We start from the raw sequence: 88,159 nt of genomic DNA, 5'->3' as shown, positions 1-88,159 counted from the left end.
GCACCAGTGATCATGTTTTTAACATAATCCGCGTGTCCTGGACAGTCTACGTGTGCGTAGTGACGTGCTGGAGTGTCGTACTCAACGTGAGAAGTTGCGATTGTGATACCGCGCTCACGCTCTTCTGGAGCGTTATCGATAGATGCGAAATCTTTAGCAACACCGCCGTATACTTTTGCAAGAGTAGTACAGATAGCAGCAGTTAGAGTTGTTTTACCGTGGTCAACGTGGCCGATAGTACCAACGTTTACGTGCGGTTTCGTACGTTCAAATTTTTCTTTAGACACAATCGTGTTCCTTCCTAGTTATGATTCGCCACGTTCATTATTGAGCGAGACGCGCCAGAAATTGCTATTTTATGCGCCAACTCTCGTTAGCGCAATATTTGGACGCATTGTTCTTTCAAAAAATGAAAAAAAATGCCTTCCTTTTGTTTAACCACGCTCTGCAATGATTGCTTTTGCAACATTGTTAGGCACTTCAGCGTACTCACTAAACTCCATAGAGTAAGAAGCACGACCTTGTGTCGCAGAACGTAAATCAGTTGCGTAACCGAACATGACAGACAACGGAACTTGTGCACGAATTATCTTCAGGCCAGCTGTCCCCTCGTCCATACCTTCGATGATGCCGCGACGACGGTTAATATCGCCAACAACGTCACCCATCCAGTCTTCTGGAGTAGTTACTTCAACTTTCATCATAGGCTCAAGCAAAACTGGTTGCGCTTCAAGTGCACCCGTTCTGAAAGCCATAGAGGCAGCGATTGTAAACGCCATCTCACTTGAATCTGTTTCATGGTAAGAACCATCATATAGTGTAGCTTTGATATCCAAAACTGGATAGCCAGCAAGCACACCATTGTTCATCTGCTCTTCAACGCCTTTAGCAACTGAAGCGATAAACTCTTTCGGTACGATACCATTGGCAATTTCATCCACAAAGACAAAGCCTTCGCCAGCTTCTGATGGTTCCAGTTTCAGCCATACGTGACCGTACTGACCTTTACCACCATGTTCACGGATAAATTTACCTTCCGCTTTCGCAGTACCACGAATAGTCTCACGGTAAGCCACTTGCGGGTTACCAACGTTGCAGTTGACGCTAAATTCACGCTTCATACGGTCAACGATGATATCTAAGTGTAGTTCACCCATGCCAGAAATCAGAGTCTGGCCAGTTTCCGCATCCATATCAACGCGGAACGATGGGTCTTCCGCTGCTAGTTTACCTAGAGCGATAGTCATTTTATCTTGATCAGCTTGAGAGCTTGGCTCTACAACGATCTGAATAACTGGGTCTGGGAACTCCATGCGCTCAAGAACAATCTTATGGTTCTGGTCACAAAGGGTTTCACCAGTAGTCACATCTTTCAGACCAATAATGGCTGCGATGTCACCTGCTCGTACTTCTTTTACTTCTTCACGCTTGTTTGAGTGCATTTGAACAATGCGACCTAAGCGTTCACGTTGTTTCTTCACAGAGTTGTAAGCTGTTTTACCACTTTCAACAACACCAGAGTAAACACGGATGAAAGTTAAAGTACCAACGAATGGGTCTGTTGCAATCTTAAATGCTAGCGCTGAGAACGGTTCTTTGTCGTCTGCGTGACGCTCTGCTTCATTCTCATCTTCATCGATACCTTTAATTGCAGGGACATCGACTGGAGAAGGAAGGAAATCAACAACTGCATCTAGAACAGCTTGTACACCTTTGTTTTTGAATGCACTACCACAAGTAGCGAGTACGATTTCATTATTAAGGGTACGAGTACGAAGACCTTGTTTGATTTCAGCTTCTGTTAGTTCACCTTCTTCAAGGTACTTATCCATCAGCTCTTCATTTGCTTCTGCAGCAGCTTCAACAAGTTCTGTACGATATTCTTCAGCCATTTCTTGCATGTCTGCAGGAATATCTTCGTACGTGAAAGTCATGCCTTGGTCAGCTTCGTTCCAGTTAATTGCCTTCATCTTGATAAGATCGACAACGCCTTGGAAATTTTCTTCAGCACCAATGTTCAGTTGAATTGGAACAGGAGTTGCGCCTAGACGGTCCTTGATCTGTTCAACTACGCGCAAGAAGTCTGCGCCGGTACGGTCCATTTTATTAACGAAAACCATACGTGGAACTTGGTACTTATCAGCTTGACGCCACACTGTCTCTGACTGAGGTTCAACACCAGATGAGCCACAGAACACAACAACTGCACCATCAAGTACACGCAGAGAACGTTCAACTTCGATTGTGAAGTCAACGTGTCCAGGAGTGTCGATGATGTTGATACGGTGGTCCGAGAACTGAGCTTCCATACCACGCCAAAACGTAGTGGTTGCTGCTGAAGTGATCGTAATACCGCGCTCTTGCTCTTGCTCCATCCAGTCCATGGTTGCTGCACCATCGTGAACTTCGCCGATTTTGTGAGAAAGACCGGTATAGAACAGAATACGTTCACTTGTGGTTGTTTTACCTGCATCTACGTGAGCAACGATACCGATATTACGATATTGCTCTATAGGAGTTTTACGAGCCACGGTTGAATCCTCTTATTAGAGACTTAGGGACTATTGCTATGCCTAGATTATGCGTTAAAGCGATGCTTCGCTAAAAATTGCTTGCCCTAGAAATAGCAATAGTTCCTAGCATAAGCATAGGAACTAAAGAAGTGCTGCAAGGAACCTTGCAGCACTAAAAAGGTATTACCAACGGTAATGTGCGAACGCTTTGTTTGCGTCAGCCATGCGGTGAACGTCTTCACGTTTCTTAACCGCAGTACCTTTGTTCTCAGACGCGTCTAGCATTTCAGCAGCTAGGCGTTGAGCCATAGATTTTTCACCACGCTTACGCGCAGCTTCAACTACCCAACGCATAGCAAGAGCGTTACGGCGAACCGGACGAACTTCTACAGGTACTTGGTAAGTTGAACCACCTACACGGCGAGATTTAACTTCTACCGCTGGGCGAACATTTTCAAGAGCTTCTTCAAATACAGCTAAGTGGTCTTTACCAGACTTCTCAGCCATTGAATCTAGTGCAGTGTAAACGATTTTTTCTGCAGTAGATTTCTTTCCGTCAACCATAAGGATGTTAACGAATTTTGCCAGCAATTCAGATTTGAACTTAGGATCTGGAAGGATCTTACGCTGACCTATTACGCGACGACGTGGCATGGATATTCTCCGTTGTCTTCTTCAGGTTTTTTCCAAAACTTTTCAGAATAATAAATAAAATAGTGTTTGGCCTTACTTAACGCTTTCTTTAAAAAAAAGAAAATGCATTAAGACTTAGGACGTTTCACACCGTACTTAGAACGACCTTGTTTACGGTCGTTAACGCCAGCACAGTCTAGCGCGCCGCGAACAGTGTGGTAACGAACACCCGGAAGGTCTTTTACACGACCGCCACGGATTAGTACAACACTGTGCTCTTGAAGGTTGTGACCTTCACCACCGATGTACGAAGTTACTTCGAAACCGTTGGTTAGACGTACACGACATACTTTACGTAGTGCCGAGTTAGGTTTTTTAGGTGTAGTAGTGTAAACACGAGTACATACACCACGTTTTTGTGGGCACGCTTCTAGTGCAGGCACGTTGCTTTTAACAACTTGCTTTACACGAGGCTTGCGAACCAACTGGTTAATAGTTGCCATTAACTAGCTCCTGAAATTTACTTGAAAGTAAGCTTTGTGAAAAATCTATCCCTAATCACAAGTCGTAATTAGGGACGCAAAATTCTATTCAGCAGTGGGAGGTGTGTCAAGAAATATACAGATCTTTTTTAGCCGTCTAGAGCTCAGGATGGTCTAATTTTAACCAAACTGATAAAAGACGCTTACCAAGTCACTGATTTGTCGTTCAAAACCGTCAGTTTAACGAAGCCATCGAAGTCAACTTGATCAATGGTACTTGAGACAAGTCGTTGTAAACCTCGGCTATCGAGATCTGGTTTTAACACCGACACCTGCTCTACTGCGCAGATTTGAGTGAATAACTCATGATTAGGAAGGCAAACATACACTGCATCTTCCACCAAAAGGAACTGGTCCTGTGGCTGAGAATAGGTCAATGCAAGTTTAAGTTTGTCGACTGATTTTACGATATGAAGCATAGCGCCCCCTAGAAAGTCAGGATCTGTTGGCACTGAGCTAACTTTTGCGTTAACTCGTCGGCTTCAACGGTGGTCACATCGATTAGCAGGTTGTCTGCTGAAAGACCAAACTGACTCAGACTACGCTGACACACATACACCTGTTCGATGTCGTACAGGTCCATAAGTTTGAATGCAGAGATATAGTCACGCGATAGTGTTTCGTCGGGCTGCTGCGCCTTGAGAAGCTGTGTCACGCCATCGCCAACAAAGAACACGGCGATATCGTCACTGTATGCGGAGGCAGCAAGTAATGCGTCTAACCCTTCTCTACCCGCAGCGGTCGTATGAGGGAAACTGTTAAATATAAAGGCTAACTTTCTCAAAACTGCACAACCCTATCTTGCGTTAGTAGCGCTTCCGATAAGCTCCCTAATCCGGCCTGAGTAAATCCCGTGGCTAGGTTAGAGGCACTTAGTTGATGTTGCTTTGCTTCTTCAGAGCTAATCACTCCGCGTCTTAGCGCAGCTGCCACACAGGTTTCAAGGCTAACATCGTGTTCATCAGCCAGCTTTTGCCAAGCAGAAGCTAAATCAAATTCATCGTTAGCCGGTACAGTAAGGTCCGAGCCGTTACTGACGCCATCTTGATAGAAGAATACGCTGTGAAGTTTGTGACCCTGTTGAATCAGAGCCACGGCAAACTGGTAGGCACGTCTTGCTGATTGTGAGCCATAGACCGGCCCATTAACTAGGAGTGTATAGCTTAGCAACCCTCTTCATCCTCTGTTTTACGTTGGCGGATGTATAGGTACACGGTGTGCTTAGAGATGTTCAGTCGCTCAGCAACGCGGTTAATCGCGTCTTTAATATCGAAAATACCTTTGTCGTACAGCTCCATCACGATCTGACGATTCTTAGTATTGTTCGATACCGATTTGTCAGCGTTAATTTCTTCAATGGTGCGTTCAACCGTTTGGTCAACAAGTTCTTCAACGTCACTAGCAAAGTTAACCGATGATGCGGCTTCGTCTGCGTCTTGCGTAGGCATGAACGATTGCAGTACTTGTGAGAATGGCGCGTCTAGGTTGACGTTAATACACAGTAGACCAATCACTCGGTCTTCACCGTTGCGGATAGCAACCGTGATCGACTTCATCAACACTCCGCCTTTAGCGCGAGTGAAGTATGAACGTGAGAAGTTACGCTTAGAACCTTCAATATCTTTTAGCATCTTCAATGCAAGATCGGTGATCGGCGAGCCAACCTGACGACCTGTATTTTCGCCGTTGGCAATTTTAATCGCAGAAGTATTGAGGTCTTCTAAAGAGTGCAAAACGATTTCACAAAACGGACCAATAAGGCTCGCAATACCGTCAACAACGGCCTCATAAGATCTTAGAATGATTTTATCGTGTTCACTGAATGGCATAACGTGGACTGATTCCATTTCAAGTAACACATCTGCATTGACTGTTTCTGTAGTAGTCACTTATTCCTTACCTTCGTGTGAAAAATCAACAAATTTATGTAAGTTTATCAGAAAATTTTAATTGCACACCTAGCTAACATTGCAACTAGTGATTTAGAACAAGTTTAAAAATCAAATACTCACCTTCAAATCATAAAAAAAGCCTAACTCAAAGTTAGGCTTTTTATTCAATCAACGTATTTTAGTACGAGGCTTTTAACCGATATTACTGTGCAGGAGCTGCTTCAGCGTTATCGATGTTTAGTAGTTCAACTTCGAATACTAGCGTTGAGTTAGCAGGGATAGTCGGTGTGTCTTGCTCACCGTATGCTAGCTCTGGCGGGATAACGAACTTGTACTTAGAACCAACTTGCATTAGTTGTACGCCTTCAGTCCAGCCTGGGATTACGCGGTTTAGTGGGAATGTTGCTGGTTCGCCACGATCGTAAGAGCTGTCGAACTGAGTACCGTCTGTTAGCGTACCTTTGTAGTGTACTTGAACGGTATCAGTGTCTTTTGGAGAAGCGCCTTCACCAGCAGTCATTACTTGGTAAAGTAGACCAGATTCAGTTTGCTTAACGCCTTCAGTTTTAGCGAACTCAGCACGGAAGTCATCACCGGCTTTCTTCACTTCTGCAGACTTTTCTGCCGCTTGTGCTTGCATCGTTTCAGCAACACGCTTGTCTAGAGCTTCAAGAGCTGCGCGAGTTTCTTCTTCGTTAAGTGCTGTTTTCTCTGCGAATACGTCTTCGATACCTTGAAGAACCATATCTTTGTCTAGGTTGATACCTAACTCGCTTGGCTTATCAATGCTTGTGCTTAGGTAGTTAGCGAAAGATACACCGATTGCGTAAGCCGCTTTGTCATCTTCTGTTTTAAAGTTTACTGCTTCAACTTTAACTTCTTCTACCTGTGGAGCTTCTGCCTTTGGTTCTTCTTTCTGACAACCAACTGCTAGCATAACCGTTGCGGCAAGCAGTGATACTTTTAAAACTGATTTCATTGAATTCTCCAATTAATGGCCAAGCCATTGGTTATTGTGCACAAATCTAATGATTAGATTGGTGTGAATACGTTAGTTATAACAATATACTAGTCATATGTCTTTCGACACAAACCGGATTATTAGATGTGATGCGAATATTTTTCCACTCATTGCTATGTACAATTGTCATCACCTTGTTAAATGGTTGCTTTTTCTTCCAAGATGATGAGCAGCGTTGGGAAATTGAGCCCAATGGTGCCACCAGCTTTGCACTCAGTAGAGATGGACGCTTCGCCCTTCTCTACTCTCAGCAAAAGCAACTGCTGCTTTGGGACCTCGCCGAAGATCAAGAGTTGGCTCAACTTGGTCCACAAGACCAGTTAGAAAACCAAGTATCGCGTATCCGTATCTCGGACAATGGCCGTTTTGCCATTACCGCTAGCCAGATGAACTTCGCCGTTTGGGACTTATCTTGGACACAAGCTGAAGGGCTATGGTCTATCTCCGATGGCTTAATTCGCGATGTCGATATCTCTAGCAATGGTGAAAAAGTACTGCTTGGCCTTTCTAATGGCAAAGCCATCTATGTGGACTTAGTCACCGGACGCCGTCTGGAGTTCCTCGCTCACCGAGAAAAAGTGAATTCCGTGTCCCTTTCATCCAATGGACGCTACGCCTTATCGGGGGGGAACGACTACAAAGCCTATCTTTGGGATACCGAGTCGGGCTTGGTATTGCGCACCTTTGAGCATGAACAAAGAGTAGTACGAGTCGCTCTACAACGCGATGGCGAGCTGGCTTTTACTTCTGACGGCGGCAATCAAGCGATGGTTTGGGATCTTGAAACGGGCGAACCTCAAGCGCAATTGCAAAGCTGGTCTCGACAATTGATTTTCTCGAGTGCGCGTTTTTCTGATGACGGCAGCATGTTGGTTACGGGCACGCCATCCAGCCAAGTGAGTGTGTGGAATACTCAGAATGGCAAACGAATTTCTCGCCACGATGCTGAGCCACTAAAAGATGCTCGCCCTCCTCGTGCGGTAGTGTATGATGCAGCCTTTGATGATAAGAACCGTGTGATATCGGGCACCTCTGCGGGCATTGCCCAAGCTTGGAATGTGGATTAAGAACGATGACAGAAAAGCGAGTTGAACAACTAGAAAGCCGCGTAAATGACCTAGAGTGTCAATTAGCTTTCCAAGAACAGACCATTGAAGAACTCAATGAAGCACTTAGCCAACAACAGATGTTGATCACGAGAATGCAAGACCAGATGAAGTTCGTGGTCGGCAAAGTGAAGAATATGGATGGCTCTAATCTAGCTGACGCATCAGAAGAGACGCCACCTCCACATTATTAAGTGCAGTTCAAAATAACGAGCTGGTTCTAACTACGCATATCGTTAGAAATCTTAAAATAAAAGGGCGACAGATATCATCTGTCGCCCTTTTGTGTATTAAGTATGTGTGAAGTATAAGCTAACGTTAAATTAAGCCGATACACACTTAATCATCAGCATAGATTTTAACTTCCACTCTGCCTTCGGTATCAACACTTGCACGATACATCCCAGAGCTGTTCATACCAAAATGAATATCACCTTGCCCATCAACCGCAATCAAACCGCCTTCACCGCCCATGGTTTTTAATTCACCTTGAATGATGGTTTCACAAGCCGTATGCACATCTTCTTTTAGATAACGCATTCGTGCTGCCACATCACTGGCGACCATCTTACGTAGGAAGAACTCGCCCATCCCGGTTGTTGAAACGGCAACGTTGCCATTTTCAGCGATGGTTCCTGCACCAATGATCGGAGAGTCACCCACACGACCGTATTTCTTATTGGTCACGCCACCGGTACTAGTGGCCGCCGCTAAATTGCCCGCTTGGTCTAATGCAACAGCTCCCACCGTGCCGTACTTTTTATCATCTGGATATTTCTGAACTTGTTGTTCGTCGTATTTCGCTTCAGACAGAGCAAAGATGCCTTTCTCTTTCATCGACTGAAGTTGGTCATAGCGGCGCTCAGTAAAGAAGTAATCTTGCTCAGTAAAGGTGTAGTCATGCTCAAACGCAAACTTCTCGGCACCTTCACCAATCAGCAACACATGGTCGCTTTTCAGCATCACATCACGCGCAAGCTCAATCGGGTTTTTGATATGGCGAACTCCCGCAATGGCACCCGCATCCATTTCGCTGCCATGCATCACAGAGGCATCCATCTCAACAAATTCATCGTGAGTTAAAACCGAGCCTTTACCTGCATTAAAGTGCGGACTGTCTTCCATCACCTTGACCGATGCCACTACCGCATCCAGAGCATCACCACCCGCTTGCAATATTTGATAACCAGCCAAAACCGATTTTTCCAAAGCCTCGGTAATACCCGCTTTTAATTCATCGCTCATTTGCTCTCGCAAGATGGTTCCTGCACCACCATGAATGGCAATTGAAAAAGGCTGTGACATACAAACTCTCCATTGACGTCGTCTTATAATATTGTGCTATCAATACCACATCCATGATTCTATGTCTGATAGCGAAAACCAAACTTTTTGCGAATGCTTGCCAGGTAGATAAAAGCGAGGCCAAAAAGCTAGACTCCTAAACGCAAAAAGCCTCCACAAGGGAGGCTTTCAAGATTCTTAAACTAAACCGTTAATTCGGTATTAGTGAGAACCACAGCTACCGCCGCCGCAGCAGCCGTCTTTCTTCTCTTCAGCGTGGTCATGGCCTTCGCCACCACAGCAACCGCCTTCGTGGTCATGATCGTGGTCGTGACCGCCACAGCCGCCTTCTTGGTGTACGTGACCGTGTTGAACTTCTTCTTCAGTCGCTTCACGGACCGCTACAACTTCAACGTCAAACGTTAGAGTTTGGCCAGCTAGCATGTGGTTACCATCAACAACAACTTCGTCGCCATCTACTTCAGTAACTTCAACTGGGATTGGACCTTGATCAGTATCCGCAAGGAAACGCATGCCAACTTCGATTTGCTCCACACCTTGGAATACGTCAGCAGGAACACGTTGAACTAGTGCGTCGTTGTGCTCGCCGTAAGCGTCTTCTGGAGTAACAGTTGCAGAGAACTTGTCGCCAGCTACTTTGCCTTCAAGCTCTTTTTCAAGACCTGTAATTAGGTTGTTGTGACCGTGAAGGTAATCTAGTGGAGCTTCTGCAGTTGATTGGTCAACTACTACGCCATCTTCAAGTTTCACTTGATATGCAACACTAACTACTACGTTCTTTTCAATTTTCATGAGAGCTCCAAGGAGGTTTGGACTAAGCTCGAACAGTTGAGCTTAGGAAAAATTCTGTACCCGGATATTATGGGGATCAATTGACGAAACTCAATCATTCTGGCTTAAAAATACCGATCATTTCTTGATTCGCGTGTTCAGATTTCTCTACAGTTTTCGGTTTACGCTGTTCTGTGAAGTCACAATCGACACATTCCACCAGCTCTATATTATTTTCAATCCACCAACGGAGTGTGTCTTGAGTACTACAACTTGGGCAGCTTGCCCCTGCGATAAAGCGTTTTTTCTGTTTCACGTTGATATCCTTTACTACTCTGGATCCGCAGTTCTTCTACTCTAGATCTATTTAAGAAAAAGCAGAGACCACGTTTATTATTAGATTGGTTCTCTAGACTATTATTTCTAAGCTCAAGCTCTATCTCTAAACTCAAGCTATTAGCTCTCAATTCGAGCTACTGCCAATAGTTTCGAGATTGGTGATCGTTTTCCATCTCATGTCCAAAGATCTCTTCAAGTTCTTTACGAGCCTCTTTCGCTCTTTGGGCTAACTCAGCATCTTCGTTATGCTGAGGCAGTAACTCTTTCAGCATACCATTATCCAACTTTCTAAAGTGTGCTTCTGCTCGCTTCGCTTTATATGGATGCATGCCAAGTTCAGTCAATGTTTGACGGCCTAAATCCAGTGCCCCAAGGAAGGTTTCACGAGAGTAGTTACTCACACCGTGGTTAAGTAATTGATACGCTTCAACACGACTTCGGGCACGCGCTAAGATCTTTAAACGTGGGAAGTGCTGCTTACATAGATCAACGGTTTTCATTATTTCATCGGGAGAGTCAGTACACAACACAATGGCCTCTGCCTTATCAGCTCCCGCAGCTCGTAATAGTTCAAGGTGAGTCGAGTCACCGTAGAATACCTTGTAGCCGAACTTTCTAAGGATGTGTATTTGGCTGGCATCACTTTCAAGAACGGTGATGCGAATCTTGTTGGCGTACATCAAGCGGCCAATGATCTGACCAAAACGACCAAAGCCTGCAATGATCACTCGAGGGCTGCGATCGACAACATCCGAAGACATTGCGTTCTCACTGATTTGATTAAGTTGACGAGCAAAGAATCGGTCTTGCAGCTTGAGCATCAATGGCGTGGTTACCATTGAAAGGCTCACAACCACCAATAAGAACGACACTTGTTCGCCACTTAATATGCCCTGCGCACTCGCCGCGGTAAAAATAACGAAAGCGAACTCACCACCTTGGCTGAGAATCATCGCCATTCGGCTACGGGCTTTGGGCTGAGTACCAAAGATTCGAGCCAGCGCATACAGCACTAAGCCTTTCAATACGACCAATGCAGAAACGGCAATCAGTATCGCGAATGGGCTTTCAGCGAGTAAACCTAAGTTCACCGCCATCCCCACAGAAATAAAGAACAAACCAAGCAATAACCCTTTGAATGGGTCGATGGCGATTTCAAGCTCATGTCGATATTCACTTTCAGCCAGAAGTACGCCTGCTAGGAAAGTACCCAATGCCATCGACAAGCCTATCTGTTGCATGATTACGGCAATACCAATTACCAATAACAGCGCTGCGACGGTGAACAATTCACGTACGCCACTCATTACTACGTATCGGAATAGCGGTCTCAACAAGAAATGGCCACCGACCAGTAAACCAATCACGCCACCCAGCATCCAAAGCATGTCAGCCCAGCTGCCGCCGGTATTCCCCGCAAGCAGAGGCAGCATAGCTAGCATTGGTATAACAGCGATATCTTGAAAAAGTAGTACTGCAAAGCCTGACTGACCTGCTTCTTTGCCACCAAGTTCTCGCTCTTCAATAACACGCAAGGCAATCGCGGTCGAAGACAGTGCTAAGCCCATACCTATTACTAGACTCGTTTGCCAAGTTAAACCGAACATACAGGCGATAGCGGTGATGATCAGAGTGGTAATCAGCACTTGCGCGCCACCTAACCCGAGGATGGGGGCTCGCATCTGCCACAGTTTTTTGGGGTTAAGTTCTAAGCCAATCAGAAAGAGCAGCAGTACCACCCCGAATTCGGAGAAGTGCAGAATCGCCTCTACGTCACTGATTAAGCCAAGTCCCCACGGGCCAATCGCTACACCAGCTAATAAGTAACCGAGTACTGACCCCAAGCCAGCTCGCTGCGCAATAGGAACCGCAACCACAGCAGCCGCTAAAAATATAACGCTACTTTGTAGAAAATCATTAGTCAGAGCCATCATCTGCTCCTATATCTTGTAGCGGGTCTCGCAACCAATTTCGATACGCTTCTGCGTGTTGGTAACGCGTCATATCGGTGACATTACGTGCCCAGTGTAAAACCAAAGGGGATATCCAATTCATCTGACACAAAGCCGCGGTTAGCTCGAATGGTTGCAAAATCTCTTGTAATGGATATTTATTATAGCCTGCGGCACCAAACGCCTCTTCTTTACCACCAGTAGTAATCACACTGCGCCAGTATTTGCCCTTAAGTGCGCTTTGCTCACCAAATGCAAAACCCTTGCCTAAGACGCGATCAAACCACTCTTTCAACAATGAAGGACATGAATACATAAACAAAGGGTGTTGGAACACAATCACATCATATTCAAGCAGCAATTCATGCTCGGAAGGCACATCAATAAAGAAGTCCGGATAGATGGCGTAGAGATCGTGAATTTTGACATTCCCAAGTGACTCTATCTTTTTAACCATGATCTGGTTAGCGATAGAGGTTTGCGGCTCTGGGTGCGCATAGATGACCAGCACCTTTGGCACGGGTTTGTCTGTCGAGGGAGTATTACTCATTCCTTTGAAACATTCCTTTGAAAGCTAAACGGTGGCAAGGCCACAAGAATTTAAGCAAAAGTTATTAATATGTTATTGGCATCATAACGCAAATTGCATTGTGATCGACTTTTATCTGGTTTCAGCCTACTATGCAGGCGTCTGTTCACCTCTAATTTCTATGCTACTTCAATTATGATTACTTTCTCTGATATTCAATTGCTACGCGGCGGTAAGCCACTCCTAGACCAAGCATCTGCGACTTTTCACCCCGGCGACAAGATCGGTTTGGTTGGTAAAAACGGCTGTGGTAAATCTACGCTATTCGCCTTAATTAAGGACGAACTGTCTATTGATGCAGGCTCATTCAGCAAACCTGCCCATTGGGAAATGGCTTGGGTTGCCCAAGAAACACCAGCATTAGAAAGAACAGCAATTGAATACGTGATTGATGGCGACCGCGAATATCGTGGCCTTGAAGATCAACTAGAGAAAGCTGAACAAGCCGACAACGGCACCTTGGTAGCAGAAATTCACGGCAAGATTGAGACCATAGGTGGTTACAGCATCAAAGCGCGAGCTGCGGAGTTACTGGACGGCTTAGGCTTTAGCCAAGAACAAATGGCATGGAACCTGACTCAATTCTCAGGTGGTTGGCGCATGCGTTTGAACCTAGCGCAAGCTCTACTGTGTCGCAGTGACCTACTGCTACTCGATGAACCAACCAACCACTTGGACTTAGACGCAGTAATGTGGCTAGAGCGTTGGTTACAAAGCTACCCTGGCACGCTAGTACTTATCTCGCACGATAGAGACTTCTTAGACCCTATCGTCAACCGCATCGTGCATGTTGAAAATCAACAGCTCAATGAATACACGGGTAACTACTCATCGTTCGAAAACCAGCGAGCGCAAAAGCTGATTCTGCAACAAGCAATGTACCAAAAGCAGCAGAAGCAGATGTCTCACATGCAGAGCTACATTGACCGTTTCCGTTACAAAGCATCAAAGGCTCGCCAAGCGCAAAGCCGTATTAAAGCACTAGAGAAAATGGAACAAGTGCTACCTGCTCAGTTTGATAACCCATTCAGCTTTGAGTTCAGAGAACCAGACGCACTACCAAACCCAATCATGATGATGGACGAAGTATCTGCAGGCTACGATGACAATCTGATTCTAGAAAAGATTCGCTTGAATCTAGTACCAGGCAGCCGTATTGGTCTACTTGGTCGAAATGGTGCAGGTAAATCAACATTGATTAAACTGCTTTCTGGCGAACTGAAACAGCAAGGCGGTGAACTGAGCTATTCTCAAGGCGTTAAGATTGGTTACTTTGCACAGCACCAATTAGAAACCCTGCACCCTGAAGAAACACCGCTACAACACATGATGCAGATTGCCCCAAAACACACCGAGCAGCAACTGCGTGATTACTTAGGTAGCTTTGGCTTCCAAGGTGAAAAAGCACTGGATAAAGTGGCACCATTCTCAGGTGGTGAAAAAGCACGTTTGGTATTGGCACTGCTGGTATGGCAAAAACCTAACCTGTTGCTACTCGATGAACCAACCAACCACTTGGATCTCGACATGCGTCAAGCGCTGACTTTTGCCCTGCAGACGTTTGAAGGCGCAATGGTTATCGTATCGCACGACCGTTACCTACTGCGTGCAACTACCGATGACTTGTATTTGGTACACGACCGTCAAGTGGCACCGTTTGATGGCGACCTTAGCGATTACTACAAGTGGCTGACCGAACAGCAGAAAGTTGAGCGCAAAGAAGCACAAGCATTGGCACCAGCAAAAGACGGTGCCAACAGTGCAGCAGCGAAAAAAGAGCAAAAACGTAAAGAAGCCGAGTTCCGTAAACTGACGGCACCACTACGTAAAAAGCTCACTCAATTTGAAAAGCAGATGGATAAGTTAACGCTATCTCTCGAAGAAGCTGAGCAAGAATTATCCGACACTTCACTGTATGAAGCTGAAAATAAGGCTAAACTGAATAAAGTACTCGCTCTCCAAGCGAGCAGTAAGTCACAGCTAGAAGAAGTTGAAATGGATTGGATGTCCACTCAAGAAGAGCTTGAGCAGATGGAACAGGATATGGATAGCTTATGAGCCCAGAGCACGCCCCAATATCACTAACACTGGAACGACTATGGCAATTTAGCCTTCAGTATTACAGTGTGCGCGGTGTAAAGGATGCGTGCCTAGCTTTGCAAAACCAGTTCCACGGCAACGTCAATCTACTGCTGCTTCTCAAATGGCTTGATGAGCAGCAATTGTCTTTTGCTGAAGAAGAATGGCACAAGGTACAACAATGCTTGAGCCGATCTGAAACCCTGCTTCATAGTTATCGAGAGTTGCGTAAACACCTCAAAGCACACGTTGTCGACTCACTATACCGTGAAGCCTTGCAGTTTGAGTTACAGCTTGAAAAGCAACAACAGTCCGATCTCGTCGACTGTATAAACTCCCTACAGCTTTACGCTAACCAGCAATCACCGCTCGCTTTTCAGTACTGTCGTTTATTAGGAGCAGAAAACCTCTACGACGCTTTTTCTGAACCAGCACCTCAACCCTAGCTCATTCTCTTTCCTTTTTATTCAATCAAGATCCAAGCTTAACTGCGCCCTGTCTCTCTTCATGTGCATGCACTGACTAATACGCACAATGAAGTGTTTAACGCACCTAACATTGATATTATTCAACCGGTTACCCATGGCCTGTTTTTGTATCTCATATAAGAGAAAGCCTTGCGCTTATGCTGAGAATCAACCAAGCTCAAATAAAAACGTGGGCGTTTCGTTACAAGCTCAACACGTTATCAAAGCCCATAAAAGAAGCATGGATCGTTTTTATGACAATATTTACCGCAGCCGCTGGTCTCTCTAATCCGCACTTACAAACCTTAGTGCCACGGTTTATTAGAAAACAGGCGCTGTTTCATCCTCACTGGCAAACCTTAGAAACTCCCGATGGTGACTTTCTTGATCTTGCTTGGAGCGAATCACCAGACGGTGACAACCCAAGCAATGATGCTCGAAGTAACAAGCCGATATTCGTTCTATTCCATGGCTTAGAGGGAAGCTTTGAGAGCCCATACGCCAATGGACTGATGAATGCATTTGCTAAAAATGGTTGGTTATCGGTAATGATGCACTTCAGAGGCTGCAGCGGGAAACCCAATCGCCTGGCTCGCGCTTACCATTCAGGTGAGGTCGAAGATGCGCGCTTTTTCCTAAGACACCTGCACGCTCAGTTTCCGAATAACCCAAAGGTGGCGGTTGGCATCTCCTTGGGCGGAAACATGTTGGCGAACTATTTGGCGGAATACGCAGATGACCCACTGTTGTCCGCAGCAACGATAGTCTCTGCACCTTTTGATTTGGCCTGTTGTTCAAGTCGCATAGAGCGCGGCTTCTCGAAGCTCTATAAGAAGTACCTGCTTAACTCACTCAAATCGAATGCCTTGAAAAAGGTGAAGCTGTTACAAGAGAAACTCGGCATCACGGCTGAATCCATCAAGAAGATCGACAAGCTGTATGAGTTTGATGAACGGGTTACTGCGCCCCTGCACGGATTCAAAAACGCGCAAGACTACTACGCACAGTGCTCAGCTCTTCCTAAGCTCAATAAGATAAAGCTACCGACTCAGATCATCCATGCTAAAGACGATCCTTTCATGACCGATGATGTGATTCCTAAGTTCGTTCTGCCGGATAACATCGATTATCGCTTGTTTCAGAAAGGCGGCCATGTTGGGTTCATCACAGGTAGCACACTCAAACCACGATTCTGGTTAGAAGAAGCCTTACCTGCGTATTATGAAAGTATCCAAGGTTCAGTATAACGACGAAGCCTTGCTAAATATAAACGCGAAACCTTGATAAGATAGCGCAGCCCCAAACTGGGGTTGTACTAAAAACATCACTAAACACATTCATCAACATATCAATGAACATAAAAGAGAGAAGTATTTATGATCATCCCATGGCAAGACATCGCGCCAGAGACACTAGAAAACCTCATTAAAGAATTCGTGCTGCGTGAAGGCACAGACTATGGCGACGTTGAGATCTCACTGCAAAACAAGATTGATCAGGTGAAACATCAATTAGCTTCTGGTGACGTGAGCATCGTGTTTTCCGAACTGCACGAGACCGTTGATATCCAGGTGACAAAACGCTTCTAGGCTGCGCTTAGAAAGGAGCCGTGTTATAGTGGAAAACGATTGCTAACAAGTAAGTTACTCAAACGACAAGGGTTGTCATGTCCGCTAAACATCCAATTATTGCGGTGACGGGTTCATCTGGAGCCGGCACCACCACTACCTCAGAAGCCTTCCGCAAAATGTTCAATATGATGGACGTGAAGGCTGCTTGGGTTGAAGGGGATAGTTTCCATCGCTTCACTCGACCAGAAATGGATGTCGAGATCCGAAAAGCGCGCGAACAAGGTAAGCACATCAGCTACTTTGGTCCACAAGCCAACGACTTTGGTGCGCTAGAAGAATTCTTCCGTAAATACGGTAACGAAGGTACAGGTAAGGTACGTAGCTACCTACACACCTTCGATGAAGCCGTGCCTTACAATCAAATGCCGGGCACCTTTACACCATGGCAAGAGATCCCTGAAAATTCCGACGTGATGTTTTACGAAGGCCTGCACGGCGGTGTGGTTGATGGTGACATTAACGTTTCTCAACACGTCGATTTGCTGATCGGCATGGTGCCAATTGTAAACCTAGAATGGATCCAAAAATTCGTTCGTGATACCCGCGATCGTGGCCACTCACGCGAAGCAGTAATGGACTCCATTGTTCGTTCAATGGATGATTACCTTAACTACATTACCCCGCAATTTTCGCGTACTCACATCAACTTTCAGCGTGTTCCAACCGTAGATACATCGAACCCACTTAACGCCAAAGGGATTCCAAGTTTAGACGAAAGCTTCGTTGTTATACGTTTGCGTGGCATCAAAAACGTCGATTTCCCCTACCTTCTGGCTATGATTGATGGTTCGTTTATGTCTCGTCATAACACGCTAGTGGTGCCAGGAGGCAAGATGAGTTTTGCTATGGAACTCATTGTGAGGCCAATCCTACAACAGCTCATCGAAACTGGAAAAATAGGTTAACAAAACGACGTTCTGGTTGATTACTTTTCATACCGTGATCATGTGCACAATTTTGCGTAAAAAATCGTAGCTTGGTCACGATTAAAATCAAGAAATAGTACCTGAAAAAGGATACTATTCTTAAACGAAACACAAGATAGCTTGCAGCACTCAACGAGTGCTCTTATCCTACAAGTCAATCCAGGCTTAGCTAAAATACGGAAAGCAGCAAGCATACCCTGCAGAGGAAGTGAGATATTATGGTTCTAGGTAAACCTCAAACCGATCCAACATTAGAGTGGTTCCTTTCACACTGTCATATTCATAAGTACCCTTCAAAAAGTACTTTGATTCATGCTGGTGAAAAGGCAGAAACCTTGTACTACATCGTTAAAGGTTCTGTGGCAGTTCTTATCAAAGACGAAGAAGGTAAGGAAATGATTCTTTCTTACCTAAACCAAGGCGACTTCATCGGTGAGCTTGGCTTGTTCGAAGAAGACCAAGAGCGTACTGCTTGGGTTCGTGCTAAATCTCCTTGTGAAGTAGCTGAGATTTCTTTCAAGAAATTCCGTCAACTTATCCAAGTGAACCCAGATATCCTAATGCGCCTTTCAGCGCAAATGGCAAACCGTCTACAAGTAACTAGCCAAAAGGTTGGTGACTTAGCGTTCCTTGACGTAACAGGTCGTATCGCTCAAACGCTACTAAACCTAGCGAAACAGCCAGATGCAATGACTCACCCTGACGGCATGCAAATCAAGATCACTCGTCAAGAGATTGGCCAGATCGTTGGTTGTTCTCGTGAGACAGTTGGTCGTATCTTGAAGATGCTTGAAGAGCAGAACCTAATTTCTGCACACGGTAAAACTATCGTGGTATACGGTACTCGTTAATCTCGATTAACTGAGCCAAAAATTTGAAAGCCACCAAATGCGAATTTGGTGGCTTTTTTGTTTTCTAAAGATCTAGAGAGCAGATGCGAATGGGACACTTACAACTTCCAAACGCAAACACTCTCGAAGCGAAGCGTACCCGCATCTCTAGGGCAAAGCCCGTGCTCGTATCTTTCTTTAACCGTTGGTGCTTTCGAAGATCTTGTCCGCCGATGCAGCGACAAAACCGGTATAAAGCTCACCATTCGCCATTGCATAACGCTTAGCAAACTCATAGAAGCCACCAGGAATCATCTCATTGCCTTCAATAAATGCCACTGGGACTTTGTCTGCCATGGTTGATGATTGCTCTAATAATACCTCTGGAGAGCCTTTCACCTCACCGCCTGATGCGTTAATCGTAAAGCCAGCATCACTCAGGTAATCATTCACTGCTTGTACTTCATCGAACTTGTTCAGTTGATTGACACTTACCGTGAAATGGTTGGCACCGTAACCGTGAGCCGCTAACCAAGAGGCGTATTCGCTCTCTTTTGCTAGTACTTGGAAATCAGCGAAGCTCAAATCCCATTGGCGACCGCCAAACAAGAATTCATGACCTTGCAGCTTGCTAGCATCGACTTGCTCAACTAACTTAGCAACGATCTGTTGTAGCTCACTTGAGCACTCTTCTACCTTCAACTCACTAATGAACACTTTTGGTTGTTTTGGGTCTGGGTGTTCGTAGTGCTTAGCCACTAGCTTCTTGCTCTCAAATAAGTAATCGCCACACGCCTTGTAACCTAACTCAAGGAAAGGTTTAGCCAATGTTTCAATACCCAGCGGTGTAACATTGAAAGTACGCAGTGCAATGTGATCATTAATCAGAGCTTCGTCTTCTTTCAGCAAGTGATGCACTTTCTCAGCCGATGGACAAAGCCTGTGAATGTAATCGTCCCATAGTGATTTAAAGAGTAGATCGGGCGTCATGGTGACTCCTTGTCAGAGGTTCTAGCAAGCTAGTAATTTGGATTAGAAAGGGAGAGGCTGGACATAGAGTCAGCAGCCATCAGCCTGTGACATACTTGTTCTATTATTATCTACCGCCCAATCGAGGTGTCGGACGTGGGTGAAAAGAGGAAGCGATAACACCGCTTCCTTATTACACAATTAACCAATGAATCTGTTATTCATGAACCTAGAACTCATAAGCTTGTGATTCATCAAGTTATAGCTCAAAAGCCAAAACTACAGCTCAAGACCCGGGCTAAACGTAGCTGGCAGTTGAGTTTCACCACCTTCCATTGAAGCCATAGGGTAAGCACAGTAGTCCGCCGCGTAGTAAGCACTTGGGCGTAGGTTGCCTGAAGCACCCGGGCCGCCAAATGGTGCATCACCACTTGCGCCTGTTAGCTGGCGATTACGATTAACAATACCTGCACGGATATGATCAACGAAGTATTCCCACTCAGAATCGTCGGTTGAAACTAGGCCTGCAGACAAACCAAAGCGCGTGTCATTAGCCAGTTCAACCGCTTGCTCTAGCGATTGGTAGCGAACCACTTGCAGCAATGGGCCGAAGTACTCTTCATCTGGCAACTCAGCAATGTTGGTTGCATCGATAATACCCGGAGAAACAAACGCCGCTTCGCCCGCTTTTGCTTCAACTAGGCTTACACCACCTAGTGATTGCAGATTAGCTTGCGCGTCCAAAATGAACTTAGCCGCCGCTTCAGAGATCTGTGGTCCCATGAAGGGTGCTGGCTCAGCGAATGGCTGATCAACACGAATCTTCAAGGTCGCCGCAACGAGCTTATCGAGCAATTGATCGCCCTTCTCGCCAACAGGAACATACAAACGACGAGCACATGTACAACGTTGACCTGCACTGATGAAAGCCGATTGGATAATGGTATAAACCGTCGCGTCAGCATCACCAAATTGGTCACTGATCACCATCGGGTTGTTGCCACCCATCTCTAGCGCCAGCATCTTGCCCGGTTGACCTGCGAATTGACGGTGAAGGATATGACCGGTATTCGCGCTACCCGTGAATAGCACGCCATCAAGACCTTTAGCATCGGCTAGTGCGATACCTGTCTCTTTAGCGCCTTGCACTAGGTTGATCACGCCAGCAGGAAGGCCAGCTTCTTGCCATAGCTTCATCGCAAACTCACCCGTCCAAGGTGTCTGCTCTGACGGCTTAAATACCACGGTATTACCCGATAGCAGTGCTGGAACAATATGACCGTTAGGTAGGTGACCTGGGAAGTTGTAAGGGCCAAATACCGCCATCACGCCTAGTGGACGATGACGAAGTACAATCTGGTTGCCAGCTGCTTCACGTGAAGCTTCACCGGTACGCTCATGGTAAGCACGAATGGAAATAGCAATCTTACCCGCCATCGCTCCCGCTTCAGTACGAGTTTCCCAGATCGGTTTACCCGTCTCTTTTGCGATGATTTGCGCAATTTCTTCGCTGTTCTCTTTAACTTTCTCAGCAAAGTTCAACACGATCGCTTCACGCTCTGCAAAGCTCAGTTTTTTCCAAACCAAGAAGGCTTCACGAGCTGCTGCCACTGCAGATTCAACCTGTGCTGGCGTTGCGCTATCACCCTGCCACACTACTTCATTATTGTATGGGCTTACTGATGTCATGGCGTCACCTTGACCTGCCACCCACTGTCCTGCTATCCACTGAGTCATACTTCTATCCTTAAAATCTTCGACAGATAATCGCTGCTCTTACTGAGCCAACATGCGAACGAATTCGCCTTCTTTTACTTCAAGAGCGCTTGCTACTTCAGATGATAAAATCACTGTGTCGCTTGCTTGGTCATACGCGCCTTTCGCGGCTACTGCCCGGAAGTTCTCAAATGATGTATTCCCAATTAGGAAGTCTTTAGAGCTTGAGTGCTCTGCAATTTTCACCTGAGCTCTAATCGCATGACGCACAGATTCGATGTTTCTTAAATCACACTCAACCGTTGGGCCCGCATCAAAGATATCGACATAGCCACGGTTGGTGAAACCTTCACGTTCCAACAACTTAAGTGCAGGGCGCGTATTGTCATGAACCTCTCCGATCACCGCCTGAGCTTCTTTGCTCAGTAGGTTCACATAGATAGGTAGCTTCGGCATAAGATCAGCAATGAAGCCTTTCTTACCAATACCGGTTAGATAATCAGCAAGTGTGAAATCAATCGAGAAGAAGTGTTCTTGCAGCCATTGCCAGAAAGGAGAATTACCTTCGGCATCCGATACCCCCCGCATCTCAGCAAAAATTGTTTTCGAGAAACGCTCTGGGTGTTCAGCCATCAGTAGGAATCGGCACTTCGACATCAAACGACCGTTCAAACCACCACGGAAGTCAGGGCGCAAGAATAACGTGCAAATTTCACTGCATCCGGTGTAGTTATTACCAAAAGTCAGTAGCTTAACCACGTTATTAACGCCAAGCTTTTGCGATGAATGAACCACCTTGCTGATGTGATAAGAGTAAAACGGTACATCCCAGCCAATCGATGCTTCGATACCCGTGGTACCTGCAACTTCACCCGTTTCGGTATCAAAGCCAACCATTAGGTAGCCTTCATCACCGGGTTCAGTCACGTCTGGTTTGGCAAAGCTGTATTCAGAGTGAGTAATACGGTTAGTTAACAGTTCTTCGTTAACAGGAAGAGATGTGAATCCGTGACCAGATTCAACCGCGCAAGTGTGCAGCGCATCGTAATCAGATAATTTTATTGGGCGAACAACTAGCATCAATATTCCCTCCAGATGCAAAATAGGCCCAAAACCAGAAGCTTGGGCCTTTAGCAGAACGTCATGGGATCGCTCTATTGGCGATCATTCCTATGACGCCGCTCAGGCTAAACTAGCGTAGCGATTGCTTTGTCTAGTTTTGATAGGCCTTCTTCAATTTCTTGTGTAGTAATGACCAGTGATGGCGTGAAACGAACCACGTTTGCACCAGCAACCAGTACCATCAAGCCTTGTTCGCCTGCTGCTACTAATACGTCACGTGCACGGCCTTGCCACTCTTCGTTAAGCGCAGCACCTAGTAGTAGGCCTTTGCCACGAACTTCACTGAAGATTTGGTACTTGTCGTTAATCTTAGCAAGACCATCACGGAACAATGCTTCGCGCTCTTTCACGCCAGCTAATGTTTCAGGTTGGCTAACCACATCAACAACCGCTTCTGCAACAGCACACGCCAGTGGGTTACCACCGTAAGTAGAGCCATGCGTACCGACTTTTAGATGTGTCGCTAATTCAGTCGTCGTGAGCATTGCACCAATAGGAAAACCACCACCCAGTGATTTAGCAGTGCTCAAGATGTCTGGTGTTACACCTAGACCTTGGTAAGCATAAAAGTTACCAGTACGGCCGTTACCGGTTTGTACTTCATCAAAGATAAGTAGTGCATTGTGTTTGTCACACAGTTCACGAACTGTGTTCACGAATTCAGAGGTTGGTGAGATGATACCGCCCTCGCCTTGCAGAGGTTCCATCATGATTGCACAAGTGCGATCAGAGATGTGCGCTTCTAGTGCTGCAATATCATTGTAAGGAAGGTGAGTCACATCGCCCGGTTTAGGACCGAAACCATCAGAGTAAGCTTCTTGACCACCAACCGTTACGGTAAAGAAAGTACGACCGTGGAAACCTTGTTTGAATGCAATGATTTCAGATTTCTCAGGACCGTGAACATCCGCCGCCCAACGACGAGCTAGCTTTAGAGCTGCTTCGTTCGCTTCCGCGCCAGAGTTTGCAAAGAATACTTTTTCTGCAAAACATACGTCTGTTAGCTTTTTCGCTAGACGCAGTGCAGGTTCGTTGGTCATCACGTTACTTAGGTGCCAAATCTTGTTTGCTTGATCAGTAACTGCGTTAACCATTGCCGGGTGACAGTGACCCAAACAGCTCACAGCGATACCACCAGCAAAGTCGATATACTCTCGGCCTTGTTGGTCCCAAACGCGTGCGCCTTCCCCTTTTACCGGGATCATTTCCATTGGGTTATAACAAGGCACCATCACCTCATTAAACAGACTACGTTCTACTTTATTTTCCACTGTCATCGTACATTCCTTCTCGATACCGCAAGCTTCGCAAATAAGCGTAATGGTTCATAAGTGAGACAAAGATATTTTGTCTCGCCATAATCCCGCTGCAGCATTATATTTACATTTAATTAACCTTTTCAATAGTAGATTATTCTTTAGCCATCCCTAACAACCAGCTAAACGTCACTACCTATGACTATTTATGCATCAATTAATCTGTTTTATGAAGCTTTTTTTACCTAAACGTATAACCAGCAATAGCAAAGCCTTACTGGCACAGTGGTATATAGGGTTCGAGAGGAAATAAGGCGAATAATTTTGCATAGGCTAAAAACTTAGCGAAGCGAGAGAGAAATGTTATAAAAAGTGATCGGCGTCAGAGGGAGAGAGGCGCGTAAAGCCCGAATTTAAACGCTTAACGAATAGGCTGATAGGTTTAACTGGCTTATTTAGACGGAGAAAGAGTCAAATTTAAACACTTAGCGTGCTAGGAAGTTAGCGAGAAGCTGGTGTCCTTGCTCTGTTTTAATCGATTCAGGGTGAAATTGGACCGCATCAATCGGTAAGGTTTTGTGTTGATAACCCATGATCTCATCCATGCTGCCATCTTCAAATTCCGTCCAAGACGTCAGTTCAAAGCAATCTGGTAGCGTGCCATTTTTCACCACGAGTGAGTGGTAACGTGTCACAGTCAGAGGATTATTGAGTCCTTGAAAAACGCTCTTACCGTTATGACGGATCGGCGAGGTTTTACCATGCATCACTTGCCTGGCTCTCACCACTTCACCACCAAACACTTGAGCAATGGCTTGATGACCAAGACACACACCTAAGATCGGCAGCTTACCCACGAAGTGTTCAATGACTTTCAGAGAGATTCCCGCATCATCCGGTGTACAAGGACCCGGCGAGATAACAAGGTGACTAGGATTCAGCGCTTCGATACCTGCGATATCAATCTCATCGTTGCGTACAACTTTTACAGTTACCCCTAACTCACAGAAATACTGATACAAGTTATAGGTAAAGGAGTCGTAGTTATCGATGATAAGTAACATGGGTCGAAATCGTTTGCTAAATACTAAAGGATTGGGAGATATAGGGGCGGTATTGTGCAATACCCATAGCGAAAGGCAAGTGGAAACTGCATTTCGCCAATAATTAAGGCCAACCTAGGTTGACCTTAATTGTTTACAGATAGCCTTAAGTTATCTGAATTGGCTTGCTTGTATGGCTTGCCAAGCTACTGACGATTTAGCTACTTGCGACGACGCCACATTGCTAGGCCAAACAATGACATCAACGCACCTAAGCCGAATGAACCGCCGACTCTGAGCTCAAGAACCGCAGGATCATGATCCGATGAACGGAAGTGATCCTGGTACTTAGGCAGGTCGCCTTTGTACTCTTCGTTGTAGTCAAACAACGTCGATTCACCACCGTTAATGTGCCAGTCAGTTGCATCCACCACCATGTCTTTCAGGCTATCGCTGATCAACAGGTGATCCAGTGCGCCCACTTCGTCATTGTATGAGTAGCTCCAGCTATCTGGGTGCTTTTGAGCTACAGCATTAATGTAACCGTAGTTCTTAGTAATCACCGCACCGCTATCACCAAACTGTTCAACACCATCAATGTAAGTGTTACGAGCCGCTTTGATTTGCTTACCGTATTTCTCTTCAGAGTAATCCGTTAGCACCAGCATTGGATCTTCCATGCCGTACGAGTTCATATCACCCAGAATCACTTTATGGCCTTCAATGCCGTCTAGCGCTTCACCCAAAGCAACTGCTGCAGCCACACGGAAGTTCTCACATGAGCCTTGCTTATCGGCGTCAACGCCACCTTGACCGCCCTGCTCGACCGGTGCAGCATCTTCCCAACACTTAGAACCTTTCGATTTAAAGTGGTTAATCGCAACGGTAAGTTTCTCTTTAGTGCCTTTAACTTTAAAGGTTGGCGCCAATGAGTCACGTTGGTAGTTCTTACCGTCTTCAATCACCTTGCCAGAATCGTCTAACACTTCTGGTGCTTGTTGGCTTGGCATCGCGATAACGCGGCTGTCTTTAAGCTTAACCACCTTCTTACGGTAAATAACACCCGTTGTAATGACATCAGTACCAATCGAGTCCATCTCGTCGGTTACGCCATCTTCGTTCGAATCGACAGCGACAAACGTATAACGATCTTTCTTACGCTCAATGCGGTCATTCAGCTGGTTAACAAGCTGTTGAATAGCAGAACCTTCACCAAAGCCGTTATTCTCAATTTCCATCAAACCAATGATGTCAGCGTCTAGACGAAGAATCGCGTTCACAATCTTCTCTTGCTGCATTTCAAACTCAGTGATGGTGTTTGCGCCACGGTTATTACCATGCTGGTTCGCATCACCACCAAATGGAGAGTTGAAGTAGTTCAGTACATTAAAGGTCGCAATACGTAAGTCACCTTCATCCATATCTGGTTTGTCGGTACGCGGGTCGTTGCGAACGAAGTTTTCAGCGGTGATCTGGTTAGTCGTGATGAGGCGGTACTCGCCATAGCTGTAGGTCAACACGCCTTCTAGACCAACAATAGTGTCATCAATACGGATGTAGTCTTCCGTTGAGCCATCTTGGTCGATGTCGGTACGACCAAAATCTGGGTAGAAAGGCACCTGTCCATCACCCGATTTTTGATCGGTTTCAACGAAAAGACGGCGGTCTGCGTTGTCTTCAGTTTGCTGCTTCGCTTCGTCAGAACCTGCTGCAAAAAGCTGGTTCGGCTGCATGTTAATACGCTCATGTGCCAATACCATGTTGTTACGACGACCTGCGTAGTCATAACCAAAGGTGCGTGTCACACGCATATCAAGTGCTTCAGTTGTTTTCACCAACATGCCTTCGTAGCGCTCAAGCGTTGCTGCGAAGTTCTCGTCACTGTCTAAGGCTTCAATCGCTGTCGCTTCTGGCACCTGCTGCTCACCCTGCTTGAGCCATTGATTGTTTTCAACTTTAAGCTGAGTGTGGCTGTAGTATTCTTGAACCTTACCTTTCACACACACCACATCACCGGCTACTAGCTCTGAGCTCGACTGGTTGGTATGAATAAATAGGCCTTCAGAAGTGCTTGAGTTGAAATCATCCTCAAGTGCTTGCAGGTAGAAGCCCTTGGTTAGGCCTGTTGTCACCGCACTTACCACACCTTTAACAAAGTATTCATCATCGGTGATGTACGGGTAGCCATCAATGAACGGTGATGTTGCACCCTCACCTTGGATTTCTTGAATGGTGGTGAATACTGGGTCAGAGCCATCTTGTGTACAAGTAAACGCTTCTGGCAGTTCAACACTGTCTAGTGAACCTAAACCTTCAATGCTATCTTTTGGTAGCGATACCCATTGCGAAGCATCGAATGTTGCCGAAGGGGTTTGTGTCGCTCGAACCAAAGTAACATCTTTACCCCAGTCGACATCGCCCATCAAACCAACAACATCATGTACCGAACCGTCTGAATTCAAGATAGCTAACGGGTCGTCACCGTTATGATTAGCGATAGAAGCATTAATGATGTCAGCTTGAGCTTTTATCTCATCACTCGCACTAGAATGTGCGACCACAAGTACTTCACCGGGCGCTAAAACGTGGCCATCCAAAGGTAAAGTGGCACCCCATGATCCGTTGCCATTCGCAGATTTCGCCAACGAGTAACCATCTAAATTAATGCTGCTATCGCCGTTATTGGCGATCTCAACCGCTTTGTTGTAGCTGCCGCCTTCCACATATTGTGAAATAAACAAATCAGCGTGTGCGCTTGTGGTTAACAAGCTACCAATTGCCACTGCTAGCAATGAAGGTTTGTGTAAAAGAGCCATCCGTTTCACCTGAGTTCATTGAGTTATAGTCACTGCCACCTATGGACAGTCATGTATTTTGTGGTAACTATCAGGTTTATTTATGAAAGGAATAAGTCAGTTGGCAAGAAAATGAGGAACTTATCACTTTGGAATCATCAATTGTTTGGCACGTTATATATTTCCAACATATATAGAAACGAGCATAATTTTATAAAGCCCGAGAGGGCCAAACAAGATCATCTGCACAACATTAAAGCCACGAGTGTGCTAGCCAAATACTGCGTAAATTATCAATTCAAACAAAGGGTTTTCGGGGAGGGCAAATGGAATGGGCATTAAAAAGCCCAAAGTAAACAAAAGTTACTTTGGGCTCAAATTCTCAAGCGAGTTATTTTAGTTCAATCTATGGGCGAGTAACAAAACCTACTGCTTCGTATGCTTTTTTCAGTGTGACTGCAGCACGCTCAGAGGCTTTTTCAGCACCCGCTTTCATTACTGAGTCCATGTAAGCGCGGTCAGCACGGATACGATGGTATTCAGCTTGAATCGGCTCAAGCATCTCAACTAATGCTGCGCCTACATCTTTCTTGAATGGACCGTACATTTCAACGCCTTGGTACTGCGCTTTGATCTCTTCAAACGTTTTACCCGTCGCCGCAGAGTAAAGACCCATTAGGTTAGAGATACCCGCTTTGTTTTCCCAATCGTGGGCAATGCGTGGTGGTGTTTCTGCATCCGTTTGCGCTTTGTTGATCTTCTTGATGATCGACTTAGGCTCTTCTAGCAGAGTAATCACATTCTTACGGTTGTCATCCGACTTAGACATCTTCTTCGTCGCATCTTGCAGGCTCATTACACGTGCATTCACTGTTGGAATGTAAGGTTCAGGCACTTGGAAGATTGGTGTTTCAGGGCCGTAGATGTTGTTAAAGCGAGTTGCGATATCACGCGCTAGCTCTAAGTGTTGTTTCTGGTCGCTACCTACAGGCACTTGGTGAGCGCCGTAAAGCAAGATGTCTGCAGCCATCAACACTGGGTAGTCGTATAAGCCTACGTTTACGTCGTTTGAATGACGTGCAGACTTATCTTTAAACTGAGTCATACGGCTCAGTTCACCCATTTGCGTGTAACAGTTAAGAAGCCAACCAAGTTGAGCATGCTCTGGTACGTGTGACTGAACAAATAGCGTGCTCTTCTTTGGATCAACACCGACAGCAAGACAGATTGCTAGTGCGTCTAGAGTCGCTTCATGCAGTGCTTTCGGGTCTTGGCGAACCGTAATTGCGTGAAGGTCTACAACACAGTATTGGCAATCGTAATCATCTTGCATCTGTTGCCATTGACGTAGAGCACCCAAGTAGTTACCGATACTTAGTTCACCAGATGGTTGAACACCACTCAATACGATGGGCTTGCTCATGGTTTTAATTCCTTTGCTTATTCGCTAAGTTTATTGAACGCTTAGCTTCTTAACTTAAATATAGAAAAGCCGCACAGCTCTTTCTGCGCGGCTCATCCAGTGTACTCATTGATAAGTATTTTGCTAGTGGGTTAGCTAACTTTTGTACGCTTTATGCTGAAACTAGAACGACATCTAGTAATTGAGCAACGTTATCCGCCACATAGTCAGGGTTTGATGCTGAAATTGGCTCGCCGTGGTTGTAGCCGTAAGTCAGACCAAATGAGTGGCAACCCGCATTCTTCGCCGCTTTGATATCGTTGCTTGAATCACCAACCATCAACATCTCTTCCGCTTTCACGTTGTGCTTTTCTAGCAACCAGTTCAGCGCTACTGGGTTCGGTTTTTTCTCTGGGAAAGAGTCTCCGCCCAACACATCAACAAAGTACTTATCGATACCGTGTTGCGCCAGAACGTCGGGTACAAACTTCGATGGCTTGTTGGTCACAAGCGCCATAGTGAAACCCGCTTTATGTAGTTCAGCTAGCGTCTCTTTTACTGATGGGTAAAGGTGGCTCAGCTTATGGCCGCCCTGCTCGTAGAAATCATCAAACAGGATGCGTGCTTTCTTCAGCAGCTCAGGCTCTAGGCTTGGGTCAACCGCAAGGTTGCGGCTGAGTGAACGCCCGATAAGCACGTCAGCACCATTACCCACGTAGTCGCGAACTTGTTCTTCACTCACTGAAGGGAAACCCAGTTCCTGACAAGCTTGGTCAGCGGCGACAGCCAAATCAGGCACGCTGTCTAACAAGGTTCCATCCAAATCAAAGGCGATCAGTTTTATTGAGCTTAATGACATCTTACTTTCCTATTAATTATATTCGTCTTATGTGTTGAGCGATAAGACGTAAAAAAGGGGCCAATGAGCCCCTTTATCTAAATTTTTGATTTTAGGTCAACTGACCCTAGTTCTACTTTTATGCGTTAACTTTTGCAAGCTCTGCACGCATCTCATCAATCACTTCTTTGTAATCTGGTTGATTGAAGATAGCTGAACCTGCGACGAACATATCTGCTCCCGCTTCTGCGATTTCACGGATGTTATCAACCTTCACGCCGCCATCAATCTCAAGGCGAATATCACGACCTGATTCGTCAATTAGCTTACGAACTGCACGTAGCTTATCAAGCGTGTGAGGAATGAAAGATTGACCACCAAAACCAGGGTTCACAGACATTAGTAGAATCATGTCTACTTTGTCCATGATGTAATCTAGGCAAGACAGAGGTGTTGCTGGGTTAAGAACGACACCCGCTTTACAGCCGTATTCTTTGATTAGCTGTAGAGTGCGATCGATGTGTTCTGATGCTTCAACGTGGAAAGTAATCATTGATGCGCCAGCTTTTGCAAACTCAGGCACGATGCTGTCGACTGGTTTAACCATTAGGTGAACGTCGATAGGAGCAGTAATGCCGTAGTCGCGCAGCGCTTTACAGATAGGCGCGCCAAAAGTCAGGTTAGGTACGTAGTGGTTGTCCATCACATCGAAGTGCACAACATCAGCACCAGCTGCGAGTACTTTTTCTACGTCTTCACCAAGACGAGCAAAATCTGCAGACAAAATCGATGGAGCGATTAGAAAATCTTTCATACCAAACCTCTTAAGAGTGAGTAAATTGCGAATGTCACCGCCTTAGTGAGCTCTCATACACAAATACAAGACTCAAGCCCAAGACTATTTGGTGTGCAATTCTACCTAAGCACCTAAGCAGATCCTAGCAGTTCGAAAGATTAGTTTAAGAAAGTATCCGTTGGTCACTCAATTTAATGAGTTTAGCGGTGATTCTGACCAGTACTATTCCGCTGATACGTGTTGCTGGTTTTTCTCTTTATGGAAAAGCGCCAGTAACTCATCAACTTTATTACGCCCAGCGCCGTTACGGCTGATGGTGCGCTTCACCTTCACCACGTTCAGTTCCGCACCATGATATAAGCGACGCGTTAGTGTCGTATCGTGGTTTGAAATCAAAACTGGAATACCACGTTCCATTGCGGCTTTTTCAGCGACATCAGCCAAGGCTGCCTGATCATCTAAGCTGAAGCCATTACCTGCGTAAGAGGTAAAGTTAGCGGTATTTGATAGCGGTGCGTACGGAGGGTCACAGTAAACCACGCAGCCTTTGCGAGCACGGCTAAAGGTTTCATGGTATCCCTCACAGACGAAGGTGGCCTTTTTCGCTTTCTCAGCAAAAAACTCCAGCTCTGCTTCTGGGAAGTAAGGTTTTTTGTAAGAACCAAACGGAACGTTAAAACCGCCCTTCTTGTTGTAACGACACAAGCCATTGAAGCCAAAGCGGTTCATATACAAGAAGGCAAGCGAACGATACATGACGTTGTCGGTATCGTTGAACTGAGCACGAATATCTAGAAAGGCTTCTTTGCGATTGTTCTCAGGACAGAACCAGCGCTTCGCTTCCGTGATATAGGTTTCAGGATCGGTTTTAAGTAGATTGTACAGGTTGATAAGATCGGGATTGATATCAGCTAGTAGGTACTGTTCAAAGTCAGTATTCAGAAATACTGAGCCGGCACCGACAAACGGTTCTACCAATTTACGAGCAGGTGGCAGGTGACGTTGGATGTCTTCAACTAGGCCATATTTACCACCAGCCCATTTTAGAAAGGCACGCTGCTTTTTCATTTACTGCTCTATCTATCAACTCAAAAATAAGGCTGCGGAATGTAACATATTTTGAGGCTAAGCTCAGGGTTATTTCGCACGTTCTATCTCTCGATGTACTTGATTCATCGATTTAGCCCAAGGTTCCAACTGTTGAAGTGGTTTTGATAACGCACTTACCGCATCTCGCGCCACTTGAATCGTTGGGTAATCTTGATAAGTGATAATAAACCACTTGGTGTCGTTACGAAGTGTTGGGTAAATACGAACCTTGTTCTCAAGGTCATACTCTTCAATGAAAAATTGTACGTCTTCCAATGAAGTCATCGCACTCAACTGCAAGGTATACGCGCGCGGCGAGATAGCTTGTAACTCTTCACGAGCAAATGAGAAGGTGATCTTTTTGGTCGGCGGTGTTGAGTCAGTTAGGTCTGATTCTTCATCGACTGTTGGTTGTGGTTCGGCTTGTGCAGAATCAGGTTGCGCGCTAACCACTGCAGCTGTGTTTTCTTCAACTGCAGCATCAATCGCACTGGTATCCGCACTCTCAGGTTTATCATCAAGCAGAGCATCAACCACGTCAGAGGTGATCACAACACGCTGCTGATCTTGTTCGACTTCTCCAACACTCGCGGTATCTTCAACGACAGTCGGTGGCAGAGACGAACTATCATCATCGGCACCTTGGTAACTCATGTCGGTTTCAGCTTCCGAATCAACAGAACCATCGACGCCAGTTTGTTCAGTGCCACTTTCCACTTCAAAGGTTGGAATAGCCGTCTGTTCAATCGGTGCGATAAGCGACTGCGCTTTATCGTCTGGTGTTGGTTGACTGAACATCCACCAATAACCACCACCAATTAACAACAATAACAAAGCCACCACGATCGCGATATTGATGGGTGAGCCAATGATTGAGCGAATAATAATCCTTTTTTCCACTTTCAATTCTCCTAAAGCCATTAACTCGCCGGGCAGAGGTTGCGCTTTACTAAACGCACGTCGCACGCGAGTTTCAGACTCATCATCAACATATCGAATCACAAGTGATTCAAAGAAATGTTCAGCTTCTGGTTGCGAAAGGTCATCGATCTCAAGATCGATAGGCTTGTGTTGTTGACCGTAACTCAAACGCGTTAACAACGTATCTAAGTGGCCAGGTTCCGAGAAGAGAACGATATTGATCGTCCATTGAGGGTTTGATTGAGCTTCTAGTACCAACATCCATAATTCGGATACCAATAGCTCAGAAAGTCGTTGGGCATCATCAACGACGATAACCACACTGCACGGCTCTCCATCCAGTAACCTTGTCAGGCTATCTGATAAAGAATCATGTTGATTAAACAGGGGGTCAGAAACAATTTGGCTAAGAATAAGTGCGCGACGTTGTTGATCGTCCTGGCTTGGATGACAAAGCAGTAAACACTGATTTTTTTCTGTCGACCATGCTTCAAGATAACGCTGAGCCAACCAAGATCGGCCAGAGCCAACTTTACCAGCAACCGTCACAAGGTTTGAACCAAAGTTAGTCAAAAGCTGTAAGCGCTCTAGCAGCTCAACTTGAGACTCTAACTCCAATACTCTTAATTCATGAGCCAAACTCATTGGGGATCCCTACTGATAAGATCGATCAGTAAAACGCTTCAGTTGCCTAGAGTTTAGCTAGGCAACCTCACAACCAAATTTAAAGAGTACGGCAGAAATCGATCGCTTGTTTAATGATGTCTTGAGGCACATCAGCAACCACTTCAGCAGTACCAATACTTGTTGGTAATACCAAACGTAACTGACCAGACAGCACTTTTTTATCGCGCATCATATGCTTCATAAAGTCTTCAAAAGACATGCTTTCTGGCGTATGGATTGGTAGTTTCGCATTCTTGAGTATAGAAATAATTCGCTCAAGTTGCTGCTGAGAGATCAGCCCCTGTAATTGAGCTGTTTTAGCTGCCATTACAGTGCCTGACGACACAGCTTCACCATGTAGCCAATTACCATAGCCTAGTTCTGCTTCAATCGCATGACCAAATGTATGACCTAGGTTCAATAACGCTCTGATTCCTGACTCTTTTTCATCTAGAGCCACCACTTCAGCCTTAATTGCACAACAACGAGCAATCGCGGTGATCAGTGCTTCTTCATCAAGTTGATAAAGTTTCTCTAGATTCTGCTCCAACCAATCAAAGAAGGCTTCATCGTAAATGATGCCGTATTTGATCACCTCAGCAATGCCCGCTGCAAACTCACGCTCTGGAAGCGTTGATAAACAGTTGGTATCGATGATCACAGATTTCGGTTGGTAAAAAGCACCGATCATATTCTTACCAAGAGGATGGTTTACTGCGGTTTTACCACCAACAGAAGAGTCCACTTGAGAAAGAAGGGTCGTCGGGATTTGAATGAAATCAATACCGCGTTGGTAACAAGAGGCAGCAAAACCGACCAAGTCACCGATTACACCACCACCTAAAGCAATCACCACCACATCGCGGCTGTAATTTCCTTCAAGCATGTAGCTCATCACTGAATTGAACGTTTCAAGGGTTTTGTACTGTTCACCGTCTGGCAGCTCGAGAAGAGATGTCTGACAGCCGACTTGATCCAATAGCGATAAAATTTTATCAGCATAAAGAGGCGCTACTGTCACATTACTGATAACAACAACTTTCTGCTTACCTGATAAAAAAGAAAGGTACGCCGGGTCTTCAAATAACCCGGCGCCAATAGAGATAGGGTAGCTACGCTCAGCTAGATTGACCGTAATCCGTTCCATGGGTTTGCTCTCCGAAAAAATGAACTTAACGTTCTTCTAGCATTTTTACGATCTGGTTGGCTACCACTTTTGCACTTTGGTCGTCAGTACGAACTGTGTAGTCCGCCACTTCTTCGTATAGTGCGTTGCGAGATACAGCTAGATCTTCTAGCACATCACGCGGGTTGTCTGTTTGAAGTAGAGGGCGTTTCTTGTCGCGGTTAGTGCGAGCAAGTTGCTTTTCAATTGTTGTCTCTAGGTATACAACAATGCCTCGTGCAGATAGACGGTTACGGTTTTCTTTGCTCAACACTGAACCACCACCTGTCGCAAGAACAATACCTTGTTCTTCTGTCAGATCATTGATTACAGATTCTTCGCGCTTACGGAAACCTTCTTCGCCCTCAACATCAAAAACCCATGCGATGTCTGCGCCAGTGCGCTCTTCGATCACAGTGTCAGAGTCTAGAAACTCCATATGAAGTTGGGAAGCTAGGTGTCTACCAATTGTACTTTTGCCGGCGCCCATTGGGCCAACAAGAAAAATATTGCGTTTCTCAGCCATGTTTTTAGCAGTAATTTACAACGTTAATTCAATGACATCGCCACAAGGTAGGTCAGTACAAGTACTGAAATTAAAAGGCCCGTGGCACCGATTCCTCACAGATAATTCGTGATAAGACCCGAAATTATCAAGGTTAGGTGCCACTAATGCAACTTTATTTTTAATCTAATTGTTCATTACTGAATCACAACTTTAGGTGTGACAAAAATAAGCAGTTCACTTTTACCCACATTTTCATAGCTGCGACGGAACAATGCACCCAAAACTGGCAGGTCTCCTAACAGAGGAACTTTATCCACCGTACTGCTCACGCTGTGTTGAAATATCCCGCCAAGCACGACAGTTTCACCATTATTAACAAGCACTTGCGTACCTATTCTTTGCGTATCAATTGCGACCGCCTCACCGGTTCCGGTTTTTACCACTTGCCCTGGTCTATCTTGAGTCACGCTCAAATCCAATACCAAACGATTGTCGGGCGTGATCTGCGGTGTCACCTTAAGACTCAACACGGCTTTCTTAAACGCGACCGACGTAGCGCCACTTGAAGAGGACTCTAAATAAGGAATTTCAGTACCTTGCTCAATATAGGCGGGCTTTTTATTGGTGGTGATTAAGCGTGGGCTCGAAATAATTTCAGCTTTCGACTCTTGTTGCAGTGCTGACAATTCAAGATCAAGCAAGGTATCCGAACCCAACTTGGCTACCTGAAACGCAATACTCGAAGCGTTCGGCGATGTTGCTCCTAAATTTACGTTGAGATAGTCATCAATCACGCTGCTGCCGCTATCGTCGTCATACGGCGTAATCGCTGATGGGTGGTTACCTTCAATTGAACCGCCAACGGTGAAGCTTCCGTTGGTTGATGAAACACCCCAGCGCACACCAAGCTCATCCAGGTTACCCTCGGTAACAGTGACGATACGCGCCTCTATCTGTACTTGCTTCACTGGAATGTCTAACGATTCAATGATGCCTCGGATCACGGCAATGTTTTCTTCCAGCTCACGAATGAGTAGTGAGTTGGTGCGCTCATCAATGGTAATTGAGCCACGATCGGACAACATACTGACCGCGCCTTCACCGCCAATCATGTCGGCAATGTCGGTGGCTTTAGCAAAGTTAATCTTGATGATTTCCGACTTAAGCTCCCCTAACTCCTCTTCCAAGCGAGATTTCTCTAACGCTTGTTGCTCTCGAAGATCGAGTTCCGCTTTCGGCGCGACCAAGATAACATTGCGATCAACACGCTTATCCAAGCCTTTAACTTGCAAGATAATGTCGAGAACTTGCTGCCAAGGTACGCCATCTAAACGTAACGTCAGGTTTCCGGCTACCGAATCAGACACCACGAGATTGAAATCGTTATAGTCGGCAATCAACTGCAGGACATTTCGTACTGGGATATCTTGGAAGTTAATCGATATCAGCTTGCCCTCTTTCTCTAGAACGCTTTTTTCTTTGGTCACTTCATCAATAACCGGTTTGCTGATCACCACCTCAATAAAGCGCCCCTTTAGATTATATTCATACTGATAGTCATTGCTAATCGTCGCTACAAGCCGAGTGCTTGGTGTCTCTTTGTAGACCTCAATACCTTCAACCAAGGTGGCGAAGTCTTTCACATCCAGTAGGTAAAGCTTGTCATCATCAACCTGAGTATTGATTAACTCGATACTTAACCCTTCCTGAGCACGTTGAACATCCACCACAGCGGTACTGGTCGCCAGCTCAATGATGATGACGGCGTCTTTATCCTTGTTCACTCTAAAATCAATATTCTCTAATTTATTAGGTAAGCTCTCGGCATAGCTGAGCACGCTAACAACCAACATCACAGACACAGCAAAACCTTGTAGAGCCTTGCTTACTAATCTACTTATTCCTTTAATCATATTTACATCTCATATCCACATCATGTGACATTGGTTTACTTCAGAGCCAGCCTAACGTTGCGCTTATGCCAACAACCTAAGCCATCTGGAAGAGTTTCATTAATCTGAACGTACTGGCTCGTCACCTTAGTAACTCGGCCATTGTTTAAGCCGATAAACTGGCCTTTCTTGACGTTTACCACGTTGCCTTTGGGTGTTTGCACTAAGCCAAATACACTTGTTCCGCTTCCCATGACGCCTCTTAAACGAAGCTTACTCAACGGGTACTTCTCTAACTTGCCATTACGAGAACGAGCGCTGGGTTGCCAACAGTCTTTTTTCACCAAGGGTTGATTTTGCACAATGGCTTCTTTAGGCAGTTCAAAGGGAGGACGAAAAGCTTGGCGCTGATAGGTCGCCGCCGTGAATTCAGTTGCTGGGACAAGTTGCTCAACGTCTTTTCTGGCCTTGGCTTCAACTTGCGCGACAAAGTCTGGCAGTGAGTCTTGATTAGCCTTGCAGCCTGATAACGCAAGCAGCAACACGATTGAGTAAAACGCACTATTGGGTTTCATCATTGACCTCCGATTTAAACTGGTAGGTATAAGCTCGAACCCTAAAGTGCAGCGTGCTGCTTTCTTGACTGACTCGCTGCCAATTCACATCATCAAAGCTGATAATGCGCGGCAGCTTGGCGATGGCAGCAGAAAAGTCACCAATCTCGTGATAGTCACCTGTCAGCTCAATATTGAGAGGCAATCGATAGAGGAACTCCTTGTTCTGCTTTTGCCCCCAATCAATTCGCGTGAAGGTCAGCGAGTTATCCAAGCCGAGCTCATTCACTGAGGCCAACATGCTCGCCAACTCCTTTTGAACGGGCAGCTGCTCTAACAAGTAATCGTAACGGCTGGTTAACTCCTCTAATTGGCTCTGGAGTTTAGGTAAGGCTGCAACCTTATTCGCCTTTATTCGCAAGGTCGTTTTTAAGGTGTGCTCCTGTTGCTTCATCTGTTGCAGTTCATCGTCGAGCGGCAGCACATAAAGCCAAGTGCCAACACCTTGGATTAACACTATCAACACCAGAATCACGAGAAGCTGAGGCAACAATGGCCATTCGGTGATCTCATCAACATCGAGGTCTTGCAAGCTCATTCTATTTTGCCAACTAATCCTATTTTGAAGGTTAGCCATGATGTGCCCCCTTCTCTTTTCTGCTCGCGGCAGTGCTCTCTGCGGTTGTGTTTTCTAAAGACACTGGGCTGAACACAAAAGAGACCTTGAAGGTCTGAAACTCTTTATTGAAGCGTTTGCGGTTATGAACGATAGAGTGCATCTCAACCCCTTTCAGAGAATCTGAACGCTCGAGGTTATCCAACATGGTAGCGAGACGAGCTGTACTGTCGCTGATACCCGACATTTCAATCTCCTGACCATTCATCTTTATCTTATCGACATACACGCCCTCAGGAATCAGATCCGGCATCAAGTTCATAAAGTCGGTGGTCTTATTGCGGCCAAGCTGCAGCGACTCCACTACATCAAGTCGAGTCAGAATGGCTTTGTGCTCTTGCTCTGCGACTTTTAATGACTGAATTTGTCGGTCGAGCTCAGCGATGTACTGATTGAGGTAATTGAGGCGAGTTTGCTGCTTGGCTTGTTGGTCTTGAAAATAGTGGCCAACCGCCCATTGCCCTGTAAGCGCTATGATGACGCCAAGAATGACCAGATGGATAAAGCGCTTCTTGTGCTGAGCACGAATCTCATCACGCCACGGCAGCAGGTTAATTTGATGCAGCATGCTTTTCTCCCTGCCACTTGAGTCCACTCATCGCCATACCCGCGGCAATGCCAAAGTGTTGCCAGTCCATTGGCAGTCGATATCTCTTGGCGACCTTGTTCTCAAACAGAGACAAAGGATTCAATGACTCACAACTCAGCTGAAAATGGCGCTCTAGCTCTTCGGTTACCATAGGAATGTTGGCACCCTCACCCATCAGCCAGATCCCAGAGATAGGTTGCTGCGCATTTCCCGATGAATAGAGCTGTAATTGACGCTTGAGCTTCTCAATCAAATTAACAATGAATTGATGGGTATCTTCAGCCGTGCCGAGCACACCTTCTGTATCACTTGGGTTATCCGAGCTACGAAGATCTTGAGTACCAAAAGCGATGTCTTTATAGAAAGGCGCTGAATTCTGCGGGATAACTCCTAGCGACGTTTGGTCGATGCCAACATCCACCAGCAGCCAGTTTTTCTTTTCGGGATACAGACGCGAGGCTAGTTGCCAGATATTGAGTAGCCCATGTGCCTGTGTATCTACCACCACAGGTTTAAAACCAGCCTTAGTTAATGCATAAGCTCGGCTATCCACCACTTCCTTACGAGTGGCGTATACCTGATAACTGCTTGTCGAACCTTTACCAAATCGTTTGTCTTCCAGCTTTACAAAATCTAAACTCAGCTCCTCGATAGGAAAGGGAGATTGATGGGCGAAGGTTTGATAGATAGAAAACTCTTTTTCTCTGTCTTCTAACTCAGTCTCTATTTGCAGTACTTTGCTGATCACCGTGTTATCAGGTACCGAAATGGCGACGTTGCGACAGCCAAAAGGCAGCCCTTTCCTAAGTTCTTTAAGTTTCTTAACAGTTTTCTGATACTCCAAAGTATGGTTAGCTGTAAAAATGTCGTCCGAAATCGGCAGCTCTTTGTATCCCACTAGGGCATACAACTTCCCCACGGGTTTTAGTACCACGGCTTTGATGCTGTGATGATTTATATCTATACCTGTAATTAATGATGAACCCATGTGACCTAGCTCCTGAAGTGCCAAGCATTTCGTTGATTATCTAGGGGTTGTGATTATTAGTTAAATAAGCGTTAATAAACGAAAGCTAAGTTTTTAGCCTAGAGTACAAGGGTTTGCTGCTTATCAGCCTTAACTAATCAGGGATTATCCGGTGAAGTTCATAAAGCGATTATTCATATTTACATTGATTTGCATGATTCTTGGAGTCAGTACAATTTTCGGGTTTTATTATTACGTAAAACCAGAGTTGCCTGATGTTGCCACTTTGCGCGACGTAGAACTCCAAACGCCGATGCAGGTCTTCAGTCAAGACGGTAAGTTGATCTCTCAATTTGGCGAAAAGCGTCGTAACCCGGTGACTTATGACGAGATTCCTCGCCACTTAGTTGAGGCTCTGATTGCCACCGAAGATAGCCGTTTCTATGAACACCCAGGTATTGACCCAATCGGTATCACACGTGCAGCACTCGTGGTTGCCATGTCGGGTTCAGCAAAACAAGGTGCGAGTACTATTACTCAGCAGCTTGCGCGTAACTTCTTCTTATCTAATGAGAAAAAGATCATGCGTAAGATCAAAGAGATCTTCATTGCAATCCACATTGAGCAGCTTCTTAGTAAAGAAGAGATCATGGAGCTTTATGTAAACAAGATCTTCCTTGGTCACCGTTCGTATGGTTTTGGCGCGGCAGCACGTGTTTACTTCGGTAAGGATCTTCCTGATCTAACGCTAAGTGAAATTGCGACGCTTGCGGGTATGCCAAAAGCACCTTCTACAATGAACCCTATTTATTCTGTCGAGCGCGCGACTAACCGTCGTAACGTTGTATTACGTCGTATGTTAGACGAGAAATACATCACTCAAGCAGAGTTTGATGAAGCTCGCAGTGAAAAGCTGATCTCGAAGTACCACGGTGCAGAAATTGAACTGAGCGCACCGTATGTTGCAGAAGTTGCACGTGCTTGGATGGTGGAACGCTATGGCGAAGCCGCTTATACATCAGGTATGAAGGTCTACACCACCGTTGATTCAAAACTGCAAAAAGCAGCGAACCAAGCAGCGATTAAGAACCTGCTTGGCTACGATGAGCGTCACGGCTACCGCGGTGCTGAAAAAGTCTTATGGCAAACCGAGCAATCAGCTTGGGACCACGACAAGATCGTTAAACACCTTAAGTCTCAGCCAACCTATGGTGACCTAGTCCCTGCGGTTGTAACTTCAGTTGACTCGAAAAGCGCTCAGGTTTGGGTTAAAAACCAAGGTGAAGGCACAATTGAATGGCAAGGCATGAACTGGGCACGTAAGTTCCTAACAGACAATCGCCAAGGCCCTGCTCCATCTCAAGCAAAAGAGATTCTAGCTGTTGGTGAACAAATCTGGGTTCGCCATGAAGCCATTACAGGCAATGAAGTCTCTGAAGAGCCGACAGAAGAGTCAGCAACGGCAGAATCAAAAACGCCGACTGTATGGCGACTAAGCCAAGTACCTAATGCGAATACCGCATTTGTTGCAATGAACCCGAACAACGGCGCGGTATTGTCGATGGTCGGTGGCTTTAACTTTGTTCACAACAAGTTCAACCGTGCAACGCAATCTATTCGTCAGGTGGGTTCTGGTATCAAACCATTTATCTACTCAGCAGCGATTGAGAAAGGCTTAACGCTAGCCTCACTAATCAACGATGCACCGATTAACCAATGGGATAAGAGCCAAGGTACAGCATGGCGACCAAAGAACTCGCCACCGACTTACGTGGGTCCAACTCGTTTACGTATTGGCTTAGCTCAATCTAAAAACGTAATGGCGGTACGTGTACTGCGTGAAGTTGGCTTAGATGACACTCGTAACTACCTAACTCGCTTTGGCTTTGATATTGACGAAGTACCGCGTTCTGAAACTATTGCGCTAGGTGCTGGTAGCTTAACGCCAATGAAAGTAGCGCAAGGTTACTCGGTATTCGCTAACGGTGGTTACTACGTTGAACCTTTCTACATCAGCCGCATTGAGACACCATTTGGTGAGACTGAGTTTGAAGCGACACCAAAAGTAGTTTGTAAAGACGATTGCCAACAGCAAATAACCACAGACCCAATGGCTGATGAATTTGCAGAACAAGATGTGGATGCCAAAGTACAATACGCACCTCAAGTTATCTCTGAACAGAACGCATTCCTTGTTCGTGAAATGATGTACAGCAACATCTGGGGTGGCGGTGATTGGAGCGCTGGCACTGGTTGGAACGGTACTGGTTGGCGTGCGCAGCCGTTGAAGCGTCGTGACATTGGCGGCAAAACGGGTACCACCAACGATTCAAAAGATACTTGGTACAGCGGCTACGGCCCTGGCATGGTTGCAACGGTATGGGTTGGTTTTGATAACCACAACCGCAACCTAGGCAGAACCAAAGCGAACTCGAACCTTGGTAAGAATCAGATTACTGGTGCAGAAGCTGGCGCGAAAACAGCAGAACCTGCATGGGTTGATTTCATGGGTACGGCGTTAGCGGGCGTTCCTGCTGAGCGTAAAGAGCTTCCAGAAAACATCGTTCGTGTTCGTATCGACCGTGAGACTGGCTTACTGACCAACAAGTTCGATAGCTCATCAATGTTCGAGTACTTCGAGAAAGGCACAGAGCCAACCGAATACATCACTGAACGTTTCAATGACGACATCTACTCAACGTCATCAGGTGAAGCAGTAGAAGAGCTGTTCTAACTAGGGTTTGTTGAACCTAGTAACATGAACCAATAAAAAGGGTTGATATGCATTCATATCAACCCTTTTTTTATATCTATATCTGACCAGACTAGGCTCTAAACTCAAGCACTAAGCCGTCTTCTCCAGTTGAGTTCGAATCGTATCAGCCAATTGCTCGAAACGTCCCTTCAATGGAGAGCCCGGACGGTAAGCCACGACAATTCGACGTGAAGGTGTTGGATTCACCGCAGGTACGTAACACACACCATCTTTCTGCTTTTCCTTTGGCACCGATAACTGAGGTAGCAAGGTAATCCCCGCGCCTGCCGCGACCATGTTACGAAGCGTCTCTAAGCTGGTCGCTTTAAAACGCTCATCATCTTTTGCACCCGCAGCAAAACAGAACCCTAGGGCTTGGTCTCTTAAACAGTGACCGTCACCTAACGCCAATACTGTCTGTCCATTGAGCTGCAGCATATCAACGGTGTCCTGCTGAGCCCACTCATGGTCACATGGAACCGCGACACTTAATGGTTCGTCATACACATCAATCTCTTTGAACACCGCCGTTTCATCAACTGCAGCTAGTACCAAGCAGTCCAGCTTGCCATCTTCCAATTGGCTCACTAATTGATGAGTTTGGGCTTCATGCAGGTACAGCTCTAACTCAGGAAAGCTCTCTTTCAGGTGAGGGACAATCTTAGGCAGAATGTAAGGACCCACGGTTGGGATAAAACCAATGTGCATTGGTCCGGTCATCGCTTCACCGTGTCCACTCGCCATATCCTTAAAAGTCTTCACTTCGTTGAGAATACGCTTAGCTTGTTCAACAAGTTGTAACCCTGATTCTGTAAATATGACCTTCCTTGGACTACGCTCGGTTAACTGAAGTCCGATTTCATCTTCTAGTTTGCGTATTTGACCGCTTAGTGTCGGCTGACTGACAAAGCACGCTTCTGCCGCTTTTCGGAAGTGTTTGTGCTCTGCGAGCGCCACCAAGTATTCAAAGTCACGAATGTTCATGATCAGTCTCTTACCTCAGGTTTAATAAGAACAAGGGTTTCATAGCAACATTTAAAAGAAAAATGCTCTTGATAGAATTTACCTATCAAAACCATAACATCAAACGATTAGAGCTATCAAAGAATTTATCTAATAATGGGCTCAACAAAACGAAACAGAGCAACGAAAAACGTTAAGCTCTAATAGAACAAAATTAAAAATACTATTTAAGGAAATCAATATGTTTGCATCTAAAGAAGGTCAATCAATCCCTCAAGTAACATTCCCAACTCGCCAAGGCGATGCATGGGTTAACGTAACGACAGAAGAGCTTTTCAAAGACAAGACAGTTATCGTATTCAGCCTACCAGGTGCGTTTACGCCAACATGTTCTTCAAGCCACCTACCTCGTTACAACGAACTACACTCAGTGTTCAAAGAAAACGGCGTTGATGACATCCTTTGTGTTTCTGTAAACGACACGTTCGTAATGAACGCATGGAAAGCAGACCAAGAAGCGGAAAACATCACATTCATCCCGGATGGCAACGGTGATTTCACAGACGGCATGGGTATGCTAGTTGAGAAAAACGACATCGGCTTCGGCAAACGTTCATGGCGCTACAGCATGCTGGTTAAGAACGGCGTGGTAGAGAAAATGTTCATCGAAGAAGACGTACCAGGCGACCCGTTCAAAGTTTCTGATGCAGATACTATGCTTAACTACCTTGCTCCTGAGCACAAAGAGCAAGAGTCAATCACAGTATTCACTAAGCCAGGCTGTCCTTTCTGTATGAAAGCGAAACAGAACCTAATCGACAAAGGTCTAAACTACGAAGAAGTGGTTCTAGGTAAAGACGCTACAACAGTAAGCCTACGTGCAATCTCTGGTCGCACAACAGTTCCTCAAGTCTTCATCGGTGGCAAACACATCGGTGGCAGTGAAGAACTAGAAGCTTTCCTAGGTTAATCACTTAGTCGCTAATAAACGCTTAGCAATTAAATGACCTAGCAATATCAGCTAACCCACCCTCTTGTGGGTTAGCGATTCCAAACCACTCTAATGTGAGCTTTGGAAAAAGAATATAGCCAGTGGCTCGCTAACCTAAGAGTCACAAGCTAAACCTAATAAAACAGAACAACAAAACTGACCCGTTATCCTGACTCTCAAAAAATCACCAGAGTTGGAGGGGTTCGTTCAAACAAAATTTAGCCATTGCGAGAAAATTATTATGAAACAAGTCAATGTAGATGTAGCAGTTATCGGGGGCGGTACGGCAGGTCTAGGTTCTTACCGCGCTGCAAAAGCACACACTGACAGTGTCGTGATGATTGAAGGCGGCCCTTACGGTACAACCTGTGCTCGTGTTGGTTGTATGCCATCTAAACTGCTTATTGCAGCTGCAGAAAGTGTACATCACATCGAGAAAGCTCCGGCTTTTGGCGTTCACCCACAAGGTGATATCGTGATTAACGGCCGTGAAGTGATGGACCGAGTGAAATTTGAACGTGACCGTTTTGTTGGTTTTGTTTTAGAAGGTGTTGATGAAATCCCAGAGCAAGACAAGATCTCTGGCTACGCAAAGTTCTTAGACGACAACACGCTACAAATCGATGACCACACGGTTGTCACCGCTAAGCGTATTGTTATCGCGACCGGCTCTCGCCCTGCATACCCTGCAGTTTGGAATGAACTTGGTGACCGCCTAATCATTAACGATGACGTGTTCAGCTGGGATGATTTACCAGAGTCGGTTGCGGTATTTGGCCCAGGCGTTATTGGCCTAGAGCTTGGTCAGTCATTACACCGCCTAGGAGTAAAAACAAAACTGTTCGGTTTAGGTGGTCAAGTTGGCCCAGTAACCGACCCAGAAATCATGGCGTATGCAGATAAAGCCTTCAATGAAGAGTTCTACCTTGATGCTGACGTGAAAATCGAAAGCATGAAGCGCATTACCACAGAATCAGGTGAAGATCGAGTCGAAATCCAGTTCATCAATAAGCAAGGTGAGCTAGAAACTAACGTCGTTGAGTATGTGCTGGCAGCAACAGGCCGTCGTCCTAACACTGATAAGCTTGACCTAGAGAATACCTCTCTTGAGCTTGATGAGCGTGGTGTTCCAATTGCCGACCACTATACGCTACAAACATCACTGCCATCGGTATTTATTGCCGGTGATGCAAGTAACCAACTGCCTCTACTGCATGAAGCAGCTGACCAAGCACGTATTGCGGGTGATAATGCAGGTCGCTTCCCTGAGATTCGCGCAGGCTTACGCCGCTCTAAAATCTCTGCGGTATTCTCTGACCCACAAATCGCGATGGTTGGTGAAACATACAAAGAGATCATAACCCGCTTAGGCACATGTGGTTGTTTCGCAACCGGTGAAGTGTCTTTCGAGAACCAAGGTCGTTCACGAGTGATGCTACGCAACAAAGGTATTCTGCACGTTTACGGCGAGCAAGGTACAGGCCGTTTCCTTGGTGCTGAGATGATGGGACCAAACGCAGAACATTTGGCTCACTTACTCGCATGGGCACACCAGAAAAAGATGACGGTTTCTGAAATGTTGGATATGCCATTTTACCACCCAGTAATTGAAGAAGGTGTACGAACAGCGCTACGTGACCTGAATGCGAAACTGCACCTTGGTCCAGAGATGGTGAAACACTGTCTAGATTGTGGCCCTGGTTGTTAATCTCAGGCTATCGTTAGCAATGAGCAAACGCTAGATACTAAAAAGGAAAGCCATTGGCTTTCCTTTTTGTTTTTGGCTTCGAGCATCGTCATTCCAGAGCCGAGGGACGAGGTATTTGGAATCTCTTGAAGCCATGGCTTGTCGCTAAAAACTTAGCGATTACTTCTCAGCAGCAATCACAGAGATCTCAACAAGTAACGCTTCACGAGCCATGTCGCCAGTCACACATGCGCGAGCTGGAGCGTGACCTTCTGGAACCCATGCATCCCAAACTGCATTCATTTCTTGGAAGTCTTTCATGTCTTTCAAGTAAATCGTTGCTGACAGCATATGTTCTTTGTCGCTACCCGCTTGCTCAAGTAGGGCTTCCACTTTATCCAGCATCGTTTGTGTTTGCTCAGTGATGTCTTTTGTTGCATCAGCACACACTTGGCCACATAGGTAGATAGTGCCGTTGTGTTTAACAATACGGCTCATGCGTTGTTTGGTTTCTTGACGCTCAATCATCGACTTTCTCTCTCTGTGTCACCGTGATCCAATATCTTGTGACGTGTTATTATCAAGGCAACAAGCATAACGCGAATCAAACCCAAGATGACATGCATTCATTGCAATAAAAATGAAAAAATCTTCAACAAACTCGGTCGTTGCCAACGTTGTATGAATCAGCTCACGGTGTTGTCGATATTAAGTTGGGGAGTATGGTGGCTGTTTTTCAGGGAAGACCCAAAAACCATCAACGCCATCGCTTTGATGATGGCAGCTTTCGCATTCAGTGGCTTATTGTCGTTGCATTGGATAATGAAGTTTTTGGTGCTGCCTTTAAGGAACAAAAAGCGTTAGCAGCAGTGTTTGTTAGATAGGCAATAATGGTTAGATGATAGGTTCAATACTCCGATAATTGGTCACAACAATCGAACGAGTATAATTTCCCAAACAGCAAATAGAAAAAAGCCCCAGAACCAATCGATTCTAGGGCTTTCTTAGAAAATTCTAAGAAAAAGCAGTGGTACTTTAATAGACCGGGCTTTTCTTAGTTTGTTCCCAAAAAAGATCAGATTTTTGATCTTTTTTTTAGGGACTATAAAATCAATGCCTTATGCAACATTCACCTTAGCAATTATCTGCTCGACCAAGTTCACTTCCAACGCCACTTCATCACACGCATGTTGACGAGGGCACTGGTCACAATCTTTCAATACCTTCTCAGGTAGCAGAGATTTCGATGTCGGTAAGAAGTCATGCTTCATAAAGAACTCAGGAGTACGAGTCAGTACGAACACTTTCTTGATTGCCATTTGGCGAGCCTTCTCAACAAGGTGCTGCACGATTGCAGTCCCCTGCCCTTGACCTTGCCAGCCAGCTTCAACACCCAACGAACGAATTTCCGCTAAGCCAGAGTCATACACATAAAGTGATGCACAACCTGTCACTTCACCATGATGTTCTGCGACAGCGAATGAGCCAATATCACGCACCAGTTCATTACGAGAGCGAGGCAGGTTTTCACCCATGTTCGCCCAGTAAGCCACCATGCCTTCCAATGCTTCAATGTCAGTCAAACGAGCAGGACGAACCTTAACGATAGAGGTGTCACGCTGCGCCAAACGTTTCTCAGCTTGGTCTACTGCGTAAGCCACTTGCTGTGGTGATACACCACCTAGTGCGCTACGTTTTTCAAGACACGATTCAATGGTCAGGATGTCATATACATCCTCTTCAATCACCTCAGAGAACTCTTTCATCTCTGCGATGGTTAATTCTTCTAATGCGCAGCCTTTCGCAATCGCCGCCACTACCGTCACACCAACAATATGGTGAGCTTCACGGAAAGGAATGCCTTTCGCTACTAAGTAATCAGCCAGTTCCGTAGAGTTCGCATAACCTTGCTTCGCTGCTTCAAGTGTACGTTCGCCGTTCACTTTAATGCCGTCAAAACAAAGTGCCGCCATTTCCATACAATCATTCCAAGTATCTAAAGCGTCAAACAGACCTTCTTTATCTTCTTGCATGTCTTTATTGTACGCCAAAGGCAGAGCTTTTACTGTCATCATCATTGCAGCTAATGAACCGTAAACACGGCCCGTTTTGCCACGGATAAGTTCTAGCGCATCCGGGTTTTTCTTCTGTGGCATCAGAGATGAACCTGACGTCACGGTGTCTGCTAACTCGATGAAGTTTGATTCACCAGAGTTGTAGAAAATCATATCTTCTGCAAGACGCGAAAGGTGAAGCATAGAGATAGAAGCGATCGACATCAGCTCCATCACATGGTCACGGTCAGATACAGAATCTAGAGAGTTGCGCGTTGCACGACGGAAACCTAAGTTGTGAGCTAACTCTTCACGGTCCATCGGGTAAGCGGTTCCTGCAAGGGCACCAGAACCCAGCGGACATGTATCTAGACGCTTAATCGCATCATTCAAACGTGAATAGTCACGCTCAAGCATTTCAACGTAAGCCAAGCACCAGTGAGCAAAAGTTACTGGCTGGGCACGTTGTAAGTGAGTGTAGCCAGGCAGAACGGTTTCTTGATGCTGAGAGGCAACGTTCACCATTTGGCTCTGCAGACGATCAAGCGCTAGCAGTAGTTGGTTACCTTGCTGACGGCACCATAGTTTCAGATCGGTCGCCACTTGGTCATTACGAGAACGTCCCGTGTGAAGCTTTTTACCCAAGTCACCGACTTTGCCGATAAGTTGTTGCTCAACCCAGCTGTGAATATCTTCTGCATCAGAACGTAGAATCTGTTCAGGATCTTCCATCACCTCAAGTTTTAGCTCATTCAGCGCTAACTCAAGCTTCTGTTGCTCTTCTTCTGTTAATACGTTGACCGACAGTAGAGCTTTAGACCAGGCAATTGAGCCCACAATGTCTTGCTCAGCCAATCGGTAATCAAAACGAAGAGAATCGTTAAAATCTTTGAACCGGGTGTCTGCTGCTTGGGTAAATCTACCGCCCCATAATGCCATTGTGTATCTCCTAATTGCACAGTGCTCACTGTTTTTGCAAATGATAATTCTGATTAAGATTCAGTATTTTTCTGATGGTTTAAACTTACGGCAATTCAAAATGAAAATAAAGTATTAATTCATTATTTTCACATATTTATTCACCACAAGTTGAATCCATTGATTATTTTCAGCGTGGAGCACGAATTATATGCCATTCGATAGTAAAAACCGAAGCTGATTTATTAGGCGAATAGAAACTAAAAAGCCCACTCACTAATCAATAGTGAATGGGCTTTGCATAATAATGTCTGTTTACTGACCTTTAATTTTTCATCAAAGGCTAGCTCACTAACTCATTGTTAGGATTACTTTTGGCTATTCAGAGCACGGATACGGCTTGATAGCGAATAAAGACGAATGAAGCCTTCAGCGTGGCTTTGGTCGTAAACTTCATCTTCACCAAAGGTTGCAAACTCTTCTGAGTATAGGCTGTTGTCAGAACGCTTCTGAGTTACCGTTGCATGGCCTTTGTAAAGCTTGATAACCACTTCACCATTCACGTCTTGTGCTAGCTCTTCTGTCGCTGCAAGGATTGACTTACAAAGCGGAGTGAACCAACGACCGTCGTATACAAGGTGAGAAGCTTTAACACCCAGCTCTTCACGGAATTCGAATGCCGCTTTATCAAGAACTAGCTGCTCTACTGCACGTAGTGCTTCCATCATGATGGTGCCACCCGGAGTTTCGTAACAGCCACGTGACTTCATACCAACAAGACGGTTTTCTACGATATCGATACGACCAACACCGTGCTTAGCGCCCTTCTCATTTAGGTAAACCAGTGCGTTGTACGGCGTCATTGTTTCGCCATCAACCGCAACCACTTCGCCTTTTTCAACTTTAAGCGTTACTGTTTCAGATTCGTTTGGCGCTTGCTCTGGGTCTACAGTCCAAGCCCAGCAATCTTCGTTTGGCGCATTCCATGTATCTTCTAGAACGCCACCTTCTGTAGAGATGTGCCATGCGTTTGCATCACGCGAGTAAATCTTAGTAAGAGAAGCAGTACAAGGGATGTTACGTTCTGCTAGGTAATCTAGACACTCTTCACGGCTCACTAGATCCCACTCACGCCATGGTGCAATTACGTGTAGGTCTGGTGCTAGTGCTGCGAATGCACCTTCAAAACGAACTTGGTCATTACCTTTACCAGTACAACCGTGACACAGTGCGTCAGCACCTACTTTTCGTGCTACTTCAACCTGCGCTTTCGCGATGATTGGACGAGCCATAGAAGTACCTAGTAGGTATTTACCTTCGTAGTAAGCGCCTGTTTTTAGTGTTGGGTAGATGTAATCTGCCACCATCTCTTCTTTAAGGTCAGCGATGTAACACTCTGAAGCACCCGAAGCTTTTGCTTTCTCTTCGATACCAATCAACTCTTCGTCGCCTTGACCAACATCCGCGACAAACGCAACCACTTCACAGTCATAGTTCTCTTTCAACCATGGGATGATTACTGATGTGTCTAGACCGCCAGAGTAGGCTACTACAACTTTCTTTACGTTAACTTTGCTCATTTTCTTTCTCCTAGTTTCCATACTGCACATGGCGGTCAGCGTTGGAAATGACTTCATAATTATATGTTTATTTAGTTTGTCTAAATTCTTTAAGTAGTGACTCGTTGTGAGAACTACTGAGGTAAAAACTGTGTTCCTATGCTTTTACCTGAAAACAGTTGTGTTAGCTTTTCTGGGTATCGCCAAGTAGCAACTTCGATTGGTCGTCCGAGGTCGTTAGCTGCTTCTAGTGCGGCTTGAACCTTGACGATCATGCCGTCGGTAATTACTTTGCCTGCGATAAGGTCATCGGCTTGTTGTTGATTAAGGCTTGGAATGAGGTGGCCTTTGCCATCCAACACACCACTTACATCAGAAAGAAGTACCAGCTCAGCATCTAGTGCGCCAGCAACGGCAACCGCAGCTTGGTCGGCATTGACGTTCATCAGTTGACCTTGTTCAGTCAGACCAATTGAACTGATGATTGGCAGCGCGCCAGCATTAAGAATCGCTTGCAAGACGGTTGAGTCGCCCGGCTCCGCTTTTCCTACTGCACCCAGCTCAGGGTTCAGTTCGCTCACTTTGCATAAACCACCATCCGCTAGGCTCAAACCAACGGCATTGATACCGTCTTTAATCGCCTGACCTTGAAGTAATTTATTCGCCGTACCCGCTAGTGCACCAGCAATCACAGGGATCTGATCATAAGGAGTAACACGTAACCCTTCTTTCTTAACGGTTTCGAGGTTCAACTTATTCATCAAATCATCAACAAGGTAACCACCACCGTGAACAATCACGATTGGTCGTTGTGCTTGTTGTTGGTAAGCAGAGATAGCACCAAATAACTTGCTAAGTGTTTCACCACAAGATAGCGCAGCGCCACCTAACTTTATGATTAATGGTTGATTATTAAGGCTCATATCTAGATTTCCTTACACTAACGCAGTTAATGGCGCAAAACCATAACGTAAATTTAAACACTGCATCGCTTGGCTAGATGCACCCTTTAATAAGTTATCAATCGCTGAAACAACGATGATGTGCTGACCTTGAACCTTCCAACCTAAATCACAGAAAGGTGTATGTTCTACGTCTTGAATTCTTGGCAATGTCTCTTCGAGTAATCTCACCGCAGGTTTACCTTGGTAAGCTTGCTCAAAAGCATCTTGTATCTGTTGTTCTGTCACGCCTTCAGCCAGTTTCATGGTGATGGTCGCTAAAATACCGCGCTTAAAGTTGCCGAGGTGCGGAGTGAAAATCACATCACATCCTAAGTGTGCAGCCATTTCAGGTTGATGACGGTGATTGAATACGCCGTAAGCTTGCAGACTCACTTCGCAGAAACTGTTAACCATGGTCGCCTTACGACCCGCTCCTGTAACACCACTCGTTGCGTTAATCACAGGCCATTGGCTCTCATCCAGTAACTTCGCTTCAACCAAAGGCTTAATCGCCAATTGTGATGCGGTTGGGTAACAACCCGCGACTGCGACAAGTTGAGCTTCTTTAATCGCTTGCTCATTCCATTCCGCTAAACCGTAAGCGGCTTTATCTAGCCATTGCTCGTGTTGGTGTTCAAAACCGTAGAACTCTTGGTAAAAGTTCTCGCCTTTCACTCTGAAGGCTCCCGATAGGTCGAACACTTGGCAATCGTTCTCTAGAAAGATTGGCGCTAGGTCATGGCTTACTTCGTGTGCAGTGGCTAAGAAAATCACATCAGACTGCTTTGCCACTTCTTCTGGATTCGTTAATGGTTGTACTGGCATATCAATCAAGCCAGCTAACTTACCGTGCAATGCCGCAATAGGTTTACCTGCGTCTACACTATTGGCTGAGACATATAAACCTGATAGCGTGAGCTCAGGGTGTCTGTTTATCATTAGAGCCAGTTCTGCTCCTGTGTAGCCGCTTGCGCCAATGATCGTGGTTTTCAACATCTCAACACATCCATTTCTGAGGTAAGTTACATTTCAAAATTTGACTATTCATACTTAATTTTTAGCTTTATTTGATTTCTTATGCATTAAATATGATTTAATATGTGTTTTACCGACTTATAGTTTTCCTGTCAATAGTAGAAGTGAAGATATTATGCAATTACCGAGTTTCCTTGAGGTCTATAAAGGCCTAATTTCCACCGACTCTATTAGTTCTACTGATCCAAGCTGGGATCATGGCAACGAGAAAGTGATCGAAAAAATGGCCCAATGGTTTAAAGACCTGGGCTTTAGCGTAGAAGTCGTGGAAGTTGAGCCTGGCAAGCATAATATGATCGCAAAAATGGGCTCGGGTGAAGGCGGCTTATTATTGGCCGGGCACAGCGATACCGTGCCATTTGATGAAGGGCGTTGGAATTTCGACCCTCACGCATTGACAGAACACAACAATCGCTTCTACGGATTAGGCACCGCCGACATGAAAGGGTTTTTTGCTTTTGTGTATGAAGCGGCTAAAAAGATGGATTGGAGCAAACAGGCGAAGCCACTTTATGTATTGGCAACCTGCGATGAAGAGACCACCATGCTAGGCGCGCGTCACTTCACGGAGAATGCACCATTTAAACCGGACTACTGCATCATTGGCGAACCCACTAGCCTAGTGCCAATTCGCGGGCACAAAGGCCACGTAGCAAATGCGGTGCGAGTAACCGGCAAATCAGGTCACTCTTCTGATCCTGCATTAGGCGTCAACGCCATCGAGATCATGCATGAAGTATTGTTTGCTTTAATGCAGCTGCGTGACAAGTTAGTCAAAGAGTACCATCACCCGGGTTTCGCGATCCCTAGCCCAACACTAAACCTTGGTCATATTCATGGCGGTGACAGCGCTAACCGTATCTGTGGATGCTGTGAGCTGCACTACGATGTGCGTCCTTTGCCGGGTATCAGCTTAGATGGCTTGGACAACATGCTGCGCAGCGCATTGAAAGAAGTAGAAGCAAAATGGCCGGGCAGAATTGAGATCACTCCGCTACACGAACCTATCCCGGGCTACGAGTGCCAACACGACCATCCATTTATCGGTGGCATGGAATCAGTTTGCGAAACTGAATCACAAACCGTGAACTACTGTACAGAAGCACCTTTCCTTCAAGAACTTTGCCCAACCTTAGTTTTGGGTCCAGGCTCAATCGACCAAGCCCACCAGCCGGATGAGTTCTTAAGCTTCGATTTTATCGACCCAACGATTGATGTTCTGAGTAAATCGATCCGTAAATATTGTTTCTAGTTATTACTAGCTATCCGATATTTTTGTATAAAAGCCACCCGAAAAGGTGGCTTTTATTCTGTTATCTCTTGTACAGCCTGATCTTGTAATTAAATTTCACTTTATTCCGAAGCATTGAAAAATTTACTTCTCCCGCATTTCTAAACCTAATAATTGCAAACTTAGAATGCTTTATTTGACTAGATACAGCAGTTTTCGCTAGATTGTGTACTTAACAAGGAACAATGGATGTAATTTTTTTACGAGGCAGGATGATAATGAACGAGAAATACGCCGCTCTCAAGAGTAACGTAAGCATGCTGGGACGCTTGCTAGGTAACACAATCCAAGATGCACATGGTGACGTTATCTTAGAGAAAGTGGAGACTATCCGTAAACTTTCCAAATCCGCCCGCGCAGGCAACAAAGCTGACCGTGACAGCCTAGTTGAAGAAATCAAAAACCTGCCGAACGAACAACTCACTCCTGTTGCTCGTGCATTTAACCAATTTCTCAACCTCACCAACATGGCAGAGCAGTACCACACGATCTCTCGCCACTGTGAGGAGCATGTTTGTGAACCAGACGTGCTGCAATCTCTATTTTCCAAATTAAATCAGAATGACATCAGCAAGCTAGACGCCGCACAAGCCGTTCGCGACCTGAACATTGAACTCGTTCTAACGGCACACCCAACAGAAATCACTCGCCGTACCATGATCAACAAACTGGTTAAGATCAACGAGTGTCTATCTAAATTAGAATTAAGCGACCTATCACACAAAGAGCGCGTGAAAACAGAACGTCGCCTAGAGCAACTTATCGCTCAAGGTTGGCACTCTGATGTAATTCGTCAGCAACGCCCGACTCCACTTGATGAAGCTAAATGGGGCTTTGCGGTTGTCGAAAACTCGCTTTGGGAAGCTGTGCCAGATTTCCTACGTGAAATGGATGGTCGACTAAAAGGTTACCTTGGTGAAGGCCTGCCAATCGATGCTCGTCCAGTACACTTCTCATCTTGGATGGGCGGTGACCGCGATGGTAACCCATTCGTAACACACACCATCACTAAAGAAGTACTGCGCCTATCTCGCTGGAAAGCCGCAGACCTTTACCTAGGCGACGTGAACGAGCTGATTACCGAACTGTCGATGACTAAGTGTAATGATGCCGTTCGTGAGCTAGCGGGGGACGAGCACGAAGCTTACCGTGCAATCCTAAAGAGCCTACGAACTCTGCTGAACAACACGTTAGAAGTGCTTGATGCGAAACTGCATGATGCGGAAGTACCAAAGAAAGAAACACTACAGAACATCGACCAACTTTGGACACCGCTGTACGCGTGTTACCAATCGCTGCACGAATGTGGCATGGGCGTAATCGCGGACGGCTCTCTGCTTGATACCTTACGCCGCCTAAAAGCATTCGGTGTACACCTAGTGCGTCTCGATGTTCGTCAAGAAAGTACACGTCACTCAGATGTGCTGTCTGAACTGACTCGCTACCTAGGCATTGGCGATTACGACCAGTGGAGCGAGCAAGACAAGATCGCTTTCTTAACCAATGAATTAAGCTCAAAACGCCCACTACTTCCTCGTGATTGGGAGCCATCTGAACAGGTTAAAGAGGTTTTAGACACCTGTAAGGTCATTGCTGCTCAACCTCGTGAAGCGTTTGGTGCTTACGTTATCTCTATGGCTCGTACTGCATCGGATGTACTGGCTGTTCACTTGTTGTTGCAAGAATGTGGTTGCCCATACCGCATGGACGTATGCCCGCTGTTCGAAACGCTAGACGACTTGAACAACTCAGAAGCAGTAATGAAGCAGCTAATGAGCATCGACTTGTACCGTGGCTTTATCCAGAACCACCAAATGGTGATGATTGGATACTCTGACTCAGCAAAAGATGCTGGCGTAATGTCTGCAGGCTGGGCTCAATACGATGCGATGGACAAGCTGGTTAAGGTTTGCGACGAAGAAGGCATTGAACTGACTCTATTCCACGGCCGTGGCGGTACGGTTGGTCGTGGTGGTGCTCCAGCGCACGCTGCTCTTCTTTCTCAGCCACCTAAGAGCTTGAAAGGCGGTCTACGTGTAACTGAACAAGGTGAAATGATCCGCTTTAAACTTGGCTTGCCAGATGTTGCGGTAAACAGCTTCAACCTATACGCAAGTGCGATTCTAGAAGCAAACCTTCTGCCGCCACCAGAGCCTAAACAAGAGTGGCGCGACCTAATGGAAGTGCTGTCTCAAGTCTCTTGTGAGGCTTACCGTAACGTGGTTCGTGGTGAAGAGAAATTCGTACCTTACTTCCGACAAGCGACGCCTGAACTGGAGCTAGGTAAACTGCCTCTTGGTTCTCGCCCTGCTAAGCGTAACCCGAACGGCGGCGTAGAAAGCCTACGTGCGATTCCATGGATCTTCTCTTGGAGCCAAAACCGTTTGGTACTTCCTGCATGGTTAGGCGCGGGTGAAGCGATTCAGTACTCTGTAGACCAAGGCCATCAAGCTCTGCTTGAAGAGATGTGTCGCGAGTGGCCGTTCTTCTCTACCCGTCTAGGTATGTTGGAAATGGTGTACTCGAAGTGCAACATGGAAATCGCTAAGTACTACGACCAACGTCTTGTTGACGAAGAGCTATTACCGTTAGGTGAATTGCTGCGTGAACAGCTGCAAAAAGACATCAAAGCAGTGCTGAATGTAGAAAATAACGAGAACTTGATGCAGAGCGACCCTTGGGGACTTGAATCAATTCGCCTACGTAACATCTACGTTGAGCCACTAAACATGCTTCAAGCAGAGCTGCTTTACCGTACTCGTAAGTGTGAAACACCACCAGCAGAGCTAGAAGAAGCGCTAATGGTGACGATTGCAGGCATTGCAGCAGGCATGCGAAACACTGGTTAATTAGTGATTCCTACTATTCAATAGACAAAAGGTCGCCTAGTGCGACCTTTTTATTTCACAAAATAAGCAATACTGAGTTTTTTGTCAGTTTTTTGGGTTATTTTGTCCATGTATTCTACTTTATGCTTATTATTTAGATATACTACTGCTCCGCTGCGGAAACACTCCAAAAAAATAATCTGCAGCAACTTGACCAATAAACTGGTCAACCTAGGTGATAAACGGCTTTGTAAGGTGACATAACCAACCGATGAGTTGGTGCTACTTAGACATAACCAATATAACGTGCCATTAGAAGCACACTTGTTGTTTAAGTATTTGTTTACTGTTTACCATTTGGATTTCAGACATGTCATTACCACACGTAATTCTAACCGTTTTAAGTACACGCGATGCTACTGGTTACGATATCACAAAAGAATTCTCCGCAAGCATTGGTTACTTCTGGAAAGCTAGCCACCAACAAGTTTACCGCGAGCTAAATAAAATGGCTCAGAACGACCAGGTAACTTGCGTGCTTGAGCCTCAAGAAGGCAAACCTGATCGTAAAGTTTACTCTATCACCGATGCTGGCCGTGGCGCGCTAGGTGAATGGTTTGAACAACCAACTGCACACCCAACAGTTCGTGACGAGTTCTCAGCTAAGCTAATGGCTTGTGCTGTACAACCTTCTGACGCTTACCGTGTACAACTTGCTGAACTAGTAGAAGAGTCTCGCAAACTGGTTTCTCACTACAAAGAAATCGAAGCAGCTTACTACGCAACGCCATCGACACTAGATAAGCAAGCACGTCTTGAACGTCTAACACTTCGTCGTAACCTACTTATCCGTGAAGCATGGATTGTATGGGCTGAAGAAGTACTGCTTGAACTTGGCGCTCTAGCTTAAGCTAGAAGCTAGAAGCTAGAAGCTAGAAGCTAGAAGCTAGAAGCTAGAAGCTAGAAGCTAGAAGCTAGAAGCTAGAAAAGCAAAAGGCTTGAACTCTATGAGTCCAAGCCTTTTTTGTATCTATAGGATTTGAAAGTTTGCAGCCAGAGGCTGTTTACAAACGCTTTAATTACAGCGCAGCAACCTGTGGGCGAACGCCTAACGTATGGCAAAGTGCGTAGGTCATTTCTGCACGGTTTAGGGTGTAGAAGTGGAAATCTTTCACACCTTCACGGCTCAGCGTACGAACCATATCGATCGCTTGGCTAGCACCAACTAACTGACGAGTGGTTGGATCATCATCCAAACCTTCAAATTGCTTCGCCATCCAACCTGGTACTTTTACGTTGTTCATCGCAGCAAAGCGCGACGCTTGCTTAAAGTTAGACACCGGTAAGATGCCCGGTACAATCTCAACATCCACACCAGCCGCTACACAACGGTCACGAAAACGTAGGTAGCTTTCTACATCAAAGAAGAACTGAGTAATTGCACGGTTAGCACCGGCATCCACTTTACGCTTTAGGTTAATAAGATCTGATTGAGCGCTTTTTGCTTCAGGGTGAACCTCAGGGAATGCCGCTACTGAGATATCAAAATCGTGGCGAGATTTAAGTAACTCTACTAGGTCAGATGCGTACATCTCTGGCGCACCACCACCTGCTGGAATATCACCACGTAGCGCAACAATACTCTCGATACCATTCGCCCAGTAATCGTCAGCGATTTGAATCAGCTCTTCGCGGCTCGCATCAATACACGTTAGGTGCGGTGCAGCCACTAGGCCGGTTTGGTTCTTAATTTCTTTAATGATTGAGTGGGTACGATCACGCTCACCCGAGTTTGCACCGTAGGTTACCGATACAAATTTTGGTTGAAGTGTTTTAAGACGGTGGACAGAGTTCCACAGGGTCTCTTCCATCTTCTCACTGCTTGGTGGAAAAAACTCAAATGACACATTGATGTTGTCAGAAAGCTCAGCGATATTCTGATTTAAAGCGTCGATATGACTAGCGTGTGTGTATCCCATCTTACTCTCCCTGTGGCAAAAGCAACCACTAAAAACTCAAATCCTTAAACGACGTTTAGACGTCTATATGTCTGTAGAATGTATTGAATACGATTTAATGTCAACAGATCCATTATGAATTTTTCTCAAGTAGATCTTGAGTAAAACTCAAGTCGCTAGATCGATCGCAAAGCAGAAATAATGCAGAAAAAAGGCTGAAAAACACATCCTGCTTTCAGCCTCATTTATCTTAGTGAATAGTATGCTATTTAGGATTTAAAACAGACTAGACATTCTGTTTAGGTCAGATTGAATTGCACCAGCCGTTACTTCACGACCAGCACCCGGGCCACGAATAACCAATGGATTATCTTTGTACCATTTGCTCTCAATCGCAAAGATATTATCGCAAGGCAGCAAGTTCGCTAGAGCGTGTTCTTTAGACAGAGCTTCAACGCCTACGGTTGCCTTACCGTTCTTCTCCAAACGCGCTACGTAACGCAGAACTTTCTGTTGAGAGTGCGCTTTTTCCAAACGCTCAGCCAACTCTTCGCTCAGTACAGAAGCTTTGTCGAAGAAGTCATCCACAGATAGCTCTTGCAGCTCTGCAGGTACGAGAGATTCTACTTTTACGTTTTCAGGTTCGATATCCAAACCCGACTCACGCGCCAGAATCACCAGCTTACGCATCACATCTGAACCATCTAGGTCAGCACGCGGGTCTGGTTCAGTCAGGCCTTGTTGCCATGCTAAGTCGACTAACTCGCTGAACGGCACCGTGCCATCAAACTGCTGGAACAACCAAGACAGCGTGCCAGAGAAAATACCCGACAGCGCAATGATGTCATCGCCACTTTCACGTAGGTCACGTACCGTGTGGTTAATCGGTAAGCCTGCACCCACTGTCGCGTTGTACAACCAATGACGGCTGATCTTAGCGAAAGCATCTTGTACTTGATGGTAATACTCACTCGATGCAGAACCAGCCACCTTGTTCGCCGAGATCAGGTGGATACCTTGTTGTGCAATTTGCAGGTACTTTGCTGCAAGCACAGGGCTTGCAGTCACATCGAGAACCACTGCTTCGTCATAACCCTGAATAGACCCCAAACGCTCTAACCAGTCGTTACCATTGTTGGCAATCGCTTCATCATCAAAACGCTTGCTCACCGAGGTCGCATCAATGCCTTGATCGTCGAACCAATAGGTTTGGCTATCAACTACCGCAACCAACTCAAAGTTCATTCCACGACGCTTTTCAAGTTCCGCTTTTTGCTCAGAAAACAGGCTTAACCAGCTTGAACCAATGTTGCCCTTACCACACAAGGCTATCGCAACACGCTTCTGCGCTTGGAACAGTTGAGAGTGAATGCCTTTCACTAGACTTGATGTTTCACTCTTACGAATCACAGCCACCAAGCTTAAGCCTGAGTTCGCTTCTGAGATGAACTCAACCGGTGAGCTCTTAAGCTGCTGGTAGAAACCGTAACAATGGTTCGGGTTCTTCGTTACGCCCGCACCTACCGCAGCAATTAGAGAGAAACCTTCTTTTAGCTTAATCTCAGCTTCAATCGCATGGTCTTGTAGATATTCTAATGCACCACCAGCGATCTCTTCCGTATAGGCAAGACGCAAGCAGTGTTGATCCGGTTCAAGCTCATAAGCCAGCGGCTCCAGTTGAGCGCGTTTAAGCCCTTCAAGCACTTCACTCTCTAGACGATCGAAATCATGGCCGTGACCAAAGGTCAGCTGCACGATAAGAACTTCATCCAGAGAAGTAATGATTTTGGCGCCACGCCCCGATGCCAGTACACGCTCTATCTGTGTAGAGCCCGCCTCCGGCTGATAGCTGCAGCGTAAGCTGAGATCCATAGCACTTTGAGCCACAGGCTGTAGCGTTCGACTGTGAAGCACTGGAGCCGCTAAACGAGCTAATTCACTGGCCTCATCAAGACGAAGCAGAGGTAGTAAGCACGCATCCGATACCAAACGAGGGTCTGCGCTGTATACACCAGCTACATCACTCCAAATTGTTACGCGTTCAACCTCAGCCAAAGCACCAATTACAGTTGCTGAGTAATCCGAACCGTTACGGCCGAGTAGAACCGTTGCACCCTCAGTATTTTGAGCCATAAAGCCAGTAATAACGACACGGCAATGTGCATGCTGCGCCAAAGCTTCTTTAATCAGAGGATAAGAGCGTGCGCGGTCAACTTCAGGTTGAGCACCTACTTCTGCACGCAAAAAGGCACGAGCATCTTGAGCAACCGCTTGTAAATCATGTTGGCACAACAAAGCGGCTAACAGACGTGAAGACCAAACCTCACCGTGTCCTAGCACTTGTGCTTTTTGCGCTTCGCTTAGAGGAGCCGTTAACTCACCCAAAGCGGTAAATTCTTGCTGAATAGTGGCCGTTAGCTGAGCCGCAGACTCACCTTCAAGCAGCGCTTCAATCAGCTCAAGTTGGAACTGACGAAGTGCTTGCAAACATTCGTGAGCGATACGACCATCTTTATCGAGCGCTTCAACAAACTCAATCAAGCGGTTAGTTGTTTTACCCGCTGCCGACACCACGACCAAGTCAGTGGCTGATGAGTATTCTCTAAGAATGTTGACCACGCGCTGGTAACACTCAGGATTCGCTAAGCTGCTACCACCAAATTTATGTAGCTGGCGAAAGGTTGCCATTATTAACCCTCCCCTTCAGCAATAAAGCCTTGTGTCTTTTCAAACGCTTGCTTGAGGTCATCAATCAAGTCTTCTGCATCTTCAAGACCAACAGAAAGACGCAGTAACTGTTGAGAAACACCCGCTTCTGCCAGCGCTTCTTCGCCCATTGCACGGTGAGTCATCGACGCAGGGTGACAAATCAAGCTTTCCACACCACCCAGCGATTCCGCCAAAGAGAACAGCTCTAACTTATCAACAAAGTATTTAAGCGCCTCGAATGAGCCCGCAAACTCAAAGCTCAGCATTGAACCAAAGCCAGACTGCTGCTTCTTCGCGATATCATGACCCGGATGTTCAGGAAGGCTTGGGTGGTAAATCGTGCCGACGAGCTCTTGCTGCTGCAGAGACGCCAGAATTTCACGTGAGCTTTCTTCGTGAACTCGCATACGCGCACCTAGCGTACGAATACCACGTAGAGTCATGTAGCTATCAAATGGTGTGCCGGTCGCACCAATACAGTTGCCCCACCATGCTAGCTCTTCAGCGTGCTCTTCAGTTTTCGTGACGACAACGCCACCAATAACGTCCGAGTGTCCGTTGATGTACTTGGTGGTTGAGTGGATAACAAAATCCGCACCCAGTTCTAAAGGCTTTTGGAACACTGGAGTCAAAAACGTGTTATCGACAGCAACCAGAGCACCAACCTCTTTCGCTTTACGGCAAGTTTCTGCAATATCAACCACACGAACCAAAGGATTCGATGGTGTTTCAATTAAGATCAACTTTGGCTTAAGCGCGATCGCCGCATCCAGCGCCGCTTGATCCGATTGATCAACGAACAGAACTTTAAAGTCACCTTTGAGTGAGCGAGTGTTAAACAGACGGTAAGTACCGCCGTAGCAGTCGTGTGGTGCGATAATAAGATCATCGCCGCCTAGGAAAGCAGAAACCCATAAGTTAAGCGCCGAGGTACCACAATTAGTGACAACCGCGCCTTTACCCGATTCAAGCTCAAACAGTGCCGTTTCTAATAAACCGCGGTTTGGGTTACCAGAACGGGTGTAATCGTACTTTGGCACTTCACCAAAAGCGGGAAACCCATAGTTAGTCGAAAGATAAATAGGTGGGACAACGGCATGGTGTTGCGTGTCTGACTCGATACCAGTACGTACTGCGATGGTTGCTGGCTTCCGGCTGCTCATAGGTGCTTCCTTACAAGTTTTGCGTCTGAGAATCACAGCTGCTTGTCGGCATTTTGCGGCTGTGTTAGATATATGTTATTCACTTTACTTTCATAAACGTGAGACGTCAACACTTCTAGACGTCTATATGTCTTTGCTTATGGCGGTAAATCCCGCTAAAATCACCACTATTAATTTATTCTAACAACTAAAGTGATGAAGGTACGCAATGGCCGACTGGAATGGTGAATACATAAGCCCATATGCTGAGCATGGAAAGAAAAGCGAACAAGTAAAGAAGATTACAGTTTCTATCCCTCTAAAAGTGTTAAAGGTTCTAACTGACGAGCGTACTCGCCGCCAGATTAACAACCTACGCCATGCAACAAACAGTGAGCTACTGTGCGAAGCCTTTCTACATGCGTACACAGGCCAACCACTACCAACGGATGAAGACCTTCGTAAAGACCGTCCTGACGATATCCCTGCTGAAGTGAAAAAGCTGATGACAGAAATGGGCATCGAGTTCGAAGCGTTTGACGAAGAATAAAAACAACTCAGTCACTGCCTTCATTATTGATTCGCTCTAGCTGAACCCTATTTATCACACCGCGCATTGTTTTTTATGACTGCGCTGTGCATGATAGACATAAAAAACCGACTCCATATGAGTCGGTTTTTTATTATTCTTTTCGTCTCGATAACGAAACGACGATACCAGAAGATTATGTCATCCAGTCTCTATGCCATATGCTTCTATGCCATGTAGTTAGCAGGCATCTCGATACGAGCTACGCCAGATTCAACAGCCGCTTCTGCTACTGCTTTTGCTACGCGAGGAAGTAGACGTGGGTCCATTGGCTTAGGAATGATGTAACCCTTACCGAACTCCAGTGCAGTCTCGCCCGCAGCTGCTAGTACTTCAGCTGGAACTTCTTCTTTCGCCAGTTCACGAATCGCTTTAACCGCCGCTAGCTTCATTTCGTCATTGATTTCGCTCGCACGCACGTCTAGTGCACCACGGAAAATGAATGGGAAACAAAGTACGTTGTTTACTTGGTTAGGGTAATCACTGCGGCCTGTACCCATGATAAGGTCAGAACGAACTTCGTGAGCAAGCTCAGGCTTGATCTCTGGATCTGGGTTTGAACAAGCAAACACAACTGGCTTATCGGCCATCAACGTTAGTGCTTCAGCAGGCAGTAGGTTAGGACCCGATACACCCAAGAACAGGTCAGCGCCTTCGATAACATCTTCAAGCGTACGCTTGTCGGTATTGTTTGCGAACAGCTCTTTGTATTCGTTTAGGTCATCACGACGAGTGTGGATCACACCTTTACGGTCAAGCATGTAGATTTTTTCACGCTGAGCGCCACACTTAATCAGTAGTTCCATACAAGCAACCGCTGCTGCGCCAGCACCTAAACAAACGATCTTACACTCTTCAAGTTTCTTACCTTGAAGTTCGATCGCGTTTAGCATACCCGCAGCTGTCACAATCGCAGTACCGTGTTGGTCATCGTGGAATACCGGAACATCACAACGTTCAATCAGGCGACGTTCAATCTCAAAACAGTCTGGTGCTTTGATGTCTTCCAGGTTAATACCGCCGAATGTATCTGCGATATTCGCAACCGTATCAACGAACTCATCGATTGTGCGGTGTTTTACTTCAATATCGATAGAATCTAAACCAGCAAAACGCTTAAACAGGAGCGCTTTACCTTCCATAACAGGTTTAGAAGCAATAGGACCAAGGTTACCTAGGCCAAGAATCGCTGTACCGTTAGAGATAACTGCAACCATGTTGCCTTTACCTGTGTACTTATAAACGTTATCGACGTTCTGTGCGATCTCGCGAACAGGCTCGGCTACGCCTGGGCTGTATGCAAGTGCTAGGTCTTCTGCAGAGTTTGCAGGCTTCGTCAGTTCTACGGCAATTTTGCCAGGAATTGGGAACTCATGGTAATCAAGAGCTTGCTGACGGAATTGTTCTTGAGGCGATAACGATTTTTCAGATGATAACGCTTGAGAGGATTGAGCTTGGCTGCTGTCTTCAGACATAGGTGTAGGTTCCTAGGATATTATTATTTGGGGGATCTTGTTCATGTTAATGGATGTACTTCAAAGTTCCTAGGTGGTTGAAGCCTCTGTCTCATTAAAAAACGAGATTTCACTACTAATAAGACCAGTGAGCAGTTGAAATTACTGTCGCTTGTTGAACTTTCGAGCTGAATTTGGTGAAGAGAGATACGCAAGGAATTGCCCTGCAATAGAAAGGTAGGCACCTTATCGTTAGGCGGGATTGAAGCTTGAATGAAAGTCACTGCTTTCTCAAATTACAGGCAACAAAAAAGGACACCGAAGTGTCCTTTTTCATGTCTAAATAGCGAGAATTACTTCTTGCTAGAAAGAGCACCGAAACGCTTGTTGAAGCGATCAACACGGCCGCCAGTATCTACGATACGTTGCTTACCAGTGTAGAACGGGTGACATTTGTCACATACGTCTAGGTGGATTGATTCTTTTGCTAGCGTTGAGTTGAACTCAAATGTGTTGCCGCAAGAACAAGTTGCAGAAACTGCTTTGTATTCTGGGTGGATTCCAGCTTTCATGGGATAACCTCAAGTAGGCCGTGTCGCTATACGATTCTAAGCCGCACACCACACGTAGTTTAAAAAAGAAATAAAGACACCGCATCGACACAAAAGAGTGATGAAGCCATACCTTTAAGGCGCAGTATAGTAATGAATCTAAAAGGCAGGATCAACTGATTTGATACATTTTTCACCAATTCTCTCTTTATTTCCTTTATCGCCCTGAGATTTCGAGCTGTCGTTGTCTGTATACGTTAACTCGCCGCCTTCATCCAAACTGCTTCTCGAATTTAACCGCCTTATCCTTTAGACTGTTCGCTCTCGTCAACTCAGATAAAGCCGTCCCTTTATGCGTCCAATGATTGCCCGCGTGGCACTGCCTGTTCCACTCGACAAGCAGTTCGATTACAAGATTCCTAGCCATCTATTTCCGATTATTGGTGGACGAGTCTCTGTGCCTTTTGGACGACAAACCATAACCGGTATTGTAACGGCTCTGGTTAACGAATCTGAATTCGAGCTAGACAAGCTCAAACCCATTAAAGCCCTATTAGACAATCAGCCTGTTTGGCCGAAATCTGTCTATTCACTGTTAATGTGGTGCAGTCAATTTTATCAGTACCCTCTTGGCGAAACCTTTGCTAACGCCCTTCCGAGCGCTCTAAGAAAAGGCAAAGCCGCCGACTTCGCAACGCTGGTTGAGTGGCAGTTAACGCCATCAGGCAAAGACCAACTGATGCAAGGTTTTGGTCGCGCAGTCAAACAAGCCAAAGTGATGCACATGCTTGAGCACGGCCCCGTTCCCCATCAAGAGTTCATAGATGAAGAAGTTGGCAGCACCGTACTCAAGACACTAGAAGAGAAAGGCTGGATTGAATCGGTAGAGAAAAAGCCGAAGCGTCAGGCGTGGCCAGTTGTTCTTGAAAACGACCAAGACAAACCTAAGCTCAATGCTGAACAAGCCATCGCGATTGCGACCGTAAATAGCCAAACCGACTTTGGTTGTTTCCTGTTAGAAGGCGTCACTGGCTCAGGTAAGACCGAGGTTTACCTGAATATGATTAAGCCGATTCTCGATCAAGGTAAACAAGCGTTAGTGCTGGTGCCTGAGATTGGGCTCACCCCTCAAACGATTAACCGCTTTAAGCGACGCTTTAATGTGCCTGTTGAGGTTATCCACTCAGGTTTAAACGATTCTGAGCGACTGAATGCTTGGTTATCGGCGCGTGATAAAATAGCGGGCATCGTGATTGGTACCCGTTCAGCTCTGTTCACGCCGTTTGCGGATCTGGGCATTATCATTGTCGATGAAGAACACGACGCGTCTTATAAACAACAAGATAGCCTGCGCTACCACGCTCGAGATGTGGCGATCATGCGTGCTCATAAAGCACAGATTCCAGTGGTATTAGGCTCAGCAACCCCTGCTTTCGAAACACTACACAACGCGCAAATAGGTAAATACAGCCATCTGACTCTGACCTCACGTGCCGGTGCTGCACTGCCGACCACCAATAAGGTATTGGATGTTAAAGGAGAATATCTAGAAAGTGGCTTGTCTGCGTCGTTGATTGCAGAGATGCAAAGACACCTCAAAGCAGGCAACCAAGTGATGCTGTTCCTCAATCGCCGCGGGTTTTCTCCGGCATTGATGTGTCACGATTGTGGTTGGACAGCCGAGTGTAAGCGCTGTGATGCGTACTATACCTACCATCAATACAGTAATGAAATGCGCTGCCACCATTGTGGCTCGCAACAGCATATCGTGCACAATTGCCAAGGTTGTGGGTCTGCGAACTTAGTGACTGTGGGTGTCGGTACCGAGCAGTTAGAGGCTCAGCTTGGCCAACTATTCCCTGAATACAAAACCATTCGTATTGACCGTGACAGCACCCGCAGGAAAGGCAGCTTAGAAAGCGCACTAGAGTCGATTCGTAAGGGGGAATACCAAATTCTTATCGGTACGCAGATGCTTGCTAAGGGCCACCATTTCCCTGATGTGACACTCGTGGCGTTATTGGATGTCGATGGCTCTTTATACAGCAGTGACTTCCGAGCCTCTGAGCGTCTTGCTCAGCTTTTTATTCAAGTGGCTGGTCGTGCAGGTCGTGCTAGTAAGCCAGGTGAGGTGATCTTACAAACGCACCACCCAGAACACGGGTTGCTGCAGGCGCTACTACATAAAGATTATAACCACTTTGCTCAAACGGCCTTGGCAGAGCGTAAACAGGCTATGTTGCCACCTTATACCTTTATGACGCTGTTTAGAGCAGAAGCGAACGACACGCGCTTGGTGGAAGAGTTCTTACGTCAAGTTCGTCACACATTGGAATCGCATCCACTGTTTGATCAATATTGCATGGTGTTAGGGCCAACCCCGGCCCCGTTAGCAAAACGAGCGGGCAAATCTCGCTGGCAGTTAATCTTACAAACTCAGACGCGCTCGTTAATGCAGAAGCTATTAATGAGTGCCAAGCCGGCCATCAATATGTTACCTGCTGCGAAAAAAGTCCGTTGGTCACTCGATATTGAGCCGCAAGATTTGAGCTAAACCCACTTGGGTTAAAACTAATGATAAGTTTGTTCACAAATATTTCATATTTCTCGTGAGCAACTTCACACTAGTCATGTGATTTTTGTTAATCTAGCCGTAACTTTACACGGACTAAACGAATAAAATATTGCAATAAAAAAAGTGTTAGCAACACTTTCATAATATCTATTCGATTACATTTATTATTCATGCCTTAGATACTTAGGCAGCAAAGGAACTTAAAAGAGGGTTTAATTTATGGCGACAATGAAGGATGTTGCCCAGCTAGCAGGCGTCTCAACAGCCACAGTATCACGTGCATTGATGAACCCTGAGAAAGTCTCAGTTTCAACTCGTAAACGAGTGGAAACAGCAGTACTTGAAGCTGGATACTCACCCAATACATTAGCTCGAAACTTACGTCGCAACGAATCAAAAACCATCATCACAATCGTTCCTGATATCTGTGACCCTTATTTCGCCGAGATCATTCGTGGTATCGAAGATGCTGCAGTAGAAAATGACTACCTTGTCTTACTGGGTGATAGCGGCCAACAAAAGAAGCGTGAGTCTTCGTTTGTTAACTTAGTTTTCACCAAACAAGCTGACGGCATGCTGTTACTTGGCACTGACCATCCATTTGATGTCAGTAAGTCTGAACAAAAGAACTTACCACCAATGGTGATGGCGTGTGAGTTTGCCCCTGAGCTTGAACTTCCTACCGTACACATCGATAACCTGACCTCGGCATTTGAAGCGGTTAACTACCTAGCTCAGTTAGGTCATAAACGTATTGCTCAAATCTCAGGCCCAGTATCAGCAACACTTTGTAAGTTCCGTCAACAAGGCTACCAACAAGCGCTACGCCGTGCTGGAGTCTCAATGAATCCAGCCTACAGTACCGTCGGTGATTTTACCTTTGAAGCGGGTGCTCAAGCAGTTCGTCAATTGCTAGCACTACCTGAGCAACCAACCGCTATCTTCTGTCACAACGATGCGATGGCCATTGGCGCTATTCAAGAAGCGAAGAAGCTAGGCTTACGCGTTCCTCAAGACCTATCGATTGTCGGCTTCGATGACATCCAATTTGCTCAATACTGCGATCCACCGCTCACCACCATCTCTCAACCTCGTTATGAGATTGGACGCCAAGCGATGTTGATGATGCTTGATCTACTGAAAGGCAACGATGTGCAAGCAGGTTCGCGTCTACTTGAAGCTAAATTAGTGGTTCGAGGCAGTACAGCACCACCTCGAATGTAACCCTCAAAAATACCCTTACAAATCTGCGGCACATTTTGATGTGCCGCTTCCATTTCTACACTATTATCCTCGCGCAATCTGGATTACCATGAGGGCAGAATCAGCAACTATTGAATTGTCTTGTGGCTAATAGAGATTATGTAAAGCGCGGTCGTGGTACGAAAAAGCCGACCAAGAAACAAGCCCCTCGCCGTAAACCTTGGCGCAGTGGTCTTTTGGCGATCCTCCTTGCCGGTGGTTTTGGTTACGGACTTTACCTATTGAGTAATGATCCTGAGCCGCCAGCACCAACACCTGTGGCTACCAAACCAAAACCTAAGCCAAAACCAGCGAAAGTGATTCCACCGCCTCCCGAAGAGAAGTGGGACTACGTTGAAACGCTGCCAAGCCGCGAAATTGAAGTAAAAGCCAAAGAACAACAGATCTCTAAGATCCCTTACGTGATGCAGTGTGGCGCTTACAAAACGTCAGCACAGGCAGAAACGCGCAAGTTAGATATTGCGTTCCAAGGTATCTCGAGTGAAATCCGTAAAAAAGACGGCAGTAGCTGGTACCGTGTGGTTCTAGGGCCATACAAGTTGAAGCGTGACGCAGAACGCGATCGCCATAAGCTGCAACGAGCAAAAATCGAACCTTGTGCTATTTGGAAAGACACCGAGTAGTTTTGAGTTCAGCGTCAGTCTCTGTCTTAGTAAAAGCCAAAACCAAACACCGAAAACCTCCCATTGTGGAGGTTTTCTTTTATCCCCCTCCCCTTTAGCCAAATTTCCTTACAACTTCCACCGATAAGTTGCACGACATCACTCCCCCTTCCTTGAATTATCCGAGCACCATCCTCATATACTTTTTATACCCAAAGATAAGAAATATTAAGAGGCCCTACTCGTGACTACCATTGTATCTGTACGTCGTAATAATAAAGTCGTCATCGCGGGTGATGGACAAGTATCTCTAGGCAATACTGTAATGAAGGGCAATGCCCGTAAAGTACGTCGCCTATACAACAACAAAGTACTGGCAGGTTTTGCTGGCGGTACCGCTGATGCTTTCACGCTATTCGAAAAATTTGAAAGCAAGCTGCAAATGCACCAAGGCCACCTGACCAAAGCTGCCGTTGAGCTAGCGAAGGATTGGCGTAGCGACCGTGCTCTACGTAAGTTAGAAGCACTGTTAGCAGTAGCGGATGAGACCGCTTCACTGATCATCACAGGTAACGGTGACGTAGTTCAACCTGAGAACGACCTGATTGCGATCGGTTCAGGCGGTAACTTTGCTCAAGCAGCAGCTACTGCACTATTAGAAAATACTGATTTAGATGCGCGTGAAATCGCAGAGAAGTCGCTGAACATTGCAGGCGATATCTGTGTCTTCACCAACCATCACCACACTATTGAAGAACTAGAAAGCACCGTTGAGCTGCCAAAGCCAGAGTAACGACCGCTTCCATCAATAACGTTGTATTCAACAGTGATTAAAGAATTAAGGAAAAACCATGTCTGAGATGACTCCTCGCGAAATTGTTCACGAACTCAATCGCCACATAATCGGCCAAGACAACGCTAAACGTTCAGTTGCCATCGCTCTGCGTAACCGCTGGCGTCGTATGCAGCTTGAAGAAAGCCTGCGTGTTGAAGTATCACCAAAGAACATCCTAATGATTGGCCCAACGGGTGTGGGTAAAACTGAAATTGCTCGCCGTCTAGCGAAACTAGCAAACGCGCCTTTCATCAAGGTAGAAGCGACTAAGTTCACCGAAGTTGGCTACGTTGGTAAAGAAGTTGAGACCATCATCCGTGATCTAACGGACGTTGCAATCAAGATGACACACCAACAAGCGATGGAAAAAGTACAATACCGCGCTGAAGAACAAGCGGAAGAACGCATTCTTGATGCCCTTCTACCACCTGCTCGTGATGCGTGGGGTCAGAACGAGCAATCAACTGAAGACACCACCTCTTCAAACACTCGTCAGATTTTCCGAAAGAAACTGCGTGAAGGTAAGCTAGACGACAAAGAGATCGAAGTTGATGTAGCTGCACCGCAAATGGGCGTTGAAATCATGTCACCTCCAGGAATGGAAGAGATGACAAACCAGCTGCAAGGTATGTTCCAAAACCTAGCGGGCGACACCAAGAAAAAGCGCAAGATGAAAATCAAAGACGCATTCAAAGCACTGACCGAAGAAGAAGCTTCAAAGCTTGTGAACCAAGAAGAGCTAAAAGAGAATGCGATCTTCAACGCAGAAAATAACGGTATCGTCTTCATCGATGAGATCGACAAAATCTGTAAGCGTGGCGACAGCTCAGGCCCAGACGTATCTCGCGAAGGTGTGCAACGTGACCTACTGCCTCTTATTGAAGGCAGCACAGTATCAACGAAGCACGGCATGGTTAAAACTGACCACATATTGTTTATCACATCAGGCGCATTCCAAGTGGCTAAGCCATCTGATCTGATCCCTGAACTACAAGGTCGTCTGCCAATCCGCGTAGAGCTTGAAGCGCTTTCAGCACATGACTTCAAACGCATCCTGACTGAACCAAAAGCATCTCTAACAGAGCAATACATTGCCCTAATGAAAACAGAAGATGTCAGCATTGAGTTCACTGAAGATGGCATCAACCAGATTGCGGACGCAGCATGGCGCGTAAACGAAACCACTGAGAACATCGGTGCGCGTCGTCTACACACTGTAATGGAGCGCCTAATGGATGAGATTTCATTCGAAGCAACAGACAAAGCTGGCAGCAAGCTAGTGATTGATGAAGCTTACGTAACATCAAAACTTGGTGAGTTCGTAGAAGACGAAGACCTAAGTCGCTTCATCCTGTAGCACACCAAACTCCAACTTATTGCTCTATCTCAAAGAAATAGCAGCTAATAAGCGAATTCAAGGCCCACTTTCAAGTGGGCTTTTTATTACCCGAAAAATGGGCGTATACTCAAATCACAGTATGAAACGAAGACTTACAAAGAATTAGACCTACGATGAAACAATCTCTACTGATTTGGCTTGATGCCGCACGACCAAAAACTCTGCCTCTCGCACTTGTCTCTATTCTTACAGGAAGTAGTTTAGCGTTCGCCGGTGGTCAGTTTTCTTTATCAATAGCATTACTGGCTTTTTTAACCGCCACCCTATTACAGATTCTATCGAACCTCGCCAATGACTATGGCGACGCCGTAAAAGGCACAGACAACGAAAACCGTCTGGGGCCTACACGTGCCATGCAATCTGGCGCGGTAACAGCGAAAACCATGAAGCAAGCGATCATCCTCAACGTCATGTTTACCGTGATTGCCGGGCTGATTCTTATTTTTCATGCGCTGAGCTCGCTCGAAAGTATCTTATCTTTCATTGCGTTAGGCATATTGGCCATTGTTGCAGCCATCGCTTACACCGTCGGTAACAAACCTTATGGCTATATTGGCCTTGGTGACTTATCGGTGTTTATCTTCTTCGGTTTGTTAGGTGTTTCAGGGACTTACTTCTTACACACTGGCCATGTTGAACCAAGCCTGTTTTTGCCTGCTTTAGGCTGCGGACTGATGGCGGTGGCGGTACTCAATATCAACAACATGCGTGATATCGAAAACGACAGCGAATGCGGTAAGCGCACCATGGCGGTTCGCCTAGGACAGCGCAAAGCCAAGCACTATCATTTTGCACTGCTTGGCCTCGCCCTTGCGTCTTTCGCTATCTACCTACTTATTCAAGAAAAACCGGCCTGGATCAGTCTGCCGTTTTTACTGAGCATTATTATCGTTTATAAGCATGGTAAGGCTGTTTGGGAAACCGAAAAACCAGCACAGATCGCACCAATGATGCCTGTGATTGTGAAATGTTCATTGGTCACTAACCTATTGTTTGCAGGGGTTGTCGTAGCTCAAACTCTATTGAGTTAATTGAGACTAATCATTGCAAAGGGATCAAGCACCGATATACTCAAAGTAAGCTCATTGTTCAAAAGGTATACGAATGGAATACAACACTTCAGCACTGTGCGACATATATTTGGATCAAGTTGATGTCGTGGAGCCAATGTTCAGCAACTTCGGTGGACGTGCATCCTTCGCAGGACAGATCACGACATTAAAGTGTTTTGAAGATAACGCTTTAATTCGCTCCGTATTAGAACAAGATGGTCTAGGGCGTGTACTGTTAATCGATGGTGGCGGATCACTACGCAAAGCGCTGATCGATGCTGAAATTGCCTTACTTGCCGAAGACAATGAGTGGGAAGGGATTGTAGTTTACGGCTGCGTTCGTGAAGTCGATGAGCTTGAAGACATGAACCTAGGCATCCAAGCCTTGGCTTCTATCCCTGTTGGAGCGAGCCAAGAGGGTGTCGGTGAGTTAGACGTTCCTGTGAACTTTGGCAGCGTGACCTTCTTACCCGAAGATTACCTCTACGCAGACAACACCGGCATCATTCTTTCAGCAGAACCTTTGGACGTAGAACTCGATCTGGATGTTGAAGAAGAAGAGGTCGAGTAATTCACTCGGCTTTGAATAATAAAACAAAGATTAAGAACAAACAAAAACGCCCGCTACTGAGTAGCGGGCGTTTTTTTAAACCTGAAGAGTCGATTACTCTACTTCATCCATTTTACCAAGAAGGTTACGGATGCGATCTTGCCATGCTGAATGCTCTTCCTGCATTTGCTGAGTTTTTTGCTCTAGCTCGTGACGGCTTGCTTTAAGCTCACCAGCTTCTGTTGCTAGTGCTTGTTTCTCTTCTTTAAGCTCTTCCACTTCCATTTGAAGAAGTGCAATTGTATCTACTGCTGTTTGAATTTTTGCTTCTAGCTGCTCTAGTACTTCAAAAGACATTCTGGCCTACCTTTAAGTTATCCGTTTGATGGTGAAGGTTCACTCCACTTATTTCCCCATTCTACTCAGCAGAGCAAGGATAAACACTCAATATATTCGATATTTTGCGCCATTCGATGAAAAAAACAGCGCTTTTTACCGAATATTGACGTGAATGATTACCACCACAACGGCAAACCGATTATTTTGATGAATAATAACTGTTTTCCACTGCGAATTGATCGAGAGCAATCTCCAAAAAACAAAAAGGCAAACGTTTCCTTTTGGATATGGTAAAATTCGCCGCGAAATTTCTATTCCCCCTTTGAAAATTTTGGAGTCCGCATGAAACGCGATTTAGCAATGTCATTCTCTCGTGTCACAGAAGGTGCAGCACTAGCTGGTTACAAGTGGCTTGGCCGTGGCGATAAAAACGCTGCAGATGGCGCTGCTGTAGAAGTAATGCGTAGCCTATTAAACAAAACCGAAATTAGCGGCGAGATTGTTATCGGCGAAGGTGAAATCGATGATGCACCTATGCTGTACATCGGCGAAAACGTAGGTGTAGGCGGCGACGCTGTCGACATCGCAGTTGACCCAATTGAAGGGACACGCATGACAGCAATGGGCCAATCAAATGCATTGGCTGTATTGGCGGCAGGCGAAAAAGGCAGCTTCCTTAAAGCGCCTGATATGTACATGGAAAAGCTAGTTGTTGGCCCTGGCGCTAAAGGCGTGATTGACCTAGAACTGCCACTCACAGAAAACCTAGAAAACATCGCTAAAGCACTAGGTAAAACACTCGATACTTTAGTAGTAACCACACTTGCGAAGCCTCGTCACGATCAAGTAATTGCCGATATGCAAGCCATGGGCGTTCGTGTATTCGCAGTACCAGACGGTGATGTTGCAGCGTCTATCCTAACCTGTATGCCAGACAGCGAAGTAGACGTCATGTACTGCATCGGCGGCGCACCTGAAGGTGTGGTTTCTGCTGCGGTAATTCGCGCACTCGACGGCGACATGCACGGGCGTCTTCTACCTCGTCATGAAGTTAAAGGCGACACAGAAGAAAACCGCAAGCACGGTGAACTTGAGCTTGAGCGTTGTGCTGAAATGGGCGTAACGGCGGGTATCGTGTTGAAGATGGAAGACATGGCTCGCAGCGACAACGTTGTGTTCTCAGCAACGGGCATCACTAAAGGTGACTTGCTAGAAGGCATTTCTCGTCAAGGCAATATCGCGACAACAGAAACCCTGCTTATCCGTGGCCGCTGCCGTACTATTCGTCGTATCAAGTCTATTCACTACCTAGAGCGTAAAGACCCAGAAGTGATTGGTCACATCCTGTAAACCTAAACTAGGTTCAACAGAACACGCGAAGGCTGATACCAAGTATCAGCCTTTTGTTTTATTAGCGCACCAGAATCTGACCATGGCTGCCAATAGAGTAAAACGCTAGCTATAGAGTAAATCCCCATCAATATAGTAAATAGTTTGCTTTATAAACACCTTACCTCATAATAGTAAGGTTCATAAGGTAGGGATAGTATGAAAACAAGCGACAAAATCTTACAGACCATCAAACGTCAAGGTGCGGTAACCGCGAAACAACTGTCAGAAGAGTTTGGCATGACGACAATGGGTGCAAGACAACATCTGCAAAGCCTGGAAGATGACGGTATTCTTGCGTTTCATGATGTGAAAGTAAAAGTGGGTCGCCCGACTCGCCACTGGTCCCTGACGCAACAAGGTCATAGTCAATTTTCCGACCGACATGGTGAACTCACCATTCAAGTGATTGATGCTGTAGAAAACCTATTTGGTAAAGAAGGATTGGCTAAGGTTGCTGCCGAACGTGAACAACACACACTCAAGCAGTATCAAACTGCGCTGTCTGATTGCGACTCACTCATCAGCAAACTTAAAAAACTCACCCAACTTCGTGAAAACGAAGGCTACATGGCAGAACTTCAAGAGCATGACGATCACTACATCTTGATCGAGAACCACTGCCCTATCTGCAAGGCTGCGACTCGTTGTCCTAGCCTGTGCCAATCTGAGCTCAATGTGTTTACTGAGTTACTCAAAGATGAGTGTCATGTGAGCCGTACAGAGCACATCATTGCTGGCGAGCGACGCTGTACTTATACCTTAACACCCACGCTTTGATCATCACGGTAAGCGGTTAATGATGTCTCAATATTGAGAAAATATAAATAGATTAAAATTCGTACAAATTTCTTTCTTAAGCTTATAGCATATGAAACACGCTTAATGCTAAGGAAGGAATCATGGCATATCCGCAACCCGCTCAAAAACTGCCACCCTTTGATGAACTGGTCCAACTCGCAAAAAGCGATCCTAAAGCATTCAACCAATTCAAACACGAGATGTGCGAGCAGATGATTTGTTCGGCTTCTGAAGCCATGCAAGACAGGCTACGCGCTCAGCAAAGTCACATCGACTTAGTGGTTAGCCGTTGTAAAAACCCACACCATGCCAATGTTGTGCTCATGCAAGAACTTCGTTGTCAGGTATGTAAATTCCAAGATGCACTCGAAGGCCGTTGCAGATTCGAAGAATCTCTACCTGAGAATGTTGTGCCCTTCAGGCCGAATACAGAGCCCAAAATGTACTGAAAGTAGAATAGTATAAAAAGAAAAAAGGGAGCGCGATGCTCCCTTCTTATCTATTCCTTGTTAATACTTACACGGGTCTTCGCCGTAGTCGTTGCGGCCTTCTGTACCTTTCAACAAGCCACACTCAATAAGAATCCATAAACCACACACTAATGCCGCAACGGTTGCCGCCATATGAACTGGCGATACCGACTCTGTGGTAGTCGCAGCCATTGGTGAAGCTAAGCGACCCAGAACTAGAGGCACATTTAACAATAACCAGTAATTCGACTTATTGCGATCGTGCCAGCGCTTAGCGGTAACCGCTAGATCTGGGATCACTAGCAGCAATAGGAAGATTGGTAGCAGGATATAAGAGTAAGCAGGGAATAATACAGAGATACCAGAAGCAAAACCAGTAATCGCTATATAGTAGAAAATATTCCAAATCCAGTAAGTCTTACGACCAATTCTCCCCTTGAAAGAGAGCAGTAATTCTTTCATCGACATCTTAAATACTCAAATTTATACGCCGCTAAAAGTCAGCAGCAATGGTTAGTTTATTACTTTTTGAAAGCAACTTTTATCCATATCACGAATATTCACCGTTAAGCTTCTTACATGACTCGCTTGTTCTTGCAGGATCTGCATTAACGATCGTGACAATTCTCGCTTTTGCTCTTCCGTTCGTCCCGAAAGTAACTCAAAGCTGATATGAATAAAGTCTACACTATCTTCCTCATCACCGACCAACCAATTATGGCAACGCAGTGAACGAGACTTCACTGACGGCACATCAAACAAGCCACATGTGAGAGCGACTTGATGGAGATCTTCCAGTAAGCCTTGGATATTTACTCGCTCATCCACAGAATTGGAGTACTCAAGAACTAGATTCGGCATTGTTACTTCCTGTTGTTAACGCAATCGTTTGTCCCTTAATAACAACTAACGGTGAAAAATCCGAGAAGTTAGCTATTATTCTGTCTGCCGGATCACTGATATATGCTCAAAATCTACTCTGACCATTGAGTAAGATCCAAGAAAGTCATGACCACAGTCATGATCTGTTGATATTATTCTGTTATATTATTTCGTAATAAAGTTTACTTTTTTACATTCGATTTATTTAAATACTTTGGAGATATTCCTATGCGTCATCCTGTAGTTATGGGTAACTGGAAACTAAACGGCAGCAAAGAAATGGTTGTTGAACTACTAAACGGTCTTAACGCTGAACTTGAAGGCGTAACAGGCGTAGACGTAGCAGTTGCTCCACCAGCACTTTTCGTTGATCTTGCTGAGCGTACGCTTACTGAAGCTGGTAGCGCGATCATCCTAGGTGCTCAAAACTCTGACCTAAACAACAGCGGTGCATTCACTGGCGACATGTCTCCAGCAATGCTTAAAGAGTTCGGCGCATCTCACATCATCATCGGTCACTCTGAGCGTCGTGAATACCACAACGAATCAGATGAGTTCGTAGCTAAGAAATTCGCATTCCTAAAAGAAAACGGCCTAACTCCAGTTCTTTGTATCGGTGAATCTGAAGCACAAAACGAAGCAGGCGAAACTGTTGCAGTATGTGCTCGTCAACTTGACGCTGTTATCAACACTCAAGGTGTTGAAGCTCTTGAAGGCGCTATCATCGCTTACGAACCAATCTGGGCTATCGGTACTGGTAAAGCAGCTACAGCTGAAGATGCACAACGCATCCACGCTCAAATCCGTGCACACATCGCAGAGAAATCTGAAGAAGTTGCTAAGAAAGTTGTTATCCAATACGGCGGTTCTGTTAAGCCAGAAAACGCAGCAGCTTACTTCGCACAACCAGACATCGACGGTGCTCTAGTTGGCGGTGCAGCTCTAGACGCGAAAAGCTTCGCAGCTATCGCTAAAGCAGCAGCTGAAGCAAAAGCTTAATTTAAACGTCACCGTTTAGATTAGATGAAAGGTCAACTTAGGTTGGCCTTTTTTATTGCCTGTAGTTTTTGAAACCTCAAACGACAGGTACAAAAAAACCGCTGATAAATCAGCGGTTTTTAAATATTTTCAAGCGAACGCTAAGCGTGGCTTAGAACAACTCTTCTGCAACGCGGAATAGCTCAGAACGGTCTGGGTTCTGCATGTTCTCGATACAATCGATAATGTCGTGGTGAACAAGTTCTTCTTTCTCGATACCAACACAACGACCACCATGGCCTTCTTGAAGAAGGTGAACAGCGTAGTTACCCATGCGAGAAGCCAGTACACGGTCAAATGCAGTAGGACGACCACCACGTTGGATGTGACCAAGAACCGTTGCACGAGTTTCACGACCAGTTGAAGATTCGATCTCTTTAGCCAGTTCGTTCGCATCCATCATTAGCTCAGTTAGAGCGATGATTGCGTGCTTCTTACCTTTAGCAATACCATCTTGGATGTTGCTGATAAGCTGTTCTTTATCTAGGCCAGTCTCTGGAGTAATGATGTACTCACAACCACCCGCGATTGCTGACATAAGCGTAAGGTCACCACAGTGACGGCCCATGATTTCAACAATAGAAATACGTTGGTGAGAAGAAGACGTGTCACGTAGACGGTCAATTGAATCGATAACAGTGTTAAGCGCTGTTAGGTAGCCGATTGTGTAGTCAGTACCCGCGATATCGTTATCGATTGTGCCTGGAAGACCGATACATGGGTAACCCATTTCAGTCAGTTTCTTAGCACCCATGTAAGAGCCGTCACCACCGATAACAACTAGTGCTTCGATACCGTGCTTCTTAAGGTTCTCGATGCCTTTCTCACGAACAGCAACTTCTTTGAACTCAGGGAAACGTGCAGAACCTAAGAAAGTACCACCACGGTTGATTACGTCAGATACGCTTGAACGGTCAAGCTTTTCGATACGATCTTCAACAAGGCCTTGGTAGCCATCGTAAATGCCGTAAACTTCAATGCCAACTGATAGTGCAGTACGAACTACGCCGCGAACTGCTGCGTTCATGCCTGGAGCGTCACCACCACTGGTCAAAACACCGATCTTCTTAATCATGCTCACCCTCGATTTTTGGGAATCTATTATTCAATTCTTTTGCTTGCTGACTGTATATCAACAAGATTTTAAATCTGTATTTGTGCTTTATGTTACATTTCCTCAAAGGGAATAGCACTTAAATCGCGTAAATTTATGTAACATTTCTACTTCTGTAAGAGTATTACAGTTTTACTCAATAACTTTGTTGATTCACATCAGAATCAACATTAATTGTTATCAGCTGTATTTTGTCTCACCAAAGAACTAGCAATTTTTACTCACTTTAGTTCAAAAGCCACTCACTTACCATTTGCTACCCATTTCTTAGCACGCTTACCATGAATGGGATTTCTGCTGCTTCTCTGGTCCAAATACGACCGAGTATGGATCTTGATGAATTAATACATCAGCATCAGGGAAAACAGAGATAAGCTTGTCTTCTACTTCGTCAGAAATGCGGTGCGCTTCAATAAGTGGGATATTATCTTCGAGTTCTAAATGTAATTGAATGAACCGAACAGGCCCTGAACGGCGCGTTCTTAGTTGATGCACACCCAATACACCTTCCACACTCAACGATGTCTCTTTAATTAGCTTGAGCTCTTCATCAGGCAACTTCCTATCAAGCAGAGATTGAATCGCTTCCATCGCCATTTGATAAGCGCTGTAAAGAATGTAGATACCGATACCAATCGCGAATACTGAGTCTGCTTGACCGATGCCAAACCAACTAAGTGCCAATGCCAGCATGATCGCCGCATTCATATAAAGATCAGACTGATAATGAAGAGAATCGGCAGCTATCGCCTGGCTACCTGTTTGGCTCACAACGTACTTTTGGAATCGAACCAAACCAAAGGTCATTACAATCGCGAACAAGCTGACATAAATACCAACTTCTGGAGAATTCAGCTCATGTGGTCGGAAGAAACGCTCTATACCATTGAGAATAAGGAAACAAGCGGAACCAGAAATAAACATCGCTTGTGCTAATGCGGCAAGAGATTCAGCCTTACCATGGCCAAAGGTATGCTCTTTATCAGCGGGTTGCAGAGAGTAGCGAACGACGACGAGGTTGACTACAGAAGCGGCGATATCCAACAGTGAATCAACAACAGAAGCTAATAAACTGACTGAACCTGTCACCCACCACGCTGCAACCTTCACAACCAATAATATGGTAGCAATGATGGTGGCTGCCCAAGCGGCGAGCGTAACTAAACGTGCATATTTTTGTTTCATAAATTGGCTATAAAGTGACTGATAGCACAAAGTATAACCCGCAAACAACCGATTGAATATGACAGCCATGATGTAAAATATTCATTTTTAAGGATCAAAAAAAGCGGCACACAGCCGCTTCTTTGCAAACACCTTCATTCAACTAGGTTTTTCAAACCATGAATTACTGATTTTTGTTCATATGCTTTTCCATTTTGTCCGCACACTTCGCCATGCGCTCTTGCTGAATTTCTTTCAGTTGAGTCTTTTGCTCAGGTGTTAGTACGCTCATCATTTGATGTTGTTTCTTAAGCATTGCTACGCGACGCTCAGTTTGCTTCTCAACCATTTGGCTTGCTAGGTCGTTTGCTGCCGCTTCGTCAAAGTTGTCTGCAAGTACCAATGCTTGAACTTTCTCGTGATGCGCTTTCATTTGCGCGATCTTGTCAGCTTTATTGCCTGAATGTTTTGCTTTCATCTCAGCGCGATTCGCTTCACGCATCTCTTTTAGTTCTGCTTTTTGAGCATCCGTTAGGTCTAGCTGACGCATCACTTTCTTATCGAAGCCGCCACATTTGCCGTGCATACCTTTGTGGTCGCCTTTATCACCACCACCGTAAGCATACGCGCTTGCTGTACCAAAGATAAGTGGAAGTGCCGCAGCTGCTAGTACAAGTTTCTTAGTCATTTTCATAATTGTTGCCTCAATTCGGTATAATAAGTCATGTGTTGCGTCTGTTTCTCAGCGCTTGAATATAGATTAGTCTTTCCCTCGTAAAGTGACGTTTAGAAAGCGTAAAGAATCGTAAAGAGTGAAAGTTGACGAATAATTAGCAGTATTATTAACCTAACTAAATGATTAAGGCTTCCCAATGGCGAACATTCTTCTTATTGATGACGACACCGAGTTAACCAGCTTACTCAAAGACATTCTGAGCTTTGAGGGCTTCACTGTTTCCGAAGCCAATGATGGCTACGCGGGGCTCGAGGCGATCAATGATGAGATTGATTTGATTCTTTTGGATGTGATGATGCCGCGTCTTAATGGCATGGAAACACTAAAGAAGCTGAGAGAAAATTGGGAAACACCCGTGCTCATGCTGACCGCAAAAGGCGAAGAGATCGACCGTGTGATTGGCCTTGAACTTGGCGCGGATGATTACCTACCTAAGCCTTTCAGTGACCGCGAATTGTTAGCGCGTATTCGAGCTATCTTGCGCCGAACGCAGACCACTGCGGCACCTAAAACCACCAGCGATAAGGTTCAATATCAAGACATCGAGGTATTCCCTGGTAAACAAGAAGCTTATTGTAATGGCCAGCTTATCGACCTCACCACTACCGAGTTCGCCCTGCTGAGCCACCTAATCCAGAACCCGGGGCAAGTGATCACCAAGGAAACGTTGAGTTTAGATGTGCTCGGTAAAAGACTAGCAGCATTTGACCGTGCGATAGACATGCACATATCCAACCTGCGTAAAAAAATTCCTGAACGCAGTGACGCCAAACCTCGCATCAAGACCTTACGTGGCCGTGGTTACTTATTGGTAGAGGAAGATTAATGCGTATACCTAAAATCACCAGCTTATATGGACGTATCTTTGCTATCTTTTGGTTCACCATGTTACTGGTGCTTTTGTCGGTACTGTCGCTTCCCCATTTAGACCCGCGTGTAGCACGCGATGTACCCGCGGATCATCTCAATAAATTAGAGCGTATCGCTAAATTCACAGAGAAACGCTACGCCAAAGAACCGAATCTGGGCAAAATTGTATTCCAACTTGAGGCACCACGTAGCCGCAAGGACTCACGAGCTCGCATCTACTTAACCGACCTTGAAGGAGCCGTCCTTACCTCTAAGAGACATTCAGACTACAAGTTGAAGGCAATTCGCAACTTTGTGACCTCAATTGAGAACCCTGAAGTGCCGAAACAAAAGCTCTACGGACATTACATGGTGGCTGGTCCAGTACCGATCAAACTGGCAGGTGAAGAGTTGTTGATGTATGCCGGAGTGAAATGGAATCAACCACCGCCATTCTTGTTACGCCTATTTGATAGACCTTTACAGCTATTGCTTGCTGTCATGTTAGCGAGTACTCCGCTATTACTTTGGCTAGCTTGGGCACTGAGTCAACCAGCTCGCAGGCTAGAACGCGCTGCGCAACGTGTAGCGAAAGGCCAGTTTGAGGTCGACCCAACACTTGAAAAAGGTACCTCTGAATTCAGACAAGCGGGTGAAAGCTTTAACCAAATGGTCGAAGCGGTAAACCAGATGATTTCGGGGCAACAGCGACTACTCTCTGATATATCACACGAGCTCCGCTCACCACTGACTCGTCTGCGCATGGCGAATGCGCTGGCAATTCGTAAACAAGGTGAGAGCCAAGAACTTGAACGTATTGATACCGAAGCACAACGTCTTGAACAGATGATCAGTGAGCTACTGACGTTATCTCGTATGCAAGTCGACAGCCACATTACTCGTGAGGTTCAGCCTATCTCGAGCCTATGGGAAGAGATCTTGAAAGACGCACAGTTTGAAGCCGAACAGATGGGCAAACAACTGACGTTCTCAGAGATCCCTGAGCGTTCTATTTCGGGTAACCCTAAGCTGCTGATGAGCGCGCTAGACAACATTACACGCAATGCGATCTACTACGGCAAAGACCAAGTGGATGTGCAATTCCATGTGGTTCAGGATCAGCTAACAATTTGCGTCAATGATAATGGTGATGGTGTACCAGAGGATGAACTGGATTCTATCTTCAGGCCTTTCTATCGAGTTTCCACTGCTCGTGATCGTAACTCAGGCGGCACAGGGCTTGGGTTAACCATAACTGAGAGTGCGATTCGTCAACACAGCGGAACCATCACTGCAAGCCGCAGCACGTTAGGCGGATTACAACTCGAAATCACCCTACCTATCTTACCTGTGTAATATCCCTACAAAGATCGTAGTTGATAATGATTGTTATTATCATTATTGTAAATCCTCTAATTAAGGAGGATTTACCATGTCTCACACTTTCCCTGCTCTGCCCTACGCTTACGATGCCCTAGAACCTTACATCGATGCCAAAACGATGGAGGTGCATTACAGTAAGCACCATAAAACTTACTACGATAAGTTTATTGCGGCTGTCTCTGGCAGCGAACTTGAACAGCAATCACTGACTGAAATCTTCGCCAACATCTCCCAACACAGCCCTGCCGTTCGTAACAATGGTGGTGGTTACTACAACCACATCTTGTATTGGAACTGCATGTCTCAAGACGGCGGTGGTGAACCAACGGGTCAACTCGCTGAGGCTATCAATAGCACGTTCGGTGATTTCGAAACATTCCAAGACGAGTTCGCTCAAGCGGCAATCAACACCTTCGGCTCTGGCTTTGCTTGGCTAGTGGTAGAAGAAGGACAACTCAAGATCGTCTCAACCTCAAACCAAGATAATCCTTGGATGGATACAGTTGCCAGCGATGGTGAGCCGATTCTCGCGCTCGATGTTTGGGAACATGCTTACTACATCAGCTACCAGAACCGTCGTCCTGATTACATCAATGCATGGTGGAACGTGGTGAATTGGAATGCAGTATCAGAAAACTACGCACAAGCATTAGCGAACAACGCGTAAGCTGATGGTGGCGAACTGTACTCACTCAGCTTGCCACCGTATACTCTGGCTATCTTTGATTATTCTTGTGAACCAACATGTTTGATATCGCTTTATACGAACCAGAAATTGCACCCAATACGGGTAACATCATCCGCCTATGTGCTAACTGCGGCGCAAACCTTCACCTTATCGAACCGCTTGGCTTTGATTTTGAAGAGAAGAAAGTTCGTCGTGCAGGCTTGGATTACCACGACCTAGCGCGAGTTAAACGTCACAAGAACCTAGAAGCCTTCCTTGAGTATCTAGAAAATGAGCGCGAGGGTGGTTTCCGCATCTTTGCTTGTACCACTAAAACAACAGGTCACCACGTTGATGCAAAATTCCAACAAGGTGATGTGTTGATGTTTGGCCCAGAAACACGCGGCCTGCCAGCTGAGTTCATCGAAAGCATGCCGATGGAACAACGTATTCGCATTCCAATGATGCCAGACGCACGCAGCCTGAACTTATCAAATGCTGTAGCAATCATCGCGTTTGAAGCATGGCGACAAATGGGATTTGAAGGCGCAGTATAATGCCAATCGCAGTAAATAACCGCTCATCCGCCCTGTTATTTATTACTTGATATCACGAGTAAGTAATACTCAATAAAAAAGGCTGTTACCGTTATCACTTTCTGACGAAGGATAAAGGTAACAGCCTTTTCTGTTTTTCCCTCTATATAAAGAAGAGGGAAAGTGGATTAGTTTAGTCGGTTACGATCGTTATCGTCGTCTTTCTTCTCAAACTCACCTTCAAAGGTGTTGCCATCTTTTGACTGGTCAAATGGGTCACGATTGAATGGGTCTTGTCCAAAAGGACTCTGACCAAAGCCAGTTTGCCCACCCGCATGGAAACCACCAGACATATTTTTAACCACCATTTTTTCCATCATTTTCTTGGCAATCATCGCTCTTGGTGCTGGTAGCAACACCAACATACCCAGCGCGTCTGTCATGAAACCCGGAGTCAGCAGTAATACGCCTGCAACCGCAAGCATCACGCCTTCAAGAATCTGTTGTGCCGGCATTTCGCCTTGTTGCAATCGACCTTGAACAGACATAAGTGTCTGAATACCTTGGCTACGAACAAGAGATGCACCAACAAATGCAGTAATCAAAACCAACGCAATAGTTGGCCACAATCCTAAGAAGCCACCAACTTGAATAAATAGCCCAATCTCAATGATGGGTACGAAGATAAATAGTAATAATAAGATAGGAAACACACGCCCTCCTTTGTTACTTGCAGTTTACGCTGAAAGCCCTACCAATCTCAAATTTATCCTGTAAATGAGCGTGTTTATTGACCCGGAATAAGTTTGCTGAATATTGACGAAACAAAACCGAAAAAGGTGATCAACTTAATATTTTTATGCGCTAAGTACAGTATCATGTGCCACATAAGTCAGGACGGATTTATCAGCCCAATATTCTAGCGAACGGAGTATTTGCACACAGAATAGGCTAATAACTAACTATATAATCAGAATAATTCTCTAAGGATCCTGTTATGGCTACTCAATCAGAAGCTCAAATTGAAGCTCCTCAAGCTACTCGTCTCGAAGAAGATCTATTAGGTCAACGTCATGTTCCGGCTGATGCTTACTACGGCATCCACACTCTACGCGCAGTTGAAAACTTCAACATCTCAAATGTAACGATCTCAGATGTACCTGAATTCGTTCGCGGTATGGTAATGACCAAGAAAGCGGCGGCTTTAGCAAACAAAGAGTTAGGTGTAATCCCAAGCGAAGTGGCTAAATACATCATCCAAGCTTGTGACCTAATCCTAGACACGGGCAAGTGCATGGATCAGTTCCCATCGGATGTTTTCCAAGGTGGTGCTGGTACTTCTGTAAACATGAACGCGAACGAAGTTATTGCGAACGTGGCACTTGAACTGATGGGCAAAGAAAAAGGCCAATACGAGTTCATCAACCCAAATGACCATGTAAACCGCAGCCAATCGACAAACTGTGCTTACCCAACTGGCTTCCGTATCTCTGTTTACAACAGTGTTCGTAAACTGATCGACGCTATCGAATACCTAAAGGGCGCATTCGAGCTTAAGAGCCAAGAATTCAATACAATTTTGAAGATGGGTCGTACTCAACTTCAAGACGCAGTTCCAATGACGGTTGGCCAAGAGTTCCATGCTTGGGCAGTAACCATCAATGAAGAAATCAAAAACCTAGAATACACTTCAAAACTACTGCTTGAAGTAAACCTAGGCGCAACAGCTATCGGTACCGGTCTAAACGCAGCACCAGGCTACCAAGGTCTTGCAGTGAAACACCTAGCAGAAGTAACTGGTCTTGAATGTGTCGCGGCTGAAGATTTAATCGAAGCAACGTCTGACTGTGGCGCATACGTAATGACGCACGGCGCACTTAAGCGTCTAGCGGTTAAACTGTCTAAGATCTGTAACGATTTACGTCTACTTTCTTCTGGCCCACGTACTGGCCTGAACGAACTGAACCTACCTGAACTACAAGCTGGCTCTTCAATCATGCCTGCTAAAGTAAACCCAGTTGTACCTGAAGTAGTAAACCAAGTTTGCTTTAAAGTTCTAGGTAACGACAACACGGTTTCTTTCGCTGCAGAAGGTGGTCAACTGCAACTGAACGTTATGGAACCTGTAATCGCACAAAGCATGTTTGAGTCTCTAGACATCCTAACAAACGCATGTGTGAATCTACGCGACAAGTGTGTAGACGGCATTACTGTAAACAAAGAAGTATGTGAATCACACGTATTTAACTCTATCGGTATCGTAACTTACCTAAACCCATACATTGGCCACCACGAGGGTGACATTGTCGGTAAGATCTGTGCTGAAACAGGTAAGAGTGTACGTGATGTGGTTCTAGAGCGCGGTTTATTAACCGAAGAAGAGCTTGATGACATTTTCTCTGTTGAAAATTTAATGCATCCTCAGTATAAAGCAAAACGCTACGAATAAAGTTAGCGAAAAAGGGCTCCAAGCGGAGCCCTTTTTTAGGCTCCAATACGGTTAACCCTGCTTATTATGTGGATTTCCATTGGTTGCGTTTTTGCTAAATTGAATCTAAACCATAGAACTATTATGTGAACATTCCATCGGCGAATGTTCACATAATAAAATCTAAATGAGGTGTTACTTATGATTGCAGTAGAACTATTTATCGTCCTGCTCTTTATCTTTTTGGGGGCCAGAATTGGCGGTATCGGTATTGGTTTTGCCGGTGGTGCTGGTGTTATTGCCCTTTCACTTATTCTTGGCGTTCCAACAAGCCAATCTTTCATCCCGATCGACGTAATCTTGATCATCATGTCGGTTATTACCGCTATTGCTGCAATGCAAGTTGCTGGCGGTATGGACTGGTTGGTGCAAATTGCAGAAAACTTTTTGCGTAAACACCCTGAACGCATCACCTTTTACGCGCCGATTGTGACCTTTGTAATGACACTAATGGCGGGTACTGGTCACACAGCATTCTCTACGCTTCCTGTTATTGCAGAAGTAGCGAAAGGCCAAGGTGTTCGTCCTTCGCGTCCACTGTCTATCGCGGTTGTCGCTTCTCAAATTGCCATCACAGCTTCGCCAATCTCGGCAGCGGTTGTGGCTTTCGCAGCAATGCTGGCACCATTTGGTGTTGATTACCTAACGCTATTGATGGTTTGTATCCCAACAACCTTCATCGCTTGTATGGTTGGTGCTGTTGTTGCGAACTACATGGGTAGCGAACTGAAAGACGATCCTGTTTACCAAGAACGTCTAGAGAAAGGTCTAATCAAACTGGCGACAGAAGAGAAACGCGAAATACTTCCAACAGCGAAGAAAGCAACGTACATCTTCCTAGCTGCGATTGGTTTCGTGGTTTGTTACGCAGCGGCTATCTCTAGCTCTGTTGGCCTAATTGAAAACCCAGCGCTAGGTCGTAACGAAGCGATCATGTCTGTGATGCTGGCAGCGGCAGCGGCTATCGTGATGTTCACTAAGATTGATGCAGCGAAGATCTCTTCAGCGCCAACGTTCCGCTCTGGTATGACAGCGTGTG

The 88,159-nt window shown here is 45.7% G+C and carries 83 protein-coding genes (1 of these 83 running past the window's edge); 33 read left to right on the top strand and 50 right to left on the bottom strand.

Annotated elements, in window-relative coordinates; all coding sequences use genetic code 11:
* From L4C44_RS19445 to fkpA, 9 genes are all read right to left on the bottom strand, one after another.
* A partial coding sequence (locus L4C44_RS19445) for a GTP-binding protein (protein ID WP_240698135.1) occupies positions 1–287 on the bottom strand: 287 nt, incomplete at its 3' end.
* Between the two features lie 147 nt (positions 288–434).
* Positions 435–2,531: an elongation factor G gene (gene fusA / locus L4C44_RS19440; protein ID WP_017061101.1), complete on the bottom strand. Its 2,097-nt coding sequence runs from the start codon at positions 2,529–2,531 to the stop codon at positions 435–437.
* 165 nt (positions 2,532–2,696) lie between these two features.
* The gene (rpsG, locus tag L4C44_RS19435; protein WP_010435163.1) at positions 2,697–3,167 is read right to left on the bottom strand and encodes a 30S ribosomal protein S7; all 471 of its coding nucleotides are present in this window, start codon (positions 3,165–3,167) and stop codon (positions 2,697–2,699) included.
* A 107-nt stretch (positions 3,168–3,274) separates the two neighbouring features.
* Positions 3,275–3,649 (bottom strand): 30S ribosomal protein S12, encoded by a 375-nt coding sequence (gene rpsL, locus L4C44_RS19430; RefSeq protein ID WP_004737194.1) that lies wholly within the window; start codon positions 3,647–3,649, stop codon positions 3,275–3,277.
* 182 nt (positions 3,650–3,831) lie between these two features.
* On the bottom strand, positions 3,832–4,107 hold the full coding sequence (tusB, locus tag L4C44_RS19425; protein ID WP_146492450.1) for a sulfurtransferase complex subunit TusB: 276 nt from the start codon (positions 4,105–4,107) through the stop codon (positions 3,832–3,834).
* Between the two features lie 8 nt (positions 4,108–4,115).
* Entirely contained in the window at positions 4,116–4,472 is a 357-nt protein-coding gene (gene tusC / locus L4C44_RS19420; RefSeq protein WP_146492449.1) for a sulfurtransferase complex subunit TusC, read from the bottom strand.
* The gene (gene tusD / locus L4C44_RS19415) at positions 4,469–4,858 is read right to left on the bottom strand and encodes a sulfurtransferase complex subunit TusD (protein ID WP_146492448.1); all 390 of its coding nucleotides are present in this window, start codon (positions 4,856–4,858) and stop codon (positions 4,469–4,471) included. The genes tusC and tusD overlap by 4 nt, the downstream gene beginning before the upstream one ends.
* Positions 4,852–5,577 (bottom strand): helix-turn-helix transcriptional regulator, encoded by a 726-nt coding sequence (locus L4C44_RS19410; RefSeq protein ID WP_004729851.1) that lies wholly within the window; start codon positions 5,575–5,577, stop codon positions 4,852–4,854. Before L4C44_RS19410 ends, tusD begins: the two co-directional genes overlap by 7 nt.
* 205 nt (positions 5,578–5,782) lie before the next feature.
* Positions 5,783–6,559: an FKBP-type peptidyl-prolyl cis-trans isomerase gene (fkpA, locus tag L4C44_RS19405; protein ID WP_017061105.1), complete on the bottom strand. Its 777-nt coding sequence runs from the start codon at positions 6,557–6,559 to the stop codon at positions 5,783–5,785.
* 131 nt (positions 6,560–6,690) lie between these two features.
* Between fkpA and L4C44_RS19400 the strand changes: the two genes are divergently transcribed.
* Positions 6,691–7,668, top strand: coding sequence for a WD40 repeat domain-containing protein (locus L4C44_RS19400; RefSeq protein WP_285953320.1), 978 nt, complete (start codon positions 6,691–6,693; stop codon positions 7,666–7,668).
* 5 nt (positions 7,669–7,673) lie between these two features.
* Positions 7,674–7,901 carry a SlyX family protein gene (locus tag L4C44_RS19395; RefSeq protein ID WP_009848930.1) on the top strand — a complete coding sequence of 76 codons (228 nt, stop codon included), beginning with the start codon at positions 7,674–7,676 and terminating at the stop codon, positions 7,899–7,901.
* Positions 7,902–8,046: 145 nt separating this feature from the next.
* On the opposite strand, the gene L4C44_RS19390 is transcribed toward L4C44_RS19395, so the two are convergent.
* The 5 genes from L4C44_RS19390 to kefG form a co-directional block, all read right to left on the bottom strand.
* Positions 8,047–9,012 (bottom strand): isoaspartyl peptidase/L-asparaginase family protein, encoded by a 966-nt coding sequence (locus tag L4C44_RS19390; protein WP_428805594.1) that lies wholly within the window; start codon positions 9,010–9,012, stop codon positions 8,047–8,049.
* 201 nt (positions 9,013–9,213) lie between these two features.
* On the bottom strand, positions 9,214–9,804 hold the full coding sequence (gene slyD / locus L4C44_RS19385) for a peptidylprolyl isomerase (protein WP_086715744.1): 591 nt from the start codon (positions 9,802–9,804) through the stop codon (positions 9,214–9,216).
* 94 nt (positions 9,805–9,898) lie between these two features.
* A complete protein-coding gene (locus L4C44_RS19380; protein WP_019825339.1) occupies positions 9,899–10,099 on the bottom strand; it encodes a YheV family putative zinc ribbon protein in 201 nt (66 codons plus the stop codon).
* Between the two features lie 157 nt (positions 10,100–10,256).
* The gene (gene kefB / locus L4C44_RS19375; protein ID WP_086715746.1) at positions 10,257–12,053 is read right to left on the bottom strand and encodes a glutathione-regulated potassium-efflux system protein KefB; all 1,797 of its coding nucleotides are present in this window, start codon (positions 12,051–12,053) and stop codon (positions 10,257–10,259) included.
* Positions 12,040–12,624 (bottom strand): glutathione-regulated potassium-efflux system ancillary protein KefG, encoded by a 585-nt coding sequence (gene kefG / locus L4C44_RS19370; protein ID WP_086715748.1) that lies wholly within the window; start codon positions 12,622–12,624, stop codon positions 12,040–12,042. Before kefG ends, kefB begins: the two co-directional genes overlap by 14 nt.
* Before the next feature lie 174 nt (positions 12,625–12,798).
* Between kefG and L4C44_RS19365 the strand changes: the two genes are divergently transcribed.
* From L4C44_RS19365 to crp, 6 genes are all read left to right on the top strand, one after another.
* Positions 12,799–14,721 carry an ABC transporter ATP-binding protein gene (locus L4C44_RS19365; protein WP_146492444.1) on the top strand — a complete coding sequence of 641 codons (1,923 nt, stop codon included), beginning with the start codon at positions 12,799–12,801 and terminating at the stop codon, positions 14,719–14,721.
* Positions 14,718–15,188 carry a TIGR02444 family protein gene (locus tag L4C44_RS19360; protein ID WP_048605369.1) on the top strand — a complete coding sequence of 157 codons (471 nt, stop codon included), beginning with the start codon at positions 14,718–14,720 and terminating at the stop codon, positions 15,186–15,188. The genes L4C44_RS19365 and L4C44_RS19360 overlap by 4 nt, the downstream gene beginning before the upstream one ends.
* 275 nt (positions 15,189–15,463) lie before the next feature.
* A complete protein-coding gene (locus L4C44_RS19355) occupies positions 15,464–16,456 on the top strand; it encodes a hydrolase (RefSeq protein WP_428805593.1) in 993 nt (330 codons plus the stop codon).
* A 129-nt stretch (positions 16,457–16,585) separates the two neighbouring features.
* The gene (locus tag L4C44_RS19350) at positions 16,586–16,798 is read left to right on the top strand and encodes a YheU family protein (protein WP_136974327.1); all 213 of its coding nucleotides are present in this window, start codon (positions 16,586–16,588) and stop codon (positions 16,796–16,798) included.
* Positions 16,799–16,875: 77 nt separating this feature from the next.
* Positions 16,876–17,745: a phosphoribulokinase gene (locus L4C44_RS19345; protein WP_010435210.1), complete on the top strand. Its 870-nt coding sequence runs from the start codon at positions 16,876–16,878 to the stop codon at positions 17,743–17,745.
* A 239-nt stretch (positions 17,746–17,984) separates the two neighbouring features.
* Positions 17,985–18,617: a cAMP-activated global transcriptional regulator CRP gene (gene crp / locus L4C44_RS19340; RefSeq protein WP_004729651.1), complete on the top strand. Its 633-nt coding sequence runs from the start codon at positions 17,985–17,987 to the stop codon at positions 18,615–18,617.
* A 177-nt stretch (positions 18,618–18,794) separates the two neighbouring features.
* Here the strand turns inward: crp and L4C44_RS19335 are convergent, their stop codons facing one another.
* The 18 genes from L4C44_RS19335 to pilM all read right to left on the bottom strand — a co-directional run bounded on the left by L4C44_RS19335 (position 18,795) and on the right by pilM (position 39,581).
* Complete coding sequence (locus tag L4C44_RS19335) at positions 18,795–19,586, bottom strand: DUF1338 domain-containing protein (protein ID WP_428805592.1); 792 nt, start codon at positions 19,584–19,586, stop codon at positions 18,795–18,797.
* Positions 19,587–19,844: 258 nt separating this feature from the next.
* On the bottom strand, positions 19,845–21,302 hold the full coding sequence (astD, locus tag L4C44_RS19330) for a succinylglutamate-semialdehyde dehydrogenase (RefSeq protein ID WP_428805591.1): 1,458 nt from the start codon (positions 21,300–21,302) through the stop codon (positions 19,845–19,847).
* 39 nt (positions 21,303–21,341) lie between these two features.
* A complete protein-coding gene (astA, locus tag L4C44_RS19325) occupies positions 21,342–22,361 on the bottom strand; it encodes an arginine N-succinyltransferase (protein ID WP_123285401.1) in 1,020 nt (339 codons plus the stop codon).
* Positions 22,362–22,468: 107 nt separating this feature from the next.
* Positions 22,469–23,680 carry an aspartate aminotransferase family protein gene (locus L4C44_RS19320; RefSeq protein WP_428805590.1) on the bottom strand — a complete coding sequence of 404 codons (1,212 nt, stop codon included), beginning with the start codon at positions 23,678–23,680 and terminating at the stop codon, positions 22,469–22,471.
* 464 nt (positions 23,681–24,144) lie between these two features.
* On the bottom strand, positions 24,145–24,723 hold the full coding sequence (locus L4C44_RS19315; protein WP_123301979.1) for an aminodeoxychorismate/anthranilate synthase component II: 579 nt from the start codon (positions 24,721–24,723) through the stop codon (positions 24,145–24,147).
* Between the two features lie 200 nt (positions 24,724–24,923).
* A complete protein-coding gene (locus L4C44_RS19310; protein WP_428805589.1) occupies positions 24,924–27,518 on the bottom strand; it encodes an ExeM/NucH family extracellular endonuclease in 2,595 nt (864 codons plus the stop codon).
* A 385-nt stretch (positions 27,519–27,903) separates the two neighbouring features.
* Positions 27,904–28,920, bottom strand: a complete 1,017-nt coding sequence (gene trpS, locus L4C44_RS19305) for a tryptophan--tRNA ligase (RefSeq protein ID WP_428805588.1) — start codon at positions 28,918–28,920, stop codon at positions 27,904–27,906.
* A gap of 151 nt (positions 28,921–29,071) precedes the next feature.
* Positions 29,072–29,758 carry a phosphoglycolate phosphatase gene (locus tag L4C44_RS19300; RefSeq protein ID WP_146492437.1) on the bottom strand — a complete coding sequence of 229 codons (687 nt, stop codon included), beginning with the start codon at positions 29,756–29,758 and terminating at the stop codon, positions 29,072–29,074.
* A gap of 118 nt (positions 29,759–29,876) precedes the next feature.
* On the bottom strand, positions 29,877–30,551 hold the full coding sequence (gene rpe / locus L4C44_RS19295; RefSeq protein WP_428805587.1) for a ribulose-phosphate 3-epimerase: 675 nt from the start codon (positions 30,549–30,551) through the stop codon (positions 29,877–29,879).
* Between the two features lie 204 nt (positions 30,552–30,755).
* Positions 30,756–31,601: a Dam family site-specific DNA-(adenine-N6)-methyltransferase gene (locus tag L4C44_RS19290; protein WP_017632098.1), complete on the bottom strand. Its 846-nt coding sequence runs from the start codon at positions 31,599–31,601 to the stop codon at positions 30,756–30,758.
* Positions 31,602–31,670: 69 nt separating this feature from the next.
* Positions 31,671–33,188: an SPOR domain-containing protein gene (locus tag L4C44_RS19285; protein ID WP_428805586.1), complete on the bottom strand. Its 1,518-nt coding sequence runs from the start codon at positions 33,186–33,188 to the stop codon at positions 31,671–31,673.
* A 79-nt stretch (positions 33,189–33,267) separates the two neighbouring features.
* The gene (aroB, locus tag L4C44_RS19280) at positions 33,268–34,356 is read right to left on the bottom strand and encodes a 3-dehydroquinate synthase (RefSeq protein ID WP_017061124.1); all 1,089 of its coding nucleotides are present in this window, start codon (positions 34,354–34,356) and stop codon (positions 33,268–33,270) included.
* 25 nt (positions 34,357–34,381) lie between these two features.
* Positions 34,382–34,900, bottom strand: a complete 519-nt coding sequence (gene aroK / locus L4C44_RS19275) for a shikimate kinase AroK (RefSeq protein WP_017061125.1) — start codon at positions 34,898–34,900, stop codon at positions 34,382–34,384.
* Between the two features lie 176 nt (positions 34,901–35,076).
* Positions 35,077–36,795 carry a type IV pilus secretin PilQ gene (locus L4C44_RS19270; protein WP_428805585.1) on the bottom strand — a complete coding sequence of 573 codons (1,719 nt, stop codon included), beginning with the start codon at positions 36,793–36,795 and terminating at the stop codon, positions 35,077–35,079.
* Between the two features lie 35 nt (positions 36,796–36,830).
* Positions 36,831–37,349 carry a pilus assembly protein PilP gene (locus tag L4C44_RS19265; protein WP_210446842.1) on the bottom strand — a complete coding sequence of 173 codons (519 nt, stop codon included), beginning with the start codon at positions 37,347–37,349 and terminating at the stop codon, positions 36,831–36,833.
* Positions 37,336–37,965, bottom strand: coding sequence for a type IV pilus inner membrane component PilO (locus L4C44_RS19260; RefSeq protein WP_146492434.1), 630 nt, complete (start codon positions 37,963–37,965; stop codon positions 37,336–37,338). Before L4C44_RS19260 ends, L4C44_RS19265 begins: the two co-directional genes overlap by 14 nt.
* Positions 37,958–38,572 carry a PilN domain-containing protein gene (locus L4C44_RS19255; protein WP_210446810.1) on the bottom strand — a complete coding sequence of 205 codons (615 nt, stop codon included), beginning with the start codon at positions 38,570–38,572 and terminating at the stop codon, positions 37,958–37,960. Before L4C44_RS19255 ends, L4C44_RS19260 begins: the two co-directional genes overlap by 8 nt.
* Positions 38,556–39,581 (bottom strand): type IV pilus assembly protein PilM, encoded by a 1,026-nt coding sequence (pilM, locus tag L4C44_RS19250; RefSeq protein WP_428805584.1) that lies wholly within the window; start codon positions 39,579–39,581, stop codon positions 38,556–38,558. The genes L4C44_RS19255 and pilM overlap by 17 nt, the downstream gene beginning before the upstream one ends.
* 151 nt (positions 39,582–39,732) lie before the next feature.
* On the opposite strand from pilM, the gene L4C44_RS19245 reads away from it, so the two are divergent.
* Positions 39,733–42,294, top strand: a complete 2,562-nt coding sequence (locus tag L4C44_RS19245) for a penicillin-binding protein 1A (RefSeq protein WP_428805583.1) — start codon at positions 39,733–39,735, stop codon at positions 42,292–42,294.
* 111 nt (positions 42,295–42,405) lie between these two features.
* Here the strand turns inward: L4C44_RS19245 and oxyR are convergent, their stop codons facing one another.
* On the bottom strand, positions 42,406–43,299 hold the full coding sequence (gene oxyR, locus L4C44_RS19240) for a DNA-binding transcriptional regulator OxyR (protein ID WP_285953305.1): 894 nt from the start codon (positions 43,297–43,299) through the stop codon (positions 42,406–42,408).
* Between the two features lie 220 nt (positions 43,300–43,519).
* Here oxyR and L4C44_RS19235 point away from each other — a divergent pair, with 220 nt between their 5' ends.
* Both L4C44_RS19235 and L4C44_RS19230 read left to right on the top strand, forming a co-directional pair.
* Positions 43,520–44,248, top strand: coding sequence for a glutathione peroxidase (locus L4C44_RS19235; RefSeq protein ID WP_048659171.1), 729 nt, complete (start codon positions 43,520–43,522; stop codon positions 44,246–44,248).
* A 262-nt stretch (positions 44,249–44,510) separates the two neighbouring features.
* Positions 44,511–45,977: a dihydrolipoyl dehydrogenase gene (locus tag L4C44_RS19230; RefSeq protein ID WP_428805582.1), complete on the top strand. Its 1,467-nt coding sequence runs from the start codon at positions 44,511–44,513 to the stop codon at positions 45,975–45,977.
* A 159-nt stretch (positions 45,978–46,136) separates the two neighbouring features.
* On the opposite strand, the gene L4C44_RS19225 is transcribed toward L4C44_RS19230, so the two are convergent.
* Complete coding sequence (locus L4C44_RS19225) at positions 46,137–46,484, bottom strand: RidA family protein (protein ID WP_004729674.1); 348 nt, start codon at positions 46,482–46,484, stop codon at positions 46,137–46,139.
* Between the two features lie 87 nt (positions 46,485–46,571).
* Between L4C44_RS19225 and L4C44_RS19220 the strand changes: the two genes are divergently transcribed.
* Complete coding sequence (locus tag L4C44_RS19220) at positions 46,572–46,820, top strand: DUF3624 domain-containing protein (protein ID WP_428805581.1); 249 nt, start codon at positions 46,572–46,574, stop codon at positions 46,818–46,820.
* Positions 46,821–47,074: 254 nt separating this feature from the next.
* On the opposite strand, the gene argH is transcribed toward L4C44_RS19220, so the two are convergent.
* The 4 genes from argH to argC form a co-directional block, all read right to left on the bottom strand.
* The gene (argH, locus tag L4C44_RS19215; RefSeq protein WP_048659175.1) at positions 47,075–48,949 is read right to left on the bottom strand and encodes an argininosuccinate lyase; all 1,875 of its coding nucleotides are present in this window, start codon (positions 48,947–48,949) and stop codon (positions 47,075–47,077) included.
* Positions 48,950–49,296: 347 nt separating this feature from the next.
* Complete coding sequence (locus L4C44_RS19210) at positions 49,297–50,508, bottom strand: argininosuccinate synthase (RefSeq protein ID WP_017632086.1); 1,212 nt, start codon at positions 50,506–50,508, stop codon at positions 49,297–49,299.
* Positions 50,509–50,621: 113 nt separating this feature from the next.
* On the bottom strand, positions 50,622–51,410 hold the full coding sequence (gene argB / locus L4C44_RS19205; RefSeq protein WP_017063686.1) for an acetylglutamate kinase: 789 nt from the start codon (positions 51,408–51,410) through the stop codon (positions 50,622–50,624).
* Positions 51,411–51,422: 12 nt separating this feature from the next.
* A complete protein-coding gene (gene argC / locus L4C44_RS19200) occupies positions 51,423–52,427 on the bottom strand; it encodes an N-acetyl-gamma-glutamyl-phosphate reductase (protein WP_373949036.1) in 1,005 nt (334 codons plus the stop codon).
* A gap of 154 nt (positions 52,428–52,581) precedes the next feature.
* Between argC and argE the strand changes: the two genes are divergently transcribed.
* From argE to L4C44_RS19185, 3 genes are all read left to right on the top strand, one after another.
* On the top strand, positions 52,582–53,718 hold the full coding sequence (gene argE / locus L4C44_RS19195; protein ID WP_428805580.1) for an acetylornithine deacetylase: 1,137 nt from the start codon (positions 52,582–52,584) through the stop codon (positions 53,716–53,718).
* Positions 53,719–53,969: 251 nt separating this feature from the next.
* A complete protein-coding gene (ppc, locus tag L4C44_RS19190) occupies positions 53,970–56,606 on the top strand; it encodes a phosphoenolpyruvate carboxylase (protein WP_428805579.1) in 2,637 nt (878 codons plus the stop codon).
* A gap of 349 nt (positions 56,607–56,955) precedes the next feature.
* Positions 56,956–57,495, top strand: a complete 540-nt coding sequence (locus L4C44_RS19185; RefSeq protein ID WP_010435321.1) for a PadR family transcriptional regulator — start codon at positions 56,956–56,958, stop codon at positions 57,493–57,495.
* Positions 57,496–57,664: 169 nt separating this feature from the next.
* Here L4C44_RS19185 and metF read toward each other — a convergent pair whose 3' ends face one another.
* The 3 genes from metF to L4C44_RS19170 all read right to left on the bottom strand — a co-directional run bounded on the left by metF (position 57,665) and on the right by L4C44_RS19170 (position 62,415).
* Positions 57,665–58,564, bottom strand: a complete 900-nt coding sequence (metF, locus tag L4C44_RS19180) for a methylenetetrahydrofolate reductase (protein WP_004729683.1) — start codon at positions 58,562–58,564, stop codon at positions 57,665–57,667.
* Between the two features lie 255 nt (positions 58,565–58,819).
* Positions 58,820–61,231 carry a bifunctional aspartate kinase/homoserine dehydrogenase II gene (locus L4C44_RS19175; RefSeq protein ID WP_428805578.1) on the bottom strand — a complete coding sequence of 804 codons (2,412 nt, stop codon included), beginning with the start codon at positions 61,229–61,231 and terminating at the stop codon, positions 58,820–58,822.
* A 2-nt stretch (positions 61,232–61,233) separates the two neighbouring features.
* Positions 61,234–62,415 carry an O-succinylhomoserine (thiol)-lyase gene (locus L4C44_RS19170; RefSeq protein WP_086715811.1) on the bottom strand — a complete coding sequence of 394 codons (1,182 nt, stop codon included), beginning with the start codon at positions 62,413–62,415 and terminating at the stop codon, positions 61,234–61,236.
* 208 nt (positions 62,416–62,623) lie between these two features.
* Between L4C44_RS19170 and metJ the strand changes: the two genes are divergently transcribed.
* The gene (metJ, locus tag L4C44_RS19165; protein WP_004415993.1) at positions 62,624–62,944 is read left to right on the top strand and encodes a met regulon transcriptional regulator MetJ; all 321 of its coding nucleotides are present in this window, start codon (positions 62,624–62,626) and stop codon (positions 62,942–62,944) included.
* Between the two features lie 206 nt (positions 62,945–63,150).
* On the opposite strand, the gene L4C44_RS19160 is transcribed toward metJ, so the two are convergent.
* On the bottom strand, positions 63,151–64,458 hold the full coding sequence (locus L4C44_RS19160) for a malic enzyme-like NAD(P)-binding protein (protein WP_146492423.1): 1,308 nt from the start codon (positions 64,456–64,458) through the stop codon (positions 63,151–63,153).
* Between the two features lie 332 nt (positions 64,459–64,790).
* Positions 64,791–65,009 carry a 50S ribosomal protein L31 gene (gene rpmE, locus L4C44_RS19155; protein WP_076656772.1) on the bottom strand — a complete coding sequence of 73 codons (219 nt, stop codon included), beginning with the start codon at positions 65,007–65,009 and terminating at the stop codon, positions 64,791–64,793.
* Positions 65,010–65,340: 331 nt separating this feature from the next.
* Between rpmE and priA the strand changes: the two genes are divergently transcribed.
* The 7 genes from priA to rraA all read left to right on the top strand — a co-directional run bounded on the left by priA (position 65,341) and on the right by rraA (position 73,285).
* Positions 65,341–67,542: a primosomal protein N' gene (gene priA, locus L4C44_RS19150; protein WP_428805577.1), complete on the top strand. Its 2,202-nt coding sequence runs from the start codon at positions 65,341–65,343 to the stop codon at positions 67,540–67,542.
* A gap of 240 nt (positions 67,543–67,782) precedes the next feature.
* Positions 67,783–68,787, top strand: coding sequence for a DNA-binding transcriptional regulator CytR (cytR, locus tag L4C44_RS19145; protein ID WP_048659182.1), 1,005 nt, complete (start codon positions 67,783–67,785; stop codon positions 68,785–68,787).
* Between the two features lie 122 nt (positions 68,788–68,909).
* Positions 68,910–69,449 (top strand): cell division protein FtsN, encoded by a 540-nt coding sequence (ftsN, locus tag L4C44_RS19140; protein ID WP_327785129.1) that lies wholly within the window; start codon positions 68,910–68,912, stop codon positions 69,447–69,449.
* Between the two features lie 223 nt (positions 69,450–69,672).
* Positions 69,673–70,221 (top strand): ATP-dependent protease subunit HslV, encoded by a 549-nt coding sequence (gene hslV, locus L4C44_RS19135; protein ID WP_004729692.1) that lies wholly within the window; start codon positions 69,673–69,675, stop codon positions 70,219–70,221.
* Positions 70,222–70,279: 58 nt separating this feature from the next.
* Positions 70,280–71,620, top strand: coding sequence for an ATP-dependent protease ATPase subunit HslU (gene hslU, locus L4C44_RS19130; protein ID WP_048605412.1), 1,341 nt, complete (start codon positions 70,280–70,282; stop codon positions 71,618–71,620).
* A gap of 155 nt (positions 71,621–71,775) precedes the next feature.
* On the top strand, positions 71,776–72,693 hold the full coding sequence (locus tag L4C44_RS19125) for a 1,4-dihydroxy-2-naphthoate polyprenyltransferase (RefSeq protein WP_210446820.1): 918 nt from the start codon (positions 71,776–71,778) through the stop codon (positions 72,691–72,693).
* Between the two features lie 73 nt (positions 72,694–72,766).
* A complete protein-coding gene (gene rraA, locus L4C44_RS19120) occupies positions 72,767–73,285 on the top strand; it encodes a ribonuclease E activity regulator RraA (RefSeq protein ID WP_017071322.1) in 519 nt (172 codons plus the stop codon).
* Positions 73,286–73,378: 93 nt separating this feature from the next.
* On the opposite strand, the gene zapB is transcribed toward rraA, so the two are convergent.
* Positions 73,379–73,621 carry a cell division protein ZapB gene (gene zapB / locus L4C44_RS19115; protein WP_008219652.1) on the bottom strand — a complete coding sequence of 81 codons (243 nt, stop codon included), beginning with the start codon at positions 73,619–73,621 and terminating at the stop codon, positions 73,379–73,381.
* A gap of 324 nt (positions 73,622–73,945) precedes the next feature.
* On the opposite strand from zapB, the gene glpX reads away from it, so the two are divergent.
* From glpX to L4C44_RS19100, 3 genes are all read left to right on the top strand, one after another.
* Positions 73,946–74,953: a class II fructose-bisphosphatase gene (gene glpX / locus L4C44_RS19110; protein ID WP_285953296.1), complete on the top strand. Its 1,008-nt coding sequence runs from the start codon at positions 73,946–73,948 to the stop codon at positions 74,951–74,953.
* Positions 74,954–75,151: 198 nt separating this feature from the next.
* A complete protein-coding gene (locus tag L4C44_RS19105; RefSeq protein WP_146492418.1) occupies positions 75,152–75,772 on the top strand; it encodes a helix-turn-helix transcriptional regulator in 621 nt (206 codons plus the stop codon).
* 122 nt (positions 75,773–75,894) lie between these two features.
* Entirely contained in the window at positions 75,895–76,242 is a 348-nt protein-coding gene (locus tag L4C44_RS19100; protein WP_146492417.1) for a DUF3135 domain-containing protein, read from the top strand.
* Positions 76,243–76,302: 60 nt separating this feature from the next.
* On the opposite strand, the gene L4C44_RS19095 is transcribed toward L4C44_RS19100, so the two are convergent.
* Together L4C44_RS19095 and L4C44_RS19090 are read right to left on the bottom strand one after the other, a co-directional pair.
* Positions 76,303–76,731 carry a DUF805 domain-containing protein gene (locus tag L4C44_RS19095; RefSeq protein WP_060983409.1) on the bottom strand — a complete coding sequence of 143 codons (429 nt, stop codon included), beginning with the start codon at positions 76,729–76,731 and terminating at the stop codon, positions 76,303–76,305.
* 45 nt (positions 76,732–76,776) lie between these two features.
* Positions 76,777–77,124 (bottom strand): 5-carboxymethyl-2-hydroxymuconate Delta-isomerase, encoded by a 348-nt coding sequence (locus tag L4C44_RS19090; RefSeq protein ID WP_017061157.1) that lies wholly within the window; start codon positions 77,122–77,124, stop codon positions 76,777–76,779.
* A gap of 249 nt (positions 77,125–77,373) precedes the next feature.
* On the opposite strand from L4C44_RS19090, the gene tpiA reads away from it, so the two are divergent.
* Positions 77,374–78,144 carry a triose-phosphate isomerase gene (gene tpiA, locus L4C44_RS19085; protein WP_146492416.1) on the top strand — a complete coding sequence of 257 codons (771 nt, stop codon included), beginning with the start codon at positions 77,374–77,376 and terminating at the stop codon, positions 78,142–78,144.
* Between the two features lie 151 nt (positions 78,145–78,295).
* On the opposite strand, the gene pfkA is transcribed toward tpiA, so the two are convergent.
* From pfkA to L4C44_RS19070, 3 genes are all read right to left on the bottom strand, one after another.
* Positions 78,296–79,258, bottom strand: a complete 963-nt coding sequence (gene pfkA / locus L4C44_RS19080) for a 6-phosphofructokinase (RefSeq protein WP_372143924.1) — start codon at positions 79,256–79,258, stop codon at positions 78,296–78,298.
* 315 nt (positions 79,259–79,573) lie between these two features.
* Entirely contained in the window at positions 79,574–80,482 is a 909-nt protein-coding gene (gene fieF, locus L4C44_RS19075; protein ID WP_210446822.1) for a CDF family cation-efflux transporter FieF, read from the bottom strand.
* A gap of 163 nt (positions 80,483–80,645) precedes the next feature.
* Positions 80,646–81,155: a CpxP family protein gene (locus tag L4C44_RS19070; protein ID WP_285953294.1), complete on the bottom strand. Its 510-nt coding sequence runs from the start codon at positions 81,153–81,155 to the stop codon at positions 80,646–80,648.
* 178 nt (positions 81,156–81,333) lie between these two features.
* Here L4C44_RS19070 and L4C44_RS19065 point away from each other — a divergent pair, with 178 nt between their 5' ends.
* The 4 genes from L4C44_RS19065 (at position 81,334) to trmL (ending at position 84,653) form a co-directional block, all read left to right on the top strand.
* Positions 81,334–82,023 carry a response regulator gene (locus L4C44_RS19065; RefSeq protein ID WP_146492413.1) on the top strand — a complete coding sequence of 230 codons (690 nt, stop codon included), beginning with the start codon at positions 81,334–81,336 and terminating at the stop codon, positions 82,021–82,023.
* Positions 82,023–83,402 carry an envelope stress sensor histidine kinase CpxA gene (gene cpxA, locus L4C44_RS19060; protein ID WP_285953292.1) on the top strand — a complete coding sequence of 460 codons (1,380 nt, stop codon included), beginning with the start codon at positions 82,023–82,025 and terminating at the stop codon, positions 83,400–83,402. The genes L4C44_RS19065 and cpxA overlap by 1 nt, the downstream gene beginning before the upstream one ends.
* Positions 83,403–83,478: 76 nt before the next feature.
* On the top strand, positions 83,479–84,096 hold the full coding sequence (locus L4C44_RS19055) for a superoxide dismutase (protein ID WP_285953291.1): 618 nt from the start codon (positions 83,479–83,481) through the stop codon (positions 84,094–84,096).
* A 77-nt stretch (positions 84,097–84,173) separates the two neighbouring features.
* Positions 84,174–84,653, top strand: coding sequence for a tRNA (uridine(34)/cytosine(34)/5-carboxymethylaminomethyluridine(34)-2'-O)-methyltransferase TrmL (gene trmL / locus L4C44_RS19050; RefSeq protein ID WP_060983415.1), 480 nt, complete (start codon positions 84,174–84,176; stop codon positions 84,651–84,653).
* A gap of 167 nt (positions 84,654–84,820) precedes the next feature.
* Here the strand turns inward: trmL and L4C44_RS19045 are convergent, their stop codons facing one another.
* A complete protein-coding gene (locus tag L4C44_RS19045) occupies positions 84,821–85,345 on the bottom strand; it encodes an FxsA family protein (protein WP_060983416.1) in 525 nt (174 codons plus the stop codon).
* Positions 85,346–85,629: 284 nt separating this feature from the next.
* Between L4C44_RS19045 and aspA the strand changes: the two genes are divergently transcribed.
* Together aspA and L4C44_RS19035 are read left to right on the top strand one after the other, a co-directional pair.
* The gene (gene aspA / locus L4C44_RS19040) at positions 85,630–87,081 is read left to right on the top strand and encodes an aspartate ammonia-lyase (protein WP_146492410.1); all 1,452 of its coding nucleotides are present in this window, start codon (positions 85,630–85,632) and stop codon (positions 87,079–87,081) included.
* 180 nt (positions 87,082–87,261) lie between these two features.
* On the top strand, positions 87,262–88,159 hold the 5' portion of the coding sequence (locus L4C44_RS19035) for an anaerobic C4-dicarboxylate transporter (RefSeq protein ID WP_017630904.1). 410 nt of this gene lie beyond the right edge of the window; 898 of the gene's 1,308 nt are visible here — the first part of the coding sequence; it begins with the start codon at positions 87,262–87,264; the stop codon falls past the right edge of the window.

The organism is Vibrio satsumensis, assembly GCF_050337435.1.
GTDB lineage: Bacteria > Pseudomonadota > Gammaproteobacteria > Enterobacterales > Vibrionaceae > Vibrio > Vibrio satsumensis.
This window is presented reverse-complemented; position numbering and strand designations above follow the sequence as displayed.

Excerpts from the sequence above, each read along its gene's own strand:
- rpsG (WP_010435163.1), bottom strand. The coding sequence starts at position 3,167 with ATGCCACGTCGTCGCGTAATAGGTCAGCGTAAGATCCTTCCAGATCCT.
- rpsL (WP_004737194.1), bottom strand. The coding sequence starts at position 3,649 with ATGGCAACTATTAACCAGTTGGTTCGCAAGCCTCGTGTAAAGCAAGTT.
- tusB (WP_146492450.1), bottom strand. The coding sequence starts at position 4,107 with ATGCTTCATATCGTAAAATCAGTCGACAAACTTAAACTTGCATTGACC.
- fkpA (WP_017061105.1), bottom strand. The coding sequence starts at position 6,559 with ATGAAATCAGTTTTAAAAGTATCACTGCTTGCCGCAACGGTTATGCTA.
- L4C44_RS19400 (WP_285953320.1), top strand. The coding sequence starts at position 6,691 with ATGCGAATATTTTTCCACTCATTGCTATGTACAATTGTCATCACCTTG.
- L4C44_RS19395 (WP_009848930.1), top strand. The coding sequence starts at position 7,674 with ATGACAGAAAAGCGAGTTGAACAACTAGAAAGCCGCGTAAATGACCTA.
- L4C44_RS19390 (WP_428805594.1), bottom strand. The coding sequence starts at position 9,012 with ATGTCACAGCCTTTTTCAATTGCCATTCATGGTGGTGCAGGAACCATC.
- slyD (WP_086715744.1), bottom strand. The coding sequence starts at position 9,804 with ATGAAAATTGAAAAGAACGTAGTAGTTAGTGTTGCATATCAAGTGAAA.
- kefB (WP_086715746.1), bottom strand. The coding sequence starts at position 12,053 with ATGGCTCTGACTAATGATTTTCTACAAAGTAGCGTTATATTTTTAGCG.
- kefG (WP_086715748.1), bottom strand. The coding sequence starts at position 12,624 with ATGAGTAATACTCCCTCGACAGACAAACCCGTGCCAAAGGTGCTGGTC.
- L4C44_RS19365 (WP_146492444.1), top strand. The coding sequence starts at position 12,799 with ATGATTACTTTCTCTGATATTCAATTGCTACGCGGCGGTAAGCCACTC.
- L4C44_RS19360 (WP_048605369.1), top strand. The coding sequence starts at position 14,718 with ATGAGCCCAGAGCACGCCCCAATATCACTAACACTGGAACGACTATGG.
- L4C44_RS19355 (WP_428805593.1), top strand. The coding sequence starts at position 15,464 with ATGACAATATTTACCGCAGCCGCTGGTCTCTCTAATCCGCACTTACAA.
- L4C44_RS19350 (WP_136974327.1), top strand. The coding sequence starts at position 16,586 with ATGATCATCCCATGGCAAGACATCGCGCCAGAGACACTAGAAAACCTC.
- L4C44_RS19345 (WP_010435210.1), top strand. The coding sequence starts at position 16,876 with ATGTCCGCTAAACATCCAATTATTGCGGTGACGGGTTCATCTGGAGCC.
- crp (WP_004729651.1), top strand. The coding sequence starts at position 17,985 with ATGGTTCTAGGTAAACCTCAAACCGATCCAACATTAGAGTGGTTCCTT.
- L4C44_RS19335 (WP_428805592.1), bottom strand. The coding sequence starts at position 19,586 with ATGACGCCCGATCTACTCTTTAAATCACTATGGGACGATTACATTCAC.
- astD (WP_428805591.1), bottom strand. The coding sequence starts at position 21,302 with ATGACTCAGTGGATAGCAGGACAGTGGGTGGCAGGTCAAGGTGACGCC.
- astA (WP_123285401.1), bottom strand. The coding sequence starts at position 22,361 with ATGCTAGTTGTTCGCCCAATAAAATTATCTGATTACGATGCGCTGCAC.
- L4C44_RS19320 (WP_428805590.1), bottom strand. The coding sequence starts at position 23,680 with ATGACAGTGGAAAATAAAGTAGAACGTAGTCTGTTTAATGAGGTGATG.
- L4C44_RS19315 (WP_123301979.1), bottom strand. The coding sequence starts at position 24,723 with ATGTTACTTATCATCGATAACTACGACTCCTTTACCTATAACTTGTAT.
- L4C44_RS19310 (WP_428805589.1), bottom strand. The coding sequence starts at position 27,518 with ATGGCTCTTTTACACAAACCTTCATTGCTAGCAGTGGCAATTGGTAGC.
- trpS (WP_428805588.1), bottom strand. The coding sequence starts at position 28,920 with ATGAGCAAGCCCATCGTATTGAGTGGTGTTCAACCATCTGGTGAACTA.
- L4C44_RS19300 (WP_146492437.1), bottom strand. The coding sequence starts at position 29,758 with ATGTCATTAAGCTCAATAAAACTGATCGCCTTTGATTTGGATGGAACC.
- rpe (WP_428805587.1), bottom strand. The coding sequence starts at position 30,551 with ATGAAAGATTTTCTAATCGCTCCATCGATTTTGTCTGCAGATTTTGCT.
- L4C44_RS19290 (WP_017632098.1), bottom strand. The coding sequence starts at position 31,601 with ATGAAAAAGCAGCGTGCCTTTCTAAAATGGGCTGGTGGTAAATATGGC.
- L4C44_RS19285 (WP_428805586.1), bottom strand. The coding sequence starts at position 33,188 with ATGAGTTTGGCTCATGAATTAAGAGTATTGGAGTTAGAGTCTCAAGTT.
- aroB (WP_017061124.1), bottom strand. The coding sequence starts at position 34,356 with ATGGAACGGATTACGGTCAATCTAGCTGAGCGTAGCTACCCTATCTCT.
- aroK (WP_017061125.1), bottom strand. The coding sequence starts at position 34,900 with ATGGCTGAGAAACGCAATATTTTTCTTGTTGGCCCAATGGGCGCCGGC.
- L4C44_RS19270 (WP_428805585.1), bottom strand. The coding sequence starts at position 36,795 with ATGATTAAAGGAATAAGTAGATTAGTAAGCAAGGCTCTACAAGGTTTT.
- L4C44_RS19265 (WP_210446842.1), bottom strand. The coding sequence starts at position 37,349 with ATGAAACCCAATAGTGCGTTTTACTCAATCGTGTTGCTGCTTGCGTTA.
- L4C44_RS19260 (WP_146492434.1), bottom strand. The coding sequence starts at position 37,965 with ATGGCTAACCTTCAAAATAGGATTAGTTGGCAAAATAGAATGAGCTTG.
- L4C44_RS19255 (WP_210446810.1), bottom strand. The coding sequence starts at position 38,572 with ATGCTGCATCAAATTAACCTGCTGCCGTGGCGTGATGAGATTCGTGCT.
- pilM (WP_428805584.1), bottom strand. The coding sequence starts at position 39,581 with ATGGGTTCATCATTAATTACAGGTATAGATATAAATCATCACAGCATC.
- oxyR (WP_285953305.1), bottom strand. The coding sequence starts at position 43,299 with ATGAACATTCGTGACTTTGAATACTTGGTGGCGCTCGCAGAGCACAAA.
- L4C44_RS19235 (WP_048659171.1), top strand. The coding sequence starts at position 43,520 with ATGTTTGCATCTAAAGAAGGTCAATCAATCCCTCAAGTAACATTCCCA.
- L4C44_RS19230 (WP_428805582.1), top strand. The coding sequence starts at position 44,511 with ATGAAACAAGTCAATGTAGATGTAGCAGTTATCGGGGGCGGTACGGCA.
- L4C44_RS19225 (WP_004729674.1), bottom strand. The coding sequence starts at position 46,484 with ATGATTGAGCGTCAAGAAACCAAACAACGCATGAGCCGTATTGTTAAA.
- L4C44_RS19220 (WP_428805581.1), top strand. The coding sequence starts at position 46,572 with ATGACATGCATTCATTGCAATAAAAATGAAAAAATCTTCAACAAACTC.
- argH (WP_048659175.1), bottom strand. The coding sequence starts at position 48,949 with ATGGCATTATGGGGCGGTAGATTTACCCAAGCAGCAGACACCCGGTTC.
- L4C44_RS19210 (WP_017632086.1), bottom strand. The coding sequence starts at position 50,508 with ATGAGCAAAGTTAACGTAAAGAAAGTTGTAGTAGCCTACTCTGGCGGT.
- argB (WP_017063686.1), bottom strand. The coding sequence starts at position 51,410 with ATGAGCCTTAATAATCAACCATTAATCATAAAGTTAGGTGGCGCTGCG.
- argC (WP_373949036.1), bottom strand. The coding sequence starts at position 52,427 with ATGTTGAAAACCACGATCATTGGCGCAAGCGGCTACACAGGAGCAGAA.
- argE (WP_428805580.1), top strand. The coding sequence starts at position 52,582 with ATGCAATTACCGAGTTTCCTTGAGGTCTATAAAGGCCTAATTTCCACC.
- ppc (WP_428805579.1), top strand. The coding sequence starts at position 53,970 with ATGATAATGAACGAGAAATACGCCGCTCTCAAGAGTAACGTAAGCATG.
- L4C44_RS19185 (WP_010435321.1), top strand. The coding sequence starts at position 56,956 with ATGTCATTACCACACGTAATTCTAACCGTTTTAAGTACACGCGATGCT.
- metF (WP_004729683.1), bottom strand. The coding sequence starts at position 58,564 with ATGGGATACACACACGCTAGTCATATCGACGCTTTAAATCAGAATATC.
- L4C44_RS19175 (WP_428805578.1), bottom strand. The coding sequence starts at position 61,231 with ATGGCAACCTTTCGCCAGCTACATAAATTTGGTGGTAGCAGCTTAGCG.
- L4C44_RS19170 (WP_086715811.1), bottom strand. The coding sequence starts at position 62,415 with ATGAGCAGCCGGAAGCCAGCAACCATCGCAGTACGTACTGGTATCGAG.
- metJ (WP_004415993.1), top strand. The coding sequence starts at position 62,624 with ATGGCCGACTGGAATGGTGAATACATAAGCCCATATGCTGAGCATGGA.
- L4C44_RS19160 (WP_146492423.1), bottom strand. The coding sequence starts at position 64,458 with ATGTCTGAAGACAGCAGCCAAGCTCAATCCTCTCAAGCGTTATCATCT.
- rpmE (WP_076656772.1), bottom strand. The coding sequence starts at position 65,009 with ATGAAAGCTGGAATCCACCCAGAATACAAAGCAGTTTCTGCAACTTGT.
- priA (WP_428805577.1), top strand. The coding sequence starts at position 65,341 with ATGCGTCCAATGATTGCCCGCGTGGCACTGCCTGTTCCACTCGACAAG.
- cytR (WP_048659182.1), top strand. The coding sequence starts at position 67,783 with ATGGCGACAATGAAGGATGTTGCCCAGCTAGCAGGCGTCTCAACAGCC.
- hslU (WP_048605412.1), top strand. The coding sequence starts at position 70,280 with ATGTCTGAGATGACTCCTCGCGAAATTGTTCACGAACTCAATCGCCAC.
- L4C44_RS19125 (WP_210446820.1), top strand. The coding sequence starts at position 71,776 with ATGAAACAATCTCTACTGATTTGGCTTGATGCCGCACGACCAAAAACT.
- rraA (WP_017071322.1), top strand. The coding sequence starts at position 72,767 with ATGGAATACAACACTTCAGCACTGTGCGACATATATTTGGATCAAGTT.
- zapB (WP_008219652.1), bottom strand. The coding sequence starts at position 73,621 with ATGTCTTTTGAAGTACTAGAGCAGCTAGAAGCAAAAATTCAAACAGCA.
- glpX (WP_285953296.1), top strand. The coding sequence starts at position 73,946 with ATGAAACGCGATTTAGCAATGTCATTCTCTCGTGTCACAGAAGGTGCA.
- L4C44_RS19105 (WP_146492418.1), top strand. The coding sequence starts at position 75,152 with ATGAAAACAAGCGACAAAATCTTACAGACCATCAAACGTCAAGGTGCG.
- L4C44_RS19100 (WP_146492417.1), top strand. The coding sequence starts at position 75,895 with ATGGCATATCCGCAACCCGCTCAAAAACTGCCACCCTTTGATGAACTG.
- L4C44_RS19095 (WP_060983409.1), bottom strand. The coding sequence starts at position 76,731 with ATGTCGATGAAAGAATTACTGCTCTCTTTCAAGGGGAGAATTGGTCGT.
- L4C44_RS19090 (WP_017061157.1), bottom strand. The coding sequence starts at position 77,124 with ATGCCGAATCTAGTTCTTGAGTACTCCAATTCTGTGGATGAGCGAGTA.
- tpiA (WP_146492416.1), top strand. The coding sequence starts at position 77,374 with ATGCGTCATCCTGTAGTTATGGGTAACTGGAAACTAAACGGCAGCAAA.
- pfkA (WP_372143924.1), bottom strand. The coding sequence starts at position 79,258 with ATGATTAAGAAGATCGGTGTTTTGACCAGTGGTGGTGACGCTCCAGGC.
- fieF (WP_210446822.1), bottom strand. The coding sequence starts at position 80,482 with ATGAAACAAAAATATGCACGTTTAGTTACGCTCGCCGCTTGGGCAGCC.
- L4C44_RS19070 (WP_285953294.1), bottom strand. The coding sequence starts at position 81,155 with ATGAAAATGACTAAGAAACTTGTACTAGCAGCTGCGGCACTTCCACTT.
- L4C44_RS19065 (WP_146492413.1), top strand. The coding sequence starts at position 81,334 with ATGGCGAACATTCTTCTTATTGATGACGACACCGAGTTAACCAGCTTA.
- cpxA (WP_285953292.1), top strand. The coding sequence starts at position 82,023 with ATGCGTATACCTAAAATCACCAGCTTATATGGACGTATCTTTGCTATC.
- L4C44_RS19055 (WP_285953291.1), top strand. The coding sequence starts at position 83,479 with ATGTCTCACACTTTCCCTGCTCTGCCCTACGCTTACGATGCCCTAGAA.
- trmL (WP_060983415.1), top strand. The coding sequence starts at position 84,174 with ATGTTTGATATCGCTTTATACGAACCAGAAATTGCACCCAATACGGGT.
- aspA (WP_146492410.1), top strand. The coding sequence starts at position 85,630 with ATGGCTACTCAATCAGAAGCTCAAATTGAAGCTCCTCAAGCTACTCGT.